Genomic DNA, 111,343 nt, shown 5'->3' on the forward strand with positions numbered 1-111,343 from the left:
ATGGGCGCCACCGACATCGCTCTGGCCGCCGCCAGCGGCAAGACGTGGCTGAAGGTGCCCGAGAGCGTGAAAGTCACCCTGCACGGCGAGGTGCGCCCCGGTGTGGGCGCCAAGGACGTGGCCCTGGAGATGATCCGGGTGCTGGGGGCCGACGGCGCCACCTACCAGAGCATCGAAATCCATGCCGGGGACCGCTTCACGCGCGGCGAGCGCATGACCCTGGCGAACCTGTGCGTGGAAGCGGGCGCCAAGACCGGCCTCGTGGTGCCGGGCGGCGAGATTCTGGCCGGTTACGACGTGCCCGACTGGGTGTACCCCGACCCCGGCGCCCTCTATGTCCGTGAACTCGAAATCGATCTCTCCAGTCTCGCGCCCCGCATGAGCGCCCCCAGCGAGGTGGACAACGTGCACGACGTGGCCGCGCTGCGCGGCCTGAAGGTGGATCAGGTGTTTATCGGCACCTGCACCAATGGGCGCCTGGAAGACCTGCACGCGGCGGCGGCGGTGCTGCGCGGGCAGCGGGTGGCCCCAGGCACGCGGCTGCTGGTGATTCCCGCCAGCAGCGAGGTGATGGAGCAGGCGATGGCCGACGGCACCCTGCTGACCTTGCAGCGGGCCGGGGCGGTGCTGGGCACCCCCGGCTGCGGGCCCTGCATGGGCCGCCACCAGGGCGTGCTGGCCCCCGGCGAGGTCTGCGTGAGCACCAGCAACCGCAATTTCATTGGCCGCATGGGCGACAAGGACGCGCAGATTTACCTCGCCAGCCCGGCGGTGGCGGCGGCCACGGCGGTTCGCGGCGTGATCGCCCTGCCCGAAGACGTGGGGGCCGCGTGAGCGAGACCATCTTTCATAGCCCCGACACGCTGCCCCAGGCCCCGGGCTACACCCCGGCGGTGGAGGTGCGCGGTGGCCGCACCCTGTACATTTCCGGCCAGGTGGCGCTGAATGCCGGGGGCGAACTCGTGGGCCCCGGCGACTTTGAGGCCCAGGCCCGGCAGTGTTTTCAGAACGTGGCGCACGCGCTGGCAGCGGCCGACATGACGTTTGCCGATGTGGTCAAGCTGGGTCTGTACGTGCTGGACATGGCCGGGTTGCCGACCCTGCGCCGCGTGCGCGACGACTTCGTGAACACGGCCCAGCCCCCGGCCAGCACCTTGGTTCAGGTGAGTGCCTTTTTCCGGCCTGACGTGCTGGTGGAAGTCGAGGCGGTGGCGGTGGCCCCGCTGGAAAGGAGGGCCTGACATGCCCCGAGTCTGGACATTTGGCGACAGCGTGAACACCGACGACATCCTGCCGGGCAAGTTTGCACCCTTCATGGCGGGCGAGGACCGCTTTCAGACCTTCGCCTTTCACTACATCCGCCCGGAGTTCGCCGCGCAGGTGCAGCCCGGCGACCTGCTCATTGGCGGGCGCAACTGGGGGCTGGGGTCCAGCCGCGAATATGCCCCCCAGGCGCTGAAAAAGCTGCAGATTGGCGGCATTGTGGCGCCCAGCTTCGCGCGGATTCACTACCGCAACCTGCTGAACCTGGGCATTCCCGCCTTTGAATACGATCTGACAGGCGTGCTGCACGACGGCGATGAGGTGACGCTGGACGTGAATTCCGGCGTGCTGACCTATGCCGGCGGCGCGGTGCAATTGCCCCCACCCCCGGCCTTTCTGCGCGAGGCCCTGCGGGAGGGGAGCATTCTGGCCTTTTTCAAGAAGCACGGGCGCTTTCCGGGCGAGGACGCCTAAACTGGGCGCATGGCAATTCTGGAAGTGGAATGTCCGATCTGTGAGGAAGTGCTGGAACTGACGGACGAGGACCGCGCCGAACTGGCCGTGGGCGACGTGATCGTGTGTGCGTCGTGCCACAGCGAGATGGAAGTCACGCGCAACGGCGGCGGCGAGGACTTTGAACTGGACCTGCTGAGCGCCATGACCACCTGCCCCCACTGCGACGAGGAATTCGAGGTGACCCCCGACATGCTCGCTGCCGCGCCCGCCACCCGCAGCCAGGACGGCACCGAGGTCAGCCTGATGACCTGCCCGCACTGCAAGTCGAAGTTCGAACTGGACCTGAGCGACGAGCCAGAGTGAAGGTAAGGCGGCCTGTCCAGACAACATCAAACGCAAAGCATATTTTGATTTAGCCTAGCAAACGCAAGGAGAAACTATGCCCACTGTTGTCTTTGAAAACCCTGATACCGGCGCCGCCATTGAGCTGACCAACCCCGAACTGGGCGAACTGGTCATTGACGATGAGACCGGCGTGGAATACGAAGTCGTCTCGGTGGACCCCCCCCGCCTGGAAGCCGCCCCGCAGGAAGCGGAGGACTGGGGCGAGTAACGGAGTCCGGCGGTGGTCGGGCGGGTTTTCGAAACGTGCCGCTATACGTGACGGCGTGTTTCCGACTGAAGGGAGCACGAAATCCTCCTGCAGCCCCTGACCCCACCGCCGCAGTCCCGTTGCCCCCGGACAAGCCCTTATGGCTGAACTGGCCGTGCTGTACGACCGCATCCGCCCCGACGAAAAGATGCTTTTCGAGGCGCTGGACGACCTGGGTGTGCCCTACGACAAGGTGTACACGCCCCAGCTGACGCTGACCTTTGACGAGCAGGGCCGGGCAGCCGTGCCCTGGCGCGTGGCGATTGAACGCTGCGTGAGCCAGAGCCGGGGCCACGCGGTGACCCGCGCGCTGGAAGGCTTCGGGGTGCAGGTGATCAACCCGGCGCATGTGATCGAGGTCTGCGGCGACAAGCTGGCCACCAACGCCGCACTGCACGCCGCCGGACTGCCCACCCCCCGTACGGGCGTGGCCTTTGACGGCGAGAGCGCCCTGGCCCTCATTGAAACCCTGGGCTACCCGGTGGTCCTGAAGCCCACCGTGGGCTCCTGGGGCCGCATGGTCAGCCGCCTGAATGACCGCGCCGCCGCCGAGGCCGTCATTGAGCACAAGGAGGTGCTGGGCGGGCCGCAGCACGGCATTTTCTACGTGCAGGAGCTGGTGGACAAGCCGGGGCGCGACATCCGCGCCTTCGTGGTGGGCGGGCAATGCATTGGCGCCATCTACCGCACCAGTGAACACTGGATCACGAACACTGCGCGCGGCGCCAAGGCCAGCAACTGCCCCGTGACCCCCGAACTGGCCGACCTTGCCGTCCGCGCCGCCGCCGCCGTGCAGGGACAGATCGTGGCGATTGATCTGGTGGAAGATCCGCGTGCCCAGAACGAGTGGGGCGGGCTGACCATCATCGAGATCAACCACACGATGGAGTTCAAGAACTCGGTGAGCACCACGGGCGTGAACATCCCACGCCTGATGGGCGAGTACGCGGTGTCCAAGTTGTAAAGCGGGTCAACAGGGGGCGGCCCGGTCATCTTGCTTGACCGGGCCGCCTGCTGTTTGCTGTTACTCCAACACGTCGATGCCAGCGTCCTGCACGCGCCGGCGCACGTCTTTCACGCCTTCACCGTTCACGCGCATCACAAAGCGGCGGCGGCCATTCTCGCCCCCAAAGGTCGCCACGCTGATGATGTTGCTGGGCAGCACGGCGCCCGTGGCCCGCTCCAGGCTGCCGGGAACGTCGGGCATGTCCAGGGTCAGGCGCTTGCCGCCCTCGCGCATGCCCAGAATGCCGGTAAAGGCGCGCAGCACGTCCATGGTGGTGATGATGCCGCTCAGGACGCCCGCATCGTTCAGCACCGGCAGGCCGCCCACATGGTGCTCCTGCATGCGCAGCGCGGCGTCTTCCATGTATTCGCCCTCGGCGGCCGTGATGACGGGCCGGGCCATCATCTCGGCCACGGTCAGCTTGCTCAGCAGGTAATTCAGTTCCCACACGCTGAGGGTGGTGGCCTTGCTGGGCATGGCGTCTTTCAGGTCCTTGCGGGTGGTGATGCCCACGAGCCCCCCCCCGGCGTCCACCACTGGCAGGCGGCGGAAGTTGCCCTCCTTGAGGATTCTCAGCGCGTCCATGACGGGCGTGTCTGGCGTGACCGTGATGGGGTCGGGGGTCATCCAATCGCGTACGAGCATGGCTGCAGTGTACGGGGTGCGCTGCGGGGTGGATGCCCCGGCTGGGAACAGGGCCCTGGACGCCGTCTGACCGCCAGCTGACGGCTGATGTGAATCGCATGCAACCGGCTTCATTCGGCTCAGAAAGGCGCATGCTACGTTGCCGATCATGAAGATCAGCGCCAAAGTCATGGCTCCTCTGGCCCTTGCCGCCGCGTTCGGCCTGGGCACGGTGGCCCCGCACGCCCAGACCACCCCGCAGAAAGTGGGCTTTGTGGACGTGTCCAAGCTGCTGGCCGCCCACCCCATGGACAAGGACATTCAGGAGATCCAGAAGAAGGCCGAAGCCGAACTGGGCGCCATTGACAAGCAGATCAAGGCCATTGACGCCAAGGGCGCCTCGGCCACCGCCGCCGAGAAGCAGACCCGCGAGACGCTGGTGAAGACCATTCAGTCCAAGGCCGACGCCTACGACAAGCAGCTGGAGCCCAAGATCGCCGTGGTCGAGAAGGCCGTGGACGCCGCGATCAGCAACGTCGCCAAGAGCAACGGCTACAGCATCATCATGGACCGCGACGTGGCCGCCAAGAGTGGCCTCGTGATCTACGCCGACGGCAGCGCCGAGATTACCGACGCTGTGGCCAAAGCCGTCAAGTAAGGCCGCCCTGGCCTGTGCAGGTCCCCGCCGCCAGGGGCCTGCTTTTTCTTCGCCCCCAAAGGAGGCCCCCGGCATGAACAAGATCTGGTTGATTCTGCCCCTGGCCCTGCTGTCCACCGTGCCCCACGCCCAGCAGGCCAAATCCCGCCTGGGCATCGTGAACGTGCAGCAGGCGGTCAAGGCCCTGCCGGAAAGCAAGGCGTACCTGGAGCTGAATGCCAAGGTGGCCGCTGACCTGAACACCCGCCAGAAGGCCCTGCAGGACCTGAGCGCCAAGGCCGCCGCCACCCGCAGCGCCGCTGACCGTCAGGCACTGGCTAAGGCGCAGCAGGCCTACGCCAGTGCGCGCGACAGCTACGCCACGCGCATTGACGCCGCCTTCAAGCCGCTGGCCAGCAAGTTGAACGCCGCCGTGACCAAGGCCGCCAAGACCAACGGCTACACAATTGTCTTTGATGAGCAGGTGGCCGCCCAGACCAGTCTGGTGGTCTACGCCAACGAGAGCGCCACCAACCTCACACCCGCTGTGATCAAGAACCTGAAGTAAGCGGACGTCAGTGAAAGAGCCCCAGGGTTTTCCTCCCCGGGGCTCTTTGCTGCACTGGCTTACAGCGACACGCGCTCGTTTTCACCCGGCTTGGCCTGGGTGCCCGTCAGCAGCCCCTTGGCCAGCGCCAGCAGGCCGCCGCCCTTGCCATCGCTTTCCCAGTACTCCGCGCCGTGGGCGTCAATACGGATCAACTGAATGTTCGGGTCGTCCTTGCCTTCGGGGAAGTAAGCCTTGTACATGTCGTTCCATAGCTCGTCCAGCTTGGCGCGGTCTTCCACCAGCGTGGCGGTGCCCTGCAGACTCACGTAAATGCCCTTGTCCGGCTTGGAATAGCTCACGTTCACCTGTGGGCGGGCGGCCATGTTGCGCACCTGTTCGGTGTCCTTGCCGCCCAGAAACCACAGGTCGCCGTCAAATTCCACTTCCTGGGTGGTCATGGGGTGGGCCTTCAGGTGCCCATTGTCGCTTTGCACGGTCAGCATGGCGAACTTCACGTCCTTGATCATCGCGCCGATCTTCTTCAGGGCGTCCTCGCGGGTTATGTCGCTCATGCCGTCACCGTCGCATGGGGCCCGCAGGGCAGATTGAGAGGTCTGCCACCGTCTGAACGCCGCCCAAAGGTGCCCTGAAGATTGCCGGGGGCCGCGCGCCTCTTCCTCTCAGGCCGCCTGCCTTGCGCCTTCGCCGTGCACACGCTCCGGGACGTTGCGCACCAGCACGACGCCCAGCATGAAGAACGCCGCCGCCAGCCCAAAGACCAGGGTGTAGCCCAGGTTCTCCGCGCGGGCGTTGCCCCAGTCCAGCAGCACCCCCTGCGGCCCGCCGATAAACTGCGGCGCCACAAAGGCCACGTGCCAGATGCCCATGTCGCGGGCAAACGAGCGTTCGCTGGGCATGGCGTCGCTGCCCAGGGCCCAGTCCACACTGGTAAAGGCCCCGAAGCCCAGGCCGAACAGCAGCGCCAGCGGCAGCGCCAGTGCAAAGGAGGGCACGACCAGCAGCAGCAGCGCCGCGCCCGCCATGGTGGTGCCTGCCACGTAGATCACCGGTTTGCGCCCCACGCGGTCACTCAGGCGTCCGCCAATCAGCGCCGAAACAATGCTGGCCACGATGATGCACGCCAGCATGATGGAGTTGGAGGTCACCGGGTCCTTCTGACCCAGCACGTCGCCGTTGTAGTACTGCAAGAAAGGCTGCACCGAATACTGCCCCAGGGCAAACAGCGCGCGCGTGATGAACACCCACAGGAAGGGGCGGTGGGCAAAGAGCGTGGTCCAGTGCGCGGCCGGCTGGGTGGCCTGCGGGGTCGCCGAAACGGGATCGTCCGGCACGCCGCGCATGGTGACCAGGGCGGGCACCAGCAGCATGACGGCGGTCAACACAAACAGCGTGATAGACGGCAACTGCAGCTGCCCCAGCGCGAACGCACTGAGCGCGCCCAACAGTTGCCCGGCCGCCTGTAGCATGCCCATCGCCCCGCTGTAGCGCCCGCGCTGCGCCACCGGCACCAGCTGCGGAATCAGGGCCGAGTAGGGCGCGGTGGCGTAGTTGTTGCCAAACTGCACCAGCAAAAAGCCCAGCACATACACCCAGAAGCCGGTCATGCCGTCCAGCAGGGCCACCGCCAGTCCCATAACCCCCAGGCCAGCGAGGTTGACCCCCACCCCCAGCTTCAGGTAGGGCAGGCGCCGCCCGGTGCGGTCACTGTGGGCCCCCACCAGCGGCGGAATCACCAGGGCCATCACCGCGCCGATCACGGTCAGCAGCCCCACGTACGAGCCTTTGCGGGCTTCGCCCACGAAGTCCAGCACGTTGGCCGGCATGAGAATCAGCAGCAGCGCCAGCCAGTGAAAGGCGGTGCCGAACCAGAACGCCGAGAGCACCCACGGGCTCACGGGCGCGCGTGCAGGAGTGGAAGTCATGTGCGGCGAGTATACGGGTGGCTGCCTGGGGCTGGGGGCTAAATTTTGCGGGGTTAGGGCTGGTTTGGTAGAGCAGCGGGGATATGCGGAAAGTTGGTCGCGTGAACCCTTCGCCCTTCGGACGGTCCCGGCCTGTGGTGGACCTGGGCAAGCTCTGCGAGGGGAAGAGGGTCTAGCACCAACGCATTGTTCTAGAGCGGTTGACCAAAGAACCCCCTCACCCCTCGCTGCGCGAGGCCCTCTCCCACGAGGGGAGAGGGTCGAGAACCCACATCATCTTTATGTCAACTGCTCTAGTCCTGCGGCAGCGCGTCCCAGTAGGCCTGCAGGTCCGGGGCCAGCGGCAGCTCGGCGCTGAACTGGGTGCCACTCCAGGGGAAGGCAATGCGCGCGGCGTGCAGTGCCTGCCGGGGCAGACCCAGCCGCGCGGTGAGTTCTGGGGTCTGGCCCACCTCCATGAACTCCAGAAATACGCTGGGATCGCGGCCGTAAATCTTGTCGCCCACCATTGGCAGGCCCAGGTGGCTGAGGTGCGCGCGAATCTGGTGCAGGCGTCCGCTGCGGGGATAGGCCTCTATCAGCGTGTGCCCCGCCCGGCGGGCCATCACCCGGAAATCGGTGACGGCCGGGCGGCCATCCGGCACCACCGCCTGCCGGATGGTGATGCGGTTGGCCCCGCCCAGGCCCAGGTCGCCCAGCGGGGCGTCCAGCGTGCGCCGCTCCCAGTCGGGGGTGCCGTGCACGATGGCCACGTAGGTTTTGCCCACCAGATGCGTTTTGAACAGCGTAAAGAAGCGCTGCGCCGCCTCGCGGTCCCGTGAGAACAGCTGCGCGCCGCTGGTTTCGCGGTCCAGGCGGTGCGGCGGGGCCAGGGTGTCCTCGCCGGTCAGGCGACGCAGGTAGGTCAGTACGTCCGGCACGTCCACCCGCGCGCGTACCGGGTGGGTCAGCCACAGCGCCGGCTTATGCACCACGTAGAAATCGGGGTGCTCCACCACCACGCGCGGCTTTTCGGTGGGGGCCAGCAGGGGCGCGCGCGGACCACTGGGGGCAGTCACAGCTCCCACACGCTGCGGTAGGGGCGGCCCTGCAGGCGCCCGGCGAGGTCGGCGCCACGCGCCACCGTGCGGGCCAGCCGCGCCGCCAGCCACTCGCCCGGCACGCCCGGCGCCGCCCAGTGCGCGCCTGTGGCATACACGAAGTCCGGGTTGACCACGCAGCGGAAATCCACCATCAGGCCAAAGGCAAAGGCGCCGTGGCTGAGGTAGCCGTGATCCAGCCCCCCGGAAACCAGAAACGTTACCGGCTGGTCAAACCAAGCGCCGTGCAGGCCGCGCGTCTCGTCGCTGCTGCCGGTCAGTTCCACCAGCGCCTTGGCCCCCGAGCCCAGGCCCCAGTTGTACACCGGCACGCCCAGAAACAGCCCGTCGGCCTCGCGGATGGCGCGGTGGTACAGCTCGGCGTGGGGGTGCTCGTAGCAGCCGCCCGGCCCCTGTACGTTGTCGAAGGGCGGCAGCGGGGTCTGGCGCAGGTCCAGGTGGGTGACCTCGTGGCCCTCCACGCGCAACTGCTGGGCCGCCAGGGTACACAGCCACGCGCTGCGGCTGTCCGGGTCCAGGCTGGTGGACAGAACCGTGAACTTCACGCCCCGCAGCCTAGAGCATTTGCCGCAACGGTCCTCTCGCCCTAGCCTGCTGTGGGTCACCACAGGGGAGAGGGCCAAGGAGGCAGGCACAAAGATTTCAGGCTGTTGGAGGCAGGAAGATGTACTGTCCTGCATGGCCTAACGTGCAGGGTGGTCTGGAAGGTCGGCAGCTCTGAGTGCCTGACTGGCCGACGATAAAGCGACGCCCGACCCGCTCTGACGCGGGGCTACTGTTTCGCCTTCGCCGCTTCCAGCGCCCGCAGGTCCTCGATGCGCTCGCGGGTGACCGGGTGCGAGCTGAGCAGGTCCAGCCACGAGCCTCCGCTGTCCTCGCTGTCCTTGCTGGCCTCTTTCTCCAGCCGGGCCAGCATGGTCTGCAGGGGTACCGTGGTCCCGTACACCCGAAGCAGGTAGCCCGCCGAGATGCGGTCCGCCTCGCTCTCGGCGGCGCGGGAGTAGCCGCTGCGCAGCAACGTGGCCGGCACGGCCGCCGCGAAGGTGCCGGCGCTGACCAGATCGCCGGTCAGAAGGGTCACCACCAGCGACACCCCCAACGCCTGATACACCGTGGCCACGCCGTGCCGCCGCGTCACATGGGCGGTTTCGTGGGCCAGTACCCCCACCAGTTCGCGGTCACTGCGCGCCAGGTTCACCAGCTGATCGGTCATGACGATGGTGCCGCCCGGCAGCGCGAAGGCGTTGGTGCCCAGCCCCAGGTCACTGCCGGGTTTGCCGTCGCGCAGCAGCAGCCGGTATGAATAGCCGCCCCCGGCCCAGTCGCGCACCGGGGCGAACGCCGCCTGCAACTGCGCCTGGCGCGCGGCGCTCAGCTTTGATGGTCCCAGGTAGTCGTCAGTGTCCAGCAGCTCTATGGTTTCGCGGTCAAAGGTCTGCAGCACGCTGCGCGGGGTGGCCAGTGCCGCCTGTGTGGCCAGCGCCGGAATGCCCCACACCACGAACGCGGCCGTCAGCGCGCCCGCCACGGCCAGGGCGCCCAGCGCGGCGGCCCAGTGGCTTTCCAGGCCGCGCACGCCGCGCAGCACGCGGTTGTGCCCAGTCTGGGCTTCCCAGCGGCGCAGCGCCGCGTCGTCATCCGTTTCAAAGCGGGTGCCGTCGGGAAACTTCAGGCGGCGGCGCACCCCGGGAATACTGGGGTCAACAGTGACTTGCGCAGCCTGCCAGTGCACGGCGCTGGCCACCACGCCCCCGCCCAGCACCCGCAGGGCCGCCCCCTGGGCGCTCAGGGTCAGTTCGGCGGGGTGGGGGCGGCTGCTGCGGCCATCGAAATACACGCCCTGCACCACCGTTTCCGGGTGAACGGCCGGCGCACGGTTCATCCTTAGAACCCCACCTGAATATCCAACAGTTCGCTGGCGGCTTCACCCAGCGCGGATTCGCCAGTGGTGGCCTGCCCCACAAAGGTGTCCAGGGGCACCAGCGAGCGCACCTGAATGCCGTCCATGATGTACCGGGTGCGCCGCACGGCTGCCCACGGCGTGGCCAACCCCAGCGTCAGCAGCTGCGCGAGGCTGTTGGTGACCCCTATCCACACCAGCCGCCACGGCGAGAACTGGGCCCCGGTGCGCACCACCCCGCCCAGTTCAGCGTGGTTGAGCACGTAGGCCATGATCGCCGCGCGCACGTACTGCCACGCCAGCGCGTACAGCGCCAGAACCCCCACATAGACGGCCGCACCCGCTGCCAGGAAGCCCCAGCCCACGGTGTCGCTGTCCGTCTCCATCCCCGGGAAATCGCCCCCGGTGAACGCCGCGAAGCCGCCTGCCGCCACCAGCGCCAGCACCCCCAGTGCCAGTCCGCCGCCGATCACCAGCCCCAGTCCGGTCAGACCGATCATGTAAAACGGCGCCACGTCGCCCCGAAACTGCGTGCGGGCTGTGCCGTAGGCCAGATGGTCCAGTTGGTAGCGCCGCTGCATGAACCACGCCCAGGGCAGCGCCAGCCCCGAGGTGAAGCTGGCGGCCAGGTTGGCAGCGCCGTAGGCCACATACGCCTGTCCCACCGAGCCGTGAAACGAGAAATTCAGGCCCCGGTGAAAGGTGTTCACCGCCTGAAAGCGCAGGGATTGCCGCACCAGCCACGGGTAGAAGCCCAGGTAGATCAGCAGGAGCAGCACCCCCAGCAGCATATAAGCGGGCTCCTGGGACTGCAGCGCCAGCGCGTACAGCACCGACAGCCCGCCAATCAGCAGGTAGCCGCGCAGCAGCGCCCAGGGATTGGCGCGGTACTCGAAGTTCTGGCCGTCCACCCAGGTATGACCGTAGAAATACTGCCGGGTGCGCACCCGCGCCCAGGGCATGTACAGCCCGAAGGTGACCAGTGTCAGCGCCACATTCACGATCCAGATGCGGAAGTATTCGCCGGCCTGCCCGGTGAAACTCACCGGGTGGTGCAGCACGGTGGGTGAGGCCTGCCGCTCAAAGACGGGGCGGCCCAGGCTGGGGGCGGCAAGCGAAACGTCGGTCATCCCCTGCATGGTACTGGGCGGCCCTGGCCGTCCGGGGCGCAGATGTGGGGGCCTCCGGTGGGGGGTGGGCGTCTGGGCTGGGCCGCGCGCTTCATCTGTGGCCCAGGGGCGCACCGCTGGCCCAGGCGCGGCAGTCCCTGGGCCGACTTGGGCTGTCCAGCCGGCTCAGCGGGGGCGCGCTGGCCCGTGCTACCCTGGGCGGCAGTTCACCATCTGCCCCGGCCTCGTCGCGCGCGCCGTGGTGCCCACGCGGGCCCCTCTGGACAGCCGTCCGTGACCGTGGCTCCCCCGGAGGAAAGGCATGCCGCGCTACGCCCTGGACGGGCACGTCCCCCAGATTCATCCCACCGCTTTTGTGGCCCCCAGCGCCGACATTATTGGGCAGGTCACGGTGGCCGAAGACGCCAGTGTGTGGTACGGCGCGGTGCTACGCGGTGACCTGGAGCCCATCACCGTGGGGCCGGGCAGCAACGTGCAAGACGGCGCCGTCCTGCACACCGACGCGGGCTGGCCCTGCGTGCTGAGCGAGCGCGTGACGGTGGGCCACCGCGCGGTGGTGCACGGCGCCGCCTGCGGGCCCGGCAGCTTGGTGGGCATGGGCGCCGTGATGCTCAGTGGCTCCAGCCTGGGCGCCGGGGCGATGCTGGGCGCCGGGGCCGTGCTGCCCGAAGGCGCGCATGTGCCCGACGGCATGCTGGCTGTGGGCGTGCCCGCCCGCGTGGTGCGCCCGGCCCCCAGCGGCGGCAACGCGCAGCGGTATGTGCTGAACGCCCAGCGCTTTCGCCAGGGCGCGCGCCTGCTGGACGAGGGGCAGACAGCCCCGGACGCCCGCGCCGCGCTGTCTGAAGTCCTGTGAAGGGCCCCGCCGGAGCACGCCATGACTGAACCCGAACGGCGCCCTGCGCCTGATCTTCCGCCCGCCCATGACCCGGACCGGGACACCGCACCCGAACTGGCGCCCATGTTTCCGGGGGCGGCCCCGTTCCTGGCGCGTTTTCTGCCGCAGGCCCAGCCCACCCATGCGGGGCTGCACGTTGGGTTCTGCGACCTGCACGCCTTTTTAAAGTACCTGCACGAGCAGGCTTGGTACGGCTACCTGCACGCAGGCCTGGGGGAGCAGAGCGCCTACGTGCTGCTGTACGAGGGCCGCGCCGTCACGGCCGCTGCCGGCAGCCTGACCGGCGAGCAGGCCCTGGGCGAACTGCTGGGTCTGTACGAACAGGGTGCGCTGCTGGGTGCTTTCGCGCTGGACCCCCACCTCGCCCACGCGCTCAGCGGCATCGGTTCGCGCGCCTGGAAGTTCAACCTCACCGAGGACTTTACGGGGCTGCATGCCCGGCCGGGCGGGGCCATCTTTTATGTGCGCGGGCAGATTATGGCGACCATGCCAGCCACCCTGCCCTACGAGGGGGCCTTTCCCGCGCCGCTGCGCCCCCAGACCTTGATCCTACCGCGCCGCCTCGCCGGCTGGGCGCACCACCAGTACACCCTGACCCTGCGTGGCAAAGACGCCCTGAACGCCATTACCAACGTGCATCAGGCGTTCCGCACCCGCCACGGCCAGCCGGGCCTGACCCTGCTGCGCGCCCTGGCCGAGGGTCTGACCCCTGCCGAATTTGCCCTGCGCGACGATGGCGCCCTGCATGAACTGGAGGCGCTGGTGCAGGAGTTCGTAGCCAGCGGTTTCGTGCGCGAGGCCTGAGCGGGGAGAGCTCGTCTGCTGGCGCTGCTGGCTCACGTGCGTTGCTCGCCGCTCTGCCAGAAGTCGCCTTTAGCTTCCAGCCGGGCTCAGGTCCGCCACATACGCCTCGCTGAGCTGCCACAGCGCCAGGGCGGCGCCGTCATCCAGTGCCTGGGGCGCGGGCGTCGTTTCGCGGCTCTCGCTGTAGTAGCGGCCCGAGGCTGTCAGCGGCGCGGTGGCGACATGGAGCGTGGTCTGCGCGCCCTGTTCCGGCGTCAGGGCAAAGCGGTCCACGATGCCGTACAGCCGGCTGACCCAGCCCCCGTTGTTGTGGGCAAAGCCGGTGGCCACCATCCCGGGGTGCAGGCTGCTGCTCAGCACGCCGCTTTCACGCCGCGCCAGTTCGCGGGCAAACAGAATGTTGGCCAGCTTGCTCTGGGCGTACGCGGCCCAGCCGCCGTAGCCCCGACGAAATTCCGGGTCGTCCAGCCGCAGCCGGCCCATGGCGTGCGCGGCGCTGGCCACCGTGATCACCCGGGGCGCCGCCGACTGGCGCAGCAGCGGCAGCAACTCGCGGGTGAGCACAAAGGGCGAGAGGTGGTTCAGCGCCCAGGTGCGTTCAATCCCCTCGCGCGTTTCCTGCCGTTCGCGGTAAAAGGCCCCGGCGTTATTGATCAGCACGTCCAGCTGCCCGGTCTGCTCGCGCACCTGCGCCGCCAGCCGCCGCACCTGCGCCAGCTCGGACAGGTCGGCCAGGAAGGTGCCCGCCGCCCCGATTTCCCCGGCCACGCGCCCGGTTTTCTGGGCATCGCGGCCCACGATCAGCACGCGCTCGCCCTGGCGGGCCAGTTCGCGGGCCGTGATCAGCCCGATGCCGCCAGTGGCGCCAGTCACCAGCACGGTGCGGGAGGAAGCAGCAGAAGGCAGGCTCATGGGGGGCAGCATAGTGCACACCGCTGAGGCGCAAAAAGAGGCCAGAGGCAGTGGGTGCACCGCTCCGACCTCGTGCGCAGCGGACTTCACCCGGCCCGCCCTTGTATTCAGTTGCGCTGGTACTGCCCAGTGTAGGTGATGGGCGTCACAGAAGTGTCACATTTGTGCACGCAAGCCCAGGGTCAAAAAAGAGGCTGATGTGTGAGCAAACTGGCGCTGGGCGCGAGAAAAGCGGTGCTCCTCGTGAGAGGAGGCCGGCAATGCATATTTCCCGTCCAGAGGGTGGGGACGGCTGGTTGGAGGTGAATCCACTCTGTCGCCCCTTCTTGACCTCGCCACCCAGCCTTAGCCCTCCCCGCACATCACCATCGCCCCTCCCTGGGACATTCATCCCTTACCATTCCGAGTGATTTACTTAGGATTTTGGTCATGATTCGGACTGCCCTGACCCTGAGTGCCCTGCTGCTGGCCGGCTCCAGCCTTGCCCAGACCACCCTGACCGTGTACTCGGGCCGCGCCAAGACCTTCGTGGACCCTGTGGTGCAGCAGTTCGAGCGCCAGACCGGCATCAAGGTGAACGTGCGCTACGGCACCGATGCCCAGCTGGTCGCCGCCCTGCGCGAAGAGGGCGCGCGCAGCCCCGCCGACGTGTACTGGGGCAACTCGGTGGGCGCGCTGGGCGAACTGGCTTCCGAGAACCGCTTTACCAAGCTGGGCACCGCGCTGACCCGCAACGTCAGCGACGACTACCTGCCGGACACCCGCGCGTGGCTGCCCACCACCGTGCGCTTCCGCACCCTGGCCTACAACACGGCCAAGATCAAGCCCGAGCAGCTGCCCGACTCCATCCTGGACCTGCCCAAGATGACCAGCCTCAAGGGGCGCATTGGCTGGACCGTGTCCTACCCCAGCTTCCAGGACTTCCTGGCCGCCATGATCGCCAAGTACGGCGAGGCCACCACCAAGACCTGGATTGAAGGCATGAAGGCCCTGCAACCCAAGGACTACAAGACCAGCAACGTGGGCATGCTCGAAGCCATGCGCGCCGGCGAGATTGACGTGGCGCTGACCAACCACTACTACATCCAGCGTGTCAACCGCCTGAGCTACCCCATTGACACCTACTTCTTCAAGGCGGGCGACATTGGCAACCTGGGCAACGCCACGGGTGCGGGCATCCTGAAGACCAGCAAGAACCAGGCCGCCGCCCTGCGCTTCCTGCAGGCCCTGGTCGCCAAGGACGCCCAGACCTTCTTCCTCAGCGTGAACTTCGAGTACCCGGTGATCGGCAACATCCTGCAGCCCACGACCATGCTGCCTTACAACGACGTGGTCAAGCGTAGCCCCCGCATTGACCCCACCGTGCTGCCCAAGAACATCGAAAAGGCCCAGAAGCTCCTGCGCGACGCCGGCCTGCTGTAAGCCCAGGCGAAGCTGCCGCCCCTGCCCACACTCTGGGCGGGGGCTTTTTGTGTCCAGCGGGACGCGTGGCCCGAATGCTGACTATTCCGGTCTGCTATGGTGACCCGGCTGTCTCGCTCACGTGCCTGCGCTGCCCATGACCCACCGCCGCCCGCCTCTGCCACTGCTGCTGCCCGCCCTGCTGACGGTGCTGGGCGTGTTGTTGCCGTTGGTGTATCTGGTGGTGCGCGCTTTTGGTGCCGAGGGGGCAGAACTGCGCGAGATCGTGTTCCGGGCGCGCAATCTGGAGTTGCTGGGCAACACGCTGCTGCTGACGGCCGCCACGCTGCTGACCACCACACTGGTGGCCCTGCCGCTGGCGTTCGTGGCGGCCCGCACCACCCTGCGCCCGCGCTGGCTGCCGATGCTGCTGGGGGTGCTGCCGCTGGCCATTCCCGGCTACGTGGGCGCCTACGCTCTGATTGCGGCCAGCGGCCCCGGCGGCACCATTCAGGCCTGGACCGGCCTGAACTGGCCTGGGCCCACCGGCTTCTGGGGCGCGCTGGGGGTGCTGACCCTGTTCACCTTTCCGTACCTGTTCCTGAACCTGCAGTCGGCGCTGCGCAGCCTGGACCCCGCCCTGGAAGATGCCGCCCGGCTGCTGGGCCGCACCCGCCGCCAGACCTTTCTGGCCGTCACGCTGCCCCACCTGCGCCCGGCGTGGCTGTCCGGGGCTCTGCTGATTGCCCTGCACGTGCTGGGCGACTTTAGCGTGGTGAGCCTGATGCGCTATCCCACCTTCAGCGCCGCCATTTACCAGCAGTACACGGCGGCCTATGACCGGGTGTATTCGGCGTGGCTGGCCCTGGGTCTGCTGCTGGTCACGGGCGCGGTGCTGTGGCTGGAAGCCCGGCTGGTGCGGGGCCTGCACCTGTCGCGCGTATCGCCAGGGGGCGCCCGAGAGCCGCGCCGGGTCTCGCTGGGCCGGGCGGCGCCGCTGGCGTGGGCCTTTCTGGCGGCCCTGGCCGGGGCCACGCTGGTGGTGCCGCTGGGCACCGTGGTGCACTGGCTGCGCCTGGAGACCAACCCGTACGCCTGGGCCGGGCTGCAAGAAGCCCTGCAAGGGGCCCTGGGCGCCGCCGCGCTGGCGGCCCTGACCACCACCGCCCTGGCGTTTCCGCTGGCCTACATTGGCAGCCGGGCGCAGGGGCGGCTGGCCCGCATCACCGAGCGGGCCGCCTACCTGGGCTACGCCACCCCGCCGCTGGCCTTTGCCCTGGCCCTGATTTTCTTTACCCTGCGGCTGGCCCCGCCCCTGTACCAGACCTTTCCGCTGCTGATCGCCGCCTACACCCTGCACTTTGTGGCCGAAGCGGTGGGCCCCATCCGCACCGGCCTCACCCGCGCCACGCCCCGCCTGGAAGAAGCGGCGCGGGTGCTGGGCCAGAGTGGCGTAGGTGCCCTGCGCCGCGTCACCCTGCCCCTGCTGCGCCCGGGGCTGCTGGTGAGTGCGGCCTTCGTGTTCCTGAGCGTGCTCAAGGAATTGCCACTGACCCTGCTCCTGGCGCCCACCGGCTTTGAAACCCTGGCCCGCAACGTCTGGACCTACACCGAAGAAGCGCAGTACGCTGCCGCCGCCCCCTACGCCCTGGCCCTGGCGGTCAGCGGCGCGGGCCTGACCCTGCTGATCCTGCGCCGCGAGCGTCCCCGTGAGCGGCGCCGAAAGGACCGACCATGACCTCGCCCATTCTGGAATTTGAGGGGCTGACCAAACGCTATGCCCCCGGCCTGCCCCCGGTGGTGGACGGCCTGAACCTCAGCGTTCAAGCCGGTGAGCTGCTGACCCTGCTGGGCCCCTCGGGCTGCGGCAAGACCACCACTCTGCGCCTGATTGCGGGCCTGGAGCGCCCCGATGCGGGCACGGTGCGCATTGCCGGGCGCGATGTCACCGCGCCCTTTGCCCCGCCCGAGCGCCGGGGCGTGGGGCTGGTGTTTCAGGATTACGCGCTGTTTCCGCACCTGAGCGTGCTGGGCAACGTGCTGTTCGGCCTGCGCCATCTGCCCCGCCCCCAGCGCCTGCCCCGGGCCCGCGAGACCCTGGCCCTGGTGGGCCTCACTGTCTTTGAATCGCGCCGCCCTGATCAGCTCTCGGGCGGGCAGCAGCAGCGCGTGGCGCTGGCGCGCGCCCTGGCCCCGCGCCCCAGCGTGCTGCTGCTGGACGAGCCCTTTTCCAACCTGGACGCGCAGCTGCGCCACAGCACCCGCCAGGAGGTGCGCGCCATCCTGCACCAGAGTGGCACCACGGCGGTGCTGGTCACCCACGACCAGGAAGAGGCCCTGGCCTTCAGCGACCGCCTGGTCCTGATGCGCGGCGGCCAGATTGAGCAGGTGGGCCCGCCGCACGAGGTCTACGCGCAGCCGCGCACCGCCTTCGTGGCCAATTTCCTGGGGCGCAGCAACCTGCTCTCGGGCACCGCCGACCGCCACATGGCCCGCACGGCGCTGGGCGTGGTGCCCCTGCGCGAAGCGGCCAGTGGCCCGGTCATGGTGAGTGTGCGGCCCGAACACCTGGGCTTTACCGACGACCCCGCCGCCCCCGAGGTGACCATCGTGGCGCGGGAATTCAAGGGCCACGACGTGACCTATACCGTGCGGCTGGCCGGCCACGCCCAGGACCTGCTGGTGCACCGCCCCAGCGACGAGGTGCGCCCGGAAGGCACCCAGGCCCGCTTACAGGTGCTGCAGCCCGCGCGGGCCGTGCAGTAAGTTACCCGGACCCGTCGGCTGGAGGTTTGCCGGCCAGCCGTGCCCGGTAGATGTCCACTGTCTGGCCCGCGCAGCTCAGGGGATGCACCTGCACCAGTCGCCGCCATGTCTGCACCGACTGATCGTCCAGCAGCACCTGCGGCTTGGGCAGGAAGGCGGTAAACAGCGCCTCCAACCCCACCTCGCGCGCACTCTCACGGGCGTAAGCCGCGCCGCCCGAACTCCAGCAATACAGCTCAGCCCCCTGCGCCGCCAGTTCACGCACATGGGCCACCGCTGCCGGAATGGGAATGCGGGAGCGCCCGACGTTGCGCACCAGGGTCTCGTCCACATCCACATAAACGACCAGCGGGGGAGGGCTCATGCTTGCGCCTTCAGTCGGGACCGGGCGACTCGGGCCACTTCAGGTTCGGTGTCGGAGGCCAATCGAACGAGCAGGGCCGGCGGGCATTTGGCGTTGAAGGCCACCCGCAGCCTGACCGATTCATCTGGGTCGTTGGCCAGCTGTCCCAGCGTTTCTGGTGGGCAGGCGCGGCGGGTGGCGACCATCCAGCGGACGCGCGGATCGGGGTCGCTGGAGAGCAGAGTGAGCACTTCTGGCGGCACGGTCTTGTTGTGCGCCACCCAGAACTTCATTTCCGGGTCCAGGGCCATCACGGCGGTCCACACTTCCAGACTGGCCCGGCCGTGGGCCGCACGCTGATAGAGCTCGGGATCAGTGCTGTTTCGCAGGTCTAGGAATTCCTGCGCACTGGCGATCTGGTGGTTCCGGTCGGCCATCCGCGCCAAGCGCTGGGCCCAGTGGCGGACCCGCTGCGTTTTTCCAGTCTGCGCCAGGGTTCTCAGTTCATCCCCCAGCTGACCAGCGAGCTGAAAATGCTCGGTCCAGCGCAGGGCACGTTCTTCCCAGTAGGCCGCGCCCCACTGCAACCCCAGCCGAAGGGTCGGCGCCAGGGGATAGGTCGCGGCCAGGGCGTCTGGCAGGGCGGCGGCCCGAAGCCCCGCCTGCAGGTTGTCATGGAATCCGGCAGGATCGCCTTCCAGCAGCGTCACCATGTTGGGCAACAGCCCTGTCTTGACCGGCACAAAGTCATCAGGTGTGCGCAGCACCCCCCACTCGCCCTGCACCACGCCGACGGGCAGGCCAAGCGTCAGCGCATGGATAAAAGGCGCCGCCACTCAAATCACTTCCCTGAACGCCACGCTCTGGCTGCGGTTTTGCAGTTCGCTGCGCAGGTATTGCAGGCGGGGGTGTTCCAGCTTGGGGTCGTGCGCGAGGATGTGCTTGGCCAGTTCGCGGGCCTGCTCAATGATCTCGGTGTCGTTGGCAAGATCGGCCAGCCGCAGGTCGGGAATGCCGCTCTGGCGGGTGCCGCGCAACTCGCCGGGGCCGCGCAGCTTCAGGTCGGCTTCGGCAATCACAAAGCCGTCGGTACTGCCCTCAATGATCTTCAGGCGCTGGCGGGTTTTCTTGCTGTGCTCGCCCGCAATCAGCACGCAGTAGCTCTGGGCGCTGCCGCGCCCCACCCGGCCGCGTAACTGGTGCAGCTGCGCCAGCCCGAAGCGTTCGGCGTTTTCAATGACCATCACCGTGGCGTTGGGCACGTCCACCCCCACCTCAATCACGGTGGTGGACACCAGCACGTCGAACTCGTGGGCGCGGAAGCGGTCCATGACGTGGTCCTTCTCGGCGGCGCTCATCTTGCCGTGCAGCAGATCAATGCGGGCTTCCGGCAGTATGGTTTTCAGGTCATCGGCCAGCTGGGTGGCGGCCAGCAGCTCCAGGTTCTCGTTTTCCTCGATCAGGGCGGTCACCACAAACGCCTGCCGGCCTTCACGAATCTGTCGCATCACGAAGCCGTACGCCTGCTGCCGGGCGGTGTCCTGAATCAGCTTGGTTTCGATGGGCGTGCGCCCGGGCGGCAGCTCGTCAATGATGCTGAGTTCCAGGTCGCCGTAGGCCGTCAGCGCCAGCGAACGCGGAATGGGCGTGGCGGACATCACCAGCACGTCGGGGCGCCCGGCCAGCAGTTTGCGCCGCTGCTGCACACCGAAGCGGTGTTCCTCGTCCACCACGGCCAGGCCCAGGTTGTCAAAGCGCACGTTCTCCTGAATCAGCGCCTGGGTGCCCACCACCACGTCCACGTCGCCCTGGGCAATGCGGGTTTGCATCTCCAGCTTGGCCTTGGGGGTCATGGCGCCAATCAGCAGGCCCACCCGCACGTCCAGCTTCCCCAGGTAGCCCACCAGGTTCGCGTAGTGTTGCCGCGCCAGGATCTCGGTGGGGGCCATCAGGGCGCCCTGGTAGCCGTCGCGAACCGCCAGATACAGGGCGCAGGCGGCCACAGCGGTCTTGCCGCTGCCCACGTCCCCCTGCACCAGCCGCGCCATCTGGCGTTCACCCCGCATGTCGTCCGTAATTTCCAGCAGCACCCGCCGCTGGGCGTTCGTGAAACGGAAGGGCAGCGCGGCCTCGAAGGTGTGGATGTCGTCCCCTGTGGCCTGAAACCGTTTGCCCTGCAGCACGGCGTCCTCGCCTTGCAGCAGCAGGCGCAGTTCGAGGAACAGGTACTCGTCAAAGCGCAGCCGGGCCCGCGCGCGGCCCAGGTGCCCCTCGTCGTGCGGAAAGTGAATGCCCCACAGCGCGTCGGCCAGATCGGTCAGGCGGTACTTCTGGCGCCAGTGGGCGGGCAGGTAATCGTCCAGCGGCACCGCCTGGAGAGAGCGGTGCGCGGCGCGACGCAGAAACTCCTGCGAGATGCCTTCCTTGCTGTCGTACACGCCCACAATGCGCCCTGTCGAGAGGCTGTCCTGCGCGCCTTCCACCGTTTCCAGGTGCTCCACGCCCAGCTGCACCGAGCGGCCAAACTTCTTCACCCGGCCTGTCAGTACGAGCCGCGCACCCTCTTTCAGCTGCCGCTCCACCCAGGGCTGGTTAAACCAGCTGGCGCGCACCCGCCCCCCGGCCGGGGTTTCCAGCGTGACCTCCAGAATCAGCATTCCGGGCTTGGGGCTGCGGCGGGATTTGGCAACCACCCGGCCCTCCACGGTCACCTTCTGGCCTTCCTCCACTTCCGAGAGGTCCGGCAGGGCCCGGCGGTCCTCGTGCCGGTGGGGGTAGGCGTGCAGCACGTCGCGCAGCAGGTGCAGGCCCAGCGTGTGCAGTTTGCGGGCACCACCGGGGCCAGTGTCGAGCCGCTCCACCGGGGCGTCCGGGGGCAGGCGCTCGCCGGGGGCAGCGGCAGGCACCGCCACCCGGGCCGCGCGCGCTGGCTTGGCGGCAGGTTTGGCGGCCTCGCTCAGCAGGGCCAGGGCCCGCTTCAGGGCGTCCTCGCGCTCCGGGAGATCCAGCGCGGCGTAGCCCGCCAGCACCTCGCGCACTTTCGGAAAGGGATTGCCCAGCGGCGAGGCCAGCAGTTTGTCCATGCCGCCCGCCACTACGCGGTTCTGGCAGCCCGAGGCCAGCTCCGCCGACAGGGGCCGCCGCAGTTTCTCCCGGAGTTCCGCCACGGTCGCCATCGCCCGCCCAGGCTAGCAGAGGGGGCCGGGCCGGACGGGGGAGACGGGCACCATCGCCCAGGGCCTAGTTCAGCAGCTTGGCTTCGCGCGGCACGTAGCCCAGCAGCACGTCCAGGCGGTCGCCCAGCGTGGGGGCGCGCAGGGCGTCTTCGCGCTGCTCGGGTGTCAGGGGCAGGCTGGCGGCGGCAAAGCTGGCCAGCAGCAGCGGCTCACTGGGCGCGGCGCGGCGCAGGGCCTCGCCTTCTTCGGGTCGCAGGCGAATCAGGGCCGAGAGCAGCTCGCTCGCCGAGACCCGCTCCACCTCGGCATCGCTGCCTTCCAGGGGCCACAGCCGCACGTCGGCGGACAGGTACGGCTGGTCGAAGTGAAAGCGCTCAATCTCAAAGCGCTCGCCCCCCGTGACCAGGATGGTGCTGGTGCCGTCCTCGTGGCCCTGCGCCTGGCGTAGCGAGGCCAGCGTACCCACCCGCGACACCCGCTCGTGGAATGGCCTGTCCGACTCTTCCGAGGACACCACAATGCGCACGATGCCAAAGGGGCCCCCGCTGGCCTGCACGTCTGCCAGCAGGGCGCGGTACCGGGGTTCAAAGACGTACAGCGGCAGCAGTACGCCTGGAAACAGCACCAGCTTGGGCAGAGGAAACAGCGGAACGCGCATACGCCGTTATGGTGCCCCCCAGGCGCGCCCGGAACTTGAGCGCAGCCCACACACCACCGGGAAAAACGTCAACCGTTTCTGCATGGGCGCTTAAACCTCGCCCCACAAGCTCATCAGTCCGCTTTGGCGGGACGCTTCGCTGTGCGGCGCCGCTTGGGCGGGGGCGGCGGCGGGGCGCCCCAGGCCGCCAGCTCGGCCTCGCTGACCCCCAGGGCCAGCAGCGCCGCGCTGTCCTGCGGGGTCAGTGGGGCCTGGGCCAGCAGGTCCGGGCGCCGGGCCAGGGTGCGCTGCAGGGCCTGCTCGCGCCGCCACGCCGCCACCGCCGCGTGGTTGCCGCCGCGCAGCACCTCGGGCACCGCGTGGCCGTTCCATTCCGGCGGGCGGGTGTATTCGGGGTAATCCAGCAGGCCAGAACTGAACGAGTCCATCTGGTGCGACGCCGGGTCGCCCAGCACGCCGGGCCGCAGGCGCGCCACCGCTTCCAGCACGCAGGCCGCCGCTGCCTCGCCGCCCATCATCACGAAGTCGCCAATGCTGAGTTCCCGCGTGACCAGGGTCTCCACGCGGGCGTCGAAGCCCTCGTAACGGCCACACAGGAACGCGAGGTGGCGTTTGCCCGCCAGTTCCTCGGCCACTGCCTGGGTGAAGGGCTGGCCGGCCGGACTGAAGAGAATCACCTCGTCGGCCGGGGGCAGGCTCTCCAGGGCGCGCTGGGCGACATCCACCCGGATCACCATGCCGGCGCCGCCGCCGTACGGGGTGTCGTCCACCTTCAGGTGCTTGTTCTGGGCGAAGTTGCGCAGGTTCACCAGCTGCACGTCAATCAGGCCCCGGGCCGCCGCCTTGCCCAGAATCGCCTCCTGTGCAAAGGGAAAGAGCAACTCGGGAAACAGCGTCAGGAACGAGAAGGTTAGGGGTGTGGGCGTGGCCTCAGTCGTCACGGTCAGGATCGGGGTCGCCCAGCAGGTTCTCCGGGGCGTCGGCGGTGAGGGTAATGGCGCGCGGGCGGCCCTTGTCGTTGAGTTCGACCACCACATACGGCGCCTGCAGCGGCACAAACGACTCGCCGCCCGGGTGGCGCACCACCAGCAGATCCTGGCGCCCGCCGTCCAGGGCGTCGGTGACCTCGCCCAGCACCTCGCCCGAGGTCCCGTGGACACTCAGGCCGCGCAGTTCGTGGTAATAGTACACGCCCTCTTCGGGTTCGGGCAGTTCATCGTCGGCGGCGTACACCTGCAGGCCGCGCAGGTCCTCGGCGGCCTCGCGCGTGGTCACGCCCGCCAGCCCCAGCGCCACCCCGGGCGAGAGGGGCTCGGCCCTGGTGACCCGCAGCCAGCCCCGGCCCTCCACGTACACCCGCTTTAGTGCCAGCAGTTGCCCCGGGTCGCCCAGCACATACACCTTGACGCCGCCGCGCACCCCGTGCGGCCCCAGAAAGTGCCCCAGCCGGGTGCGGTCCTGTTCGCCCCCGCTCACGCTTTGCGGGGGGCGTCCAGGTCCACGTTCAGGCGCTCGCGCGGGTCGGCGGCGGCGCGCACCAGCGTGCGGATGGCCTGAATCACGCGGCCCTGACGGCCGATCAGGCGCCCTTCCTCGCCGGGGCCCACCCGCACGACCACGGTGGGGCCACGCCGCACGGCGCGCACCAGCGCCGGCTGGTCCACCACGCTCTGCGCGAGGTACAGGGTCAGTTCCACGGGATCGGTTTTCATGGCGGGCATTCTACCGCCTCCAGGGCCGCGCGCCGGACAACAAAAAAGGCCCCCCAGGTTGGGGAGCTTGTCCTGCACAGAGAATCGCTTAAGCGACCTTCACGCCCTGGCTCTTGAGCAGGCGGCGGGCGGTGTTGGTGGGCTGGGCGCCCTGGGCCAGCCAGTGGGCGGCGCGCTCGGCGTCCACCTTCAGGTAGTTTTCGGTGGTCTTGCGGGGGTCGTAGTAGCCCAGGCTCTCGATGTAGCCGCCGTCGCGGGGGCGGCGGGCATCGGTGACCACGATGCGGTAGTGGGGGTTATGGGTGGAACCAAAACGGGACAGGCGAATCTTAACCATGACAAACAACCTCGGAGGGGGGGTTTTGAGGGTACAGCGCCCGCTAGGATCACGGGGGTCATGCGCCCGTCAGCAGCCAACCGGGGTGCGCACCGAAGAAGGGTAGCAAATGCGCTGTAGAACGGCAAGGGTGCGTTAAGTATCTCGCTGTTGATCTTGAGATCAACCGAGCGGAGCGAGAAGCGAAAAAAGTGCCTCGCACCGGGAATGGAAACGTTTCTGCGTTTTTCTGAAACGTTGGAATGGAAGGGGCGAGGCACTTAGAACGGAGGAGGCAGCACGTCCTGGCCCCGGCGCAGCTGAAAAGCCATGCTGTCCGGGCCCAGCACGGAGCTGCCGCCCACCGTGCCCAGCGGGGCGCCGCGCCGCACCCGGTCCCCCACATGCACCGACAGTTCGCGCAGGCCCAGGTAGGCCGAGACCAGCGAGCCGTGGTCCAGCAGCACGATCCCGCCGGTTGAGCCGTAGAACGCCGCCGCCAGCACATTGCCGTCCTGGGCTGCCACCACCTGGGTGGCGCCGGACAGCACCACCCACGGCGACCCGCCCGTGCCGTACGGCGCGCTGACCCGCCCGCCCGGCAGCGGAAAGCCCAGTGGGCCCGACTGCGCAGGGAGGGGGGCCAATTGCACCTCGGCCTGCTGCTGCGCCTGTTCCACCTGCTGCTGGCGCTGTTGCAGGGCCGCCTGCTCCTGCTGCAGCTGCGCTTCACGCTGGCGCTGCTGCGAGAGACGCTGCTGCGCCTGCTGGGCGGCGGCGCGCTCGGCCGCTGCGCGGCTGGCCTGGGCACGGGCGGCGGCAGCCTGCCGCTCGCGGGCCACCCGCTCCTGCTCGGCGCGGATACGGGCCAGGCGCTCGGCTTCCTGCCGGGCCCGTTCCTGCGCTTCGCGGATGCGCCGCGCTTCGGCTTCGCGGCGACGGCGCTCCTCTTCCAGGCGGCGCTGGCGCTCGGCTTCCAGGCGGGCCTGCTCGGCCTGCACCTGCCCCACCAGCTGGTCAATGGTGCGCGCGGCCAGGGCCTGCTCGGCCTGCCGCTGGGCGGCCAGCGTGCGCTGCCCCTGCTCGCTGGTACGCAACTGTGCCAGTAGGGTGTTCTGCTCGGCGCGCTGGGCCTGCAGGGCCCGCAGCTTGCCCTGCCGCTGGGCCTGCAGGGTGCGCAACTCCTGCGCCTGCTGGGTTTGCAGGGCGCGCTGCTGTGCCAGCACCTTGACCTCGCCCTCCAGGGTGCGGATGACGCGGGTGTTGTACTCGCCCGCGCGGTTGGCGTACTGCAGCCGAATCAGGAGGTCCGACAGGCTGCGCGACTGCGAGAGTAGCTGCAGGTAGCGCCCGGAGCGGTCCCGGTACTGCAGCCGCAGAATCTCGCGCACGTCGCCCTGCAGCCGCGTCACGCGCGCCTGGGTCACTTTGAGCTGGCTGCCGGTGTCGGCCAGGGCCCGCTCGGCCAGGGTCACGCGGGCGGTGGCGGTGGCCAGTTCGTTTTCCAGCTGCCCGGCGCGCCGGGTCAGGTCGTCCAGGCGGCCCAGCGTCTGGCGCTGCTGCGCGCTGAGGCTGGCAATCGCCCGCCGCGCCTGCTCGATCTGCGCCACCTTCTGGGCGTTCAGTTCACGCTGCTGCTGCAGTTCGCGCTGCAGACTCTGCAGCCGCTCGCTGGTGGTCTGCGCCAGTCCGGCCTGCGGCACCCCCGCCAGCAGGGCCACAGCCAGCAGCGCCGTCGCACGCCTGCTCCGTGTCATTCCAGCTCCCGCAGATAGCGCCGCGTGGCGAACAGACTGCCCAGCAGCCCCGTCAGAATGCCCAGCACCGCCACGCCGCCCAGCAGCGGCAGCAGGGTGTCCAGGTCGCGCGCCACCGGAAAGACCGGGGCCAGCTGCTGCACCCGCCCCGCCAGCGCCAGATACGCCGGGGTGAGCAGGGACACCGCCAGCGCGGCGGCCAGCGTGCCCACCAGCAGCCCTTCAATGACGTGCGGCATGCGGATAAAGCCCCGCGTGGCCCCCAGCAGCCGCATCACGCTGATCTCATCGCGCCGGGCGTACATCGCCACCCGCACGGCGTTCAGGATGTTGAACAGGGTGCCCAGGAACAGCAGGCCCACCAGCACGTAGCCGGCCCCGCGCACGGCGGTCAGGGTGCGCACCGTGGGGTCCACGTAGTCGGCGCCGTATTCCACGTCCTCTACGCCGGGCAGCTGCGATACCGCCTGCGCCACCACCCGCGAATCCTCCACGCGGCCCACCCGCAGCCGCAGCGTGTCGGGGAAGGGGTTGCCCACCAGCGCCACGGCGTCGCGGGTGTAGGGCGAGTCCTGGGTCATTTCCTGCAGCACCTGCTCACTGGTGACCAGGGTGGCCTCACGCACCTGGGGCAGCTGCCGGACCTGGGCCAGCAGCACATTGTCCTGGGCGCCCGGCGTCAGGAAGGCCGCCACCTCCACCTGCGATTCCAGCTGTGAGAGCGTGCGGTTCACGTTCAGCGTGAGCAGCAGCACGAACCCCAGCATCAGCAGGGTCAGCGTCATGGTGACCAGCGTCGCCAGCGTGGCCGTGACATTGCCCCGCATGGCAAGCAGGGCCTGGCGGAAGTGGTAACTCATGGCTGGCCTCCGGCCAGGACGGTGGTTGAGGGTTGACGGTTGACGGAGAGGAGCGCCACACCATCAACGATCAACCCTTTCCCATCAACAGGCCGCACAGCGGCCTTCGCCGCCCTCACAGCGCATACCCCCCATACGGATCATCGCGCACCAGTTTGCCCTTGCGCAGGGTCAGGGTGCGGTGGCGGAAGGTTTCCACGAGGTCGCGGGCGTGGGTGGCGACAATCACCGTGGTGCCGCGCAGGTTCACGTTTTGCAGCACCTTGAGTACCTCACGGCTGTTGTCGGGGTCGAGGTTGCCGGTGGGCTCGTCGGCCAGCAGCAGGGGCGGGTTGCCCACGATGGCGCGGGCAATGGCCACGCGCTGCTGCTCGCCCTGCGAGAGCTGCACGGGCAGGGCGTATTTCTTGTGCTCCAGGCCCACGGTGCGCAGCGCGCCCGCCACCCGCTGCGGCCACTCGCGCCCCGGCACGCCGGTCACGCGCAGGGCAAAGGCCACATTGTCGTAGGCGTTCAGGTGCGGCAGCAGCAGGTTGTCCTGAAACACGGTGCCCATGCGGCGGCGCAGCAGGGCGGTGCGCCGGCCCCGGTAGCGCGCCAGCGGCTCGCCCGCCACCTTGACCTCGCCCCGGCTGGGCAGCGCGCGCTTAAGCACCAGACTCATGAAGCTGCTCTTTCCAGCCCCCGAATGGCCCACCAGGTACACGAATTCGCCCTTGCCCACGTGCAGCGACACGTCGTCCAGGGCCAGGGTGCGGGTCACTGGGTATTCCAGCGACACATTCTTGAAATCAATCACGCCGCACCCCGCAAGGAGAGGCGCAGCGGCAAGGCGGTGCGGTTGGTCATGCTCGCGGCCCAGCATAGCCTGGATGGTGGTGGGGGCGGTGAAAGGGTGAGGGGGGCTTTCTGTTTGGGCGAGTTCGTTTGCCCGCGTTGCCCCACCCCCCCAGCCCCCCTACCCCGGAGGGGCAGGGGGGAGTTTTCCGCTGCGCTCGGCAAACGTTGACTAACGATTTAGGGCAGCCTTCCTTCGCCCCGCGTTGTACGCCGTGGTCCGCCTTCGCCCATCGCCTCACGCCCGCGCGCTTCGCGCACGACGGCTTCCGTTGCTTGCCCCGTAGGAGTGAAGGGTAGGGACGCTTAGGGCACGAGGTTCTACTTTTGAAGGGCAGCTTTGGCCTTTGGCTGTTGTGTTGTTCAAAGTAGAACCCTCTGGGCCACACCAAGTTCCCTTGCCCCCGTACCGCCCAGGTCCAGACGAGGCCGTCGTGCCCGAAGGGCGCGGGCCATTGCGCGTTACCAGCGGATGGCGTCGAAGCCGGACACGTCAACGAATGGAGCAATCCATCCAACGCCAGTAGAAACTCTTGCCCAGCGCAGCGCCGCTCCCCCCTGCCCCTCTGGGGGAGGGGGGCTGGGGGGGTGGGGCCACACGCAGGCTAAACACAAACCACCCCCCCTGTAACAGCCGCCCCCTTTGATCTCATCCTCAAGCACTATCCTGCACACCGTGAACGCCAAACGTCTGACCGTTACCCTGGCCGCGCTGGGCGCGACCGCCGCCGTCGCCTACGCGCAACTGGGCGGGTACTCCCAGGCGAACCTCAGCAGCACCCCCGAGGGGCGCACCTTTCTGCAGGTCCTGAACGACCTCAACCGCCTGTACCTGTACCCGGTGGACCAGGAAAAGGTGCTGCGCGGCGCGATCACCGGCGCGCTGGGCAGCCTGAACGACGAATTCACGTACTACAGCGAGCCCGAGGACAACGCCATTGACGCCGCCAACCTGCAGGGCGAGTTCTTCGGCATTGGCGTGCAGCTGGTGGCGGCCAACGCCGACGGCACGGGCGGCAAGATTGACAACGTGTACAAGGGCGGCGCGGCGTCGGGTGCGGGCGTGCAGATTGGCGACCAGTTCCTGAAAATTGGCGACAAGGACGTCACGAACGCCAAGCTGAACGAGATCGTGCGCCTGGTGCGCGGCGAGCGCGGCACCACCGTCACCGTGACCTTCGCCCGCGACGGCAAGCCCTACACCGTCAAGATGGAGCGCCAGCCCGTGACCATCGTGAGCGTGGAATCCACCGTGCTGCCCGGCAACATTGGCTACATCGCCCTGAACACCTTCTACAACGAGAAGGTGACCGAGCAGTTCCGCGCGGCCGTGGCCGACATGAAGAAGAAGAACGTCAAGGGCCTGATTCTGGACCTGCGCGACAACGGCGGCGGCCTGCTGAACGCTGGCGTGGACGTGGCCGACCAGTTCATGCAGAGCGGCCCCATCGTGAGCCTGCGCGACCGTTCCAAGGCCACCGAGGTCTTCGGCACGGCCCGGCGCCAGGCCAGCGACTACACCGGCAAACTGGTGGTGCTGGTCAACAAGAACAGCGCCAGCGCCAGCGAGGTGGTCTCCGGCGCCCTGCAGGACACCGGCCGCGCGACCATCGTGGGCGAGCAGACCTTCGGTAAGGGCGTGGCGCAGATTCCCGTGACCCTGCCCGACGGCGGCAAGGCGGCCATCGTGAACAGCGAGTGGCTGACCCCCAAGGGCCGCCAGATTCACAAGAAGGGCGTGACCCCCGACGTGCTGGTCAAGGACACCCGCTTTACCACCCCTGTGAACTTCACCGGCGGCGGCGTGAAGCCCGGCGAGAAGATCACCCTGACCATCGAGGGCAAGCCAGTGACCGTGACCGCCGACAAGGACGGCAAGTTCACCTACACCGGCGAGATCAAGCGCCCCAGCCGCAGCGCCCAGCAGGGCGAGGCCACCGTGGACCTGCAGACCGACGCCATTCTGAAAAAGGCCGTGGACCTGCTGAAGTAAGGGCAAGTTGGAAAGGGCGGCTCCGGGAGGGGCCGCTCTTTTGTGCTTCAGGCTCGGCGTTGCTGCGCCTCCGTTCCTACGCCTTCTCTGGGCGCTCCTTCGCCTGCCACCAGTCGTCGAACGGCGACACCGGTTGGGCGCGCTTATGGCGGGTGGCGCGGTACAGCCCTTCCAGTCGCGCGGCCACCTCGAACGGCACCGGCTGGCCTTCCAGATAATCGTCAATCTGCGCGTAGGTCACGCCCAGGGCCACCTCATCGGGCAGGCCGGGGCGGTCGTCTTCCAGGTCGGCGGTGGGCACCTTCTGCCACGTTTCGGGCGGGGCGCCCAGCTCGGCCAGCAGCGCCGCGCCCTGGCGTTTGCTCAGGCCGCTCAGCGGGGTCACGTCCACGCCGCCGTCGCCGTACTTGGTAAAAAAGCCGGTCAGGGCCTCGGCGGCGTGGTCGGTGCCCACCACCAGCAGCCCCTCCTGCCCGGCCAGCGCGTACTGGGTGACCATGCGCAGCCGGGCTTTCACGTTGCCGCGCACGAAGTCGCGCAGCGGCGTGCCCAGCGCCTCGCCCGCCGCCTGCGCCGCCGCGTCGCTGGCCGCCTGAATGTTCACGGTCACGGTGCGGTCGGGCTGAATAAACGCCAGGGCCCGCGCGGCGTCGGCCTCGTCGGCCTGCACGCCGTAGGGCTGGCGCACCGCCACGAACTGGGCGGCCTCGCCCCCGGCGCGCAGCCGCTCGGCGGCCAGCTGGCACAGGCGCCCGGTCAGGGTGCTGTCCTGCCCCCCGCTGATGCCCAGCACAAAGCCCCGGGTGCCCGAAGCCCGCAGGTACGCGCACAGAAACGCCACCCGGCGCTCGACCTCGGCGGCCGGGTCAATGCTGGGCTGCACCCCCAGTTCGCGCCGAATCCTGTCCCTCAAACTGACCACGGGCGCAGTATGGCATGGCGTTGTTCCAGTCCCTGGGGCGCCTACACTGGGAGGCGTGAACGACCGGCCCACCCGTCTTCGCCTGCCGGCGCACGCCGCGCCCGCGCCCCCGCCCGGCACCGTGCGCGTAGATGACGCCCTGAGCGCCCTGGGCACCGGCCGCTTTCAGGTGCGGCTGCTCCTGATCTGCGGACTCACCTTCGCGGCGGCGGCCATGGAGGTGCTGGTGATGGGCTTTGCCCTGCCCGGCATCACCGCGCACTTTGGCCTGCAGGGCAGTCCCACACCGCTTCTCATGGCGACCTTTATCGGGATGCTGCTGGGCGCGCCGTTCTGGGGCCTGCTGGCCGACCGCCTGGGCCGCCGCCCGGTGTTTCTGACCACCACCGTGCTGGGCGTGGTCTTTGGCTGTCTGGGCGCGCTGTCGCCCAATGTGGAGGTGCTGTTCATTGCGCGGGTGCTCACCGGCTTTGCGGTGGGCGGCACCATGCCGGTGGATTACTCGCTGCTGTCAGAGTTTCTGCCCCCCGCGCGGCGCGGGCGGTTTCTGGTGCTGCTGGAAAGCTTCTGGGCGGTGGGCACCCTGGCGCTGGCGGCGCTGGCCTACGGCCTGAGCGTGCTGCTGCCCCCGGAAGCGGGCTGGCGCTGGCTGCTGGCCCTGGCCGCTCTGCCGGGGGTGGTGGGCCTGCTGGTGCGCGCCGGCGTGCCAGATTCGCCTTACTGGCTGCAGGTGCAGGGCCGCCTGGACGACGCCCGCGCGGCCCTGGCGGTGGTGGCCCGTGTGAACCGCCGCCCCCTGCCAGAGGCGCCCCTGAGTCCCCCACCCCCCGGCGCGGTCGCCGCCCGCCACCGGCACCTGCTGGGCCCCGCGTGGCGTGACCGCACCTTCCTGCTGGCAGGCGCGTGGTTTGGCATGAGTCTGGGCTACTACGGCATTTTTTCGTGGCTGCCGGCCTACCTGCGCACCCAGGGCGTGGATCTGGGCGAAACCTACCGCACCGCCATGATCCTGGCCATTGCCCAGATTCCCGGCTACCTGCTGGCCTCGCTGCTGATCGAGTGGGCCGGGCGGCGCGTGACCCTGGTGGCGTTTATGCTGGCCAGCGCGGCCGGGGCTTACCTGTTTCTGGTGGCTGGGGACTCCAGCGTGGCGGCGCTGCTCACCTCCGCGCTGCTGTCGTGCTCGCTGCTGGGGGGCTGGGGGGCGCTGTACGCCTACACGCCTGAACTGTTTCCCACCCCGCTGCGCGCCGGGGGCATGGGCCTGATCAGTGCGTTTGGGCGACTGGCCAGCGTGCTCTCGCCGCTGGCGGCCGGGGCGCTGCTCAGCGGCAACCTGGGGCAGGCCCTGAGCGTGTTTGCCGCCGCCTTCATCATCTCGGCCGGGTGCGTGTGGGGCATTGGCATCGAGACGCGCGGCCGTCCCCTGCCCGACGGAGAGCGGCACTGAACGCGGCCCGGACGCTGGCGGTGTACATCGGGCGCTTTCAGCCGCCGCACGCCGCGCACCTGCACACCATGCGCGCGGCCCTGGCCGGGCACGGCCAGCTGCTGGTGCTGCTGGGCAGCGCCAATCTGGCCCGCAGCGTTAAGAACCCCTGGAGCGCCGCCGAACGTGCCCGTCTGATCCGCCGCGCCCTGGCCGCCCAGGGGGTGCCCCTGACCGGGCTGCACCTGCGCCCGCTGCCCGATGACTTCAACGCTGTGCGCTGGGCCGCACGGGTGCGCGCCGAGGTGGAGGGCCTGGCCCAGCGCACCGGGTCCACCAGGGTGGTGCTCACCGGCTTTGAGAAGGACGCCAGCAGCGCCTACTTGCGCTGGTTTCCCGAGTGGGAACTGAATCCGGTGGCTGCCCAGGGCGACCTGAACGCCACGGCCCTGCGCGCCGCCCTGTTTGGGGATGAAGCCTTCCCGGCCTGGACCCCGCCCCCGGTGGCCGCCTTCCTGCAGGCGTTCCGGGCCACACCAGCGTTCGCCCACCTGCAGGCCGAATTCCAGGCGGTGCAGACAGAGCAGGAAGCCGGGCGCGGGTCCGGGCCCCGGCACGAGGTGCTGCGACTGTTTGTGGACCATGCCGGGCCAGGCCAGACCGCGCGGGTCTGGCTGGGGCGGCGCCCGGGGCCCATCGGCGCGGGGCTGCTGGCGCTGCCGGTGGAGGTGCTGCCCCCGGGTGCCCCGCCCCCCGTATCGGCCGCTGTCTTCGATCATCCGGCCCGCTCTCTGGGGTGGCCGGCGGTGGCCCATGTGGTGCCGGTCTCGGCGCCGCTTCCCGGCACCCGGCCCGTCTTGCTGGACAGCGCCCTGCGGCGCCCGCGCGCCTTCTTTGAGGACCACGCGGTGATCCTGGCGCGGCTGCGCACGCCTGGGCCCGGCCGCTGACGCTTGACACCCCCCGCCGCCGCGCCGCAAGCTGCCAGCGGATTTCCACCCCACACCCTGCGCCCCAAGGAGGCCCCTATGCCCTGGACCCGAGACGAGATGGCGGCCCGCGCCGCGCGCGAACTAAGTGACGGCTACTACGTGAACCTGGGCATTGGCCTGCCCACGCTGGTGGCCAACCATATCCCCGAAGGGGTATCGGTGATGCTGCAGAGCGAAAACGGCCTGCTGGGCATTGGCCCCTTTCCCACCGAAGCCGAGGTGGACCCCGACCTGATCAACGCGGGCAAGCAGACGGTCACCGCCCTGCCCGGCGCCAGCTTCTTTTCCAGCGCCGACTCCTTTGCCATGATCCGGGGCGGGCACGTGAACCTCGCCATTCTGGGGGCCATGCAGGTGAGCGAACAGGGCGACCTTGCCAACTGGATGATTCCCGGCAAGATGGTCAAGGGCATGGGCGGCGCCATGGACCTTGTGGCGGGCGTGCAGCGCGTGGTGGTGCTGATGGAACACACCGCCAAGGGGGACGCCCACAAGATCCTGCCCGAATGCACCCTCCCCCTGACCGGCAAGGGTGTGGTGGACCGGATTATCACCGATCTGGGCGTGCTGGACGTAACCCCTGCGGGCCTGCAACTGGTGGAACTGGCCCCCGGCGTGACCCTGGAGGAACTGCAGGCCAAGACCGGCGCGCCCGTCCACGCGTAAGCACCCAGGAGGGCTGACCAGGGGCGCCTCCGGGGGGCCTCTGGTTGCTGTTGAGGGGGAAGGGGAAAGAGCCTGGGCCGTGCCCTTGCCCCTGCGGCGTCGCGCTCGGAGGTCCTGCAAGGCAGAGGGTCGAAAAAGACCCCATCTAGATGACCAACGCGCGGGAGAACTGCCTCCTGGGCCGCTCTGGCAATGGGTCGCCCTGGCGCCGCGCCTCCCTGGCCGAGTGGTCAATCCTGCACGCGCAGTGTCGCCGCCCCTCCTATGCTGCGGCAGATGCGCCGCGCCCCCCTGCTGACCGTCCTGGCCCTGCCCCTGGGCTACGGGCTGGGCTGGTTCCTGTTTGGCCTGCCGGGTGGGGTCGTCCTGGCCGCCGTACTGGGGGCGGCCCTGGGGCTGGCCGCCGGGGTGGGCGGCGCCCGGGGCGTGGCCGGCTTTCTGCGCCTGCTGGCCCTGCTGCTACTGGCCGCCGGCATGCTGTGGCTGCTGGGCGGCGGCCTGCTGCTGCTGGGCATGACCACCTCGCCCAACAATCCCCTGCCTATCGGCCTGGGCGGGGCGCTGGTGCTTCTGGGACCGGGTGCGGTCCTGCTGTGGCTGTTGGGCGCTCTGGCGCGCCGGCTGGCCCAGGGCTCCCCGCCACTGCAGGCCAGCCCGGCGGCGCCGTTCATGCTGCTGGGCGGAGCACTGCTCTTTGCCTTCGCCCCAGCGGTGCGGGTGGACTGCCGGGGTCTGCAGGGCGACTCCTTTCTGCACGCGGACAGCGGCTTTTCTGGGGCCAGCGCCGACCAGACCTTCCGGGCCAGAAGGCCCACGCTGATCCCCGGCCGCGCCGAACTGCCGGCCGATTTCGTGGTGGACGGCGTGCGCGCCAGCGTCGCCCGCTGTTTCCAGGACCACCAGGGCCGGCCCCGCCCGCTGAGCCTGCGCGCCAGCGCGCCGCTGCTGGTGGTTCACCTGACCGAACGGGTGCGCCCCGGCATGCGGGCCTACGCGGCGGTCTTTACCCCCGGCGGGCACCGCAGGCTCACCCCCTGGCAGCCGGCCGGTCCGCCTTATAGCGCCCTGCGCGTCCACCGTCCGTACCACTGGCCCGGCTGGGTGGTCTTTCCAGAATTGCCAGAGCTGCCCCCAGCGTTAGAACAGGCGTTGCCGCCGTCTTCAGGTACCCGGTAGCACGCTGACCCGCGCCAGCACTGCCCCGTCCGGCTTGAGGGTCAGCCCCGCCGCCAGCCCCTGTGGTCCGCCGCCGGGCACCTCCAGCGAGAAGTCACGCAACACCAGGGCAGCGATCAGCGCGCTTTCCAGCAGGGCGAGGTGGTTGCCAATGCACATCCGGGCGCCGGCGCCAAAGGGCAGAAAGGCGTCGGGGGTGCGGGTCAGGCCCAGCCAGCGCTGTGGGCGAAAGGCGCCCGGCTCCGGCCAGTGGCGGCTGCAGCGCTGCACCAGAAAGACATTCACGCTCACGTGCGCGCCCTCGTCCAGTGGGACGCCGCCCACCGTCACTGGCCCGGTGGCCTGCCGGGGCAGCAGCCACGCGGGCGGGTACAGGCGCAGCGTCTCCTGAATGCAGGCCTGCAGCAGCGGCAGGGCCCGCACCTGCGCAGCGCCCGGGGCGCCCTGGCCCAACCCTGCGCGCACCTCGGCCTGCACCTGCGCGCGCACCTCCGGGTGGCGGGCCAGCGTCAGGAACAGGAACGTGAGCAGGGTGGCGGTCGTCTCGTGTCCGGCCAGGAACAGGGTCATCACCTCATCGCGCAGCTCGGCGTCGCTCAGGCCGGCGCCGCCTTCGTCGCGCGCGGCGAGCAGTTGCCCCAGCAGGTCGTGGCCACCGGGCCCCGCTGCCCGCCGCGCCGCGATGATGCGGTGCACGATCTGGTCCAGCGCCGCCCCCGCCGCCTGGGCCCGGCGCTCCCCGGGCGTGGGCAGGCGCCAGTCCACGGGGGACCGCACCCGGTCGGCAGTGCGGGAGAGCAGCGGAGGCAGTTCGCGCTCCACCACCGCCAGATCCTCGTCGGCCATGGCAGTGCCAAACAGCACCGTGGCCACGGCGCGCAGGGTCACGTGCAGCATCTCGCGCCCCACGTCCAAGGGCTCGCCGCTGCGGGCCGCCGCCTGCAGCCGGTCCAGTAGGGGAGAGGTGGACGCCACGATGTCATCCGCCATGCCCTCCAGCGCCGCGCGGTGGAAGGCAGGCTGCATCAGGCGGCGGTGGGTGCGCCACGTTTCGCCCTCGGCGGTCAGCAGCCCAGTGCCCAGGAACGGCTGCATCTTCTGAATGCCGCGCCCCTTGCGAAAGAAAGCGGCCTTATCCACCAGTACCTCGCGCGCGGCTTCTGGCGAGGCCACCACCAGCACGTCGCGCGGGCCTATGCGAATGCGGAACAGGTCGCCGTAGGCCGCGCGGCTGTGGCGCAAAAACCCCAGGGCGTCGCGGCGCAGTTCGGGCACGTGGCCCAGCCAGGGGGCCAGGGGCCCACGCGGGGGCGGGCCAGGAGGCCAGCCAGCAGGAAGGGTCATGCCCCAGTATGACGCCTGTTGCCCAGCCCCCACTTCTCCTAACGGGCGTTTGTTAGACTATGACCACAGATGACGCAGACCGACCCCAGCGCGCCCGCCGCGCCCCCCGCCCCCTGGCCTGACGCCCTGGCCCGCCTCGCTGCCGATCAGGCGCGGGTGCGCGCGGGCGGCGGCCCCAAGGCCCAGCAGCGCCAGCATGACAAGAACCGCCTGACCGCCCGCGAGCGCATTGCGCGGCTGGTGGACGAGGGTACGCCCTTCGACGAACTGATGACGTTTGCCGGCCACGGCATGTACGAGGACGTGGGCGGCTGCCCCTCGGGCGGCACTGTGACCGGGATTGGCACCATCGCCGGGCGCCCCTGGATGATCGTCGCCAATGACGCCACCGTAAAGGCCGGCGCCTTCTTTCCCATCACGGCCAAAAAGGTGATCCGCGCGCAGACCATCGCCCTGGAAAACCACCTGCCCGTCGTGTATCTGGTGGACAGCGCAGGCGTCTACCTGCCCATGCAGGACGAGATTTTCCCCGATCAGGACGACTTCGGGCGCGTGTTCTACCTGAACGCCCGCATGAGCGCCCGGGGCATTCCCCAGATTGCCGCCATCATGGGCAACTGCGTGGCGGGCGGGGCGTATCTGCCCGTCATGTGCGACACCCTGATCATGACCGAGGGCTCCGGGCTGTACCTCGCCGGGCCCGCGCTGGTGAAGGCCGCCATTGGGCAGGTCGTGGACAGCGAGGATCTGGGCGGCGCCAGTATGCACGCCTCGATTGCCGGCACTGTGGATTACAAGGAACCCGATGATGAGGCGGCCCTGAAGCGCATTCGCGCCCTGGCGGACCTGTACGCGCAGGGCGAGGTGGCCCCCTTTGCGAGGCGCCGCAAGGCGACCGTGCCCGCCCCCGACCGTGACCTGACCGACCTCGTAGGCTTTGACGGGGGCAAGACCTACGACGTGCGCGACCTGATCACCGCCCTGGTGGACGGCGGCGAGTTCCACGAATTCAAACCCGACTACGGCGAGACGTTGGTGTGCGGCTTTGCCCGTGCTGGCGGCTACCCGGTGGCGTTCGTGGCGAACCAGCGCACAGTGATCAAGAAGAAGCTCAAGAGCGGCGGCGAGCCGGGGCTACGCACCCGCATTGAGGTGGGCGGCGTGATCTACGGCGACTCGGCGGACAAGGCCGCGCGCTTCATCATGGACGCCAATCAGGCCGGGGTGCCGCTGGTGTTCCTGTCCGACGTGACCGGCTTTATGGTGGGCCGCGACAGCGAGCAGGAAGGGATTATCCGCCGAGGTGCCAAGCTGGTGAATGCCGTGAGCAACTCCGTGGTCCCCAAAATCACCATCATCACGGGCGGCAGCTTTGGGGCCGGCAACTACGCCATGAATGGCAAGGCCTACGCGCCCCGCTTCCTGTTCGCGTGGCCCAGCGCCAAGTACGCGGTCATGAGCGGCAACGCGGCGGCCAAGACCCTGCTGGATATTCAGCTGGCCGCCCTGAAGCGCGCGGGGCACCAGCCCGACGACGAGGAACTGCAGCGCCTGTACGACGAGGTGAAAGCCAAGTACGACACCGAACTGGACCCCCGCTACGCCGCTGCCCGGCTGTGGGTGGACGAGATCATTCCGCCCAACGGCACCCGTGACCGCCTGATCCGCGCCCTGGAGGCCTGCGCCCAGAACCCCGAGCAGGACGAGTTCCGGGTGGGCGTGTTTCAGGTGTAGGGCGCTGGCGCGCCTGTCTAAGGGTCAAAAGGTCGAAGGGTCTCAGAAAAGACCCAGACCCTTGCCCCCTCTGCATGGCTCGCCTCTGACTTGTCTGCCCCATCGCCTTAGACCCTTAGACTCTTCGACCCTTAGCCTCCCAAAGGAGCCTCCCATGACCAGCACCCTGTCCCGCCCCGACGCCGCCAACCCCAACACCGCCCCCCTCAACGACGACCAGCGCACCATCATCAGCGCGCTGAAGGCTTTCCTGAAAAACAAGGTGGAGCCTGGCGCCGCCGAGCGTGACCAGACGAGCGAATTCCCCTTCGAAATCGTGCGCGAACTGGGCGAGATGGGCATCATGGGTGCCCAGACCCCCGAGGAATACGGCGGGGCCGGTCTGGACACCGCCACCTTTGCCATGATCATCGAGGAGATTGCGGCGGTGGACGGCAGCCTGTGCCTCACCGTCGCCTCGCACAACAGCCTGTGCCAGGGCCACATCCTGATTGGCGGCACCGAGGCGCAGAAGGCCAAGTTCCTGCCCGACCTCGCCAGCGCCAAGAAGCTGGGCGCCTGGGGCCTGACCGAGCCTGGCAGTGGCAGCGACAGCGGCGGCATGCAGTCGCGCGCGGTCGAGCAGCCCGACGGCAGCTGGATTCTGAACGGCTCCAAGAACTTCATCACCCAGGGCAGCGTAGGCGGCACCTACGTGGTGCTGGCCCGCACCGACGCCGCCCGCCCCGGCAAGGGCAAGAACGATGGCATCTCGGCCTTCGTGTTCAACCGCGATGAGGTGCAGGGCTTCTCCATCGGCCGCAAGGAAGACAAACTGGGTCTGCGCAGCAGCGACACCGCGCAGCTCATCTTCGAGGACATTCACCTGCCCGCCGACGCCCTGCTGGGTGAGCGCGGCAACGCCTTCAAGGACGTGATGAAGGTGCTGGACGGTGGCCGCGTGGGCATTGCGGCGATGGGCCTGGGCCTGGGCCGCGCCGCCTACGAGTACGCCGCGCGCTACACCATGGGCCGTGAGCAGTTCGGCAAGCCCATTGCCCATAACCAGAATCTCGCCTTCCGCCTGGCCGACATGGACACCAAGCTGGAAGCCGCCCGCCTGCTGATCCGCAAGGCCGCCGACCTGAAAGACGCCGGCATGAACTTCACCGTGCCCGTGGCCCGCGCCAAGCTGTACGCCACCACGGTGGGCGTGGAAGCCTGCGACGAGGCCATTCAGATGCTGGGCGGCTACGGCTACATCAAGGAATACCCCGTCGAGCGCTTCTGGCGCGACAACCGCCTGACCCGCATTGGCGAGGGCACCGACGAAGTGCAGCGTCTGGTGATCAGCCGCGACGTCCTCAAGCGTTTCGCGGAATAAGCCAACAGACCGATTTTTAGCCTGAGGCGCGGCGGCCATCCTGGGATGGTGCCGCGCCTCAAGACCATTTCTCTCCGAACGTTGCTGTTGGCTAGGAACAAACTGCCTTTGCGCCCCGATGACCGGATGGAGCGTGTGCTGGAACGCTTTCGACTCCCTTTTGATGCCTGTCGGGTGGGCAAGCACAGCTGTTACCTCATGCAGGGGAATCTCGTGTTCTGGTTTCTGAGCGGCGAGTTGCGTAGCCTCGAACTGACTGTGGCCCACGAGCCGTCCGACCTCATCAACTGGTGCGGGTTTGATTGGGTGCAGGACAGAGACCGCTTGCTGCATTGGTGCCACGCTGAAGGCATTCCACTCGATCTGATGGTGGAAGAAGGGGAAAGTTAGCTCTGGTAGAGCCCGTCCGGCGCCCTGCTGTCCCTTCACGAGGAGCGGCTCTGGAACGTCACGCTGGACTTGTTCACACCGGAATCGTCACGCGGGGCCGGATCTGAACCGAGTCCCGGTGAGACTCAATGACCCGGCCCACGTCAGTCAGGGTCTGGGTGGCGCGCATGGCGTCGTAATACTGCAGCCGCCGGGCCACCGCGCCCAGTTCAAAGGTCCAGTACAGGCCCATCAGGGGGTTGATCCACAGTTCGCTGCCCTGCGTGCGACTGGTGACGTGGTGGTCACCGTACTGCCCGTCCACCGCGCTGAGAATGCTGCTGTTCACGATGCTGGTATACCGGGGCATCATCTGAAAGACGGCCTCGCAGGCGTCGCGGTATTTGCGGACGGCCGGCATGTCCGGCGTCAGGCTGAAGGCCCCCAGGTAGGCGCCTGCCCGCGTAAGTTCCGCTGCGGCCTCCAGATAGTGCGCGTGGCAGACCCCGTGAAAACGGTCTATGCCGAAGCCCAGGCAGGCCAGCAGTTTCTGGACGCCGCCCAGTTCGTTCACGGCCACCAGGCTGGTGGCGTCCTCGTGGGGGGTGCCCAGGTCCACCTCGTCGCCGCGCATCAGGGAATCGGTGCCGCCGTCCACCAGTAGTACGGTGTCCACCTGCAGGTGCCGGACCAGCGCTTCATAGGCGGTCTTCAGGGGCGCGGCGCCCACCTTGCGAAAGGCGTAGACGGTGTCCGGCTCGCCCTGGGTGCGCAGCCAGCGGCTGAGCCAGTATTCCGGGAAATAATCGCCCGGCGTGACCAGCAGGTCCGGGGTCACTTCAAACACCGCCTGCGCCAGAGGCGGCCGGGGAACATACGGCAGGCTGGTAAACGAGTAATTGGCTAGAAACACGGCCTTGCCCTCGGCTCTCATAGCGGTAGCCAGATGACCTGAAGGGTCCACCTTCAGGTCATCTGGGGCGAGCGGAGCGAGTGACCGCGACGGACAGCGGTTGGAGTGGAGTTGAGGGGGGTGCTTTCCTCCCCTGGGCGGCACGGAAGACCGCTGTCAGGGCAAAGTACAGCGGTAGGCCACAGAACACATCAAAGCCGCCGCCCATGCCCGCGATCAGGATGCGCCGACTGGACGCCAGCGCTTTGAAAAAGGGGGGCTGCACCGCGCTGAGCATGCCTCCATTCTCCCAGACCGGCGCGGCGGCGTTGCGTGACCATTCCCGGCCCTGCAACGCCCGCGCAACACTGGCCCTGGCATCCTCTGGCCCATGAAGCTGCGGCTTCCCCGGAGGTGCCCTATGAACCGAGTTCTGCTCAGCGCCGCCCTGCTGCTCTCTGGCAGCGCCCTGGCCCAGTCCATTCCCTTTGTCTCGGACGCCTTGAACTATGCCCGTACCGGCACCGTAGCCAAGGACACGCGCGCGGTGGTCTACGCCACCGTGACCCTGGTGTCGGCCCTGCCCGCCCAGACGGCCGACCGCACCGTGGTCGCCTACGGCAGCGGGCCTTTGGACCTGGGCGGCGCGGCGGGCGCGCCACAATTGACCGGTGAGTTTCCGGTGCTGTGGAACACCGGCAAGCCCTTCCTGAACACTGGGGCCACTGTGAGCCTGACCCTGAACCCGGACGGCAGCGCCCTGGTGGGCCTGAAGCTGGACGGCAAGAATTTTCTGGGGCGGCCCCCCGCGCCCGTGAAGTTCACCCCGGCCGGCGAGGTGCTGGTGGCCACCGGGACAAATCTGGGTAGCTTCCGCACCATGACCCTCACGCTAAACAAGGGCATCTGGCCCCCGCCCGCCGCGCAGACCGCCAAACCAGTGCAGCCTGCTCAGCCCCCCAAACCCACTGGCGTCCGCGTGCGGGTCAGCAGCCGCCTTGTGGTCACCAACGCCGACGACGGCTTTGCCGACAACACGGTGGAGCTGTACGGCCCCATCCGCTACAACACGGGCGAACTGAACCTGTACAACAACTCGGCAGGCAAGGGCACGCAGTTTGCCGGCGAAACGATCATTGTGGACATTCCGTTCGCCAACGCCGACGCCCGGTTCCTGTCGGTGGCGGGCCGGATCGTGGACCGCGATTCACTCTCAAAGACCGATCTGCTGTGGCAGCACCCCGGTGCCAAATTCGACCTGCTCAAAGCCGTGCAGGACAAACCCCAGGGCCCCACCTCATGGACCCTACCGGGTGACCGCAACGATGAAAGCGCCGACGTGCAGATCACGGTGGAAAAGGTGGAAGACCTGTACTGAGTAGGGCTACGGACAGTGTTTACGAGTGAATGGGTCGCCACGAAAAGACTGTGTGGAACGCTGACCGCTCACTTCCTTCCCTTTTGGGAGGAGGTGAACGGCGTGTTCATTGGTCGCCCAGACTGAATGTTGAGCCTGCCCGTCGCCAATAGGTCTCTAAAAATTTCTGACGTGGTGTGGGGAAAAGCTGGTTCCTCCCTGTCGATGACGGAGGGCCGCCCCCGTGACCCCTGCGGCCGAGCACCAGTGGGCCTTACTTGACGTTCCGGGCGTAGACCTGGAGCTCGTAGGAGCCGGACACTGGGGTATAGACCAGGCCATTGCGGCTGCTGCTCACGGTCCGCAGGCGCAGAGTGACCAGATTCTTGCCGCCTGTGGTTGCGTAGGAAAAGGCGTTCTGACCCGCTACGAGCGTGAGGTTGTCCGTGACGTACCCACTTCTGGCTGTCCCCATGTATGACGCGGTATTTGAGGGCGGCGCGACAGCCGTGCAGGTGGTGGGCACAGCTGGATCCGTCAGGGGCACCTGTGTCTCCTTCAGGCCGTAAGCCCCTGCCGAGGCCGTGTCCAGGCCCGGTGCTGGCGTTTTTTCGGCGGCAGGAATGGCGCTGCGTGCCACGTAGCGGAACGCGTGTAAGGTCCAGTTGACCGGTACGTCCGTACCGCAATCAGGGTTAAGGGTTGGCAGGACCACCGCCAGGCACGGCGCCGCAGCAGACATCTGGCAGACTTCGCCGTCCACCGTGATGCCGTCACGAACAGCTTGGGCCGTCTTCACCCGGTCCCCCAGATACCCACCGACCTCATTCAGCCCCTGAAGCCTCAGCGCTGCATTGTTCTGAGCATCGGTAAATCCAATGACACTCGTCTGCAGATTGAGCACCAGAACAATCAGAATGCCGAAGATGGCCAGGGCGATCAAAACCTCGATGAGGGTGAAGCCGCTCTGCTTCATAGATTGGCCTGGGTGATATCAAGCACGAACGAATAGTCGCGGTTATTGAGGGTGCAGCCCAAACTGACGCGCTTAAGAACATCCGTTGTGGACGCACTCCCTGTCGGGCTGACCGCCGTGTATTGCAGCGTGGTCTGCACGGTCTTCGTTGGGCAGCTGAGACCATCGCCAGTGTTTGGCACGGCAATGGCTCTGGGGTCGGCGTTGAAGTTGACCGCCATGGCAGACCGAACAGCCTCGAAATATGACCTCGCGGCCAGCGTCACGCGCTGCTGATCCCGCGCTGCTGTGTTGGTCTGGGCCAGGCTGGGCAGCATGGTCAGCAGAACAGACATCATCAACACGAAAATCGCCAGCGCCACCAGAACTTCAATCACGGTAAACCCTTTGTTGTTCACTGCACCACCACCTTCCCCATCAAGCTGATGACACGAACAGACCGCGTGACGCTGGTCCGGCGTGTGGACTGGACAGCAATGGCCTGAGGCACCGCATCAATCTCGACGTTGCCGTACGGCGGCAGGAACACCAGGGCGCTGGTGGTCTGGGCGGTGGCGCCCTCAAGTGTGCTGGTCCGGGCCCCTGTGCCCGTTGCCGTCCAGGCGCCACCCACGCGCTGAACGGGCGTGAGCGTGACCAGGCTGCTGCCAGCCGTGGTGCTGACCCTTTGCGCGGTCCCGCGCTTGGCCTGCGTACGGGCATTCTGAAGCTGTTGTGCCAGGAACACAGCGGCAGATTGAGTTTCCGCCTGGGCCAGCCACCGGAGGTAGCTGGGCAGGGCCAGCGCACTCAGAATGGCGATGATCGCGATCACGATCAGCACCTCAATGAGTGTGAATCCCTGGTGCTTCACCGCTGTCTCCAGTAGCCCACTTGGCTCGTAAAGTCATACGGCCCTGAGCTGCCGACGGCGTCCATCAACGCGTCCATGCTGTAGGTCACCTTGCGACCATTACCGGCGAAGAACGAGGCATCATTGTCCAGCCCGATCACAGCGCCGCTGGAGTCAAGGATGCTGCCCTCCACGACCAGGGCCCCGCAGAGCTCAAGGCCACCCTGAATTCTGACATTCCCGCGCACATAGAGGATTCCGGAAAGGCCACACTGAGGCGCACCGTTCTGGTTGATGGTCAGGTCGCCGTCAACGATGATGATGCCTTTGCCTGTCAACTTCTCGCTGTTGAGGTTGATGGACTCGCCACTCGTTCCGCCCTGGCCCATAATCCAGTGCATCCCTTCTGCGGTGCCGTCGAAGGATTGGTCGAATTCAACCTTGGACATGGCCTTCATATCGCTAGGCGTCATGTTGAATGTCTTGAGGAACAAGGCGTCATTGAGGGCCGAAGGAATGAGATCTCCCCGCCCTTGAAGGGTCCTGCCCGTAACAGAAGCGTTGTTGGAGTTGCTGAAGGTTCCTGCCGTGACCACAGCGTTGGTCGTCTTGGTGACGGCGCTGCCTTCACGAATGCCGCCTGTGCTTCCAGCCAGGGGAGGCGCCGTTCCATTCCAGGAGATCGAGAGATTCTGACTGTTGCCCGTCTTGACCGCGCTGTTCACGGTGGCTGTATAGGTCGTAGTGCCGACGGTGACGCTGAGGGTGTCACCTGGGATAAAAGTTTCCAGCGCGCGCACCACCATAGAGTTCGAGGTATAGGACTCCACCCCGTTGGTCACGAAATCCAGGTCAAGCTGTCCACTGTCCAGGGGGGGCAGAAGCGTGCCCGTCAGGCCAGAGAAATTGACCGGACGCAGGTCAAGCGACGTGCCGTAGTTGGTCGTCACCTGGAAAGTCCCGGTGCCCGTGCCGACAGGCAGTCGAACGTAGGAGCCTTCCGGCAGCTGCCGGGACCGGGCCTGAGAGCCACCCGTCACATCCACAGTGATGTTGTCGGTCGCGCTGAGAGCTCCATTTGTCTGGTTGTCCCGGGTGACTTTGAGGAGTCTTTGGTACACCCCGTCGTTGCGCCCGCCCAAAGCGCCACCAACAATCTCAACGCCCCCTTGCAGCGCCACGCTGGGCCGGGAGGTCACTGCCCCGGGCACGTTGGGGAAGGGAAGGCTCGTCTTCAGCGCCGAGTAGGTCTGGACAATTCTCGCCGTATTGCCATTCAAAGTGCCTGTGGAGCGGATGTCAACGCTGGCCAGGCGGTATTCCTGCGGGGAGGTTCCGGCGACCGGCTCAATCCTGATGCCGGCCACGGAGAGCTGAACGTTGCCGTTATTCCCCACCGCGAAAGTGCCGACCTTTTCCGAGCCAGACGTTGACTTTGAGAGCCAAGTTCTCAGGGCATTCGTGTAGTAGGCCTCACAAGAAGTGAGGCACGTGGGCGCGGCATTGAAAGGGGCGATGCTGAGCGAACGGGCGACGAACGCGTTCTGTCCAGATTCGCTGACCAACGCAACGTTGAAGGCTTGGGCCTCGTTGGCGGTGCTCACGCGGTTGCCAAGGGTCATTTGCATGCTGCCGACCAGCATCGCCAGAAGGAGGACCCCTGTGAAAAGCACGATCACGATTGTGGTAACGCCATCCTGGCGATGGGACATGGGCATAGGCTTGACCTCCACCTGCATTCTGAAGGGGATGAGAGAAAGGTCCCTACCCCAAATTAGGTACCCCAGATCGGGTAGACCTCGTGCCATATGTCATAAATAAGCACTGTCACAGTTGGATTTTGCACGGCGACCACCCAAGTGTATGACCAATGTCACAAGTTCATGAGCAATCCGGCCGCAGGTGTGGAACAGCTTGAACGAGGTCCATTTTTCGGTGCTGTATCTGAACAGAAGCATTGAATGGGTCTGGTGGTAGGTGACCCTCTTATGCACGCGCATCTCGGAGATGGCCCGCGAGAGAACCCATGCTCGCGCCTTAAAGACCAGGGCCTTTTCAAGGTCAGCGGAATCCAAACGCAGCAGCTCCACAACCGCCCTGGCCGGGGACCTCAGCGCAGACCGGGTTGAGCCAGCGTGACTGTTTCGTCCGCCGGTTCGACTGGGCGCTGGCGACGAAATCGACGCCGCTCCTCACCCTTACCTCCACGCTGAGAGGCGCCGAATGGCTTCAGAAGCGGTGGCTGGCAGTCCCGGTGCCAGCCGAAGAGAGGAGGGCATTGCCACATGGGGGTAGAGCTGCCCCACTGCGCGGTCCCCAAGCGCTTAACGTTTATCCATGAATGAAATCATCGTAAGCCCCGTGCCATCTGTGTCAGAGCAGGGGGCCTACAATGGCGACATGAAGGGCCTGCGCGAATTTGTGGAGTGGTTGCGCGAGGTGCTCCAGGGGAGCCCGCAACCCCAGCCCGTGCCGGTGCCCGTCCGCGTGCGCGAGCGACAGCGCCGCTGATTGGATCACTGGATCTTCTCTTCCTTGCACTCTCCCGCCCACCGCACTGGTGGGCGTGTTTCTGTTCAGATGAGCGGGATTTGGCCGTCACGCGCGACGGCATGTGTTCGATCAGAGGGCCTCATAGAATGGCGGCAGGCGAGCGGGAAGCAGCTCTAGAGTTCCGGGAAGGGAAGAGGCATCCCGATTCTGCTCCGGCACTGGGCAGAATCCGTTTCAAGCTTCAGGCGCTATTGTGCGGGGCGTGGTGGACGGCGATCATGGAATGGGAGAGCTGCGCGCGCTGATCGCGTCTCGCCCCGAAGAAGACAGGGCGCGGGTTGAGGCTGCGTATATCTTTGCGCGTGACGCCCACGCCGGGGTGAACCGCAAGAGCGGCGAGCCCTATATCACGCACCCGGTGGCGGTGGCGGTCATTCTGGCGCGCCTGGGGATGGACACCGATAGCATCATGGCCGGGCTGCTGCACGACACCGTAGAAGACGTGGACGGCGTGACCTTCGAGCTGATCGAAAGCCAGTTCGGCCCCGATGTGCGGCGCATCGTGGAAGGGGAAACCAAGGTCAGCAAGCTCTCCAAGCAGGGCTCGCAGACCGCTGAGGTCAGCGAAACCGGGCGCGACGTGCAGGCCGAGAACCTGCGCCAGATGCTGATTGCCATGACCGGCGACATCCGCATCATTGTGGTCAAGCTGGCCGACCGCCTGCACAACATGCGCACGCTGGGCTCCATGAAGCCCGAAAAGCAGGTGCGCATTGCCCGCGAAACCATGGACATCTTCGCGCCGCTGGCCCACCGCCTGGGGATTGGGCAGATCAAGTGGGAACTGGAAGACCTGAGTTTTCAGTACCTGCACCCCGATGACTACGCCTACCTGCAGTCGCGCCTGCGCACCCGCCAGGAGGAGCGCGACGCCCTGATCACCCGCGCCGTGGCCGACCTGCGCGCCGCCCTGGAAGACGACCTGGAACTGCCCGAGTGGGTGGCCGACATTGACATTGCCGGGCGCAGCAAGCACCTGTGGAGCATTCACAACAAGATGAAGCGCGAGGGCAAGGGCCTGGAGCAGATTTTCGACCTGCTGGCCATCCGCGTGATGCTGACCCCGCGTGACCTCGTGGTGCCCCCCGGCACCGACGACGCCCGGCGCGAGCGTGCCGAGTCCACCCGCGAAAAGCGCATCTGCTATCACACGGTCAGCATCGTGCATTCCATCTGGACACCGCTGCCCGGGCGTTTCAAGGACTACATTGCCGTGCCCAAGCCCAACGGCTACCAGTCGCTGCACACCACGGTGATCAGTCAGAGTGGCCAGCCCATTGAGGTGCAGATTCGCTCGCGGCGCATGCACGAGGTGGCTGAGTACGGCATTGCCGCGCACTGGATGTACAAGCAGAGCTCGCAGCTGGCGCAAAAGGACCGCGAGAACTGGATTGTCCAGCTGCGTGAGCTGCAAAACGAGATCAATGACGCCTCTGACTACATGGACGCGGTGAAAACCGACATCCTGTCGCAGCGGGTGCGCGTCTTTACGCCCAAGGGGCTGGCGATCAGCCTGCCGGCGGGCAGCACGCCCATTGATTTTGCCTATCACATTCACACCCGGATTGGCGAAACCACGGTGGGGTCGCGGGTGAACGGCTCGATTGTGCCCCTGTCGCACCGCCTGGGCAACGGCGACATGGTAGAAATCGTGACCAGCAAGAACGGCCATCCCAGCAAGGACTGGCTGAACTTTGCCGTCACTCGTTCGGCGCGGGCCAAGATTCGCCATCACTTCCGCCAGCAGGAACGCACCGAGGCGCTGCAGCACGGCCACGACCTGCTGGAACGCTACCTGCGCAAGCGCCAGCTGGCCGTGCGCCAGCTGATGCGCACCAAGCTGCTGGAAGACGCCACCTTAAAGCTGCTGGGTACCCGCAACCCCGACGACCTGTATCTGGCCCTGCACGCCGGAAAACTGACCCCCAGCGGCGTGGGGCGCGTCCTCTCGCCGCAACTGGCCCAGGAGCAGGCCCCCGCCCCCAGCCGCCGCGTGGCCGTGCCCAGGGCCCCCGAGCCGGGCGGCGTATATGTGGAGGGCTTTACCACCAACACCAAGCTCAGCCAGTGCTGCAATCCCATCCGGGGCGATCAGGTGATGGGGTACCTGACGCGCGGGCGGGGCGTGAGCGTGCACCGCATTGACTGCCCGAACATGATCCGCCTGCTCAAGGATGAGCCCGAACGCTGCGTGGCGGCCTCCTGGGAAGCCGGCACGGCGGGCACCATGCTGGTGGATGTGGACGTGGTGGCCCCGGACCGCCAGGGCCTGCTGGCCGACGTGCTGGGCGTGCTGGCGCGCGAGAAACACAGCCCCACGAAAGTGGAGGCCGTGGTGGGCGTGCAGGAAATCGCCGTGATTCACCTGAGATTGCACGTGGCGGGCCAGAGCGACCTGGAAGCGGTGCGTCGCGCCATCCTGGCTGTGCCCGGCGTGACCGACGTGGTGCGGGTGGGCGGGCGCAAGCGCAACGGCGCGGGCTCGTAGCGCAGGCACTCTACACTGCGGGCCATGCGCCGACCCCCTGCCCGTCTCCCGAGGCCCCTGTGTCCCTGACCCTGCTGCCCGACCTGGGGGACCTGCTGCGGCTGCAGCCGCAGTTCAACGCGGGCACGGTGGTGGAGGCCCTGCGTTACCTGGGCGCGCAGGAGGTGTGGTGGGCCACGGGCCGCGACCCGGACCACCCCCTGCGCGACGCCCTGCCCGCCGCCGGGGTGACCCTCCACGAGGCCGCCCCTGACTGGTCCTGGGCCGACGCCGAGCACGAGCAACTGCTGTCCTTTCTGGGCCAGTATCCCCAGGGCCGCGAGCGCCTGAAGCGGGCCGCGCAGGCCGGGCGCGAGCTGGCTGCCCTGGTTGCGGCCCCCCTCACACTGCCCCAGGCGCTCAGCCCCGATGTTCTGACCACCCTTCAGCGCAGTCTGGACGCTGAACGGGAGGCGCTGGATGAGGGCCCTGGCACCCGCTGGCGCGCCCGGCGCCTGGGGGAGACGGCGCAGGCTCTGGCCGCTCAGGACGGCGTGGCCCTGGTGCCCCTGGACGACCTGCCCGGCCTGTTGCCGCTGCTGTCCGGTGCCGCGTTGCCCGACCTGAGCGGCTTTGCCCCCGGCGACACCAGCCGCCTGCGGGCCCTGGCCGACCGCGCGTGGCAGCTGAGTGACAGTGACGACCTGGGCAGCCTGCTCGCGGCTCTGGAACGGGAAGCGGGCGACCCAGTGACTCCCCGCGCGGAACTGGACGCCGCCGAGGCGCACATCTATCTGGCGGTGGGCGAACTGGCGGCGGCCCGCGCCCGTCTGGAACGCGCCGCCCACGCCCTGACCGACCATCTGCCGCGCAGTCTGGCTGGGCTGGTGCTGGCCCGTCTGGGGCAGGTGCGCGACGCCCAGGGCGAGCGCGACCTGGCCCGGCGTACGTATCAGGCGACCCTGGCCCTGGGCTACGCTCCCCAGGTGGCCCGCGAAGCCGCGCAGGCCGGGCTGGACACGCCGTTTACCCTGGCGCTGGGCTGAGGGCGGGGACTCGGTCTGCATGAGAGCCAAACCTACGCCGCTGTCTTGAGAGGCCGCTCTCTTCCTGCGCCCCAGGCCACTCAAAAAATCCCCCGTTGCTGGCCCAGGATTACCGTCTGAAGGCCGCTTACTGCACCGCCGCCGCAATGGCCCGCCCAGCCACCCGACCGCTGAAGAGGCAGCCGCCCAGGAAGGTGCCCTCCAGCGCGCGGTAGCCGTGGACCCCGCCGCCCCCAAAACCTGCCACCTCGCCCGCTGCATACAGGCCCGGCATGGGCTGGCCGCCCCGGGTCAACACCCGGCCCTGCAGGTCGGTTTCCAGCCCGCCCAGGGACTTGCGCGTGAGGATGTTCAGGCGCACGGCGATCAGCGGGCCATCCGCCGGGTCCAGCAGCGGCGCAGGCTTAGCCACCCGGATCAGGCGCTCGCTGAGCAGCTGCCGTGCGCCGCGTACCACCGCCAGTTGCGGGTCCTTGCCCGCCACGTTGCCCAGCTGCAGGTCGCGGTCCCGGACCTCCTGTTCCAGCACCACAAGGTCCACGAGGTCAGTGCCGGTCAGCGCGTTCATGCCTGCCACCAGTTCGGGCAGGGTGTCACGCACCACGAAATCCGCGCCCTGGTCCATAAAGGCCTGCACGGGCGGCTGCACCGCCTTGCCCACACGGCGCAGGGTCAGCGGCAGGCTGCGGCCGGTGAGGTCTGGGTTCTGCTCACTGCCGGACAGGGCGAACTCTTTTTTGATGATGGCCCGGTTGAGCACAAACCACGTGTAGGGGTAGCCGTGCCGGGTGATGTGCTGCAGGGTGTCCAGGCTGCTGGCCCCCGGGATGTGGGGAAAGGGCAGGCGCCGCCCTGTGGGGTCCAGCCACAGACTGCTGGGTCCGGGCAGAATGCGAATGCCGTGGTTCGGCCAGATCGGGTTCCAGTTGCGCAGGCCCTCGGTGTAGTGCCACATGCGGTCGGGGTTGATCAGCCGCGCCCCGGCCGAGCGCACTGCCTCCTGCAGGGCGCCGTCCACATGCCGGGGCACACCGGAGACCATGAAGGCGGGGGCCGGCCCCAACCGCTCGGCTGGCCAGTGGTGGCGCACCAGCGCGTGGTTGCCGCCAATGCCTCCAGAGGTCACCAGCACCGCTTGGGCATTCAGACTGAAGTCCCCCACCACCACCCGCGAACTGCTCTCGCCCCGCGCGGCGTCCGAGGGTTCCAGCACGTCCCCGTACACGCCGTGTACCACCCCGTCTGTGATGTTCAGCCCTCGCACCCGGTGACGAAAGCGCAGCCCAATACGGCCCGCCTGCACGTGCTCGCGCACCCGGCGCTCAAACGGCGCCAGGACGCCCGGGCCGGTGCCCCAGGTGAGATGAAACCGGGGCACGCTGTTGCCGGGCAGCCCCGCCCCTGCGCCGCCGCGCTCGGCCCAGCCCACGGCCGGAAACCAGCGCATGCCCAGGCCGTGCAGCCACGCGCGCTTTTCGCCTGCCGCAAAGTCCACGTACGCCTGTGCCCACTGACGGGGCCAGTGGTCCTCGGGGCGGTCGAAGGCAGCGGTGGTCATCCAGTCGCGCAGGGCCAGCTCGTGCGAGTCGTGGATGCCCAAGCGGCGCTGCTCCGGGCTGTCCACGAAAAACAGGCCTCCCAGCGACCAGAAGGCCTGGCCCCCCAGGTTCTGCTCGCCTTCCTGGTCCAGCAGCAGCACGCGCTGCCCGGCATCGGCCAGTTCGGCGGCGGCCACCAGCCCGGCGAGGCCCGCGCCAACCACAAGTACGTCCGTTTCCAGTGTGGGCATGGCCTATTTAAACAGGGACAGAGGCCACTGCCGCGCCCTACCGGGCCTTGCTGGCGCACACGGGCCGCTCCATTTGCCCCTAACCTTCATCTTCTCTCAAGGCAATTTGGGATTCCTCGTCATGGGATGTGAAAACGGCCAATTGCGGGCCAAATTTCGGTGAATGGCGTGTTGGGCCAACTGTCAGGTGGGGTGACGATTCTCACCCTACGCTGGGGCCGTTCCACCCCCACTGCGGGGGCATTCCACACACCCGGAGGGATCACCATGACCATGACGAACGAAACTGTGCTGGACAAACTGCAGTACCTGCTGGGCACCCTGCGCGACGGCGAGAAAGGCTTTAAGGACGCCGCCGAGCACGCCACCGACCCCCAGCTGCGCCAGCTGTTCATGGAGCGCAGCGTGCAGCGTGCCCAGATGGCGGGCGACGTGGAAAGCCACATCAGCCGCCTGGGCGACAAGCCCCGCGAGCACGGCAGCGTGGGCGCCGCCCTGCACCGCACCTGGCTGAACGTGCGCGACGCCCTGACCGGCCGCGACGACTATCAGGTGGTCGCCGAGTGCGAGCGCGGTGAAGACGTGGCCGTGGAAAACTACCAGGACGTGCTGAAAGAAGCCGAACTGCCCGCCGACATCCGCGCCTTCGTGGAGGGGCAGTACGCCCAGGTGAAAGCCAGCCACGACCAGATCCGCGACATGAAGCACAGCATGCAGGCCAGCTGAGCCACCCAGCTGAGCCGCACCGTGAAGAGCGCGCCGCCCTGTAACCGGGGCGGCGCGCTCCTTTGCTACTTTTTCTCCTTAGCCCCGGCGGCGGCGGCGCAGGCGCTCCATCGCGGAGTCCAGGCTCAGGCGCATGCGTTCCAGGGCCTGGGCCAGATCCCCGATCTCGTCGTTGCGCTCAGCCTGCACCGGGCGCGACAGGTCGCCCATGCTGATCGAGTCGGCGATCTTCACCAGCTGCTCAATGGGCTCCACCACGCGCCGGGCGGCCCGCAGCGCGAGGTACGCCGCCAGACCCAGCGCCAGCAGCGACACGAACATCACCAGCAGTAGCGTGTTGCGCAGCGACGCCGCCTGCTGGGCGTTGGACACGCCCACAGCCACGGTGTACAGCAGGTTGTCGTTGCCTTCCACCGCGCGCCCGGAGGCCAGCGTCCGCTTGCCGTTCTCCTGCGACACGGTGACCTGCTGCACGATGAAGTTCACGTTCGTGGCTTTCTGGTTCTTGGGGTCGTCGGCCTGCGCCTGCAGCTTCTGCACGTCGTTGGCGGTGCCGCCCATCTCTTTCATCTCGTTGGCGCGCGCCTGGTACACCTTGGCGGGCGAGATGGTGGCGAGGTAGTTGTTCTTGTTGGGGTTCTCGATCAGCCAGTTGCTGACTTCGGCGTTCAGTAGGTCGTTGATCTCGGTGTTCTGGCTGGCGAAGTAGCGCGAACCGTCGCGCAACTCGACCTGCACGAAGCCCACGCTGGAGTTGTTCACCAGGGCGTCCAGCTGCGGCTGAATCTGCTGGAATCCCCGGTTGGGGTCAATGTTGCTGCTGACCGCCACGGCCACGGCCTGCGCGTTGCGCTGCACCAGGCCCTGCTGTAGCGGCGGCAGGGTCAGGGCCAGCACGCCCAGGGTCAGGGCGCTGGAGATGCCCAGCGGCACCAGCGCGCCCACGGCCATGCGCTGGCCCAGGCTGGTGCGGCGCTTGGTGGCCTTGGGGGCGTCGTCCACCAGCGGGGTGACCACCATGGTGTCCAGGGCCTGGGGCACCTCGGAGACGGCCGTGCCCGGGCCAGCGGCGGGCGTGGCGTCGTGCAGGGTCAGGGCGCCGGTAAAGTCGGACCACACGTCGGCGCTGGCGTCGGGGGCCGCCGCCGGCGTGGTGGGCGCGGGCGCCACCACCGGGTCCATCACGGCCGTGCCGCTGCTGCCCCAGCCACCCGGAGCACTGTCCAGACTGCCCAGGGCGCTGGCGAGGCCACCGTCCAGGCCGCCCGCGCTGGCCGCCGGGACGGGCACCGGGGCACCGAAGGGATCGGGCGCCGTGCCAAAGGGGTTCTGGTCCGGGGCGCTATCGCCAAAGGGCACAGCGGGCCAGATGGCCGAGGCGCGCAGGTCCGCCATGTCCTGCGAGGCGGTGTTCTGGGTCTGCAGCGGGGCCAGCGGCGCGTCGTCGGTGCTCACGGGGACGGGGACCGGGCGGCTGGGGGCCACCCCCTGGAAGGGCTCGCTGAGCACGTCCGTTTCCTCGCGGACCTCTTCCAGGGCCACAGAGGCGCCCACCTGCTGAAACATGGACATCAGCAGTTCGGCGCGGGCGCGGCCGGTGGGCTTCATCAGGCGCCCGGAGCGGCGGCTGCCCAGGCGCTGGGCCTGCTCGGCGTTCAGGCCAAAGCGTTCCTGCAGCAGCTGTTCCAGCGCCGCCTTCTGCTCCGGCGCGACGGGTTCTCGGATGACAACGGTGTACTTCATGTGTGGGCTCCCAGAGTGAGGGGAATCAGGGGCGGCGTGGCAGGCGGACAGGCGCGGCGGCTCACGCGAGCCCCCGGGCGCGGAGGTTGCGGGCGAACTGCTGCACGCGTTCGGGGCTCAGCTGGCGCGCCACGTGCGAGAGCAGGTTGTTCAGGGTGGCTTTGTCGTCCAGGTCGTCCAGGGCCTCGTCCACCATCACGGCGGCCATGGGGCCCACCACCGGGGTCAGGCAGGCGGTCACGGCGTCGGCCATCTCGTCGGACACCTGCTGGTGGTTCTGGGTGGCGCGCTTGACCCACTCGGCGGCGGCGCGCAGGCGCTCTTGCACGTCGGGCACCGTCAGGCTAGAGAGCCGGGCCACCTCGGCCACGTCGCGCGCGCCGTCCACATGGGTCATCACGCGCCACACGTTAAAGGGCAGCGGCGTGGCGTCGGTCAGGCCCTCGGGCCAGTGGGGGGCAGTCATGGTCATGAGACCTCCAGGCCAGAAGCGGCCCACTCGGGGCGCTCGCGCAGCGCGCCCAGCGGCACGTCAGCGAGGCGCACGCCCAGCCGGGTCAGCACTGCGCGCAGCGCCGCATTCAGCGCCGGGCGGAACTCGCGCACCGGCACCTCGTCTTCAATGGTCAGCTGCCCACCCCGGAAACTGATGTCCTGGGCGAACGGGTCCAGGCAGGGATGCTCTCCGGCAAGGCGCACGGTGATCTGCTGCCACGCGCCGTCCAGCGGCGTGACCCGGTGAATGGCGGCCAGCAGGTCCTGCCAGAACTGCACAAACTGGGCGCGGTTGGCCTCGGCGTCGGTGGCGTAGAGCAGGCAGGGCGCCCCGGGTTCGGGCAGCGCCCCCCCCAGGTAGCGGCCATACGACCAGAAGCTGCAGCTGAGCCCCGAGACCAGCAGGCCGTGGAAGCAGTCGCGCTCCAGTTCGCCTTTCAGGGCGGGCCACGCGGTGCGCGCCGCCTGTCCGGGCGCGGCGCGGGTGGCCCACAGCACCTCGGCCAGGTTCACGGGCAGGGCCGCGAGGCTCACGCGGGCGCGGGGCACCCCCTGCATGGCCACCGCCCAGGGCACCGGCTGGCCGCCGTGGGTGAACCCGCCCATCAGGGCGCCCCGGGTCCACACAAAGCGCACCCAGCGCCCCTTTTGCCAGGCATCGAACACGCCGGTAAATCCCTGGGTCTGGCGCAGGGTCAGGTCGGCCGTCACCTCGGTCCAGGGATAGTGGTCGGTGCTGAGGCCAGCGTAAATGGCGTCATTCTGGGGCACGGCGACGGCGTGGTTCAGCGGTGGTATGGCGGCTGGTGCAGATTCAGGCATGGCGCTTCCGGGTGAGGTCAGAATGAGAGTTGGTCGGGAAACAGACACAGGTGGTGACCGGGTGGATACTGCACTATCTCACCTCGGGGGGTCTTACGTCGCGCTTACACATGTGCGAAACCTCACGTCTGCCTGGGGCAAGACGTGAGGTTCGACTGAGAAAAAGGTTGATGGGATGCGGGTCAGCACCCTCCTCTATGATATATGGCCCGCAGGGGGCAGCTGCCTAGCCCAGTTCGGCCAGCAGCGCCTGGACCCGCTCGCGCAGGTCGCCTCGGGCCTGCGGGGCGCCCAGCTGGTGCAGGCCGCCGTGGTAGGCGTCCGGGTCCCCGAACAGGCGCGAAAGCAGCTCGAACTCGCGCTGGCTGCGCAGGCTGGCGTCGTCGCGGAACAGGGTCACGTACTGGTCCTGGAAAGCCCACTCGCTGAGCTGGCCGTCAAGGTAGGCGCGCATCAGGCGGCGGTAGGGCTCCACGTTGTCGTCGGTGGCCACGCTGCCGCTCTGGGCGCGGGGCGGCACCTGGCCCTCGAACACCGGGGTCAGGGCCTGCGGCGTGATGTCCCAGTTGTTCACCTCAAACTGCGCCTCGCCGCCCTGGAACAGAATGAACTGCGGGCTGTGGTGCACGATCCCGGTGCGCTGGGCCACATGGTTGCTGGCCGGGCGCCAGTCCACCACGCGGATATAGCCCACCGGCAGATCGAAACGCTGCAGGAAGGTTTCCACCACCCCGAAGCCCTGCATGGTCTTGTGGCAGGTGCCGGCCTTGAACACGGCGGCCAGCGGGTAATCCTGCAGGAACTGGTCCACCTCTTCGGGGGTGGTCAGGGGCACCAGAACCTGAGCGTCGGCTTGTGCGGTCTGCGTCATGCCCCCAGCATAGCGCCGCTTTACAAAACGAAGTGAAAACAGGGGGTGGGTGTCCTCAGAACGGGTTCAGGGATGTGGAAGGACAAGGAGGCTGACAGGCCTTTGCTCACCCGTCTGTCGGCTCTGCTCCGGGCTGAGCCCGCCACAGCATCAGCAGCCATGCGGCGCCCGTCAGCGCGGCGCACAGCAGAAACACGCTGCGGTAGCCGAAGGCCTGCGCCCAGGCCCCGGCCGTAATCCCGCTGAGCATGCTGCCCACACTGCCAGTATTGGCGAACAGGGTGGTGGCCGCTGCAAAGCGCCCCGGCATCAGGCCCTGAAAGTAGGTCATGCCCAGCCCCGCCAGCAGGGCCAGCACCACTGCGCGCAGCACCTGGGCCGCCACCAGCGCCCCCACCCCCTGTGCCAGCAGCAGCAGAGCAAAATGCACGGCGAACAGGCCCATGCCTGCGGTCACCAGCCGCGCCACCGGGGGCGGGCGGCGCCACGCCACCAGCGCCAGCATCACCGGGATTTCCAGCAGCGCACACAGCCCCACCAGCAGCCCCACCAGGCCCTCGCTCTGGCCCAGCGTGCCGGTCACGAACAGGGGAAAAAACGTCATTCCCATGCTCATGGCCATGCCGTACAGCACAAAGGCCAGGGCGCTCCAGGCCACCGCGCGCCGGGGCGGCCCGGCGCTGGGGCGGTCCGGGCCCAGCGCCGCGCGGGGCGCGCGGCCCGGCACCCGCCACAGCGGCAGCGCCGAGAGCACGAAGCAGCTGCTGGCCAGCGCGAAGACCCCGGTAAAGTCCAGCCCGGCCAGCGCCAGTGCCCCCAGCCCCGGCCCCACCACCCACGAGAGGCTGAACACGGACCGCAGCGCCGTCATGGCCCGCTCGGCCAGATCGCCGGGCACGTCCTGCAGGGCCGCACGCGCCAGCGAGAACACCTGCGGAAAAGCCGCTGAGCCGGTGCCCAGGAACACGGCCCCCACCAGCAGCAGCCCGGCAAAGTCGCGCACCACGCCCAGCAGCGCGTAGGCGGCGGCCCCCGCCGCAATGGTGAGCAGCACCAGCGGCTTGCGGCTGGGCCAGCGGTCTGACCAGCGGGCCAGCCGCGTGGCGATCAGCACCGCGCTGACCGCATTGAGCGACAGAAAAAGGCCCAGTTGCAGTGGGCTCAGGCCCGCTTCCTGCACCGCGAACAGGGCCATGAACGGGATCGCCAGCGACAGGCCAAAGCCCAGCAGAAACACGCTGAGGGCCAGCCGCGCCGCGTGTGGCAGCCGCAGCACCGCCCGCAGCGTCTGCGCGGGCGAGTCGGGGTGGGTGGGCGTGGGATCGGTCATGGGGCAGGCCACAGCGGCATCCGACCACTGTACCCCGCACAGGTGCTGACTCAGCGGCCAGGTAGAGCCCAATTCTAAGGAAAAGCACAGGTTGACAGAAGATGATTTTTAGGTATAACTAAAAATATGATTTGCCGCCACCTTCTGCTCCTGGGCAGCCTGAGCCTGGCCGGCGCGGCCCTGGCCCAGCCGGCGCCCCCTAAAAAGACGGTGCTGACCACCTTCACCATCCTGGCCGACATGGCGCGCAACGTGGCCGGCGACCGTCTGAACGTGGTGTCGCTGACCCGCCCCGGCGCGGAGATTCACGGCTACCAGTTCACGCCCAGCGACATCGTGAAGGCCCAGAAAGCCGACCTGATCCTGAACAATGGCCTGAACCTGGAACTGTGGTTTTCCCGCTTTACCCGCCAGTTGCGCGGCGTGCCCACCGTGACCGTCACCGAGGGCATCAAGCCCATTTCTATTGCCGCCGACGCCTACCGGGGCAAGCCCAACCCCCACGCCTGGATGTCGCCCAAGAACGCCCTGATCTACGTGGAGAACATGCGCAAGGCGTTTGTGAAGCTCGACCCGGCGGGCGCCGCGACCTTCAACCGCAACGCCGCGCGCTACAGCGCCGAAATCCGCAAAGTGGACGCCATGCTGGCCAAGCAGCTGGCCGCCGTGCCGCAGAACCAGCGCGCCCTGGTGACCTGCGAGGGGGCCTTCAGTTACCTGGCGCGCGACTACGGCCTGCGCGAGTTCTACCTGTGGCCGGTGAACGCCGAAGAAGGCCAGGGTACGCCCCGGCAGGTGCGCGCGGTCATTGACGCCGTGCGCCAGAACCGCATTCCGGCCGTGTTCTGCGAGAGCACCGTGCCAGCGACGGGCATGCAGCAGGTGGCCCGCGACACCGGCGCGCGTTTTGGCGGCGTGCTGTACGTGGATTCCCTGACCGACGCCCGGGGCCCGGTGCCCACCTATCTGGACCTGCTGCGCAAGGACGCCGCCGCCATCGTGAAGGGGCTGACCGGCCGGTGAGCCCCCACGCGCTAGATATTCACGACCTCAGCGTGGCCTACGGCGGCGGGCGGCTGGCCCTGCGCCACGCCACGCTGACCGTGCAGGAAGGCAGCATCTGCGGCCTGATTGGTATGAACGGCACCGGTAAGAGCACGCTGTTCAAGGCGGCGATGGGGTTCCTGCTGCCCATCACCGGGCAGATTCGGGTCTTTGGGCAGCCCATGCGCGCTGCCCAGCGCCAGGGCCTGATTGCCTACGTGCCCCAGAGCGAGGACGTGGACTGGGACTTTCCGGTGAGCGTGGGCGACGTGGTGATGATGGGCCGCCAGGGCCGCATGGGCTTTCTGCGCCGCCCCAGCGTGCGTGACCGCGACATGGTGCACGACGCCCTGACGCGCGTGGGCATGGCCGCCTTTGCCGGGCGCCAGATTGGCGAACTCAGTGGGGGCCAGAAAAAGCGCGCCTTCCTGGCCCGCGCGCTGGCCCAGGAAGCCCGCCTGCTGCTGCTCGACGAACCTTTTGGCGGCGTGGACGTGGGCACCAGCGAGGCCATCATTGCCCTGCTGCGCGACCTGCGCCGGGCGGGGTGCAGCGTGCTGGTCAGCACCCACGACCTCGACAGCCTGCAGGAGTTCTGCGACCACGTGGCCTTTGTGGGCGAGCGCACCGTGCTGGCCTTCGGGCCCACCGCTACCACCTTCACGCCCCAGAATCTTGCCCGCGCCTTTGGCGGGCGCCAGCACCAGCCGGCCCCGCTCGCGCGCCTAGAGGTGGGCGCATGATCGAAACGCTGCTGGAACCGCTCACCTACGATTTTATGGTGCGCGCCCTGCTGGTCAGTTCGCTGGTGGGCGCCGCCTGCGCGGTGCTGTCGTGCTTCGTGACCCTCAAGGGCTGGTCGCTGCTGGGCGACGCGGTGTCGCACGCGGTGCTGCCCGGCGTGGTCATCGCCTACCTGCTGGGCTGGCCCTTTGTGGTCGGGGCCTTCCTGTTCGGCCTGCTCAGCGTCTCGGCCATCGGCTTTATCGGGTCGCGCTCTCGAGTCAAGGAAGACACGGTGATCGGCGTGGTGTTCACGGCGCTGTTCTCGCTGGGCCTGGTCATGATTTCCAAAATTTCCAGCGAGGTCCACCTGTCGCACATCCTGTTCGGGGACGTGCTGGGCATTGGGCAATCGGAACTGCTGCAGACGGTGGTGGCGGGCACCCTGGCCCTGACAGCGGTCGTGTTGCTGCGCAAGGACCTTGTGCTGTACATCTTCGACCCCTCGCACGCGCGCAGCATTGGCCTGAATACCACGCTGCTGTATTACGCGTTGCTGGCCATCCTGGCCCTGACCATCGTGACGGCGCTGCAGACCGTGGGCGTGATTCTGGTGGTGGCCATGCTGATCACCCCCGGCGCCACCGCCTACCTGCTCACCGACCGCTTTGGGCGCATGCTCTGGCTGGCAGTGGCCTGCGGGGTGCTGTCCAGCGTGCTGGGCACCTATATCAGCTACTTTCTGGACGGCGCGACCGGCGCGTGCATCGTGCTGACCCAGAGCGTGCTGTTTGGTCTGGCGTTCCTGTTTGCGCCCAAACACGGCCAGCTGGCCCGCCGCCGCCAGCAGCGCCGCGAGCGTCTGGAAGAACTAGGGCAGCTCCAGTAGGCCTGGGGCCGGGACGTCCAGATCAATGGGCCTGAGCAAGGCTCCTACGGACCTTGCAGCACGGTCAGCAACGGAACAGGCTGGGGTGATCCCCAAGCCGCGACGACCGCCTGAGCAGAGGGGCTGAGGTGACGCGGAACCTGTGAGAGACCAAACCAGGCCAGCGCCTGACTTTCGCCACTGACCTGAAGGATTCCCTCAAACGATGTGCTGCGAAATATGGTCGTGACGTAGTAGGACCGTCCTTCGGGATGGTCCACGTATGCGCCCTGTCCCGACACCACCGTCCAAACGTGCAGGTTCTGAACCGCCAAGCCCGTTTCTTCTCCTACCTCCCGGCGAGCCGCGCCTTCCAGACTCTCGCCCGGATTCATGTGGCCGCCGGGCAGGGACCACGTGCCGTCCAGCCGCTGGTGAAGTAGGAGGCGGTCCGCATCGAACAGCGCCACCCCGACGGCAACCAACAGGACGTCCTGCCCAACCAGGGCGCCGCGCACAGCGGACTGATAGTCGTGACTGGCCATGGTCATGTTCTACCCCCTGGCCTGCGCGCATTAGGCCAAGCGGCTTAGTGACGCGTCCAGTGGCCGGGGGGGAGTGCTACCCTCCGGCCATGACCACAATTCAGGCCCCGGCCCTGCCCCCCCGTTCCGACGTGCCCCGTGAGCAGACCTGGGATATTGAGGCGCTGTTTGCCACCCCCGACCACTGGCAGGCCGAGGCCGAGGCGCTGCCCGGGGCCATGGACGCCCTGGCCACCCACGCGGGCCGCCTGGGCACCCCAGAAGGCCTGCTGGCCTACCTGACGGCGGCCGATGAGGTGGAACTGCGGCTGACGCGCTTTTTCTCGTATGCCAGCATGAGTGCCAGTGTGGACGGCCGCGACGCGGTGGCCGCTGCCCGGCGTGATGTGGCCACCACCCTCTCGGCCCGCTACAACACGGTCACGGCCTTTTTCCGCCCCGAACTGCTGGCCCTGGATGAGCACACCGTGCGCGGCTGGCTGGACACGCCCGCCTTCGCCGATCAGCGCGTGCGCCTGGAGCGCATTCTGCGCGGCAAGCCCCACGTGCGCAGCGCTGAAGTGGAAGAACTGCTGGGCGCGGTGCAGGCGCCGTTTGCCAGCGAGCGCGGCATTCACCCGGCGCTGGCGAACATGGACCTGCGCTTTGGCACGGCGGGCGGCACGCCGGTCACCCAGGGCAACGTGGACCGCCTGACCGCCCACCCCGAGCGCGAGGTCCGGCGCGAGGCCTGGGAGAACTACGCCGACGCCCACCTTGCCGTGCGGCATTCACAGGCCGCCATGTACGCCACCAATGTGCGTCAGAGCGTGTTCCTGGCCCGCGCCCGCCGTTACCCCGATGCGATCAGCGCCAGCCTCTCGCCCGACCGCATTCCCGTAGGGGTCGTCACCACCCTGCTGGACACCTACCGCGCCCACACGCCGATCTGGCACCGCTACTGGCGGGTGCGCCGCGACTGGCTGGGCCTGGACGAACTGCGCGAGTACGACGTCAAGGCCGCCCTGGTTCCCCCGCGCGAGGTGAGTTACACCCAGGCTGTGGACTGGATTGCCGAGGGCATGGCGCCCCTGGGCGAGGAGTACGTGGCCGACCTGCGCCACGGCCTGACCACCGACCGCTGGGTGGACTACGCCGAGAACGACGGCAAGCGCCAGGGGGCCTACAGCAACGGCGGCGGGCGGGTCAAGCCCTACATCTTCATGACCTGGAACGGCACCATGAATTCGTACTCCACCCTGGCGCACGAGATCGGCCACTCCATGCACTCGCTGCTCTCACAGCGCGAGCACCCCTCTTCGGTGCCGCGTTACACGCTGTTTCACGCCGAGGTCGCCAGCAACTTCAATCAGGCGATGGTGCGCGCCCACCTGCTGGAACAGGCCCGTGCGGCGGGTGACACCACCTTTGAAGTGCAGATCATCGAAGAGGCGCTCTCGAACTTCCACCGCTACTTCTTCATCATGCCCACCCTGGCCGCCTTTGAACTCGAAGCCTACCGCCGCATTGAGGCGGGCGGCACCCTCAGCGCGCCGGACCTGATGACCCTGACCGCCGACCTGCTCTCGCAGGGCTACGGCGACGGCGTGACCATGGACCGCGAGCGCTCCGGCATCCTGTGGGCGCAGTTTTCCACCCACCTGTACGCCAACTTTTACGCCTACCAGTACGCCACCGGGATCAGCGCGGCCCACCAGATTCTGGAGCAGTTTGCCGCCGACCCCGCCGGCGCCCGCGAGCGTTACCTGCGCTTCCTGAAGTCCGGTGGCCGTCTGGACCCCATTGACGCCCTGAAGGAAGCGGGTGTGGACATGCTGAGCCCTGAGCCTGTGCAGGCCACCTTCCGCACCCTGGAAGGCTACGTGGCGCGCCTGGAAGAACTGTTGCCGGAACGCCGCTAACGGCACAGGCCGCTGCCCCCTGGTTCACCGCCAGGGGGCTTTTTTGGCCCCACATGTGCTCGCACGTATCCTCAGCGCCCGTCATGCTGGTCCCATGACCACGGCGCCCCTGTCCGCTGCCGACCCCGAAGCGCCTGCGCTGGACCGCCCCTGGCCGTGGTGGCGGCGCTTTGCGCTGCAGTTCGGCAGTCTGTACCTCGCCCTGTATTTCTTGGTGGGGGTGCAGGGTTTCGCCCCCCTGCCTGAACCGCTGCGTTTTGCCGTGGCCGACGCCCTGAGCCGCGCCCTGTTCCGTGCGCCCCTGCCGCCCCTCGCTGGACCCACGGGCAGCGGCGACACCGCCCTGGACTGGGCGTGGACCCTGGTGCTGTTGCTGGTGGCGCTGCTGGGAGGCGCCGTGTGGACCCTGCTGGACCGCCGGGCACCGCACCCCCGTCTGATGGTCACGCTGTCGCAGTTGTTGCGCGTGTCGCTGATCTGGTGGCTGGCGATTTACGGCCTGAGCAAGTTCAACTTCGGGCAATTTGGCCTGTTGGGCACCGGGCAACTGACCATCACCTACGCGGAGTCCAGCCCCATGGGTCTGCTGTGGCGCTTTATGGCCGCCAGTCCCGGTTACCAGTGGCTGGCGGGCGTGGCCGAGGTGCTGCCCGCCCTGCTGCTGCTGCACCGCCGCACCGTGACCCTGGGCGCCCTGATCGCCGCCGTCACCATGGCCAACGTGCTGGCCCTGAACCTCTTTTACGACGTGCCGGTAAAAAACTTCAGCGCCCACCTGCTGCTCGCGGCCCTGGTGCTGCTGGTCTTGGATGCCCGGCGCCTGCGCGCCTTCGTCACCGGCGAGGCGGTGCCGGCGCAGGTCGCGCGCCTACAGCCACGCGTGATGACCGTCCTGGCGTGGCTGGTCACAGCCGCCCTGCTGATCATGGTGGGCGTGCAGGCCCGCACCGGCCTCGCGGCCCTGCACACCGACCGCCAGCGCACCCAGGTCAGTGCCGAGCCTCTGAAAACACGCGGCTTTCACTGGGTGAACGAACAGCCGTACAACCGCTGAGGCAGAGAGATTCAGCACGCTGCCTGGGAGGCTCGCTGAGGGCGGACACTGCGCGCCCACCGCAAGCAGTCTTCAAGACCATGCTGTGCTGTTGCCTGCGCCGCCAGCCTGGCGCAGCCCGGACCCGGCCTCCACCGCCATCGGCCCCATACCAAAAGGGGAGAGGCGACCACCCGGCCGCCTCTCCCGTTCTCGTCCAGCCCGGCTTACGCCTGCTCGACTTCCACCATCTCGCTGGCTTCAATGATGTCGCCTTCCATCACATCGTTCCAGTCGAGGTTGATCCCGCATTCGTAGCCGGTCTGCACTTCGCGCACGTCGTCCTTGAAGCGCTTGAGGCCCACCACGGTGCCCTCGTACACGACCTGCTTGCCGCGCGTGACCTTGGCCTTGGCATTGCGCTTGAACATCCCGTCGGTCACATACGAGCCGGCGATGTTGCCGCTCTTGGGGTGACGGATGACCATACGCACTTCCGCGCGGCCCAGGTACTTCTCCTCGAACACGGGCTCCACGTTGCCCTTGATCAGGCGGTCCACCTCATCAATGAGTTCGTAGATGATGCGGAAGGACTTGATGTCCACGCCCTTGTTGTCGGCCACCTTCTTCACGCCGCCTGAGGCGGTGACGCTGAAGCACAGAATGGTCGCCTCGGCGGTGGAGGCCAGCAGCACGTCGCCTTCGGTAGGCGCGCCGATCCCGGCGAGCATCACGTTGATCTTGACGTCGTCGCTTTCCTTGCGGGCCAGGATGCCCTGAATGGCTTCCACGCTGCCCTGGGTGTCGGCGCGCAGAATCAGGTTCACGGTGCGCACGCTGCCCAGCGGCCCCATCATCTCTTCCAGGGTCAGGCGGCGCTGCACGCGGGCATTCTCGGCGTCGCGGCGGGTGTCCACGCGCCCAGCCACCACTTCACGCGCGGCGTGCTCGTTCTTGGCCGACTGCACCTTTTCACCGCTGGACGGCACTTCGCTGAAGCCCAGAATCTGCACCGGGGTGCTGGGGCCCGCTTCCTTGATGCGCGCGCCCGCGCTGTCGGTCATGGCCTTGATCTTGCCGTAGCCCTCGCCCACCACCAGGAAGTCGCCCACATGCAGCGTGCCTTCCTGCACCATCACGGTGGCCAGCACGCCCGCCTGCTTGTCCACCTTGCCTTCAATGACCACGCCGCTGAAGGCCGCCTTGGGATCGGCGCGCAGGTCTTCGAGTTCGGCGGTCAGGCTGATGTACTCCAGCAGGTCTTCCACGCCCTCGCCGGTCTTGGCGCTCACCGGCACCACCACGAGGTCACCGCCGTACTCTTCGGGCACGAGGTTCAGCTGCGTGAGGTCGGTCTTCACGCGCTCCGGGTCGGCCTGGGGCAGGTCTACTTTGTTGATCGCCACGATCATGGGGACCTTGGCGGCCTGCGCGTGGGCAATCGCCTCGCGCGTCTGGGGCATCAGGGAGTCGTCGGCGGCAATCACGATGATCGCAATGTCCGCCACGTTGGCGCCGCGCGCGCGAATGGTGGTAAAGGCCTCGTGGCCGGGCGTGTCAATAAAGACGATCTTGCCCTTGCTCGTCTTGGCTTCAAAGGCCCCGACGTGCTGGGTGATCCCGCCCGCTTCCTTGGCGGCCACCTTCGTCTTGCGGATGTAGTCCAGCAGGCTGGTCTTGCCGTGGTCCACATGGCCCATGATCGTGACCACCGGCGCGCGGTGGGGAATCTCGGGGGTGGCCTCGGCGGCGGGCTCGGCCACCTGCACGGGCTCGGCCTTGGCTTCGGGCTCGCGGGCGGCGGTCGCCTCGGCGGCCGGGGTAGGGGCCGTCTGGGCCGGGGTGCTGGGCGCGGCGTCGGCCGCCGTGTCGGCCGCAGGGGCCGCCTCGCCGCTTTCCTCGGCCAGAATCTGCTTGATCAGCTCCACGGTGTCTTCCTCAATGGTGCTGCTCACGCTCTTGTAGCTCACGCCCAGACCGTCGAGAATTTCCAGCATTTTGGCGTTCTCTACGCCAAGATCCTTGGCCAGGGTATAGATTCGAACTTTCGACATGCTCACCTCCGGTGAGACTCGCGCCTGTCCCCGCGTGGGGGCTGCGCGTTGTGAATCGGGTCGGTGCCCGCCTGCGCCGTGCCTGGTCTCAGGGCCGAAACCGCTGCCGCCTGCGCGCCGAAGACCCGGCGCAGCCGCTTGTCCTGCCAGCACTCGGGGCGGTCGGCGCACAGGTAGGCGCCGCGTCCCTGCCGGGGCCCGGGGCACACGGTCCAGGCGCCGTCCACTCGGATCAGGCGCACGAACTCGGGCTGGGGCCGCTTGCGGCGGCAGGCCACGCACGTGCGCTCCGGCACGTGGCGGGCGGGGTGGGGGCCCGTCAAGCCTTTACTCCACGTCGTCCGGGCTGGCGGTGGCCACCGACTTGCTGTCCTTGAACAGCGCGTCAAAGGCCGACTGGGCCGCCGCGTTGCCCTGGGCACCCTGCTCGTCCTGCATGGCCTGCTGCATGGCGGCGTCCAGGTCACTGATCGCGGCCGTTTCGCGCAGGTCAATCTTGAAGCCGGTCAGCTTGGCGGCGAGGCGCACGTTCTGGCCACCCTTGCCAATCGCCAGCGACAGCTGATCGGGCGTCACGGTCACGGTGGCTTCGCGGCGCTCGGGCTGGGCTTCAATCAGGCCCACCTTGGCGGGCGACAGCGCGTTGCGGATGAAGTCGCGGGTGTTGGCGTCCCAGAGAATCACGTCCACGCGCTCGCGGCCCAGTTCGCCGGTGACCGCCTGAATGCGGTTGCCCCGGTGCCCGATGCACGCGCCGATGGGGTCCACGTTGCTGTTGTGCGAGAACACGGCCACCTTGGACCGCTGCCCCGCTTCGCGCGCAATCGCCTTGACCTCCACGATGCCGTTGGCCACTTCAGGGATTTCCTGGCGCAGCAGGTAGTCCAGCAGCCGCTCGTCGGCGCGGCTGGCCAGGATGGTGGGGCCCTTGGGGGTCTTGCGCACTTCTTTCAGGTAGATCTTGACGCGGTTGCCGGGGGTCAGCTTCTCGCCGGGAATCTGCTCGCGGGGGGGCAGAATCGCCTCGCCGGCGCCCAGTTCCACGAACCAGTTGCCCTTGTTGTCGCTGCGCACCACCTGCGCGGTGAGCACCTGCCCTTCGCGGTCCTTGTACTCGTTAAAGACCACGTTGCGCTCGGTTTCGCGCATCTTCTGGGTCAGGGTCTGCTTGGCGGCCTGCAGGGCAATGCGCGAGAACTTCTCGCGGTCCACCGGGAACTCCATCTCCATGCCCACTTCCACGCCGGGGTCCAGCTCCAGCGCGTCGGCCAGGGAGATCTGCAGGTTCTCGTCTTCGACCTTTTCCACGACCTCGCGCACGATCAGCACTTCCAGTTCGCCGCTCTGCGGGTCCAGGTGCACTTCAATGCGCTTGTCGGGTTCCACGTTGCGGGTGTACGCCTGCGCGAGGCTCTGCTCGAAAGCCTCGATCAGCTGCAGCTCGTTGATGTTGCGCGCCTGCGCCACTTCCCGCAGGGCGTCGGCAAAATTGAATTCGGGTTGGCTCATCTCACTCTTCCTTTGGCCCGCGCGTGCGGCGGGCAACGGTGCTTGGGGCCCCGGCAGTGCTCAGCGGTGCCGGTCCGGAAACTCGGCCAGATTGGCCTGGAACGTGCCCACCGTCAGGGTCTGGGGCTCGCCGCTGACCATGAAGGTCACCTGATCGCCGCTGACGGCCTGGATGGGGGCCGTAAACGCCAGCCCACCCTCGCCGCGCACCCGGGCCTTCAGGCCCAGCATGCGCTCAAAGTGCCGCGCCCGCGTCAGGGGCCGTTTGGCACCCGGCGACTCGAATTCCAGGCGGTATTCCCCGGCAATGGGGTCCACGCGGTCAAATTCGGCTTCGGCCGCGCGGCTGGCCTTGGTCAGGTCGTCCACGGTCACCGGCTGTTCGTCCAGGCGGTCAATACGGATCAGGACCACCGGTTGCCCGCCCAGGTTCTGCACCTGCACTTCCAGCACTTCAAAGCCCAGAGGCTCCAGGGCTGTGCGGGCCAGCCCTTCCAGATTGTGTGTTGCGTTGTTATTCATATTGTCTCGGCCAGGAAAGCCCAGGCCTGTTTCACCACCCCCTCCACGAAAAAGGGTGGGTCACGGCCCACCCCCCGTTCGAGGAACGACCCGCAGTATACCGCACTGGGCGCCGTTGTCCGGGCGGCCCTCACAAACGGGCGAGCGTGGCCCCTTCCCCCCTTGCGCGCAGGGGGGGACTGCCCTTACCATGTCAGGCCGCGTGGGCGGTTAGCTCAGCGGTAGAGCTCTCGCCTTACAAGCGATAGGTCGGGGGTTCAAATCCCTCACCGCCCACCAGAAGAAGACCCCGCCTAGTGCGGGGTTTTTCGTGTTCAACGGGAGAGAAAAGATGTCAGCCTTCTGCTGGCCGTTTCTGCATCAGCGCCGTGCGCTTGCACTTTGCCACCACCTCGCCGCGCTGGTTCAGTGCCCGGTGCTCCACCACTACAATCCCGGCGTCCGGGCGGCTGCGGCTTTCGCGCACCTCCAGCACCTCGGATTCCGCGCGGATAGTGTCGCCGTGGAACACTGGCTTGGGGAACACGACGTCTGTCAGGCCCAGGTTGGCCACCAGCGTCCCCAGCGTGAGTTCATGCACGCTGAGGCCCACCAGCAGCGACAGGGTCAGCAGACTGTTCACCAGCGGCCGACCAAACTCAGTCTGCGCGGCGTACTCGTGGTCCAGGTGCAGCGGCTGCGGGTTCATGGTGAGGGTCGTAAAGAACACGTTGTCGGCTTCGGTCAGCGTGCGGGTCACGCGGTGGCGAATGACCGTGCCGGGCGCCAGTTCTTCCAGGTATCGGCCCTGGGGCCGCTGAAGGTCTTCATTCATAGGGAACCTCGGGGTATGGGAAGTGGGGAGTGGAGGTCAGGGGCTCAGGTTTAGGCTGGGGCTTTTCCACGTCCCACTCCCTCCTCCCCACTTCCCGACCTCGCCACCACCGCCCGCGCCGCCGCCAGCATCGGCTCATCCACCATCTGCCCTTCAAAGGCAAAGGCGCCGTGCCCACTCAGGCTGGCGTCATGGGCGGCCTGCAGCAGGGCGCGGGCGCGCCTGAGTTCAGCCTCAGTGGCGCCGAAGATCTCGTGGGCCAGGGCCACCTGGGCGGGGTGAATACACAGTTTGCCCGCGTACCCCAGCGCGCGCCCCTGGGCCGCGTCCTCGCGGAAGGCGGCCTCATCGTTCAGCCGCGTCACCACGATATCCAGCGCGGGCACCCCGGCCAGCCGCGCGGCCAGCGCCACCTGCGAGCGGGCGTAGAGCACTTCCAACCCTCCCGGCGTGCGCAGCCCGCCCAGGTCGGTCGTGTAGTCCTCGGCGCCAAAGTAGGCCCACTGCACCGCGTCCTCGCGCAGAATCTCCAGGGCGTGCCACACCCCGGCCCCCGTCTCCAGGCCCGCCAGCAGGGGCAGCCCCAACCCCCGCGCCGCCAGCGCCGCCGCCACCTGCCGCACGTCCGCTGCCGACTCCAGCTTGGGCACCACCACGCCCGCCAGTTCCGGGGTCAGCACCGCCAGATCGTCGTCAAAGTACGGCGAGTGCACCGCGTTCACCCGCACGAACACGCTCAGGTGCGGCGCGGCGGCAATCAGGTCCCGCGCCGCGTCGCGGGCGATGGGGCGGGCCGCCGCCTTGGCCTCGGGAGTGGCGGGAATGGCGTCCTCCAGGTCAATCACCACGGCGTCGGGGGCGCTGCGCGGCAGCTTGGCCACCAGTTCGGGGCGGTTGCCCGGCGCAAAGAGCAGGCTGCGGGGCCGCAGGGGCAGGGGAGGCGTCATGCCCGGGCCCCTGAACGAACGTTTGTTCTCATGGCCCCCAGGATAGCGGCTTACTCGGCAGGGGTTTCCCGGCGTTCCAGACGCAGCAGGGCAGGCGAAAGGAAGCCCGCCAGACACGCGGCGGCACTCAGCACGCCGCCCACCACGAACACGCCGCGCACGCCTATCCACTCGCCCAGCGGCGCCGCCAGGGCCAGCCCCACCGGTCCGGCCAGCCCCATCACGGTGTTCAGCAGCGACAGCACCCGCCCTTGCAGGTGGTTGGGCACGGTGGTTTGCAGGGTGGCGGTCAGGGGCGCGTTGCCGAACGCGAAGGTCGCGCCGCTCACCACCCACCACACCACCGCCAGCCAGAACCAGTCCGCAGGCGCCAGGGCGGTCAGGGCCACCGTCAGGCACGACGCCGCCAGGGCCAGCAGCACCGTCACTATGGGCCGTTTGGGGTTCAGGGCGGCCACCAGCAGCCCGCCCGCAATCATGCCCACGCCGGACAGCCCTTCCATCAGGGCCACCTGCCCGGCCCCGCCGCCAAAGTGCGCTTTGACCAGCAGCGGGGTCAGGGTGAACGTGGGCATCACGACCAGCACCACCACGCCCAGCAGACCGTACAGCCGCCGCAGTCCGGGGTTGTGCCACACCACGCTCAGGCCCTCGCGGAATTCGGTCCAGACGCCCCGGCGGTCCTCGCGGGCGACGGTGTGTTGCGGAATCCGGAACAGCAGCAACGGCACAATCCCCAGCAGGGCGGTCACCACATCAATACCCAGCGCCCCGCCCAGCGGCAGCACGCTGATCGCCAAGGCCCCCAGCGGCGCGGCGGCCACCGTCATGAGGCCCTGCAGGGTCTGGTTAAACCCGGCGGCGCGCGGCAGGAACTCGGGCGGCACCAGCATGGCGGTGCTGGCAGCGGCGGCCGGCCCCTGAAACGCCTGCATGGCGCTGCGAATGAACATCATGGTGTAGACGTGCCACAACTCCACGCCCCCGCTGGCAAACAGCCAGATCAGCACCAGCATGCACGCGGCGCTGATCGTGTCGGCCATGATCATGATGGTGCGGCGGCTGTAGCGGTCGGCAAAGGTGCCGCCCAGGGGCCCCAGCAGCGCCTGGGGCAGCAGCGCGGCCACGCCCGCCGTGCCCAGGGCGGCGGCGCTGCCTGTAGTGTCGGTAATCCACCACAGCAGCACAAACTGCGTCATGGCCGAGCCAATTAAAGACAGCGCCTGCCCGGTAAAGATGGCCCAGTAGCGCGTGGCCCAGCCTGGACCAGGGTGTGGAGCGCCGGGGTGCGGGGAATGGGCTGGGGTCAGCGGGTCCATGCGGTCAGCGCCTCCTGCAGGGCCTGGGTCTGGGCGGCACTCAGGCGCGGCTGCCCGGTCAGTTCGGCCAGCCAGAAGCCGTCGCAGGCCAGGCGCACGGCGTGGGCGGCGCCTGCGGGCACGCCGTCGGCCTCAGCGCGTTCCAGCAGAAACACCTGGGCCTGGGCCAAGGCTTCTAGCAGCGCGGGTTGCCCGGCCAGCGGCACCAGCGCGCGGTGCAGGGCGGTGTCCTCGTCGCCGGTGCCGAAGGTCAGGGCGATATACGCCCGCAGCCACGCGCCCGGGTGCGCGCCGTGCGCCTCGCATTCGCGGGCGTACGCGGCTTCCAGCTCTTCGCGGAACTGCTCGACCAGCGCCAAGGCCAGCGCCTGCAGCAGGGCGTCGCGGCTGGGAAAGTGGTGCAGCAGCCCCCCTTTGCTGACCCCAGCGGCGCGCGCCACCGCGTCCAGTGACAGGGCGGCGCCTTGCTCTCGTACCACCTGCCGGGCGGCTTGCAGCAGGGCGGCGCGCGTGAGTTGAGGCTGACGGGTTCTGGGCATATCTGTATCATACCGTCTGGACGGTCGGCAAGAGAAGGGGTAGGTCTTGGGCGGGGTTTTCAGTGGAGGCGCGAAGATCACCGAGGGGCACGCTTTCGCGGGCAGGAAGTGCGCGCGCAGGGGTCCGAATCACTTTGACCGCCCTGCACGCCGTCTTAACCGTCCGCCCACAATGCTTTTCCTACTCCATACACCCCACTCCCCACTTCCCCAAAAACCCCCCCCCACCGCCCTGCCTAGTTTCAGCGTTGACCCACCCCGGCGCGCCCCGCTACAGTTGCGCCATGTTTGCGGCGAGCAACAACGTGAATGATGATCCCTGTTAGGGGACGTCTTTGCCGCATACCGCGCCCCCGACCCCAGCACACGGAGTCGGGGGCTTTCCTATAGCCCACAGGAGGCCACCCCCATGACCCAGACCGAAGCCCAGCCCACCCACCTTCCCCGGACCCTGACCCGTGACCTCGCCCAGCACGAGGGCCAGCAGGTGCGCCTGCAAGGCTTCGTGCATGCCCGGCGCGACCTGGGCGGCGTGCAGTTCGTGGTGCTGCGCGACGTCTCGGGCCTGACCCAGTGCGTGGGCAGCGGCCTGAGCCTGCCTCTGGCCGAAAGCAGCGTGGAGGTCGTGGGCACGGTGAAGGCCCACCCCAAAGCGCCGGGTGGGTTTGAGGTGCAGATCGAGGCGTTCCGCGTGATCAGCGCGGCGGTGGAGCCCGCGCCCGTCGAGATTCCCAAGATGGAATGGCACGTGAACCCGGAAACCATGCTGGATTACCGCGTGGTCACTGTGCGCGGCCTGAAGGAACGCGCAGCCCTGAAGGTGCAGGCCGAACTGGTGGCGGCCTTTCGGGACCACCTCTCAACCGAGGGCTTCACCGAGATCAGTACGCCCAAAATCGTCTCGGCCGGTGCCGAGGGCGGCGCGAACCTCTTTCCCATTGACTACTTCGGGCACCAGGCCTACCTCGCCCAGAGCCCGCAGCTGTACAAGCAGATCATGGTGGGTGTCTTTGAGCGCGTGTTCGAGGTGGCGCCCGTCTACCGCGCCGAGGAACACGCCACCAGCCGCCACCTGAACGAGTACCTGTCCCTGGACGTGGAAATGGGCTTTATTCAGGACGAGGACGACGTGATGGCGCTGGAAAACCGCCTGCTCGCCAGCATCATGGCCCGCCTGAAGGAGCGCTGCGCCGCCGAATTCGCTCTGCTGGGCGCCACCATTCCCGAGGTGCCCGCCCACATTCCCCGCATTCCGTTGATGGAGGCGCGCGCCCTGGTGACCGAGAAGTACGGCCACGCGGTGGGTGGCAAGGACCTGGATCCCGAAGCTGAGCGCCTGCTCTCGCAGCACTACGCCGAAACCGAAGGCAGCGACTTCGTGTTCGTGACCAAGTACCCGCGCGCTGCCCGCCCTTTCTACGCCCACCCCGACGAGGGCGACCTGACCCGGGGCTTCGACCTGCTGTTCCGGGGCATCGAGATCACCAGCGGCGGCCAGCGCATCCACGACCACGCCATGCTGATGGACTCCATTGCCGCCTACAAGCTGAACCCCGAATCGCTGGCCGGCTACACCGAGGTCTTTAAGTACGGCATGCCCCCCCACGGTGGCTTCGCCATAGGCGCCGAGCGCCTGACCGCCAAGCTGCTGGGCATTGCCAACGTGCGCTACGCCCGCGCATTCCCCCGTGACCGCCACCGCCTGACGCCGTGAGGGTGGCCTGGGGCGGCCAGGGCCGCCCGGTCTAAGGGTCAAGAGGTCTAAGGGTCTAAGGATGGGGTGGGTTCGGAGCGGCCTCAGGCAATGGGGAGCGCACAGGGCAAGGGCGCTGAGTTCTCGACCCCCTTAGACCCTTTGACCCTTAGACTCTTAGACCTTCACCCCCTTAGACTCCGCTACATGGAAGAATTCGCCCAGTTCAGCGTGGACGGCCAGCGGCTGTACGGCATGGTGCACCGCCCGGAAGGTCAGGCGCCCGCCCAAGGCTGGCCCAGCGTGGTCATCCTGCACGGCTTTACCGGCAACCGGGGCGGGGACCACCGCCTGCTGCCGCTGCTGTCGCGGTTTCTGGCGGCGCGCGGCGTGGCCAGCCTGCGCTTTGATTTCCGGGGCAGCGGCGAGTCGCAGGGAGACTTCAGCGAGATGACCGTCTCGCGCGAGGTGCAGGACACCGAAGCGGCGTTCGAGTACCTGCGCCGCCAGCCGGGCCTGGACCCCGAGCGGGTGATGCTGCTGGGCTTTTCGATGGGCGGCCTCGTGGCGGCCCTGAGTGCCCCGCAGGTGCGCCCGCACCGCCTGGCCCTGTGGGCGCCCGCCCTGCCAGAACTGTGGCTGCCCTTTTTGCGCGGCGGCCTGCTGCCCCCCACGGTCACCGATTACAACGGCTGGCCGCTGGGCCGCGAGTTTCTGCAGGAGATGGTGCGCCTGCGCCCCCTGGACGCCGCGCAGGCCTGGAGCGGCGAGGCCCGCGTGTTTCACGGCGATGCCGACCAGACCTGCCCGCCTGAATTCGGCGTGCGCTACGCCCGCGCCCTGGGCTGCGACGCCGTGGCGATCCCCGGTGCCGGCCACACCTTTGATTCCCTGGACGCCGTGGAGCTGCTGTACCGCGAGACGGCGCGCTTCCTCACGGGGAGGTAATACGAGACTAAACTGATTTCAGCGCATTGAGAATCCAGGGGAAAGCGGTGAGTGACCGCACCTGGTGGGGATCGGTCATCAACCGTCGACAGTCCAGACTCAACACCTCGACGAGATCATCAAGACGTTTGAGCAATCGATTTGCCAGAGGACGTTTCACGCGACCCACCAACGGCTCGGCCGGAGACAGCTCCGGCGTATACGGCGGAAAGTGCACCAACAGCATGTTCGGTGGCACCCGGACCTGTGGGCTGGTATGCCAGCCCGCGCCATCCAACAGCAGCACGATGACATCGCGCCCTGTCGGATTCACCTGCGCAGTGAACGCCGCCAGCGCCACGTTCATCGCGTCGATACTGACCGTCGGCAGAATCATGAAATCACTCGTCCCCGTGGCCGGTTCGACAAAGACGTAGGTGTAGACCCACTGAAACCCCCGATGCTGCACCGCCACTGGGCGCTGACCGACCGGGGCCCACACGCGAGCCAGGACGGGTTTCAATCCGACACGACCCTCATCCTGAACGAACAGGCGTACCCGCACCAGCGGGTACGCTGCCCGTGCGACCCGCAGTGTCGCCGCTACTTTTTTTTGAAGGTCTCCTGCTCGGATGGGGACGCCGCCAAGTGATGACGCGGGCGGGGCCTCTGAACGCTGAACCCCAAGCGTTTGAAGTATCCCCAGGCGCAGGGCGACGTGATCGTTACACCAAAGGTGTCCAGCACGTACGTCTGGACCTTCCCGCTCGTCCACCCCCCGCCCATCGGCGGGGGGTTCACCAGGGCCCGCGACAAGTGCGTCTGTTGCTCACGCGTGAGTGCGGTCTTCGAGCCATTGTCCTGCCGCTTGTCGCGCACGGCGGCTGGGCCGTGCTGGTTGTCGCGGCGAATCAGGACCGTGATCGTCGAGCGACTGAAGCCTGTGGCGTCCATCAGCTCCGGGATGCTTTTTCCTTTGCTTTTCAGCCACAGGATCTGCCACCGGGAACGCTCAACGCTGCGTGTGGCACTGCGGTAGGCCTGCTCAAGTCCTTCACTGCTCTGGTGAGGTATCAGCGCGGAGGCTCGCATATGTGCGAATCATTTTATTCCCGTATAAGACGGGCGCCGGCCGGATCGGTGGCGACGGAAAGGTGATGGGGGACCAGTGGCTTCTCGCCGCACTCGGATGAAACTGCTTATGACTGGTGGTCAGGGCCGGCTCTGGGCGAGGCCAGTCAATAGGGAGGGCAAAGGTCGCTGGAAATGCCGGGGCCGGCATCCGGTCTGCTGTGAAGCTCGCCCAGGTGCCGCCTCTCGCATGATCCCTCCCCAGGCTCTGCAGGGCAGCTCTGCGAGTTTCTTTCATCGTGAAGGGGAAAGGCACCCATTTTGCGCCGCACTGCGAAACGGCTCAGCCTCCCGGGCATAAACGGTGCTCTCAGTCAGGGCAAGAAAAAAGGCCCTGGGAGGCCAGCCGGCGCTCCAGGGCCTGCGGTCTCTCGCTCAGGTCTTCGCGGCCCAGAGTGCCGCCGCTGCCTCGCGGATAGGGGCCAGCGTGGGCGCGGGGCGGCCCAGCACGTAGCCCTGCGCGTAGTCGGCGCCCAGATCGCGCAGCAGGCGCAGCGAATCCAGATCTTCAACGCCCTCGGCCACCACCTCAATCTCCAGATCGTGGGCGTAGGCGATCAGGGCGGCCAGCAGGCCCACGCGCGGGTCGTTGGGCGTGAGGTTCTGGCTCAGGGCGCGGTCCAACTTCACGATGTCCGGGCGCAGTTCGTCCAGGTAGCTCAGGCTGGTGTAGCCCGCGCCCAGGTCGTCCAGGGCCACGCGCGCGCCCTCGGCACGGTAGCGGGCCAGAATGCGGCGCAGCATGTCCAGGTCGGGAAAGCGCTCGCTCTCGGTGACCTCAAAGACGAGGCACTGAAAATCAATGTCTGCCTCGCGGCAGGCGGCAAAGGTGGTCTGCAGGCAGACATCGGGGTTGTAGACCACGCCCGGCGCGAAGTTGATAAACAGCTGCTGCCCGGGCCCCAGCAGCGGCGCCGCCTGCCGGATGGCCTCCCGGCGCGCCTGCGCATCGAACGTGCGCAGGTGGCGGTGGCCTTCGGCCGCGCGCAGCAGGTCGTAGGCCCCTATGCGCCGGTCGCCCAGTTGCGCACGCACCAGCGCCTCGGCGCCGCTGACCGCGCCGCTGCGCAGCGCCACGATGGGCTGCACGTCAAAGGTCAGGTGCTGCAGGGCTTCGGGATACCATGGGGTTTCCAGGCACACCAGCCACTCGGCCAGCGGGCGCACCTGCCACGCATCGGGCTCGCCCGTGGGCAGCGCGGGCGTGGCCAGCAGTTCACCTTGCCCCGAAGGCCCGGCCTGTGCCAGCAGGGCCCGCAATTCGGCCTGCGCCGTGGCGGGAAACAGCCGCGCGCCCTCGCCCCCCAGAAACCGCTGCACATAACGGGTCTTGCCCTGCACCCACAGGCCGCTTTCCAGGGCACCGACCGGAGGAGTGGGTGTCAGGCAGTCGCAGATGTGCGGAAAAACAGACATAGTCGGCCTCAGGGTGCCACGGAGATTCTGTAAGAATTCTTTCAGAAACTGACCCGGCGCATGGCTGGCGCGTTGAGGGGGAAGAAGGCGCTGGGAGGGAACTCTCCAGAGCATACCGGGCGCGCCGCCGAGCCCCGCCGTTGTCTTGGGAAAGAATAAATGGGGTGCCGTGGAGTGGGGCCAGGAGGAACGAGGCCTGAAGGGAAGGGGCAGAGTTCAGACTGTCTCTGGTGCTGGCGGGCACGGCTCTGTGGTTCTCTGCGAGAGGATCAATCCCCCGCCTCTAAAACCGCGTTTCTGTGCCGACAGTCTCCGTGGCCTCCGGCGCACTGCACAGGCGGTCCCGGCCCGCCCGCTTGGCGGCAAAGAGCCGCTGATCAGCCAGGCGCAGCAGGGCGGTGATGTCGGGCGCCTCGGCCAGGGTGGCGTGCCCGGCGCTGAGGGTCAGACCCAGCCCTGGGGTCAGCTGCAGGGCGCGCACGCCGCGCAGGGTGCGGTCCAGCACCGCCCTGGCCTCGTGGGGGCTCAGGTCGGCCAGAACCAGCAAGAATTCCTCGCCGCCCCAGCGCACCACCAGATCGCCCGCGCGCACCTGGGCCCGCAGGGTCTGGGCCACGCGCGCCAGGGCCTCGTCGCCCTGCTCGTGGCCCCAGGTGTCGTTCACGCGCTTGAAGTGGTCAATGTCGCACAGGGCCACGCTGAGGCGCTCGGGGTGCCCAGCCCACTGCGCCGCCAGGGCCAGCAGCTGGCTGTGCCCCGCGCGGCGGTTGAGGCAGCCGGTCAGGGGGTCGGTGGCCGCCAGCGCCGCCAGTTGCACGCTGCGCGCCCGCTCGCCAGACACGATGCGGCCGTGCACCGTCAGATACCACGTCAGCGGCAGCACCAGCCCGGTCAGGACCAGCCCCGGCAGGTCAGGCTGGCGGCTGAAACTGGTGGCGGCCACCAGCAGCAGATACCCCGCCGTCACGATCATGGCCGCCACGCGCGCCGGCAGCCATGTATAAGCAAACAGGGCCAGCAGCACCATGTGGATCAGCAGCCCCGAGGTGATGGGCCGCGCGGTGCGAATCACGCTGACCACGTTCAGCACCAGCCACAGCGCCACGGCGCCCACCACCACCTTCTGCAGGGTGCCCAGCCGGATGGCGCGCACCCGGGTCAGCACCAGCAGCCCCAGCGCAAACGCCACGCCCAGGTCCGCCTGCATGGCGCGCGTCAGTTGGTCGGGCTGGCTGTGCAGGTGAACCGAGGTGGCCAGCTGCATCAGCACCGCCAGGGCGGCCAGCACCGACATAAAGTCGCGCTGCTGCCGCTCGCTCAGGCTGGGCTCGCCCCCGGTCTCGCGCTGCATTAGGGCACTTTAGAGCATCCGGGAAAGCCTGCTGCCGGCCGGTAGAGTGGGGGCCATCATGTCCCAACCTCTGCGCGCCGCGCTGCTGTGTCTGGCCCTGCTGCCCGCCTGTGCCCCCACCATCCAGACCGGGTCCGGCCCGGTGCGGGTGGTGGGGAACGTGGTGGCGGCGGCCTCGCCCCACGTGTCGGGCGACACGCTGACTGACGCCGACCTCGCTGGAATCGCGCCGGGCACATATGTCACCTTCTCGGCCTGCCAGCAGTCCGGGGTGCCCATAGAGGATGTCCGGGCCGCCGGGCTGGCCGCCGCACGCGCCGCCTGCACGGCCTCCCTGCAGCAGCTATGGGGCGGGGTGACGGTGCTGTACGTCCTGGCGCTGCCCATGATGGCCACTGCCGTCTGGTTTCTGCTGCAGATTCTGAAACTGATGACCTTCAGCGCGTAGCCGGCGCAAATTCCAGCAGCAGGCGGTGGGCCAGCCCCCGCCCGGACGCCACCTGCCACGCCCGCCGTCCGTCGCCCGCCTGCACGGCCGCCATGAAGCGCTCGTCCAGGGCCAGCGTGGTCAGCAGCCAGAAGTCCCCCCAGACCTCCAGACCCCAGGCCCGGCGCATGGCGCGCGAGGCCGCGTCCCACACCGGCTCCGAGAGGTGTTCCAGCGGCGCAATGAAATGCAGTTCGCCGTCGGTGCCGGGCGTGCGGGCCACGGCGCGCTGGTACTCGGCCTGCTCGCGCTTGCCCATGCTCTCCCAGGTCTCGGCGGCGCAGTAGCGGGCCGGCAGCGCGCTGAAGGTGTCGCGGCAGCGGGTGGGGCGGGCATCGTAGCGGCTGCAGCCGCCCGTGCTGCGGTCCAGAATGGGGCAGAAGCCCACCTGCAGGCGGTGGCGGCGCACGTACTCGTCCTCGCTTGGGGCGGTGCGGGCGTTGGCCACTGCCGCGCGGGCGTGGGCCTCCACGGCGCGGGCGAGGTCTGTGTCCAGCGTTCCGGCCATGATCCGCGCCTCGGCCAGACTGACGCGAATGGGCATGGTGCAGCAGGCGGTGCAGCCGGCGCCGCAGTACACCTGGCCGCCGCGCTGGGTATAGTTCGCCAGCCAGTTGCGGGCCTGCCGGCCGTAGCGGGCGTAGGCCTGCTGCACCGCAGCGGTCACGGGGTCGGGGGAGGGGGCAGGCGTGGTCATCTGCGGCAGGGTAGCGCGGGTATACTACGGCCAACGTGTTCCGACGCCCACGAACCCCCCAGCAGACGCCTGGCCCCTCCGACGCGCGCGCGCCCGGGCCCAGTGAGAGCCCTGACGCCACGCGGGTGGTTGCCGACCTGCTGGCCCGCCCCACCCAGGAAGGCATTCTGGAAGGCGCCCTGGCCCACGCCGCTTCGCTGATGGGCGGCGCCGTGCAGGGTTTTGCCATCGTGCGCCGGGGCCAGGACCGGGTGGCAGCGGTGCTGGGCTACCCCAAGACGCTGCTGGGGGTGGCCCTGGGCGGCCCCTGGGCTTCTATGCGCCCGCGCGTCCTGACCGACGGCGCCCGCGAGCTGTACGAGGGCAGCCCCCCCGAGGCCGCGCCGCTGCTGGACGAGGCCGGCATGAAAGCCGTCACCCTGTCGCTGGTGGTGCCGCTGACCGTGCGCGGGCGCAACCTCGGCGCCCTGGTGCTGGACCGCACCAGCGAGGGCGGCCTGCCCCCCGCTGCCCAGGAGGCCGTGACCAAGTGGGCAGCAGCCGTGGCGCCCCTGATGAGCGTGCTGGAGGGCCGCGAGGAGTGGCGCGCGGCCTCCAGACAGCTGACCGGCGCCCTGGTCGAAGCGGTGGAAAGCGGTGAGTTCGACGCCCTGGGCCACGCCCAGTCAGTGACCGACCTGAGCCTGAAACTGGGCAAGCTGGTAGGCCTGACCGAACGCGAACTGGAAGAGCTCTGGTACGCCGCCATGCTGCACGACATCGGCAAGATTCACGGCGAGCAGGGCCACGCGCAGGTGGGGGCCAACTTCCTGCACGGCGTGCCGCACCTGGCCGAGGCCATGAAGGCCGTGCGCCACCACCACGAACGCTGGGACGGCCAGGGCGAACCCGACCGGCTGACCGGCGAGGACATTCCGCTGTACGCCCGCATTCTGGCGGTGGCCAACTCTGCCGTGCGCATGGGCGGCCCGGACCGGGTGAAGGGGCAGGCTGGCAAGGCACTGGACCCCCGCCTTGTGGCCCTGCTGGAGAAACTGCCTCAGTGAGCGCCGCGCCGCGCAGGGGGCGCCGTTGACCCTGCGGCCTGCCCCCACCGGAGACGCCCCCGCGTCCCGCTTTCCGGTGCTCGAAGCCCGCTACGGGCCGCTGAGTCCCATGGACTCCGGGATGCAGAGCCGCGTGTACGCCACCGCCGACGGCCACACGGTGGTCAAGGTCTACCGCAACCACCAGGGCGACCACTGCACCGAGGCGCGCAACATGCGCCGCGCGGGCCTGGGCCAGTGGGTCGTGGAGGCCACTGAGGCCGACGGCGTTGAAGCCCTGGTGCTGCGCCGCTTTCCGGGGCGCCCCCTGCGCCGCCCGGATCTGCCCCGCGCCCTGGGCCCCCTGCGCGCGCAACTGGCGGCCCTGCACCGCGAGCCGGTGGGCACCGTGAACCTGGGCCGGGTGCATGAGCGCCTGCGGCGCTTTCGCAGCGCCCTGGCCGCCTACCCGCTGGGCGACCTGTTCGACGCCGTAGAAATTCCGCTCGAACGCGGCCTGTTGGCTGGTCCGGCGGCGTTCTGCCACCTGGACCTGTGGCACGACAACATCCTGATTCACCCCGAAGAGGGCGAGGTGCTGATCATCGACTGGACCAAGGCGGGCCCCGACGATCCGCTGCGTGACCTCGCGCTGCTGAAGACCGGCACCCTGGACCTGCTGCCCCCCGACGAGAGCCTGCAGGCCGCCCTGTCCTTTCTGCCGGACCACGCGCCCGCCACCCTGACGCGCTACCGCGCCTACCTCGCCATGACCACCCTGCATGACCTGTACTGGTTCCTGATGAACGAGCCCTATGAGTTCGAGGGTCAGCGCGACGCCAAGGTGCCCCGGGCCCGGCACGCCCTGGCCCGGCTGCCCGCATAGCGCGCGTGCCCGGTATGGTGTGGGCATGGTTACGGTTGTTTCCCATCCCCTGGTGCAACACAAGCTGTCGGTCATGCGCGACGTGCGCACCGGCGTCAAGGAATTTCGCGAACTGGCCGGCGAACTCAGCCTGCTGCTGGCGTATGAAGCCATGCGCGACCTCGAACTGGCCCCCGAGCGCCTGAGCACGCCCATCACGGACGCCGACTTTCCCATGCTGAGCGGCAAGAAGCTGGCCCTGGTGGCGATTCTGCGCGCCGGGCTGGTGATGACCGACGCGATCACCCAGCTGGTGCCGGCCGCCAAGGTGGGCCACATTGGCCTGTACCGCGACCCCCAAACGCTGGCGCCCGTGGCCTACTACAACAAGCTGCCCGCCGACATTGCCGAGCGCCGTGTGTTTCTCACCGACCCTATGCTGGCCACCGGCGGCAGTGCCAGCGCCGCCATCGCCTTTCTGAAAGAGGCCGGGGCCACCACCATCAAGCTGATGTGCATCCTGGCCGCCCCCGAAGGCATTGCCGTGATCGAGCGCGACCACCCGGACGTGGAAATCGTGGTGGCGGCCGTGGACAGTCACCTGAACGACCACGGCTATATCGTGCCCGGGCTGGGCGACGCCGGGGACCGGATTTACGGCACAAAGTAAGCGCGGGGCAGGCCAGCCCCCTCACGGCCTGCCCCCCACCTTCCGGGTGACGCCCATCGGCACCTGAGCCGTTACACTTGGGGCCGTTTATGGACGCATTGCAGGCGCTGGCCGCACAGCTGGGAATCGCCGACCTTCGGGGCCGGGGCTTTCTCAGCGTACTGATCACTTTTGTCACGGCCGGGCTGTTCACCTGGTTTTTTATTCCGCGCCTGCGCGCCTTTGCCATGCAGGTGGGCTGGGCCGACCAGCCCAACGAGCGGCGCCTGAACAAGACCCCGCTGCCCAACGCCGGCGGGCTGGCGATCTACGGCGGCTTTCTGGTGAGCATCATCGTGGCCTGGGCGCTGCGGCCCATCGCCGTGGACCTCGTGAACATTCAGGTGCTGGCGATTCTGCTGGGGGCCACGCTGCTGGTGCTGGTGGGCTTTATTGACGACCAGTACGGCCTCTCGCCCCTGTCCCGGCTGGTGGTACAGACCCTGGCGGCCGTGCTGCTGCTCGTCAACGACCTGCGGGTAGACCTGAACGCCATTCCGTTCGTGCCCGCGCTGCCAGAGCTGATCAACCAGCCGCTGAGTTCCGTGGTCACCATCCTGTGGGTGGTGGGCCTGACCAACGCCGTGAACCTGCTGGACGGGGTGGACGGCGTGGTGGGCGGTGTGGCGTTCGTGGCCAGCTTTGTACTGCTGGCCACCGCCGCCCAGTTCCCCGACCGCGCGGCGGCGGTGGTGCTGCTCGCCGGGCTCTCGGGCGCGGCCCTGGGCTACCTGCGCCACAACTTCAATCCCAGCCGCATCATCATGGGGGACGCGGGCAGCACCCTCTTCGGCTACACCCTGGCGGCTGTGAGCCTGCTAGGCACCCTGAAATTCAGTGCCGGGGCCAGCCTGCTGGTGCCCCTGATTGTGCTCGCGCTGCCCCTGCTGGATACCACGCAGGTGGTGATTGGCCGCCTGGCACGCGGCATTCGCAACCCGCTGCGCCACCCGGACAAGACCCACATCCACCACCGCGTGCTGGCCCGCACCGCCAGCGCCCGGCGCACCGCCGTGATCCTGTGGCTGGTGGCGCTGGCCTGCGGCGCGGCCGGGATGTCCCTGCAGGGCCTGCGCCCCGAAGCCATTGGCGGCACCGTCCTGGCCGCCGCCCTGTGCCTGTTCTTTGTGGCCTACCGCCGCATTCGCGCGCAGAACCTGGAAACCGCGCGGGAAGGAAACGCATGAAGCAGATTGTGCTGGCCTTTGGCACCCGCCCCGAAGCCACGAAGATGGCCCCGGTGTACACGGCGGTTCAGGCCCAGAGCGGCCTGCAGCCCCAGATTCTCTCGACCGGCCAGCAGCGCCAGATGCTTGACGGCGCGCTGGCGGTCTTCGGGTTGACCCCCGACCGCGACCTGAACGTGATGACCGAGCGCCAGACCCTGGCCGACCTGACCGCCCGCATCGTGCCGCAGGCGGGCCGGGTGCTGCGCGAGATGGGCGCCGATATGGTGCTGGTGCACGGCGACACCACCACCTCGTTCTGCGTGGCGCTGGCGGCCTTTTACGAGGGCATTCCGGTGGGCCACGTGGAAGCGGGCCTGCGCAGCGGCAGCCTGAAAGAGCCTTTCCCCGAAGAAGCCAACCGCCGCCTGACCGGGGTGCTCTCCACCCTGGACTTTGCCCCCACCCCCGGCAGCCGCGCCAACCTGCAGCGCGAGGGCAAGGCTGATACGGGCATTTTCGTCACCGGCCAGACCGCCGTGGACGCCGTGCGCGAGGTGGCCGGGCGCGTGCCCCTGCGCCCAGAGTGGCGCGCGCGGGTGCAGGCCGGGCAGCCGCTGGTGACCGTCACCATGCACCGCCGCGAGAACCAGCCCATGATGCGTGAGATGGCCCAGGCCCTGGCACGCGTGGCCCAGGCCCACCCAGACCACCACTTCATCTACCCCGTGCACCTGTCGCCCGCTGTGCAGGAGGCCGTGCGCCCGGTGCTGTCCGGCGTGCCCAACTTTGAGCTGACCGAGCCCCTGGACTACAGCGACATGGCCCCCCTGATGGCGGCCTCCAAACTGCTGGCCACCGACAGCGGCGGCCTGCAGGAAGAGGGGGCGGCCCTGGGCGTCCCCGTGGCTGTGCTGCGCAACGTCACCGAGCGCCCCGAAGGGCTGGAAGCCGGCGTGCTGACCCTGGCGGGCAACGACCCCGCGCGCCTGGAAGCGGTGCTCAGCGGCCTGCTGGACAGCGAGGCCACCCTGACCGCCATGAAAACGGCCCGCAATCCCTACGGCGACGGCCACGCCGGAGCGCGCATCGCCTCGGCCATCGCGTGGCACTTTGGCCTGCAAGGGCGCCCCGCTGACTGGCACTGAAACCAAGTCCGACTGGACCAAAGGTGCGGACAGTCTCAACATTCTGTACGGCGCTGCCCGTGTGTTGACCCCTTCTCCCTTGCGGAGGAGGTGGGGAGGGGGGCGGCGGGTCCAGCGGCGCCGCAGGGTGAGCGCGGCGGGCGGTGCCCCCCTGGAATTAATGCCTCTCGATTCCGCCCAGGCGGCTGTGACTGCTTAACGCCATTGAGCGTGAGCCCCGGGGTGGTTTGGGGCCCACTCTGAGGTGTTGGCGCGCCAGAGAGGACCCATCTAAAGCCAGGGCGCCCAGCGCCAGCCTGCGCGGCCCCTGGGCTACACTGGAACTCCATGCCCGCGTTCGATACGCCCCTGGCCCTCGTCGGTTACGCCCCCCAGGCGGCGCGCGCCCTGCGCGACCTGGGGCTGGTGGCCGTGTCGGTGCCCACCGACGACCCCGCCAGCGTGCTGGAGGCCTGCCGCGCTCTGCGCTTTACCGGCGCGCTGGTGCATGCCAGCCAGCAGGCCAGCACCTTTGAAAAGGTGACCGCCGACAGCGCGGCCCGGCGGGTGGGGCGGGTGGACGCCGTGGCCTTCACCGCCGGCCTGCACGGCACCTTTGCCGAGGCCGACGCCCTGACCGACGTGCTGCACGACAGCGGCTACGCCTCGCGCGGGGCCAGCGCCGTGCTGCTGGGCCAGCACGCGCCAGATCTGGCCCTGGCCCTGCCCCTGGCCCGGCTGGGCTTTACCGAACTGGGCGTGGTGGCCGCCAGCGCCCCCGACGCCGAGCGCGCCGCCCGCGACGTGCCGGCCGGGGTGCGCGTCTATCCCCTCAGCCGCCGCGACCCCAGTGTGACGGACCTCGCCGGCCGCGCCGACCTGATCGTGCTGACGGCCGGCGACCTGCCCCACGGCCTCGTGCAGCCCTACCACACGGTGATTGACCTGACCGGCCACGCGAACGTGAGCGGCACGGGCGCCAGCAGCCTGGACCTGCGGCCCCTGCCCCTGCGCCGGCTGGCCCGGCAACTGGCCCACGCCACCGGGCAGCGCTTTCATCCCCAGGAACTGGAAGGGGCCCTGCACGCGCTGGACTAGGGATGTGGGCCGTGGGTTGTGGGATGTGGGAAAAGCAGAAGCCCCCTCCTGACTACGCCGAGGGGGCCAAAAACTGAGAGAGCGTCTACTGGGTGCTTCTGGGGTCCAGCACATCCCGCAGGCCGTCGCCCAGCAGGTTAAAGCCCAGCACGGTCAGGAAGATCGCCAGCCCCGGGAAGACCATGGTCCACGGCGCGTCAATGTAGTATTGGCGGCTGTCGCTGATCATGGTGCCCCACTCCGGCAGGGGCGGCTGCGCGCCGATGCCCAGGAACCCCAGGGCCGCCACCTCAATGGTGGCTGTGGCAATGCTCAGGGCGCCCTGCACGATCAGCGGCGAGAGGCTGTTGGGCACCACGTGGCGGAAGATCATGCGGCCCTGCGTGGCCCCCAGCGCGCCCGCCGCCTGCACAAATTCGCGTTCGCGCACCGAGAGCACCACCCCGCGCGCCAGCCGCAGGTACACCGGCACCTGCACCAGCGACACCGCCAGCATGGCCGTCACCAGTTGCGGGCTGTTCAGGGCAAACAGCCGGTCCAGGCCCGCAATGAGCAGCGGCGGGTTGTCGGTGGAAAAGATGCTGGCAAAGCCAATGGCGAGCAGGATGCTGGGAAAGGCCAGCATCACGTCTGTCAGGTAGCCCAGCACGGAATCCAGCCAGCCGCCAAAGTACCCGGCCAGCACCCCCAGCAGCGAGCCGATCACCAGCGCCAGCACCGTGCTCACCACGCCCACCTTCAGGCTGATGCGGGTGCCGTGCAGCACGCGGGTCATGATGTCGCGGCCCAGGTTGTCGGTGCCAAAGGGCGCGGCCCACACGTTCACCTTGCCGCTGACCGGGTCGGTGTAGGTTTCAGCCACGTCCTTGTTCCAGAGCGCACTGATGCTGGGCGGCTTGAGGTTCATGCGGTAATTGCGGTCGGTGGTGGGATCGTACGGCTTGATCACGCTGGCCAGCACCGCCAGCAGCACGAAAATCGCCACGATGACCGCCCCCACCTTGCCCGGTGTGGAGCGGCGGAAGCGCCGCCAGAAAATGCTGTCCTGCTTGCGTTTGGTGACAGGAACGGTTGCGGTTGTCATGTCTTCACCAGTTCCTTTCAGCTGTACTGAATGCGGGGGTCCAGCGCCGCGTAGCTCAGGTCCACAATCAGGTTGGCGAGGCTGACCACCAGGGCCGCAAAGATCACGCCGCCCTGAATGATGGGATAGTCGCGCTGGCTGATCGCCTCGTAGACCCACGAGCCGATGCCCGGCCAGGAAAAAATGGTTTCGGTGAGCACCGCGCCGCCCAGCAGCGCCCCTGCCTGCAGGCCAATCACCGTGACCACCGGCAGCAGGGCGTTGCGCAGGGCGTGCTTCATGGTGACGGAGCGGAAGGCCAGGCCCTTGGCCCGCGCCGTGCGCACGTAATCCTGCCCCAGCACGTCCAGCATGGAGGAGCGGGTAATGCGCGCGATGATCGCCAGCGGAATGCTGCCCAGCGCGATGGCCGGCAGAATGAGATGGCGCAGCGCGTCCCAGGCGGCAGCAGTCTGCCCACGCAGCAGGGCGTCCAAGATGTAGAACCCGGTGATGGGCTGAATATCGTAATCGGTGCCCAGGCGGCCACTGGGGGGCAGCCAGCCCAGTTTCACGGCAAAGAAGTACGACAGCAGCAGGCCCAGCCAGAACACCGGCATGCTGACCCCCACCAGCGAAATGGTCGTGGCGAGGTTGTCCCACACGCTGTTGCGCCGCAGCGCCGCCAGTACCCCGGCCGGCATACCGATCAGCAGCGCGAACAGCAGCGCGGCAATACTCAGCTCGGCGGTGGCGGGAAAGCGGGCTCTCAGGTCATCCCAGACCGGAATGTTGCTTTTCAGGCCCGAGCCCAGGTCGCCCTGCAGCAGCGCGCCCATGTACTTGGGGTACTGGGCGTCCAGGGGGTTGGCCGGATTGAAAAACCAGGGCTTGTTCAGCCCCAGCTGCTCGCGCAGGGCCGCCGCCGCTTCGGGCGTGGCGCGCTCGCCCAGCATGGCCACCGCCGGGTCACCGGGGATAGAGCGCACAAACACAAACACCACCAGGCTGATGCCCAGCATGACCAGCAGGGTCCGCAGCAGGCGGCGAATCAGGTAACTGCCCAAAGCAGACCTCCAAACAGGAAAGAAGCGGGAAACCGGAACGCGCCGGGCCAGAGGCGGCGCAGGCAAACAGAAAATCAGTCGTGGCGCACAGTGTAGCGGGAATCACACCGGGGGCGCGCCTGCCCGGCCCAGCCCCCGTCCCATCAGCAAAGACCGCGCCCCACAGAAGAGGCGCGGCCCGTGGCGAAGGGTTTACTTCTTGCCAGTGATGGAGATGGTGTTGAACGCTTCGCTGCCCAGGGGGCTGGGAATCCAGCCCTTGACGTAGGTGCGCGCGGCGGCCAGCGGGTTGGAGTGCACCATGGGAATCCGGTAGTTGGCGTTGTAGGTGATCTCGTGCAGCTGCTGGTACACCTTGGCCTTGGCGGCCTGGGTGGCGGCGGCGCGCCCCTGCTCCAGCAGAGTCTGCACGTTGGCGGGGTTCCAGTTGATGTCGTCCGAGGCGTTCGAGCCGTAGTAGGCGCCGTAGAAGTTGTCCGGATCGCCGTAGTCGCCGGTCCAGCCGATCATGTACATGTCGAAGCCGGGTTCCTTGTTGCGCTCTTCCAGGTACTTGGCCCAGTCCTGCGTCTTCAGGTTCACCTTGATGCCAATGGCGCTCAGGTCAGCGGCAATCGCCTCGGCAATCGGCTTGGGCGTGGGGAAGTAGGGGCGGCTGACGGGCATGTACCACAGGTCAATGGTAAAGCCGTTGGGGTAGCCGGCCTCGGCCAGCATGCGCTTGGCGGCCTGCGGGTCGAACTTGTAGTCGGCCGGGACCTTGGGGCTGTTGGCCCAGCTCATCACGGGCGGCAGAAAGCTGGCGTTGCTGACCCCCAGGCCGTTCCAAAAGGCGTCCACGATTTCCTTCTTGTTGATCGCCATGGAGATGGCCTGGCGCACCTTGTCGTTCTTCAGATACTGGTTGCGGTTGTTCAGCGCCACGAAGCCCACGTTGAAGCTGGGGCGCTTGACCGCCACGAGGTTCTTGTCGGCCTGCACGCTCTTCAGGCTGTCGGGGGTGAGGTCGTTGGCAAAGTCGATGGTGCCGGCCTTGAGCTCGTTCAGGCGCTGCGACGCGTCCTTGATGGAGCGGATGACCAGCTGGTCCACCTTGGCCTTTTCACCCCAGTACACCTTGTTGGGCAGCAGGGTCACGCGGTCCCCGGTGCGCCAGCTCTGGAAGATGAAGGGGCCAGTGCCGATGGGCTTGCTGGCGGGCGTGCCGTACTTGGCGCCTTCTTTCTTGATGGCGGTGGGGCTGGCGATGCCGAAGTAGCCGGCGGCCAGCACGTTGGGCAGCACGCTGGAGGGCTTATTCAGGTCCACGCGCACGGTGGAGTCGTTCACCTTGACGATGTTCTTGATGACGGCCGTGGCGTCGCCCTTGTAGCCGCCCAGCAGCTCGCCCATGATCTCGAAGGTGCGGCCCTGGTCGCGGAAGCCGTAGGGGTGCGCCTTGTCCCACCAGCGGCCCAGGTTGAACACCACGGCGTCGGCGTTGAAGGGGGTACCGTCGTGGAAGCGCACGCCCTTGCGCAGCGTGAAGGTCCACGAGGTGTTGTTGGCGTTGGGCGTCCACTTGGTGGCCAGGCCCGGCATCAGGTCAGTGGTGCCGTTCTTGAAGTCCACCAGGGTGTCGTAAATCTGGCGCTGCACCAGAATGGAAATCCCGTCGGTGATGTTGCCGGACTCCAGGCTGACGGGCTCGCCGTTGCCGCCAAACACCAGGGTCGCGGCCGAAGCGCCGCTGAGGGTCGAGAGCAGGGCGGTCAGAAGCAGTTTCTTCATGGAACCTCCGTCACGGGTGGGTGTCTGCGGGTGCCCCTGGCATCCGCCCCCACGCCGTGATGAAAAGAGAGTCAAACGTGCGTTCAGGGTAGGGGCCGCCCTGTAGGGTGTCAAGCGCGCCGCCCGCCAGAGGCTAGGGGCCCAGGACGGTCAGCCCCAGCAGCGCCGGGTTGGCATTGCCCCCGGCACTCACCAGGGTCACGCGGCGAATGGTCAGGTTCGGCTTCGGGTTCACCCATTCCAGTACGGGCACGGCCACCGCCAGCCCCTCGCCCGTCACGCCGCTCCAGCCCGGCGCCGGCACCATGCTCGTGGCCGCCGTGTCCGTCCAGGCGCGGATGTGGCGTCCGTATTCCAGCGGCTGCACAGCGCGGCTGCCGTCCTCGTACTCGATGACATACTCGCCCACCTTCTCGCGGTTCAGGGCGGCGGGCCAGCCGGTGGTGTGCAGAAAGGCCAGCCCCGTCGCCTTGCGGTTCAGCTCCACCTCCGCGCGCTCCGGCAGCCCCTTTACACTGGCCCGCGAGCCGCGCAGCATCACCGCGCCCTGCACGTCAAACAGGTACGCCCCCAGCCGCTGCACGCCGCTCCTGAGGTGGCGCAGGTCAATGCCTTCGCCCTTGCCAATCCACCCCGAGCCGTCGTTGTCGGCCAGTGTGCGCGTGACCAGCGGCGCGAGGTTCACGGTGGCGCCTGCCTGCGCGCGGTAGCTGCCCGGCTGGTACAGGTCGCGGTAGCGCCCCGCTTCATCGGCCACCGGGGGGGCGGCCGGGTTCCAGAAGGCCCCCGCCGCGCGCACAAAGGCCGCGAGCTGCTCGGCATTGCCGTCCCAGACGCTGGGGTTGCCAAAGTAACCCGTCCAGCGGGTCTGGATCATGCCGCCGGCGCCCGCCGCCAGGGCCGCCCGCGCGTGGCCCTCGGCGTTGCCACCCTCCCACCAGCTGGCCCCCAGCACCGGAAAGCCCAGGGCCTGAATACGGGCCAGCATGGGAAAATTCGTGCCCGGCGCATAGTTCCAGTACGCCACCTGCAGGTCCCGGGGCAGCTGCGCGGGCAGCGTACCGATCACCGCGTCCGCAAAGGCGGTGTCGTGCCAGATCATGCTGTCCACGCCCTGGGCCTTCAGAAAGCCGTGGAGCTTTTGCACATCGTCCACAAACAGCTTTTCAAAGCCCACTGCCTTGCCGTTCTCGCGGGCCGGAAAGCGGTCGCGGTTGCGCACCTCATCGTGGCCCAGGTGCAGCCGCCGGGGCCCGAAGACCTCCACGGCCTCTTTCAGCACCGGGAAAATCACCCGGGTGTAGGTCTCGGGGTTCAGGGTGTCGTAGGCCCAGGGGTTCTGGCTGTCGGGGTCCTGGCGCAGGTCCAGGTTCTTGCCGCCGTAAAACATCCAGCCCACGTGGCTCAGGGTCTCCACCAGCGGAATGACCTCCAGGCCGTGGCTGCGCGCCAGTTCGGCCACCCGCCGCGCCTCGGCCTTGCTGGCCCCGCCCGGGTGTGCCCAGCCGCCGGCCCGGGCCACGTCCCACTGCACGTAGTTGCTCATGACCAGCACGGCGTTGTACTTCAGGGCGGCCAGCAGCGGGATCAGGCGGTCATTGACCCCTTTGCTGTACTGGTCGAGGTAAATCATGCCAATGCGCTGCGCGTGGGTCGGCGCGTCCTGAATGCGGGCGTAGCGCAGCCCGGCCGGGGTCAGCAGCTGCCGCAGCGTCTGGGTGCCCAGGTACGCCCCGGCCGGGGTGGCGCCCACCACGGCGGCCCCTGCACCGTCTACCCACAGCGCGTAGCCTTCCGGGCCCCTGGGCACCAGCCCCGCCGCCCTGGCCCGCGCCGCCAGTTCGGGGTCGGCCACGGTGCCAATCACGACCGATGGCCCTGGCCCGGCCGTGTCCGGCAGCGCCTGTCCCAGCCGCGTCTGCCACTCGGCGCGCAGGTCGCGGGCAGCCCAGCCCAGCTCGGGGGCCGCGCCCACCACCCGCAGGCCCAGTCCGGTCAGCGCCAGCGTGCCCGCCGGAAAGGTGGCCTGCTGCGGCGCGGGAACCAGTGCCTGGGCGGGCTGCACCACCCGCGCCTCCGGGGTGGGGGAGAGGGTGACGGGCGCCGCCAGCGCCGGGGCGCCCAGAACCGGGGACCACAGCGCCGCGCTCCACAGAAGCATCCGTTTCATAACCGCTCCTTTCGGGTGGGTGCCGCGCTCAGGGGACTGCGGGGCGGCAGGCACCCAGCTCGTGCCACGCCGCCGCCACGCCGCGTCCGGGCAGGGTCAGCGCCGCCGTGTGGCCAGCCCAGGTGCGCCGCACCGTGACCGTCTGCCCCTGGTGCAGCGCGCCCAGCAGCACGGCGCCGTCCGCTGCGGCCAGAGGAAGGAATTCGGGCGTGTCGGCTGGAGGTGTCATGACACTCAGGGCTCGCCACACCCCTCCCACCTGCGCCGCGTACCGCACTCCTGCGCCCTGCCCCCGAACCAGCGGCCAGTTCAGCCCCACCCGCGCCCCGCCGCCCGGCAGGCAGGCCACCACCAGATGCGCCTCGCCGATGCGCGATTCCAGCGGCGCCACGAAAGCAAAGCGTTGATCACCTGTCAGCAGTACCGCCACCCGGGTGCCCGGCCGCACCCGCAGGCTCTGGTCCCAGATGCCCGGGGTCACCACCGCCGGATCGTGGAGGGGGGCCCCGGGTGGAAACTCGGGCTGGTCGTCCGGGCGCATGGCGGGCCGGTCGGTGGGCATCTCGTAGTCCCGGAACGGGTCCACGGGTGGAGGCCCGCCGCCACCCGCAAGGACGCCGCTACCCCCGGCCAGCGCGCCCAGGGCCACCAGCAGGGCGGCCCCGCGCCGCACGCCACGTCCTACAGGCTGGCGTTCCATGCCTTCACGATGTCGTCCAGCGCCTGCTTGGCACTCTTCTGGCCCGCCATCGCGGCTTCAATGTTGTCCTTGAAGACCTTGTTCAGCTTGCTGGCATCCGGGTAGACCAGCGTGAGGTCCTTGGCCTTTTTTAGCTCGGTGCTGGAGACCAGCTTGCCCTGGTCAATGGCGTTCTGGCCGCCCTGCTTGAAGAACTTGTCGGTGCTGGCCTTGACCGTGCTGGGAAAGGTGGTTTTCGTGACCTTGGAAAAGGCCAGCTGGTTCACGTCGTTGGTCAGGAACAGCGCCAGCTTCTGGGCCAGGGCCTTGTCTTTCACGCCCTTGGGCACGGTAAAGCCCATCAGGGGCGTATGAATCACGTTGCCCGCCAGATTGATCGGGTATGGCGCCACCCGGGTCACGTCGTAGATGGCCTTGTTGTCGTTCGCCACGCGCAGAATGAACTGCGGGCCCGTGATCAGCATGGCCAGCTTGCCCGCCGAATACAGTTCGGTAGCGGCCGTAAAGCCCCGGCGCATGGTGTCTTCGGGGATGTAGCCCTTCTTGTACAGGTCCACGTAGGTCTCCAGCAGCTTCACGTGCTCGGGGCTGTTGAACACGGCCCGGTTGCCGCTCTTGTCCAGAATGGGCAGGCCCGCTTCCTGAAACAGGAAGAGCATGTTGATGCCGTTGATGTTCGGCATAAAGCCGTACATGCCGGTCTTGTCCTTGATCTGCTTGGCCGCCGCGATCAGGGTCTGGATGGTGCGCGGGGGGTTGTTGGGGTCCAGCCCCGCCTTGCGGAAGATATCGGCGTTGTAAGCCACCACCTTGGGCGCCCAGTACCAGGGCACGCCCATCACCTTGCCGTCGAAGGTGAAGGTGTTCAGCGGCGAGGCGAAATACAGCTTCTTCTGCGCTGCGCTCAGGTCCAGGCTGTCCAGCGCGCCCTGCTGCACCAGCTTGACGGCCATATCGCTGCTGAGGTTCACCGCCGCCGGGGGTCGCCCGGCCGCCACCGCCGCCAGCAGCTTCTGCTCCATGGCGCTGGCGGGCACGTCCACCCACTTCAGCTCCACGCTGGGGTTTTCCTTCTCAAACTGCGCCACAAGGCGGTTCATTTCGTCGTTGAACAGCGGCGCGAGGCTGATGGTCCAGAACTCCAGCTGGGTCTTCTGGGCACTCGCCAGGGAAACGGAGAACAGGGCGGCGGTCAGGCAGAGTGTTTTCATGTGGACTCCTTGCGCGGGGCAGAAGTGGGGGCGGCTTGGTTGTGGTGTGCCCAGACTGTAGCGCCCGGCGCGCGCCTTGTCGTTAGGACGTGGCGGTGGTTTCAGATCTTCGGCTGTCCAGGGCGCCTCTGACCTGGCCCCATGTCATGTCCGAAAGCCCGTTCACTTGCCCTCCCGGGGCGCGGTGGCCGCCTCATGCCCTCCTGGGCATATCCGCTCGGAGGAGCTGTTTGATGGAACGCTTCAACCTGAGCCCGGCTCACTCAGCGCCTGCGCAAACCAGCGCGTGACATGGTCTGGGCGCGTAATCGCGCTGCCCACCACCACCGCCTGCGCCCCCAGCGCCAGCGCCTGCGCGGCCAGGGCAGGGCTGTTCAGCCGCCCTTCGGCCACAAAGGGAAGGCCAGCCGCCGCCAGCGCCCGCATCAGGGCGAAATCGGGGTCTGGCCCTGGCGGGCTGTGGGGGGTGTAGCCGCTCATGGTGGTCCCCACAAGGTCCGCCCCCGCCGCCAGCGCCGCGTGCGCCTCCTGCAGCGTGCTGATGTCGGCCATGGCGAGGCACCCGGCCGCGTGCGCCGCGTCCACCAGATCGCCCACCGCCCAGGGCCGGGGCTGGTCAGTGGCATCAAAAGCCACCACATCGGCCCCCGCCGCCGCCACCGCCGCCACCTCCCCCGGCGTGGCCGTGATGTACACCGGCGAGCCCGGGTGGGCCTGCTTGGTCAGGCCGATGATGGGCACGGCCGTTATTGACCGCACCGCCGCAATATCCCCGGCGCCCCGCAGCCGCAGCCCCGCCGCGCCGCCCAGCAGCGCCGCTCGGGCCAGCGCCACGATATGGGCCGTCTCACGCAGCGGGCTGCCCTCGTCGGCCTGCACGCTCACCACCAGCGCACTGCGCCGCGCCGCCCACCGCTGCCCAGGAGTCACGGCGCGCAGTGTACACGCCCGGCCCCCGGCTGCCGTACGCTGCACACCGTGACCCCCTTGCCCCAGCCCGGCGAACTGCTGATGGTGGATATCCCTGGCCCCACCCTGGACGACGACACCGCCGCCCACCTGCAGCGCCACGGCATCCGCAGCGTGTGCCTGTTTGGCAAGAACGTGCAGAGCGAGCCCCAGTTGCGCGCCCTGTGCGCGGACCTGCGCGCCGTGCTGGGCGCCGGCGCCCTGATCGCCATTGATCACGAGGGCGGCGCGATTCTGCGCCCGGCGTTCTGGCCCTTTGCCCCGGGGGCCATGACGCTGGGCGCTGCCGACGCCCCCGCACTGACCGAGGCCGTGAGCGCCGCCCTGGCCCGCCAGCTGCGCCGGGTGGGCGTGAACTGGAACTTTGCCCCGGTATTGGACGTGAACGTGAACCCCGCCAACCCGGTGATTGGCGAGCGGGCCTTCGGGGCCGACTCCGCCGCCGTCATCCGGCACGGCCGCGCGGCGCTGCGGGGCCACGCTGAGGCCGGGGTGGCCGCCTGCGTCAAGCATTTTCCCGGCCACGGCGACACGGTGCTAGACAGCCACCTCGCCCTGCCCACCGTGCCCAAACCCCGCGCCGCGCTGGACGCCACCGAACTGGCCCCCTTCCGCGCCCTGCTGCCCGAATCCCCGGCGGTGATGACCGCCCACATCGTGTATCCCGCCCTGGACCCCCAGCACCCTGCCACCCTGTCGCGGGCGATTCTGACTGATCTGCTGCGCCGCGACTGGGGCTACGAGGGCGTAATCGTCACCGACTCTATGGGCATGCAGGCCATCGACGGCCACTACGGGCGCGGCGAGGCGGCGGTGCTGGCCCTGGGCGCCGGGGCCGATCTGGTGATGGCCCTGGGCCGCCGCGAGGCGCAGGACGCCACCCTGGTCGCCGTGGCCGAGGCCCTGGCGACGGGTCGCCTGGACCCCGCGCAGATGAGCGCCAGCCTGGGCCGCCTGCGCGCCCTGGCCCAGACGTTTCCCGCCCAGGTGGCCCACACCCCCGACCCCGGTGCCGATGAGGCCCTGTTTGCCCAAGCCTGGGCCGCTGGCCTGACCGCCTACCGCACGCCCCAGGCCCCCCCGCCCGGCTCGCACATCCTGTTGGTGGCGTGGCGCGCCCCCGAGCGTCACAACGTCAGCGAGGCCGGCGCCGACGCCGAGACCCTGGCCCGCGAACTGGGCACCGTCTACGACGTGCAACTCCACCCCTTCGAGCGCCCCGAAACGCTGGACTGGCCGGCCCTGCGCGCCCACGGAAAGCCCATCATTCTGGCGACCACCGCCCGCCACCGCGCCCCGGCCCTGCAGGGCGCCCAGCCGGACCTGCACCTCGCCCTGTACAACCCCTACGCCGCCCTGGATGTGGACGCCCCGGCCCTGATCACTTACGGCTTTCGCCCCGAAGCCCGCCGGTCCGTGCTGGCGTGGCTGCGCGGCGAGCAGACCGCTGACGGAACGGCACCGTTCTGACCGGGAAAAGAGTGGCGTGCCCGGTCTGGAGATCAACCGCCCACGCGGTTCCTGAGTTCGTTCGTTTTCCACTGGCTCAGGCCTCAAGGCTTGTAACAGTGCGGCCAGGCCCAACAGGTCAGCTAGGGTGACCCGATGAACGCGGCGCTTCCGCCGTTCCCCCTTGGGAAGGACTCGGAGCACTGTGCCGCAGAGCAGAGGTTGAGAGGGGCCATGCATCCCAGACGACGTTTTCCTAACCGCCGCGTCACTGGCTTTGCACACCGCCCGAACCATTGCGAGTGCCCCTGAGCCGCGCCCGACGTGAAGGCGCCCTTCTGCCCCGTTCACGTCCCGCTCCCACCTGTCACCTACCCTCGCCCCATGAAGATTTCACGGTTCATGCCCCTGGAGCCCATTCTGGCCCGCATGGGCGCCCAGACCACCACCGACCGCGAGGCCCTGATCATGCGCGACCTCCTGAGCGACGCCCACGACGGCCACGCCCTGGACGACCTGCCGGAAGAGGAGTGGTTGCGCCTGATGGGCCTGATGGAGCAGCGCAAGCTCCAGGCCGACCCCGGAATGCGCTAACGGCTGAAAAGTAACGGAGGGGGCGGCAGAGTTGGTTCTCTACCGCCCTTACTTCAATTCCAGGCCGTTCATCGCCTCAATCAGCTTCAGCGCAGCCGTGTGGTCGGCGTCTGGGCCCACCACGCCGGCCGCGCCGCGCACCAGGGCCGCCACCTGCGCCAGCACGGGCGCGCTGCCCTTCACCGCCCCCGTCAGCTCGGCGGCGATCCCGGCGTCCTTGGCGAGCAGCCCCAGGGCAAAGGTGGCGGGAAACTCGCGCGTCAGCACCCGCTGGCCGATCAGGTTCTCAGTGGCGTTGCTGCGCCCGCTGCTGGCGTTGATCACGCCCAGGGCCGCGCCCAGGTCCACCCCCGCGCGCCCCAGCACCGCCAGCCCCTCGCCCGCCGCCCACAGGTTCACGGCCAGCAGGGCGTTGTTCACCGCCTTCACCGCGAAACCCGCGCCGCTGCCGCCCACATGCACCACCTTGCCCGCAAAGGCCAGCTCCGGCACCACACGCTGCAGGGCCGCCTCGTCCCCGCCCACCATGACCGTCAGGGTGCCGGCCTGCGCGCCGGTTGTGCCGCCGCTCACCGGGGCGTCCAGAAAGGTTACGCCGCGTTCGGCCAGGGCCGCCGCCTGCCGCCGCGCGGCCTCCGGGTGCCCGCTGGTGCAGTCCACCCACACGGTGCCGGGCCGCAACCTGGGGGCCAGCGTGGTCAGCACCTCGTCCACCTCGGCGCTGGTGGGCAGGCAGGTCAGCACCACGTCGGCCTGGGCGGCTCCGTCCAGGTCCACCGCCTCGCTGCCGTGCTGCGCCGCGTGCGCCGCCGCCCGCGCGGCCGTACGGTTCCACACCAGCGCGCGGCCCCCCTGCGCCGCCGCCCGCCGCGCCAGATGCGCCGCCATAGGAAATCCCATCGCGCCCAGTCCCAGAAATGCCGTGGTGGTCATGCCCGCAGGCTAGTGCATGAACCGGCCACCAGCTTCACCGCTGCCCAGCGCCTTGGCGCTCACCCCTGCTGGTCGGGCAGCTGCCACTCGCTGGCCCGCGCCCCAAAGCGCTCGCGCAGAAAGCGCCCCTGGGTCAGCAGGCGGTCGGCGGCGGCGTGGTCGCGCCGGACCGCCTCGCGCACGCCGTCGTCCAGCAGGGTCAGCTGCTCCTGCAGCAGCACCTCGGCCGGCTGCCCCTGGCGCAGCAGTACCCCCCGGGCCTCCGGGGTCAGCTGCAGGTAGGCGAGCAGGGTTTCGGGCAGGTAGTCCGCGCGCGTCTGCGTCAGCAGGAACGTGGTGCGGGCGTCGTTGTCATCATGGGCCAGGGCGTCAGCCACGCGGCACAGCAGCGACCATACCTGGGCGCGGGCCGGCTCGGGCAGCCGCAGCGCCAGCGTCTCGGCAGCGTCGGGGATGGGGGCAGGCAGGGCGGGGGCCGCTGCCGGCTCTGGCAGGGCCGGGCGGCCCCCCGGCGGCAGCGCCCGGCCGCGCTTCGTGGTGTTGTCCACGTACACGATGCCGATGATCCCGGCAAAAATCACCATCAGAATCAGCACGGCGGTCATGGGCTCAGTTGCCGCTCTTCGGCTTGGTCAGGTTCGCCACGTCCAGCAGGAAGTTGCCTTCGCTGGGCAGCATCACGGTCTGGATACCGGGGGCCAGCTTCTCGGCCACCGTCAGCTGAATCAGCTGCGGATTCTCGCGCAGGGCCCGGCCGCGCAGCGACAGCGCCTCGGCCTCGCCGCGCGCCTTGGCCACCGACGCCTTGGCCGCGCCCTCGGCCTCCACCACCGCGCGCTGGGCGCTGATGTTGGCCTGCTGCAGCCGGTTTTTCTCCACCGCCACCTGCTGCTCGGCTGCCTGTTTCTGCTCAATGGCCTTGGCGATGCTGTCGGGAATGCGCAGTTCGCGCAGCAGCACGCTGTCGAGCACCAGATTGTTGCGCTCGAAGACCTGCCGCAGCGCGCCGGTGATGCTGGCCTCCACTGCCCGGCGCTCGGTGCTGATGATGTCCGCCGCGCTGAACTGGCCAATCGAGTCGCGCACCTTACTGCGCACCTGCGGCCGAATCACGGTCTGCAGGTAGTTGCGCCCCAGTTCCTTGTGCAGAATCGCTGCCTTGGCCCGGTCAATGCGGAACTGCACCGTCACGTCCGCCGTGATGTCCAGCCCCTCCTTACTGCGGGCGCGGATGGCCCCTTCGTCACCGTCGCTCACCGTGTGGGCCAGCGTGACTTCCTGCAGGCGCGCGTCGTAGAGGTTCACCCGGTCCACGAACGGCACCAGAAAGTGAATCCCTTCCTGCAGCACGCCGCCCTTGACCCCGCTCAGGGCACTGAACACCACGCCCACGTAGCCTGCCGGAATCACCTTGACGCTCTGGCCCACCAGCAGCGCGGCCAGCAGCAGGCCCCCCACGGTCAGTGCCACCCCCCGTTTGGGCGGCTTGAGCTGCAGCGGCGTCCCTGTGCCCACCTTTCCCTTCACTCCATTGTCCGTCATGACCCATGCTACGGGGCGGCGCGGGCGCCCGTTCCCGCCTCAGCCGCTTCGGCCTCGCGCAGGTAGAACCACTGCCCGCTCTCCTGCCGGAACACGCTGCGCTCGCGGAAGCTGTAGCGCTCGCCGTCCGGCAGTTTCAGCTGCGCCGTGAATTCCACCTCGTCGCCCGCCGCGCGGTGAACGCGCAGGCCCACGTAGCGGGTGCCCGGCTGCAGGCTCAGGCTTTCGGGGCGGGTCTCCGAGTGCCACGTGCGCAACACATAGCCGGCGTCCCCCAGCGCGTAGGCGCAGTAGCGCGAGCGCATCAGCGCTTCCGGGCTCTGGGCCGCCGCGCCCGCGTGCAGCGGCGAGCAGCAGTGGGCGTAACTGCGCCCAGACCCACACGGGCACGATTTGAACGGGGGATAGGCCAGCGCCATGCGCCCACCCTAGAGCATTTGCCCCCCGCCTGCGGCCCGGCGCGCCGCGCGGCATAATCAGAACCCATGACCGCGCCCGCACCCATCACGTCCCTGCAAAATCCGCAGATCAAGCGGCTTGTGCGCCTGCGCGAGCGGCGCGAACGCGAGCGCAGCGGCACCATCCTGATTGAAGGCGCGCGCGAACTGGCCCGGGCCCTGCAGGCCGGCGTGCGCCCCGAAAGTGTGTTTTCCTGCCCCGCCCTGCACAGCCCCGAAGCCGCCGCGCTGGCCCCCGCCCTGGGCCCGGTCACCGAACTGAGCCGCGCCGCCTTTGACAAGGTGAGTGGCCGCGAGAACCCCGACGGCCTGCTGGCCCTGGCCCCCACGCCGCACCCCATCCTGCCCGAACCCGGGCCGCAGGCGGTGACGGTGGTCTTACACGGCCTGGAAAAACCTGGCAACGTGGGCGCCATCCTGCGCAGCGCCGACGCCGCCGGGGCCCACAGCGTGCTGGTGCTGGGCCGGGGCGCCGATCCCTACGGCCCCAACGTGATCCGCGCCTCGCAGGGCAGCGTGTTTGCCCTGCCGGTGGCGGTGCTGGATGAAGCAGACGCCCTCGCGTGGCTCTCGGCGCGCGGCTTTACCACCTTCGCCTGCACCCCCGACGCCCCGCGCACCTACTGGGACGCGCCCCTGACCGGCCGCGTGGCCCTGCTGCTGGGCACCGAGCACGAGGGCCTGCCTGAAGCGTGGCGCCGCGCCGACCACGCCCTGAGCATTCCCATGCAGGGCCGAGGCGCCGATTCCCTGAATGTCGCCACCGCCGCTGCCCTGATGCTGTACGAATGCGCCCGCCAGCGCCGCACCCCGCAACAGGAGGCCGTATGAGTGATCCCTACCGCGACTGGCTCAAGGCCCGCCTGAGTGTGGAACTGGGCGTGCGCGAAGCCGAGCAGGCTGTGCAGGGCGCCATTCAGCGCCGGGGCTGGCCCGCTCTGCGCGCCCTGGGTCCCCGTGATGTGGTGGCCGTGCTGCAGGACGTTTACACCCTGATGCAGGGCACCTACGGTGACGCCCGTGCCGACAAGTGGCTGGAAAGCACCACCCTGGACCTCGCGCGCTTTGCTGAAACCGTGCCGGTGCCCGCGCAGCCCACCCCCGGCCCCATCGCCCCGGCCCCGGGACCGGTCAAGTGGGGCCGCCGGGCCCACGACCTGCCGCTGCTGCTGGCCCGCTCACACGCCGAGATCGCCGGGCGCAGCCTCTCGGCCATTCGCCAGAACCCCGATCTGCGCGCCCTGGAACGCGCCGCCGAGTGGGACGTGCAGGCCGCCCAGGCCGAGGTGCGCCGCTGGGAAACCGAGGAGATGCTGAGCAAACTGCGCGCCGACCACGCCCGCGTGGAGGTGGCCGATCAGGTGGCGGCGGCCGTGGCCCAGAGCGAACTGCTGCAGCTGAACGTGGCCGAACTGGACGAAGCCTCGCGCGCCGGGCAGCCGGTGGCCGGGCAACTGGCCCACACCCGCCTGATGGCCAGCCAGACCGCCGCTTTTCTGGAAGCTTTTACCCCCCTCATTGACCTGCGCGACGCTGATACCCCGCTGACCATGCTGGACGTGGACCTGAACACCGCGCGCTTTTCGCTGGGCGTGCCGCTGCACCCCAACGTGCTGCGCGCCCGCCACGCCCTGAACTACGCGCAGTGGCAGGCGGGCGAGGCCGGCGAGGGGGCCCCGCAGGTGGCCCAGGCCCAGCGCGCCCTGCACGCCGCCCAGCAGGACGCCCAGGCCCAGCTGGACGCCACCCTGGGCGCCGCCCGCGCCCACCAGGCTGCCCTACGTGATCTGGCCGCCAAGGTCGAAACCCTGGAGCGGCGCGCCCTGCAGGTGTCGCAACTGGGCGCCGACGCCCTGAGCCTCGCCCGCGTGCGTCTGGAGTGGCGCCAGACCCGCACCGCTGCGCGCATTCAGGCCCACCGCCTGGAAGAAGCCCTACGCCTGCTCGAAGCCCTGGTCAGCGAGGGCTAAGAAACGAGAAGGGCCCCAGGGACGATGCCTGGGGCCCTCTCGGGTAAATCGTGGGTGAATGCCGACGTTTGTGAAGCACTCAGGCGCGTCAACCGGCCATCCCCTACGCCGAGCGCCGCCCTGGCGGCTCGCCGGGCCCTGGCACCCGCACAATCGTGACCATGTAGCGCCCCAGCGCCTGAATGGCCGAGTAAAACCGGTCGAAGTCCACCGGTTTGACCACGTAGCTGGCCGCAAAGGCCTCGTATGAGCGCAGAATGTCCTCTTCGGCTTCGCTGGTGGTCAGCATGATCACCGGAATGGTCATCAGCTGGGGGTCGCGCTTGATCTCGCGAAGGAATTCCAAGCCGTTCATGCGCGGCATGTTGATGTCGAGCAGAATCACGTCTGGCCGGGGGATAGCGCCGGGTGTGCGCAGGCGCTCCAAGGCCTCAACCCCGTCGCGGGCGACATACAACTCATTGGTAATGCCCGCTTCGGCAAACGCCTCCTGGGTGAGCAGGATATCCGGCTCACTGTCCTCGACCAGGAGAATCTGAATGGCGGTGGGCGACTGGAAGGGGGCGTGCATCATGGGTAACAACCTCTGCAAAGACTCAGGAACCGCGTCGGGTGGCCCTGCTTGTTCTGTAGTGTGCCAGTCACCTCTGAGTCCTGGCCCCAGCTGGGCTTTAGGGTCCGGCGACATGCCCTTGAGGCAGCCTTGAAGCCTTCGTCAGCTTGGGGCCCGGGCTTTAGGCTGAGACCATGAGTGCACCTTCGTTGAACGTGCTGCAGTACGCCCTGATCGGTGGCGCCGCCTTCCGCCGCCCCGAAGAGTTGCTGGCGGGTCTCACCTGGGCCGAGGCGACGCGCGCCGTGCCGGGGCTGCCCTACACCCTGGCCGACCTCCTGTTTCATCTGGCCGTGACTGGCCGCGCCAGCCTGGACCTCGCCTCGGGCCGCGCCCAGGCCTGGCCCGAGCACCTGAGCGTGTGGCCCGACGCGCCCCTGACCGAAGCCGACTTTGCCGCCGTGCTCGCTGAACTGCAGACCGCGTTGCCCGAAGCGCAGCTGCTGGCCCAGGACCCGTCCAGCCGCGCCCGCGAGGTGCTTACAGACCTGGCCGCCCACGCCGCCTACCACTGGGGGCAGGTGGCCCTCCTGCGCCGCCTGCACGGCACCCTGCCACAGCCGGTCTGAACAGCGAAGGGATCAAGCCGGCGGCCTGTGCATGTGCACTGACATCCTTTTCCTCGAAGCCTTGCCCTGCGTTGGCCTTGCAAGCCGCCCCACCTCCCCTCACCCAACAAACGTCTGTTAGCCTGCGGCCCATGACTTGGTTGAAGCAGCGGCAGCTTGGCGACGTGCGCGTGCATTCTCTGACCGATGGCGAGTTTCGCCTGGATGGCGGCGCCATGTTCGGCAGCGTGCCCAAGGTGCTGTGGGAGCGGGTGGCCCCGGCCGATGAGCTGAACCGAATCCGCCTGCGCATCAATCCTTTGCTGATTCAGCTGGGCGGCGAGAACATCCTCGTGGAAACCGGCTTCTGGGACCAGGGCGGCGAGAAGTTCGAGGCCATGTACGCCCTAGAGCGCGACGAAAGCGTCTTTCGCGGCCTGAACGCCGTGGGCCTGCGCCCCGAGGACATTCACCTCGTGATCAACACCCACCTGCACTTTGACCATGCCGGGCGCAACGTAACCCTGAGCGGCGAGCCCACCTTCCCGAACGCCCGCTACGTGGTGCAGCAGCAGGAGTTGCACGACGCCCGCCACACCCACGAACGCAACCGCGCCAGCTATGTGCCGGCCACCATTGACCCCATTGCCGACGCAGGGCTGTTCGAGGTGGTGGACGGCGAGCACGAACTGCGCCCGGGCCTGAGCCTGCTGCCCCTGCCCGGCCACAACCTGGGCCAGCAGGGCGTGGTGCTGCGCGCCGGCGGACAGGTGCTGGTGTATGTGGCCGACCTGATCCCCACCCTGGCCCACGCGCCGACGCCCTACATCATGGGTTACGACCTGTACCCGGTGACCACCCTGGAGACCCGCAAGCGCTACCTGGGCCAGTGGTTTGAAGAAGACGCCATCATCTGCACCCCCCATGACCCCGAGGTGGCTTTTGCCCAGTTGCAGGCAAATCCGAAGGGCGGTTTTGTGCTGAAAGGGATGTAAACCCGAAGAGGGTGGGCAGATGCCCACCGGCCCCCCTACGCCTCTTCAGGGCACCGTCAGCCATCCTGCTGGGGCACTCAACCATGCCACGCGGCCACCATTCTGAATCAGCTGCAGGCCTGCGCGGACCTGATAGCGGCCCGGCGGGGCCAACTGTCCATCACTCAGACGGCCGTTCCAACTGGTGCTCAAGCCCAGATGCAGGGTGTCGCCGCGTGGGCAGGCTTCGGGCGGCCCCAGCCGCAGCCGGGAAAAGCGCGTTTGACGGGTCCAGTCCACCACCTCACCCCCCGCATTGAGGACCACCGTAACGAATTCGCAGCGCACGGCCTGCGGAATAAGCTGGGTGGCTGCCCGGGGATTGAGCCGCAGGTCCATATGGCTCTGGCGCTGCTCACCCCCCACGAGGGGCGACACCTTCAGCGTGGCCTGGGTGGCTTGCCCAACCGGCGGTACAGGCGGCGTGGGCTGGCGCACAAACCGCACCCGCGCCAGGGAAATCCCCTTGTCCTGCGCTTCGCGCATCAGCGCCCGCTTCGCCCGGTCGTCCGGCACCGCCAGTTCCAACAGCTGCACCTCCTGGCGAATGACGAAACGCGGTTCGCGTTCCGGCGCCCCCAGGTAGTGACCGAACCAGAAAGCGCGAATAGCGGCCTCTACGCCGCCGTCCGGCGCCGCTGGCCGCACGGTGAAGGGCACGTCGGCCGGACGGATGACCTGTGTGCCCTGCTGCATAGCCGCCTGCAGGGTATAGGTGCCCGGAGGCAGCAGGCTGCCAGAGGGATCGCGCAGATCCCAGTACACCCCCGGGGTCTGAGGCTCGGGCCGGGTGAGGTTGATAGATTCGCCCATTTTGAGGCGCGCCATCTGCAGCACGCTGGGGCAGATGTTGTCGCCGGGTGCCGGGCGCACCACCTGCCCGCGCGCATTGATGACCTGCCACCGCAATGCGCTGCAGAGCCCCACATCCAGGTCAACAGGGGCCGCTCCAGTCGACGTGATCCAGAAGTTGATGGGCAGAATGTCGCCCTGGGCCACCACCCGGGGCACCTGCAGCGCTGCGCGGTGGGGCACGGTCCAGGTCGTGCGGAGCGGCAGGGCCCGGGGCTGGGGCACCGTGAACGTCACAAGGTCCAGCGGAATGCCCTGCGCCCGCAGGTGGGCCTGGGCGGGTTCAAGATACTCGGGCAGGCTCAGACTCACCTTCACGCGGTTTTCCCGGTTCCCGGTGCCAATCGAGTTCCAGCCCCGAATACCCCACGCCGCGTACCGGGCCTGCGCCAGTTCCAGAGCGCTGTAGCGCACCAGTTCGAAGCGGGCCCCCTCAAGCGTCAGGCCCTGCGCCGCCAGCTCCGGTCCACGGCGCTCGTGCAGCGCCCCGAGCACTGCTGCCTGCGAAGCGGCCCCTGTGTCCGTCACCTGGATCACCACCTGCGGGCCATTCACAAACAGCCCCGCAAAGGTGGGGGCCTGCAGCGCCACGGCGGTATCGGGCGTTTCTGTGTAAGGCAGCGTGCCCAGGCTGGTGGTGACCCGCAGGGGTGAGGGCGCCCGCTGTGCCAAGACGGGTCCCGCCAGACCGAGCGCCAGCGTCAGGACCAGAGCAAGGCGTTTCATGCATGCAGGGTAAAGGTTGGGAACCCTGCCCTTGTGCAAGTTTGTCCTGAACCGGGTGCCGTCGCCTTCATTATTGGGCGACGGCGGAAAACACTGAAAGGCAGTGAGTAGGAAGTGGAAAGTGGTGAGTGGGACCACCTTGGCCCTTTCCACTCACCACTCCCTACTCACCCCTATGCTGGATGCAGCCCCGCGAACTCCAGCCCCGTCGTCTCCGGCCACCCCAGGGCCACGTTCAGGCTCTGAATGGCGTGGCCCGCCGTGCCCTTGACCAGATTGTCAATGGCGCTCATCAGGACCACGCGGCCGGTGTCCATGTCCATCTCGAAGCCCAAGTCGCAGTAGTTCGTGCCGTCCAGCAGCATGGGGTCCGGGTAGCGGTGAATGCCCCGGGCCACCTTCACGATGCGGATAAACGGCTCCTGGCCGTAGACCTCGCGGTAGGCGCTCCACACGTCGCGGTCGCTGTAGCCATCGGGAATCCAGGCGTGGGCGGTGGTCAGGATGCCGCGCACACGCGGCGTGGAAATGGCCGTCAGGTGGAGCGGAAAGTGCCCGGGCAGCTCCTGCTGCGCCTCGGCGGTGTGGCGGTGGCCCACCGGCTTGTACACCCGCAGACTGCCCGCCCGCTCCGGGTGGTGGCTGCCGTCCGTGGCGCTGGCCCCTGCCGCGCTGGAGCCCACCAGCCCGGTGGCGATGATGTCCTTGGGCAGCAGCACGCCCAGTTTCAGCAGTGGGTACAGGGCCAGAATCACACTGGTGGCAAAGCAGCCCGCGCAAGCAATCCGGGTCGCGCCGCGCAACGCCTCGCGGCGCAGCTCTGGGTTGCCATACACCCATTCACCCAGCCGCTCCGGCGTGGGGTGCGGCTCGCCGTAGGTGGCCTGATACACGGCCGGGTCCTTCAGCCGGAAATCAGCCGACAGGTCCACGATCACCCGCGCCTTGCCCTCGAATTCCGCCAGTCGCTTGGCGGCGTGCCCGTGCGGCAGCGCCAGCACCAGAATGTCAGCTTCATCTAACTCGGCCGCCTTGCGGAACTTGAGGTTGGTGCGCCCGCGCAGGTTGGGATGCACCAGGCTAACCGGCGTGCCCGCGTTGCGCTCACTGGTCACCTGCGTGACCTGCAGGTGTGGGTGCCCCAGCGCCAGCCGCAGGAATTCCCCGCCCGCGTAGCCGCTGCCCCCCACAATGGCGACCGTCTTCTGCTCGTGCATACTCATCGCCACGCAGCATAGCCCGAGGGAGGGCGGCCTGTAGAGTGACAACCGTCACGCCCGCTTTAACTACCAAACGAAAAGCCGCCCCGGACGAGGGGCGGCAGGGGCGAGGTTGGGTTTACGCCTTGGCGGGCGTGCCTGTCTTGCGGCGGGCCTTCCACTCCTCCAGGAATACCACCAGCGGTGAAACGATGTACATGCTCGAGTACGTCCCCACCAGGATGCCCACCAGCAGCACGAAGGCGAAGTCGCGCAGCACCGGCCCACCAAAGATCAGCAGGGTCAGCAGGGGCAGCATGGTGCACACCGAGGTCATCAGCGTGCGCGAGAGCGTCTGGTTGATGCTGGCGTTCACGATCTCGCGGTAGGACCTGCCGCGCATCTCGCGGATGTTCTCGCGGATGCGGTCGGAGACGATGATCGAGTCGTTGAGCGAGTAGCCGATCAGGGTCAGCAGCGCGGCCACACTGGCAATCGAGAACTCCAGGTTCAGCAGCGTATACAGGCCCAGCACGATACCCACGTCGTGGGCCACGGCCAGCACGCTGCCAATGCCCATCGTCAGGTCAAAGCGGAAGGCCACGTACACCAGGATCAGCCCCAGGCCCAGCAGCATGGCGTAGATCGTCTTTTCGGTCAGTTCGCGGCCCACGGCCGGCCCCACCGTTTCAAAGGACTGGACCTCGCCTTCGGGCAGTGCGGTGATGCCAGCCGACAGACGCTTGATCTCGTCCGGGTTTAGTTCCGGCACCTTGACGGTGTAGGCGGCCCCCTCAATGCCGGGCACCACCACGCGCTGAATCGTGGCGTTCTGCGCTGTCACCTTCTGCACGCCCGCGCCCGTTACAGCCGCGCGCACCTGATCGGTGCTGGTCGCCCCACTGGTCTTCACCGTCAGGGTGGTACCGCTGGTGAAGTCCACGCCAAAGTTCAGGCCCTTGGTCAGCAGCAGGGCGCCGCCGCCAATGGCCAGCAGCACGCTGAGGGTGGAAATAATCGGCGCCGGCTTGATGAAGTCAAAGCGCGGCTCGCGGAACCACTGCGGCGCGCTCATGTTGGGCTTGCGCTGTGCCAGCCACTGAATGAACCACTTGCCGAACACGAGGTTCGAGAAGGTCGAGGCCACCACGCCGATCATCAGCGTCACGGCGAAGCCTTTGACCGCCCCCGTGGAGTAGTTGTACAGCGCCAGCGCCGAGAGCAGCTGCGCGGTGTTCACGTCCAGAATGGCGGCAGTCGAGCTGTTGTACCCGGCGCCAATGGCGTTCTTGATGCCCTTGCCCCTGCGCAGCTCTTCCTTGATGCGCTCGAACGACAGCACGTTGCCGTCCACCGCGCCGCCGATGGTCAGCACCAGACCCGCGATGCCCGGCAGCGTCAGCGTGGCGCCGAAGCCCGCCAGCAGACCCAGGATGATAACGGCCGAGAAGAGCAGGCCCAGCGCCGCCACCAGGCCGAACCAGAAGCCGTAGTACACGAAGAGCAGCACGAAAATCAGGGCGATGCCGGCCAGCGAAGCCAGCGCCCCGCTGCGAATGGCGTCGGCGCCCAGCGTCGGCCCAATAGAGCGCTCGGCTTCCGTCTTGATCTTGATGGGCAGCGCGCCCGACTTCAGGACCAGCGCCAGCTGATTGGATTCCTCGGCCGTGAAGTTGCCCGTGATCTGCACGTCGCGGAAGAGGCGCTGCTGAATCGTCGCCACCGACTGAATCTGGTCGTCCAGCACCACCGCCATCAGCTTGCCCACGTTCTTGCCCGTGAAGTCGCCGAAGGTCTGCGCGCCCTTGTCGGTGTTCTGGAAGGTCACGATCCAGCGCCCGCTTTGCGGATCGGTGGCGGCCTGGGCGTCCTTGATCACTTCACCCGTGGCCTGCACCGGCCCCAGCTGCGCCAGGGTGTAGCCCCCGGTGCGCGGGTTGCGCGTCTGCAGCGCCTGATCCGGCTGCGCGCCGTCCTGCACAATGCGGAATTCCAGACGGGCCGTCTGCTTGATGATGTTACGGGCCCGGTCCTGCACAGCCGGGGTGGCGCCAGGAATCTCCACGACCACGCGCTTGCCGCCGGCGATGGTCACCGTGGGTTCGGCCACGCCTAGCGCGTTGATGCGGTTTTCAATCACCGTCTTCACCCGGTCCAGCTCTTCGCGGGTGGCGGTGCCACTTTCGGGGGCCAACTCAATGCGCAGGCCGCCCTTGAGGTCCAGGCCCAGCGTCATGAACTGGAACTTGTCGCCCCACAGGGACCACAGGTTGTCGCGGTGTTCCCAGGGGCGCCAGATGTACAGCAGGCTGGCCAGCAGGGTCAGGAGCAGCAGCAGGCCGGTCCAGGGGTTGGGCCGACTGGCGGTGGGGGCCGCGCGCTTGGCCGGGGCGCGGCGCCCGTCTTTATTGCGGTTGTTGCCGTAAGTCACAGGAAAAACTCCAGAGGTTCAGAAGGGAAAGGAGGAAGGAATGAGAGCGGCATGGGCACGTTCTCCAGGGACCAGCAGGCCCCCTTGGGCACCGGGTGACGCTCGGCGGTCAACCCAGGGCCCCTCAGCCCCCGTCGGTTTGCCGGCGGCCCAGTTCACTCAGCCGTGGGCGCCGCTGCGGGGCCTGCCAGACCAGCGGCGCGGTGGGCGGCCCCGGGCGCACTGTGGGTAGCACCAGCGGCTCGGGCGGGGTGCCGGCCGTCATGGGTACCGGCGCCCCAGGCAGTGAGGCCGGGCGCAACTCCGGCAGCGCGGGAGTCAGGCGCCCGGCGGCGTTTAAGCCACTGCTGTCGGGCGGCAGCGTGGGCGCCGTGCCCAGCAGCACCGCCAGCAGCGAAATCAGCGAGACCAGCCCAGGCCACGCGCGGGCCACGGGCCGCCACGTCAGAAAAAAGCCACTCCGGTCTCGCAAGGCGACCCAGCATAGCGCACCCGGCGCTTTAGCCGCGACTTAACGGCGGGCCCGCACACTGCCGCCTGTGGGAAAGGGCCCTTCCCACGCCGCCCCGCGTTCGCGCCCCCATTCCAGGAGTGTTCCCCATGAAACGACTGCCCTTGATCGCCCTCGCTGCCCTGCCCCTCACCGCTGGCGTGGTGCTGGCCGGTACTGTGACCGCCAACACCCCAGCCCGCAGCGCCCCCGCCGCCCAGGCTCAGCCTTCACCCCAGACCCCCCAGGCGGCCCCCCGCACCCCGTCCGGCACCAACTACGGCGACGTGTACCTGCAAAAGCTGGCCGCCACGCTGGGCATCACCGTGGACCAATTGCGCGCTGCTGCGGTCTCGGCCAGCAGCGCCACCATTGACCAAGCCGTGAAAGCCGGCGACATGCCCAGCGACCGCGCCGCTCAGATGAAAGCCCACCTGCAGGACCACCCGCTGGGCTTTGGAGGACGCGGGTTTGGCGGCCCTGGCGGCCGGGGCAGGCCCGGACATGGCCACGACCACGGCCCGCGCGGCGCCCTGCCGGAAAGCCAGGGGCAGGCGGCCCCAGCATCCGGCACCCAGAGCGGCACTTAAGGTCGTTGGCTCGAAAGGCCCTTCTGCTCAAACTGGCTTTCAGCGGGGGAGAGGAAGCCGCCAAACGTCCTCTCCCTGGAACGGCCCCTGTCATCCGGGCGGCAGAGCTCTGAAGAGGGCAGACGCCCTCCATCCAGTCACACCCAACGGCAAAGCGGCGGAGGAGTGCCCCCTCCGCCGCTTTCCTGGCGCCCTTACTTCAGCAGTTGCCGGCTGATCACCACACGCTGAATCTCGTTGGTGCCTTCGTAAATCTGGTTCAGTTTCACGTCGCGCAGCAGCTTTTCCACCGGGTACTCGCCCACGTAGCCGTAGCCGCCGTGAACCTGAATGCCCTCGTTGGCGGCGTTGAACGCCATCTCGCTGCAGTACGCCTTGGCAATGGCGCTTTCAAAGCCGTGCGGCAGGCCCTGGTCCACCAGCCACGCGGCCTTCTGGTACATCAGACGCCCGGTTTCGATGCCCATCGCCATTTCGGCCAGCTTGAACTGAATGGCCTGAAAGGTGGCAATCGGCTTGCCAAAGGCCTCGCGCTCCTTGGCGTACTTGATGCTCTCTTCCATCGCCCGCCGGGCAATGCCCACCGAGCCTGCCGCCACCGGAATACGGGTCTTGTCCAGCGTCTTCATGGCAATCTTGAAGCCGTCGCCCAGGCCGCCCAGCTGGTTTTCGCGCGGCACGCGCACATTCTCGAAGACCAGTTCGCTGGTCAGCGAGGCGCGCTGGCCCATCTTGTGCTTAATTTTGTTCCACGAAAAGCCGGGCGCGTCCTTGGGGACCACCAGCGCCACGGTGGCCTTGTGCCCACCCTGCTTGTCGGTGGTGGCGAACACCACGGTAAATTCGGCCAGCCCGCCGTTAGAAATCCACATCTTGGTGCCGTTGATCACCCACTCGTCGCCGTCCAGTACAGCAGTGGTGCCCATCGCCGCCGCGTCCGAGCCGTTGTTGGGCTCACTCAGCGCAAAGGCCGCCAGCCCCGCTTTCTCGGTCAGCGGGCCCAAGAAACGCTTCTGCTGCTCCTCGGTGCCGCCGATCAGCACCGGGGCAATTCCCAGCTCAGAGGCCATCAGCACCGTGTAGATGCCCATGCAGCCGTAGGCCAGTTCCTCGCCAATCAGGCATTCGTCGAACATGCCCAGCCCCAGGCCACCTGCGTGCTCGGGAATGCTGGGATTGAGCAGGCCCACTTCAAAGGCCTTTTCCACGACCTGCCAGGGCAGTTCTTCTTTCTGGTCGTACTCGGCGGCAATGGGAATGATTTCCTTGCGGGCAAAATCGCGGGCCAGCTGCTGCAACTGGCGCTGTTCATCGGACAGGGTGAAATCCATGCGAGACTCCTTGAAGGGTGGCCGCCCACAGGCGGGCGAGGCCAGAGGTTTGAACTGGGTTCAATCTATCAGGCAGCTGGGCCCTCCACAGCAGCTCAGCAACTGATGAGGAAACAAAAACTTCACGATTTGGCAAAATCGTGAATCTATTCACTTATTAGAGTAAGACAAAGGGCGGGAAAATCCCGCCCGTCAGCCCGCTTACGCCTGGGGCTGCTGCGCCTGGGGCACGAAGCCCTCCAGCGCGGCGTAGTCGTCCTGGAAGTGCATCAGCACGCCGCCAAACAGCGTGTCGAAGGTCTCCTGGGGCATTTCGGCCAGGGTGGGGTAGAAGCCCACGTACTCCAGCCACACGTTGCCGTCGGCGTCAATGCTGCGGGCAAACGCGCGCTCGCGGTTGCGGTCGTTGAGCATGTTCACAACTTCCACGCGGCGGTCACCGTACTGCTTCTGGGTCACGCAGGTGATCTCCAGGCGGCTGGTGTTGTTCGGGCCGTCGTTCACGCTGACCAACACGGCCGCGTCGCCCATCTCG

At 68.3% G+C, this 111,343-nt stretch carries 110 protein-coding genes and 1 tRNA gene (2 of these 111 only partly in view); 47 read left to right on the forward strand and 64 right to left on the reverse strand.

Annotated elements, in window-relative coordinates; all coding sequences use genetic code 11:
- The 6 genes from KMW22_RS03755 to lysX all read left to right on the forward strand — a co-directional run.
- Window positions 1-834, forward strand: partial view of a 3-isopropylmalate dehydratase large subunit gene (locus KMW22_RS03755; RefSeq protein WP_407928420.1) — the 3' portion only. Its footprint begins 393 nt before the window's first position; 834 of the gene's 1,227 nt are visible here — the last part of the coding sequence; its start codon lies beyond the left edge, outside the window; it ends in the stop codon at window positions 832-834.
- Window positions 831-1,241 (forward strand): RidA family protein, encoded by a 411-nt coding sequence (locus KMW22_RS03760; RefSeq protein ID WP_221088694.1) that lies wholly within the window; start codon window positions 831-833, stop codon window positions 1,239-1,241. Before KMW22_RS03755 ends, KMW22_RS03760 begins: the two co-directional genes overlap by 4 nt.
- Before the next feature lies 1 nt (window position 1,242).
- On the forward strand, window positions 1,243-1,737 hold the full coding sequence (locus tag KMW22_RS03765; RefSeq protein WP_221088695.1) for a LeuD/DmdB family oxidoreductase small subunit: 495 nt from the start codon (window positions 1,243-1,245) through the stop codon (window positions 1,735-1,737).
- 9 nt (window positions 1,738-1,746) lie between these two features.
- On the forward strand, window positions 1,747-2,082 hold the full coding sequence (locus tag KMW22_RS03770; protein ID WP_221088696.1) for a phage terminase large subunit family protein: 336 nt from the start codon (window positions 1,747-1,749) through the stop codon (window positions 2,080-2,082).
- Window positions 2,083-2,158: 76 nt separating this feature from the next.
- Window positions 2,159-2,332, forward strand: coding sequence for a lysine biosynthesis protein LysW (lysW, locus tag KMW22_RS03775; protein WP_221088697.1), 174 nt, complete (start codon window positions 2,159-2,161; stop codon window positions 2,330-2,332).
- A 139-nt stretch (window positions 2,333-2,471) separates the two neighbouring features.
- A complete protein-coding gene (lysX, locus tag KMW22_RS03780; RefSeq protein ID WP_221088698.1) occupies window positions 2,472-3,335 on the forward strand; it encodes a lysine biosynthesis protein LysX in 864 nt (287 codons plus the stop codon).
- Between the two features lie 60 nt (window positions 3,336-3,395).
- Here the strand turns inward: lysX and KMW22_RS03785 are convergent, their stop codons facing one another.
- Window positions 3,396-4,022, reverse strand: coding sequence for a CBS domain-containing protein (locus KMW22_RS03785; protein ID WP_221088699.1), 627 nt, complete (start codon window positions 4,020-4,022; stop codon window positions 3,396-3,398).
- 148 nt (window positions 4,023-4,170) lie between these two features.
- On the opposite strand from KMW22_RS03785, the gene KMW22_RS03790 reads away from it, so the two are divergent.
- Window positions 4,171-4,659: an OmpH family outer membrane protein gene (locus tag KMW22_RS03790; protein WP_221088700.1), complete on the forward strand. Its 489-nt coding sequence runs from the start codon at window positions 4,171-4,173 to the stop codon at window positions 4,657-4,659.
- A gap of 73 nt (window positions 4,660-4,732) precedes the next feature.
- Complete coding sequence (locus KMW22_RS03795) at window positions 4,733-5,206, forward strand: OmpH family outer membrane protein (RefSeq protein WP_221088701.1); 474 nt, start codon at window positions 4,733-4,735, stop codon at window positions 5,204-5,206.
- 59 nt (window positions 5,207-5,265) lie between these two features.
- Here the strand turns inward: KMW22_RS03795 and KMW22_RS03800 are convergent, their stop codons facing one another.
- The 6 genes from KMW22_RS03800 to KMW22_RS03825 all read right to left on the reverse strand — a co-directional run bounded on the left by KMW22_RS03800 (window position 5,266) and on the right by KMW22_RS03825 (window position 11,261).
- A complete protein-coding gene (locus tag KMW22_RS03800) occupies window positions 5,266-5,760 on the reverse strand; it encodes a pyridoxamine 5'-phosphate oxidase family protein (protein ID WP_221088702.1) in 495 nt (164 codons plus the stop codon).
- Between the two features lie 108 nt (window positions 5,761-5,868).
- A complete protein-coding gene (locus tag KMW22_RS03805) occupies window positions 5,869-7,131 on the reverse strand; it encodes an MFS transporter (RefSeq protein ID WP_221088703.1) in 1,263 nt (420 codons plus the stop codon).
- Window positions 7,132-7,424: 293 nt separating this feature from the next.
- Window positions 7,425-8,189 carry an RluA family pseudouridine synthase gene (locus tag KMW22_RS03810; protein WP_328774585.1) on the reverse strand — a complete coding sequence of 255 codons (765 nt, stop codon included), beginning with the start codon at window positions 8,187-8,189 and terminating at the stop codon, window positions 7,425-7,427.
- Window positions 8,186-8,776, reverse strand: a complete 591-nt coding sequence (locus KMW22_RS03815) for an NADPH-dependent FMN reductase (RefSeq protein ID WP_221088704.1) — start codon at window positions 8,774-8,776, stop codon at window positions 8,186-8,188. The genes KMW22_RS03810 and KMW22_RS03815 overlap by 4 nt, the downstream gene beginning before the upstream one ends.
- Before the next feature lie 227 nt (window positions 8,777-9,003).
- Window positions 9,004-10,113: a M48 family metallopeptidase gene (locus KMW22_RS03820; protein WP_221088705.1), complete on the reverse strand. Its 1,110-nt coding sequence runs from the start codon at window positions 10,111-10,113 to the stop codon at window positions 9,004-9,006.
- Window positions 10,114-10,115: 2 nt separating this feature from the next.
- Complete coding sequence (locus KMW22_RS03825) at window positions 10,116-11,261, reverse strand: YjgN family protein (protein ID WP_235692551.1); 1,146 nt, start codon at window positions 11,259-11,261, stop codon at window positions 10,116-10,118.
- 301 nt (window positions 11,262-11,562) lie between these two features.
- Between KMW22_RS03825 and KMW22_RS03830 the strand changes: the two genes are divergently transcribed.
- A complete protein-coding gene (locus KMW22_RS03830; protein WP_221088707.1) occupies window positions 11,563-12,117 on the forward strand; it encodes a gamma carbonic anhydrase family protein in 555 nt (184 codons plus the stop codon).
- Between the two features lie 21 nt (window positions 12,118-12,138).
- Window positions 12,139-12,963, forward strand: coding sequence for a hypothetical protein (locus tag KMW22_RS03835; RefSeq protein WP_328774586.1), 825 nt, complete (start codon window positions 12,139-12,141; stop codon window positions 12,961-12,963).
- Window positions 12,964-13,032: 69 nt separating this feature from the next.
- On the opposite strand, the gene KMW22_RS03840 is transcribed toward KMW22_RS03835, so the two are convergent.
- On the reverse strand, window positions 13,033-13,875 hold the full coding sequence (locus KMW22_RS03840) for an SDR family oxidoreductase (RefSeq protein WP_235692552.1): 843 nt from the start codon (window positions 13,873-13,875) through the stop codon (window positions 13,033-13,035).
- 429 nt (window positions 13,876-14,304) lie between these two features.
- On the opposite strand from KMW22_RS03840, the gene KMW22_RS03845 reads away from it, so the two are divergent.
- From KMW22_RS03845 to KMW22_RS03855, 3 genes are all read left to right on the forward strand, one after another.
- Complete coding sequence (locus KMW22_RS03845) at window positions 14,305-15,297, forward strand: extracellular solute-binding protein (protein ID WP_221088709.1); 993 nt, start codon at window positions 14,305-14,307, stop codon at window positions 15,295-15,297.
- A gap of 136 nt (window positions 15,298-15,433) precedes the next feature.
- Window positions 15,434-17,014 carry an ABC transporter permease gene (locus KMW22_RS03850; RefSeq protein WP_221088710.1) on the forward strand — a complete coding sequence of 527 codons (1,581 nt, stop codon included), beginning with the start codon at window positions 15,434-15,436 and terminating at the stop codon, window positions 17,012-17,014.
- Window positions 17,011-18,042: an ABC transporter ATP-binding protein gene (locus KMW22_RS03855; protein ID WP_221088711.1), complete on the forward strand. Its 1,032-nt coding sequence runs from the start codon at window positions 17,011-17,013 to the stop codon at window positions 18,040-18,042. Before KMW22_RS03850 ends, KMW22_RS03855 begins: the two co-directional genes overlap by 4 nt.
- A 1-nt stretch (window position 18,043) precedes the next feature.
- On the opposite strand, the gene KMW22_RS03860 is transcribed toward KMW22_RS03855, so the two are convergent.
- The 11 genes from KMW22_RS03860 to ftsE form a co-directional block, all read right to left on the reverse strand.
- Window positions 18,044-18,406 carry a DUF705 domain-containing protein gene (locus KMW22_RS03860; protein ID WP_221088712.1) on the reverse strand — a complete coding sequence of 121 codons (363 nt, stop codon included), beginning with the start codon at window positions 18,404-18,406 and terminating at the stop codon, window positions 18,044-18,046.
- Complete coding sequence (locus tag KMW22_RS19625) at window positions 18,403-19,221, reverse strand: hypothetical protein (protein ID WP_221088713.1); 819 nt, start codon at window positions 19,219-19,221, stop codon at window positions 18,403-18,405. Before KMW22_RS19625 ends, KMW22_RS03860 begins: the two co-directional genes overlap by 4 nt.
- A complete protein-coding gene (gene recG, locus KMW22_RS03870) occupies window positions 19,222-21,561 on the reverse strand; it encodes an ATP-dependent DNA helicase RecG (RefSeq protein ID WP_221088714.1) in 2,340 nt (779 codons plus the stop codon).
- Between the two features lie 64 nt (window positions 21,562-21,625).
- Window positions 21,626-22,219, reverse strand: a complete 594-nt coding sequence (locus tag KMW22_RS03875) for an LON peptidase substrate-binding domain-containing protein (RefSeq protein WP_221088715.1) — start codon at window positions 22,217-22,219, stop codon at window positions 21,626-21,628.
- 113 nt (window positions 22,220-22,332) lie between these two features.
- Entirely contained in the window at window positions 22,333-23,160 is an 828-nt protein-coding gene (trmD, locus tag KMW22_RS03880; RefSeq protein WP_328774587.1) for a tRNA (guanosine(37)-N1)-methyltransferase TrmD, read from the reverse strand.
- Entirely contained in the window at window positions 23,150-23,695 is a 546-nt protein-coding gene (rimM, locus tag KMW22_RS03885) for a ribosome maturation factor RimM (RefSeq protein WP_221088717.1), read from the reverse strand. The genes trmD and rimM overlap by 11 nt, the downstream gene beginning before the upstream one ends.
- The gene (locus tag KMW22_RS03890; protein WP_221088718.1) at window positions 23,692-23,931 is read right to left on the reverse strand and encodes a KH domain-containing protein; all 240 of its coding nucleotides are present in this window, start codon (window positions 23,929-23,931) and stop codon (window positions 23,692-23,694) included. The genes rimM and KMW22_RS03890 overlap by 4 nt, the downstream gene beginning before the upstream one ends.
- An 88-nt stretch (window positions 23,932-24,019) precedes the next feature.
- Entirely contained in the window at window positions 24,020-24,268 is a 249-nt protein-coding gene (gene rpsP, locus KMW22_RS03895; RefSeq protein ID WP_221088719.1) for a 30S ribosomal protein S16, read from the reverse strand.
- Window positions 24,269-24,528: 260 nt separating this feature from the next.
- A complete protein-coding gene (locus tag KMW22_RS03900; protein ID WP_221088720.1) occupies window positions 24,529-26,004 on the reverse strand; it encodes a murein hydrolase activator EnvC family protein in 1,476 nt (491 codons plus the stop codon).
- Window positions 26,001-26,864, reverse strand: coding sequence for a cell division protein FtsX (locus tag KMW22_RS03905; protein ID WP_221088721.1), 864 nt, complete (start codon window positions 26,862-26,864; stop codon window positions 26,001-26,003). The genes KMW22_RS03900 and KMW22_RS03905 overlap by 4 nt, the downstream gene beginning before the upstream one ends.
- 115 nt (window positions 26,865-26,979) lie before the next feature.
- Window positions 26,980-27,663, reverse strand: a complete 684-nt coding sequence (gene ftsE / locus KMW22_RS03910; protein WP_221088911.1) for a cell division ATP-binding protein FtsE — start codon at window positions 27,661-27,663, stop codon at window positions 26,980-26,982.
- A gap of 714 nt (window positions 27,664-28,377) precedes the next feature.
- On the opposite strand from ftsE, the gene KMW22_RS03915 reads away from it, so the two are divergent.
- A complete protein-coding gene (locus tag KMW22_RS03915; RefSeq protein ID WP_221088722.1) occupies window positions 28,378-29,694 on the forward strand; it encodes a S41 family peptidase in 1,317 nt (438 codons plus the stop codon).
- Window positions 29,695-29,770: 76 nt separating this feature from the next.
- On the opposite strand, the gene nadE is transcribed toward KMW22_RS03915, so the two are convergent.
- Window positions 29,771-30,616 (reverse strand): ammonia-dependent NAD(+) synthetase, encoded by an 846-nt coding sequence (nadE, locus tag KMW22_RS03920; protein WP_221088723.1) that lies wholly within the window; start codon window positions 30,614-30,616, stop codon window positions 29,771-29,773.
- A gap of 55 nt (window positions 30,617-30,671) precedes the next feature.
- On the opposite strand from nadE, the gene KMW22_RS03925 reads away from it, so the two are divergent.
- From KMW22_RS03925 to KMW22_RS03940, 4 genes are all read left to right on the forward strand, one after another.
- The gene (locus tag KMW22_RS03925; RefSeq protein ID WP_328774588.1) at window positions 30,672-32,066 is read left to right on the forward strand and encodes an MFS transporter; all 1,395 of its coding nucleotides are present in this window, start codon (window positions 30,672-30,674) and stop codon (window positions 32,064-32,066) included.
- Window positions 32,067-32,086: 20 nt separating this feature from the next.
- The gene (locus KMW22_RS03930; protein WP_328774589.1) at window positions 32,087-32,995 is read left to right on the forward strand and encodes an ADP-ribose pyrophosphatase; all 909 of its coding nucleotides are present in this window, start codon (window positions 32,087-32,089) and stop codon (window positions 32,993-32,995) included.
- Between the two features lie 78 nt (window positions 32,996-33,073).
- Window positions 33,074-33,703 (forward strand): CoA transferase subunit B, encoded by a 630-nt coding sequence (locus tag KMW22_RS03935; RefSeq protein WP_221088725.1) that lies wholly within the window; start codon window positions 33,074-33,076, stop codon window positions 33,701-33,703.
- Between the two features lie 276 nt (window positions 33,704-33,979).
- Window positions 33,980-34,879: a hypothetical protein gene (locus KMW22_RS03940; RefSeq protein WP_221088726.1), complete on the forward strand. Its 900-nt coding sequence runs from the start codon at window positions 33,980-33,982 to the stop codon at window positions 34,877-34,879.
- On the opposite strand, the gene KMW22_RS03945 is transcribed toward KMW22_RS03940, so the two are convergent.
- The gene (locus tag KMW22_RS03945; RefSeq protein WP_221088727.1) at window positions 34,865-36,223 is read right to left on the reverse strand and encodes a cytochrome P450; all 1,359 of its coding nucleotides are present in this window, start codon (window positions 36,221-36,223) and stop codon (window positions 34,865-34,867) included. The two genes, KMW22_RS03940 and KMW22_RS03945, sit on opposite strands and share 15 nt — an antisense overlap.
- Before the next feature lie 69 nt (window positions 36,224-36,292).
- Between KMW22_RS03945 and KMW22_RS03950 the strand changes: the two genes are divergently transcribed.
- The 3 genes from KMW22_RS03950 to KMW22_RS03960 all read left to right on the forward strand — a co-directional run bounded on the left by KMW22_RS03950 (window position 36,293) and on the right by KMW22_RS03960 (window position 39,710).
- Window positions 36,293-37,957 carry an acyl-CoA carboxylase subunit beta gene (locus KMW22_RS03950; RefSeq protein WP_221088728.1) on the forward strand — a complete coding sequence of 555 codons (1,665 nt, stop codon included), beginning with the start codon at window positions 36,293-36,295 and terminating at the stop codon, window positions 37,955-37,957.
- 154 nt (window positions 37,958-38,111) lie between these two features.
- Complete coding sequence (locus KMW22_RS03955; RefSeq protein ID WP_221088729.1) at window positions 38,112-39,320, forward strand: acyl-CoA dehydrogenase family protein; 1,209 nt, start codon at window positions 38,112-38,114, stop codon at window positions 39,318-39,320.
- A gap of 48 nt (window positions 39,321-39,368) precedes the next feature.
- A complete protein-coding gene (locus KMW22_RS03960; protein WP_221088730.1) occupies window positions 39,369-39,710 on the forward strand; it encodes a hypothetical protein in 342 nt (113 codons plus the stop codon).
- 73 nt (window positions 39,711-39,783) lie between these two features.
- Here KMW22_RS03960 and KMW22_RS03965 read toward each other — a convergent pair whose 3' ends face one another.
- On the reverse strand, window positions 39,784-40,623 hold the full coding sequence (locus KMW22_RS03965) for a DUF1152 domain-containing protein (RefSeq protein ID WP_221088731.1): 840 nt from the start codon (window positions 40,621-40,623) through the stop codon (window positions 39,784-39,786).
- A 379-nt stretch (window positions 40,624-41,002) separates the two neighbouring features.
- Here KMW22_RS03965 and KMW22_RS03970 point away from each other — a divergent pair, with 379 nt between their 5' ends.
- Window positions 41,003-41,959: a hypothetical protein gene (locus tag KMW22_RS03970; RefSeq protein WP_221088732.1), complete on the forward strand. Its 957-nt coding sequence runs from the start codon at window positions 41,003-41,005 to the stop codon at window positions 41,957-41,959.
- A gap of 253 nt (window positions 41,960-42,212) precedes the next feature.
- Here KMW22_RS03970 and KMW22_RS03975 read toward each other — a convergent pair whose 3' ends face one another.
- Genes KMW22_RS03975 through KMW22_RS03990 form a run of 4 tightly spaced genes read right to left on the reverse strand, consistent with a single transcriptional unit; the run spans window position 42,213 to window position 45,458 of the window.
- Entirely contained in the window at window positions 42,213-42,914 is a 702-nt protein-coding gene (locus KMW22_RS03975) for a PulJ/GspJ family protein (protein WP_221088733.1), read from the reverse strand.
- Window positions 42,911-43,312, reverse strand: a complete 402-nt coding sequence (locus tag KMW22_RS03980) for a prepilin-type N-terminal cleavage/methylation domain-containing protein (RefSeq protein ID WP_221088734.1) — start codon at window positions 43,310-43,312, stop codon at window positions 42,911-42,913. Before KMW22_RS03980 ends, KMW22_RS03975 begins: the two co-directional genes overlap by 4 nt.
- Complete coding sequence (locus KMW22_RS03985) at window positions 43,309-43,767, reverse strand: prepilin-type N-terminal cleavage/methylation domain-containing protein (RefSeq protein WP_221088735.1); 459 nt, start codon at window positions 43,765-43,767, stop codon at window positions 43,309-43,311. The genes KMW22_RS03980 and KMW22_RS03985 overlap by 4 nt, the downstream gene beginning before the upstream one ends.
- Window positions 43,764-45,458 carry a hypothetical protein gene (locus KMW22_RS03990; protein WP_221088736.1) on the reverse strand — a complete coding sequence of 565 codons (1,695 nt, stop codon included), beginning with the start codon at window positions 45,456-45,458 and terminating at the stop codon, window positions 43,764-43,766. The genes KMW22_RS03985 and KMW22_RS03990 overlap by 4 nt, the downstream gene beginning before the upstream one ends.
- 1,064 nt (window positions 45,459-46,522) lie before the next feature.
- Here KMW22_RS03990 and KMW22_RS03995 point away from each other — a divergent pair.
- Window positions 46,523-48,787, forward strand: a complete 2,265-nt coding sequence (locus KMW22_RS03995; protein WP_221088737.1) for a RelA/SpoT family protein — start codon at window positions 46,523-46,525, stop codon at window positions 48,785-48,787.
- 59 nt (window positions 48,788-48,846) lie between these two features.
- Window positions 48,847-49,812: a hypothetical protein gene (locus tag KMW22_RS04000; protein ID WP_221088738.1), complete on the forward strand. Its 966-nt coding sequence runs from the start codon at window positions 48,847-48,849 to the stop codon at window positions 49,810-49,812.
- 127 nt (window positions 49,813-49,939) lie between these two features.
- Here the strand turns inward: KMW22_RS04000 and KMW22_RS04005 are convergent, their stop codons facing one another.
- Window positions 49,940-51,601 (reverse strand): FAD-binding dehydrogenase, encoded by a 1,662-nt coding sequence (locus KMW22_RS04005; RefSeq protein WP_221088739.1) that lies wholly within the window; start codon window positions 51,599-51,601, stop codon window positions 49,940-49,942.
- Window positions 51,602-51,868: 267 nt separating this feature from the next.
- Between KMW22_RS04005 and KMW22_RS04010 the strand changes: the two genes are divergently transcribed.
- Window positions 51,869-52,327 (forward strand): PA2169 family four-helix-bundle protein, encoded by a 459-nt coding sequence (locus KMW22_RS04010; RefSeq protein WP_221088740.1) that lies wholly within the window; start codon window positions 51,869-51,871, stop codon window positions 52,325-52,327.
- A 78-nt stretch (window positions 52,328-52,405) separates the two neighbouring features.
- Here KMW22_RS04010 and KMW22_RS04015 read toward each other — a convergent pair whose 3' ends face one another.
- From KMW22_RS04015 to KMW22_RS04035, 5 genes are all read right to left on the reverse strand, one after another.
- Window positions 52,406-54,070: a HAMP domain-containing protein gene (locus KMW22_RS04015; protein WP_221088741.1), complete on the reverse strand. Its 1,665-nt coding sequence runs from the start codon at window positions 54,068-54,070 to the stop codon at window positions 52,406-52,408.
- A 61-nt stretch (window positions 54,071-54,131) separates the two neighbouring features.
- Window positions 54,132-54,542 carry a hypothetical protein gene (locus KMW22_RS04020; protein ID WP_221088742.1) on the reverse strand — a complete coding sequence of 137 codons (411 nt, stop codon included), beginning with the start codon at window positions 54,540-54,542 and terminating at the stop codon, window positions 54,132-54,134.
- Window positions 54,539-55,387: a hypothetical protein gene (locus KMW22_RS04025; protein WP_221088743.1), complete on the reverse strand. Its 849-nt coding sequence runs from the start codon at window positions 55,385-55,387 to the stop codon at window positions 54,539-54,541. The genes KMW22_RS04020 and KMW22_RS04025 overlap by 4 nt, the downstream gene beginning before the upstream one ends.
- A gap of 226 nt (window positions 55,388-55,613) precedes the next feature.
- Window positions 55,614-56,258 carry a monothiol bacilliredoxin BrxC family protein gene (locus tag KMW22_RS04030; protein WP_221088744.1) on the reverse strand — a complete coding sequence of 215 codons (645 nt, stop codon included), beginning with the start codon at window positions 56,256-56,258 and terminating at the stop codon, window positions 55,614-55,616.
- A gap of 106 nt (window positions 56,259-56,364) precedes the next feature.
- Window positions 56,365-57,588, reverse strand: coding sequence for a sugar efflux transporter (locus KMW22_RS04035; protein WP_221088745.1), 1,224 nt, complete (start codon window positions 57,586-57,588; stop codon window positions 56,365-56,367).
- Between the two features lie 126 nt (window positions 57,589-57,714).
- Between KMW22_RS04035 and KMW22_RS04040 the strand changes: the two genes are divergently transcribed.
- Genes KMW22_RS04040 through KMW22_RS04050 form a run of 3 tightly spaced genes read left to right on the forward strand, consistent with a single transcriptional unit; the run spans window position 57,715 to window position 60,244 of the window.
- Complete coding sequence (locus KMW22_RS04040; protein WP_221088746.1) at window positions 57,715-58,611, forward strand: metal ABC transporter substrate-binding protein; 897 nt, start codon at window positions 57,715-57,717, stop codon at window positions 58,609-58,611.
- Complete coding sequence (locus KMW22_RS04045) at window positions 58,608-59,375, forward strand: metal ABC transporter ATP-binding protein (protein ID WP_221088747.1); 768 nt, start codon at window positions 58,608-58,610, stop codon at window positions 59,373-59,375. Before KMW22_RS04040 ends, KMW22_RS04045 begins: the two co-directional genes overlap by 4 nt.
- Window positions 59,372-60,244, forward strand: a complete 873-nt coding sequence (locus tag KMW22_RS04050) for a metal ABC transporter permease (protein ID WP_221088748.1) — start codon at window positions 59,372-59,374, stop codon at window positions 60,242-60,244. Before KMW22_RS04045 ends, KMW22_RS04050 begins: the two co-directional genes overlap by 4 nt.
- 44 nt (window positions 60,245-60,288) lie before the next feature.
- Here the strand turns inward: KMW22_RS04050 and KMW22_RS04055 are convergent, their stop codons facing one another.
- The gene (locus KMW22_RS04055) at window positions 60,289-60,774 is read right to left on the reverse strand and encodes an NUDIX domain-containing protein (RefSeq protein ID WP_221088749.1); all 486 of its coding nucleotides are present in this window, start codon (window positions 60,772-60,774) and stop codon (window positions 60,289-60,291) included.
- Window positions 60,775-60,857: 83 nt separating this feature from the next.
- Between KMW22_RS04055 and pepF the strand changes: the two genes are divergently transcribed.
- Both pepF and KMW22_RS04065 read left to right on the forward strand, forming a co-directional pair.
- On the forward strand, window positions 60,858-62,669 hold the full coding sequence (gene pepF, locus KMW22_RS04060) for an oligoendopeptidase F (protein ID WP_221088750.1): 1,812 nt from the start codon (window positions 60,858-60,860) through the stop codon (window positions 62,667-62,669).
- Between the two features lie 94 nt (window positions 62,670-62,763).
- Window positions 62,764-63,723: a hypothetical protein gene (locus KMW22_RS04065; RefSeq protein WP_221088751.1), complete on the forward strand. Its 960-nt coding sequence runs from the start codon at window positions 62,764-62,766 to the stop codon at window positions 63,721-63,723.
- 206 nt (window positions 63,724-63,929) lie between these two features.
- Here KMW22_RS04065 and infB read toward each other — a convergent pair whose 3' ends face one another.
- From infB to rimP, 4 genes are read right to left on the reverse strand one after another with little or no spacing between them, the layout of a single operon-like run.
- Window positions 63,930-65,756 carry a translation initiation factor IF-2 gene (gene infB, locus KMW22_RS04070; RefSeq protein ID WP_221088752.1) on the reverse strand — a complete coding sequence of 609 codons (1,827 nt, stop codon included), beginning with the start codon at window positions 65,754-65,756 and terminating at the stop codon, window positions 63,930-63,932.
- Between the two features lie 2 nt (window positions 65,757-65,758).
- Window positions 65,759-66,079, reverse strand: a complete 321-nt coding sequence (locus KMW22_RS04075) for a YlxR family protein (protein WP_221088753.1) — start codon at window positions 66,077-66,079, stop codon at window positions 65,759-65,761.
- Between the two features lie 4 nt (window positions 66,080-66,083).
- A complete protein-coding gene (nusA, locus tag KMW22_RS04080; RefSeq protein ID WP_221088754.1) occupies window positions 66,084-67,265 on the reverse strand; it encodes a transcription termination factor NusA in 1,182 nt (393 codons plus the stop codon).
- Window positions 67,266-67,325: 60 nt separating this feature from the next.
- A complete protein-coding gene (gene rimP / locus KMW22_RS04085) occupies window positions 67,326-67,787 on the reverse strand; it encodes a ribosome maturation factor RimP (protein WP_221088755.1) in 462 nt (153 codons plus the stop codon).
- Between the two features lie 204 nt (window positions 67,788-67,991).
- Between rimP and KMW22_RS04090 the strand changes: the two genes are divergently transcribed.
- A tRNA-Val gene (locus KMW22_RS04090) sits at window positions 67,992-68,066 on the forward strand.
- Between the two features lie 55 nt (window positions 68,067-68,121).
- Here the strand turns inward: KMW22_RS04090 and KMW22_RS04095 are convergent.
- Genes KMW22_RS04095 through KMW22_RS04110 form a run of 4 tightly spaced genes read right to left on the reverse strand, consistent with a single transcriptional unit; the run spans window position 68,122 to window position 71,406 of the window.
- The gene (locus KMW22_RS04095; RefSeq protein ID WP_221088756.1) at window positions 68,122-68,601 is read right to left on the reverse strand and encodes a MaoC family dehydratase; all 480 of its coding nucleotides are present in this window, start codon (window positions 68,599-68,601) and stop codon (window positions 68,122-68,124) included.
- A 50-nt stretch (window positions 68,602-68,651) separates the two neighbouring features.
- Window positions 68,652-69,548 (reverse strand): HpcH/HpaI aldolase/citrate lyase family protein, encoded by an 897-nt coding sequence (locus KMW22_RS04100; RefSeq protein ID WP_221088757.1) that lies wholly within the window; start codon window positions 69,546-69,548, stop codon window positions 68,652-68,654.
- A 50-nt stretch (window positions 69,549-69,598) separates the two neighbouring features.
- Complete coding sequence (locus tag KMW22_RS04105) at window positions 69,599-70,867, reverse strand: MFS transporter (protein WP_221088758.1); 1,269 nt, start codon at window positions 70,865-70,867, stop codon at window positions 69,599-69,601.
- Window positions 70,855-71,406, reverse strand: coding sequence for a TetR/AcrR family transcriptional regulator (locus KMW22_RS04110; protein ID WP_221088759.1), 552 nt, complete (start codon window positions 71,404-71,406; stop codon window positions 70,855-70,857). The genes KMW22_RS04105 and KMW22_RS04110 overlap by 13 nt, the downstream gene beginning before the upstream one ends.
- Window positions 71,407-71,815: 409 nt before the next feature.
- Here KMW22_RS04110 and aspS point away from each other — a divergent pair, with 409 nt between their 5' ends.
- Both aspS and KMW22_RS04120 read left to right on the forward strand, forming a co-directional pair.
- Window positions 71,816-73,120: an aspartate--tRNA(Asn) ligase gene (aspS, locus tag KMW22_RS04115; RefSeq protein WP_221088760.1), complete on the forward strand. Its 1,305-nt coding sequence runs from the start codon at window positions 71,816-71,818 to the stop codon at window positions 73,118-73,120.
- Window positions 73,121-73,306: 186 nt separating this feature from the next.
- A complete protein-coding gene (locus KMW22_RS04120) occupies window positions 73,307-74,047 on the forward strand; it encodes an alpha/beta hydrolase (protein WP_221088761.1) in 741 nt (246 codons plus the stop codon).
- Between the two features lie 7 nt (window positions 74,048-74,054).
- Here KMW22_RS04120 and KMW22_RS04125 read toward each other — a convergent pair whose 3' ends face one another.
- The 4 genes from KMW22_RS04125 to KMW22_RS04140 all read right to left on the reverse strand — a co-directional run bounded on the left by KMW22_RS04125 (window position 74,055) and on the right by KMW22_RS04140 (window position 77,924).
- Window positions 74,055-74,591 carry a transposase gene (locus tag KMW22_RS04125; RefSeq protein WP_221088762.1) on the reverse strand — a complete coding sequence of 179 codons (537 nt, stop codon included), beginning with the start codon at window positions 74,589-74,591 and terminating at the stop codon, window positions 74,055-74,057.
- A gap of 38 nt (window positions 74,592-74,629) precedes the next feature.
- A complete protein-coding gene (locus KMW22_RS04130; protein WP_221088763.1) occupies window positions 74,630-75,118 on the reverse strand; it encodes a winged helix-turn-helix domain-containing protein in 489 nt (162 codons plus the stop codon).
- A 414-nt stretch (window positions 75,119-75,532) separates the two neighbouring features.
- A complete protein-coding gene (locus tag KMW22_RS04135) occupies window positions 75,533-76,573 on the reverse strand; it encodes an EAL domain-containing protein (protein ID WP_221088764.1) in 1,041 nt (346 codons plus the stop codon).
- Window positions 76,574-76,856: 283 nt separating this feature from the next.
- Window positions 76,857-77,924 carry a GGDEF domain-containing protein gene (locus KMW22_RS04140; RefSeq protein WP_221088765.1) on the reverse strand — a complete coding sequence of 356 codons (1,068 nt, stop codon included), beginning with the start codon at window positions 77,922-77,924 and terminating at the stop codon, window positions 76,857-76,859.
- A 58-nt stretch (window positions 77,925-77,982) separates the two neighbouring features.
- Between KMW22_RS04140 and KMW22_RS04145 the strand changes: the two genes are divergently transcribed.
- Window positions 77,983-78,372 (forward strand): hypothetical protein, encoded by a 390-nt coding sequence (locus tag KMW22_RS04145; protein ID WP_221088766.1) that lies wholly within the window; start codon window positions 77,983-77,985, stop codon window positions 78,370-78,372.
- On the opposite strand, the gene KMW22_RS04150 is transcribed toward KMW22_RS04145, so the two are convergent.
- Window positions 78,362-79,108 carry a YkgJ family cysteine cluster protein gene (locus tag KMW22_RS04150; RefSeq protein WP_221088767.1) on the reverse strand — a complete coding sequence of 249 codons (747 nt, stop codon included), beginning with the start codon at window positions 79,106-79,108 and terminating at the stop codon, window positions 78,362-78,364. The genes KMW22_RS04145 and KMW22_RS04150 overlap by 11 nt on opposite strands.
- Window positions 79,109-79,143: 35 nt before the next feature.
- Between KMW22_RS04150 and KMW22_RS04155 the strand changes: the two genes are divergently transcribed.
- The 6 genes from KMW22_RS04155 to KMW22_RS04180 all read left to right on the forward strand — a co-directional run bounded on the left by KMW22_RS04155 (window position 79,144) and on the right by KMW22_RS04180 (window position 85,098).
- Window positions 79,144-80,154, forward strand: a complete 1,011-nt coding sequence (locus KMW22_RS04155; RefSeq protein WP_328774591.1) for an HD domain-containing phosphohydrolase — start codon at window positions 79,144-79,146, stop codon at window positions 80,152-80,154.
- 25 nt (window positions 80,155-80,179) lie between these two features.
- On the forward strand, window positions 80,180-81,019 hold the full coding sequence (locus KMW22_RS04160; RefSeq protein WP_235692556.1) for a phosphotransferase family protein: 840 nt from the start codon (window positions 80,180-80,182) through the stop codon (window positions 81,017-81,019).
- A 25-nt stretch (window positions 81,020-81,044) separates the two neighbouring features.
- On the forward strand, window positions 81,045-81,668 hold the full coding sequence (gene upp / locus KMW22_RS04165) for a uracil phosphoribosyltransferase (protein WP_221088768.1): 624 nt from the start codon (window positions 81,045-81,047) through the stop codon (window positions 81,666-81,668).
- Between the two features lie 89 nt (window positions 81,669-81,757).
- A complete protein-coding gene (locus tag KMW22_RS04170; RefSeq protein WP_221088769.1) occupies window positions 81,758-82,894 on the forward strand; it encodes an MraY family glycosyltransferase in 1,137 nt (378 codons plus the stop codon).
- Window positions 82,891-84,021: a non-hydrolyzing UDP-N-acetylglucosamine 2-epimerase gene (wecB, locus tag KMW22_RS04175; RefSeq protein ID WP_221088770.1), complete on the forward strand. Its 1,131-nt coding sequence runs from the start codon at window positions 82,891-82,893 to the stop codon at window positions 84,019-84,021. The genes KMW22_RS04170 and wecB overlap by 4 nt, the downstream gene beginning before the upstream one ends.
- A 327-nt stretch (window positions 84,022-84,348) precedes the next feature.
- Window positions 84,349-85,098: a shikimate dehydrogenase gene (locus KMW22_RS04180; protein WP_221088771.1), complete on the forward strand. Its 750-nt coding sequence runs from the start codon at window positions 84,349-84,351 to the stop codon at window positions 85,096-85,098.
- Between the two features lie 85 nt (window positions 85,099-85,183).
- Here KMW22_RS04180 and KMW22_RS04185 read toward each other — a convergent pair whose 3' ends face one another.
- The 7 genes from KMW22_RS04185 to KMW22_RS04215 all read right to left on the reverse strand — a co-directional run bounded on the left by KMW22_RS04185 (window position 85,184) and on the right by KMW22_RS04215 (window position 94,009).
- Window positions 85,184-86,182, reverse strand: coding sequence for an ABC transporter permease (locus KMW22_RS04185; RefSeq protein ID WP_221088772.1), 999 nt, complete (start codon window positions 86,180-86,182; stop codon window positions 85,184-85,186).
- Between the two features lie 17 nt (window positions 86,183-86,199).
- Complete coding sequence (locus KMW22_RS04190; RefSeq protein ID WP_221088773.1) at window positions 86,200-87,228, reverse strand: ABC transporter permease; 1,029 nt, start codon at window positions 87,226-87,228, stop codon at window positions 86,200-86,202.
- Window positions 87,229-87,420: 192 nt separating this feature from the next.
- Window positions 87,421-88,998: an ABC transporter substrate-binding protein gene (locus tag KMW22_RS04195; protein WP_221088774.1), complete on the reverse strand. Its 1,578-nt coding sequence runs from the start codon at window positions 88,996-88,998 to the stop codon at window positions 87,421-87,423.
- A 133-nt stretch (window positions 88,999-89,131) separates the two neighbouring features.
- Window positions 89,132-91,168 carry a beta-N-acetylhexosaminidase gene (locus KMW22_RS04200; protein ID WP_221088775.1) on the reverse strand — a complete coding sequence of 679 codons (2,037 nt, stop codon included), beginning with the start codon at window positions 91,166-91,168 and terminating at the stop codon, window positions 89,132-89,134.
- Window positions 91,169-91,196: 28 nt separating this feature from the next.
- Window positions 91,197-91,868, reverse strand: coding sequence for a hypothetical protein (locus KMW22_RS04205; RefSeq protein WP_221088776.1), 672 nt, complete (start codon window positions 91,866-91,868; stop codon window positions 91,197-91,199).
- Window positions 91,850-93,079, reverse strand: a complete 1,230-nt coding sequence (locus KMW22_RS04210; RefSeq protein ID WP_221088777.1) for an ABC transporter substrate-binding protein — start codon at window positions 93,077-93,079, stop codon at window positions 91,850-91,852. The genes KMW22_RS04205 and KMW22_RS04210 overlap by 19 nt, the downstream gene beginning before the upstream one ends.
- Window positions 93,080-93,322: 243 nt before the next feature.
- Window positions 93,323-94,009, reverse strand: coding sequence for a putative N-acetylmannosamine-6-phosphate 2-epimerase (locus KMW22_RS04215; RefSeq protein WP_221088778.1), 687 nt, complete (start codon window positions 94,007-94,009; stop codon window positions 93,323-93,325).
- Window positions 94,010-94,057: 48 nt separating this feature from the next.
- Here KMW22_RS04215 and KMW22_RS04220 point away from each other — a divergent pair, with 48 nt between their 5' ends.
- Together KMW22_RS04220 and KMW22_RS04225 are read left to right on the forward strand one after the other, a co-directional pair.
- The gene (locus KMW22_RS04220; RefSeq protein ID WP_328774592.1) at window positions 94,058-95,518 is read left to right on the forward strand and encodes a glycoside hydrolase family 3 protein; all 1,461 of its coding nucleotides are present in this window, start codon (window positions 94,058-94,060) and stop codon (window positions 95,516-95,518) included.
- A 363-nt stretch (window positions 95,519-95,881) separates the two neighbouring features.
- A complete protein-coding gene (locus KMW22_RS04225; protein ID WP_221088779.1) occupies window positions 95,882-96,091 on the forward strand; it encodes a hypothetical protein in 210 nt (69 codons plus the stop codon).
- Between the two features lie 48 nt (window positions 96,092-96,139).
- Here KMW22_RS04225 and KMW22_RS04230 read toward each other — a convergent pair whose 3' ends face one another.
- The 4 genes from KMW22_RS04230 to KMW22_RS04245 are packed head-to-tail and all read right to left on the reverse strand — an operon-like array spanning window position 96,140 to window position 98,985.
- Complete coding sequence (locus KMW22_RS04230) at window positions 96,140-97,024, reverse strand: NAD(P)-dependent oxidoreductase (RefSeq protein WP_221088780.1); 885 nt, start codon at window positions 97,022-97,024, stop codon at window positions 96,140-96,142.
- A 59-nt stretch (window positions 97,025-97,083) separates the two neighbouring features.
- Entirely contained in the window at window positions 97,084-97,629 is a 546-nt protein-coding gene (locus KMW22_RS04235; RefSeq protein ID WP_221088781.1) for a hypothetical protein, read from the reverse strand.
- Window positions 97,630-97,633: 4 nt separating this feature from the next.
- The gene (locus KMW22_RS04240) at window positions 97,634-98,566 is read right to left on the reverse strand and encodes a prohibitin family protein (RefSeq protein WP_221088782.1); all 933 of its coding nucleotides are present in this window, start codon (window positions 98,564-98,566) and stop codon (window positions 97,634-97,636) included.
- Window positions 98,567-98,574: 8 nt separating this feature from the next.
- The gene (locus tag KMW22_RS04245; protein WP_221088783.1) at window positions 98,575-98,985 is read right to left on the reverse strand and encodes a YchJ family protein; all 411 of its coding nucleotides are present in this window, start codon (window positions 98,983-98,985) and stop codon (window positions 98,575-98,577) included.
- Window positions 98,986-99,051: 66 nt separating this feature from the next.
- On the opposite strand from KMW22_RS04245, the gene KMW22_RS04250 reads away from it, so the two are divergent.
- Together KMW22_RS04250 and KMW22_RS04255 are read left to right on the forward strand one after the other, a co-directional pair.
- Complete coding sequence (locus KMW22_RS04250) at window positions 99,052-99,855, forward strand: TrmH family RNA methyltransferase (protein ID WP_221088784.1); 804 nt, start codon at window positions 99,052-99,054, stop codon at window positions 99,853-99,855.
- Window positions 99,852-100,994: a hypothetical protein gene (locus KMW22_RS04255; protein WP_235692557.1), complete on the forward strand. Its 1,143-nt coding sequence runs from the start codon at window positions 99,852-99,854 to the stop codon at window positions 100,992-100,994. Before KMW22_RS04250 ends, KMW22_RS04255 begins: the two co-directional genes overlap by 4 nt.
- A gap of 103 nt (window positions 100,995-101,097) precedes the next feature.
- Here KMW22_RS04255 and KMW22_RS04260 read toward each other — a convergent pair whose 3' ends face one another.
- Complete coding sequence (locus KMW22_RS04260) at window positions 101,098-101,568, reverse strand: response regulator (protein ID WP_407928421.1); 471 nt, start codon at window positions 101,566-101,568, stop codon at window positions 101,098-101,100.
- A 173-nt stretch (window positions 101,569-101,741) separates the two neighbouring features.
- Here KMW22_RS04260 and KMW22_RS04265 point away from each other — a divergent pair, with 173 nt between their 5' ends.
- Both KMW22_RS04265 and KMW22_RS04270 read left to right on the forward strand, forming a co-directional pair.
- A complete protein-coding gene (locus KMW22_RS04265) occupies window positions 101,742-102,176 on the forward strand; it encodes a damage-inducible protein DinB (protein ID WP_235692558.1) in 435 nt (144 codons plus the stop codon).
- Between the two features lie 131 nt (window positions 102,177-102,307).
- On the forward strand, window positions 102,308-103,150 hold the full coding sequence (locus KMW22_RS04270; RefSeq protein ID WP_221088786.1) for an MBL fold metallo-hydrolase: 843 nt from the start codon (window positions 102,308-102,310) through the stop codon (window positions 103,148-103,150).
- A 45-nt stretch (window positions 103,151-103,195) separates the two neighbouring features.
- Here the strand turns inward: KMW22_RS04270 and KMW22_RS04275 are convergent, their stop codons facing one another.
- The 4 genes from KMW22_RS04275 to KMW22_RS04290 form a co-directional block, all read right to left on the reverse strand.
- Complete coding sequence (locus tag KMW22_RS04275; protein WP_221088787.1) at window positions 103,196-104,767, reverse strand: hypothetical protein; 1,572 nt, start codon at window positions 104,765-104,767, stop codon at window positions 103,196-103,198.
- A 173-nt stretch (window positions 104,768-104,940) separates the two neighbouring features.
- Window positions 104,941-105,984 carry an N-acetyl-gamma-glutamyl-phosphate reductase gene (argC, locus tag KMW22_RS04280; RefSeq protein WP_407928422.1) on the reverse strand — a complete coding sequence of 348 codons (1,044 nt, stop codon included), beginning with the start codon at window positions 105,982-105,984 and terminating at the stop codon, window positions 104,941-104,943.
- 121 nt (window positions 105,985-106,105) lie between these two features.
- Window positions 106,106-108,397, reverse strand: coding sequence for a protein translocase subunit SecD (gene secD / locus KMW22_RS04285; protein WP_221088789.1), 2,292 nt, complete (start codon window positions 108,395-108,397; stop codon window positions 106,106-106,108).
- 124 nt (window positions 108,398-108,521) lie between these two features.
- Window positions 108,522-108,869 (reverse strand): hypothetical protein, encoded by a 348-nt coding sequence (locus tag KMW22_RS04290; protein ID WP_221088790.1) that lies wholly within the window; start codon window positions 108,867-108,869, stop codon window positions 108,522-108,524.
- Window positions 108,870-108,997: 128 nt separating this feature from the next.
- On the opposite strand from KMW22_RS04290, the gene KMW22_RS04295 reads away from it, so the two are divergent.
- On the forward strand, window positions 108,998-109,477 hold the full coding sequence (locus tag KMW22_RS04295; RefSeq protein ID WP_221088791.1) for a hypothetical protein: 480 nt from the start codon (window positions 108,998-109,000) through the stop codon (window positions 109,475-109,477).
- A 194-nt stretch (window positions 109,478-109,671) separates the two neighbouring features.
- Here KMW22_RS04295 and KMW22_RS04300 read toward each other — a convergent pair whose 3' ends face one another.
- Together KMW22_RS04300 and KMW22_RS04305 are read right to left on the reverse strand one after the other, a co-directional pair.
- Window positions 109,672-110,808 (reverse strand): acyl-CoA dehydrogenase family protein, encoded by a 1,137-nt coding sequence (locus KMW22_RS04300; protein WP_221088792.1) that lies wholly within the window; start codon window positions 110,806-110,808, stop codon window positions 109,672-109,674.
- A 201-nt stretch (window positions 110,809-111,009) separates the two neighbouring features.
- Window positions 111,010-111,343, reverse strand: the 3' portion of a protein-coding gene (locus KMW22_RS04305; RefSeq protein ID WP_221088793.1) for a YbjN domain-containing protein. It continues 122 nt past the right edge of the window; the window shows 334 of its 456 coding nt (coding positions 123-456); the start codon falls outside the window, past its right edge; it ends in the stop codon at window positions 111,010-111,012.

Source organism: Deinococcus aquaedulcis (assembly GCF_019693445.1).
Taxonomy (GTDB): domain Bacteria; phylum Deinococcota; class Deinococci; order Deinococcales; family Deinococcaceae; genus Deinococcus; species Deinococcus aquaedulcis.

Coding starts and splice junctions, on each gene's coding strand:
- KMW22_RS03820 (WP_221088705.1), bottom strand. CDS start 10,113: ATGAACCGTGCGCCGGCCGTTCACCCGGAAACGGTGGTGCAGGGCGTG.
- KMW22_RS04295 (WP_221088791.1), top strand. CDS start 108,998: ATGAAACGACTGCCCTTGATCGCCCTCGCTGCCCTGCCCCTCACCGCT.
- rimP (WP_221088755.1), bottom strand. CDS start 67,787: ATGAATAACAACGCAACACACAATCTGGAAGGGCTGGCCCGCACAGCC.
- KMW22_RS03990 (WP_221088736.1), bottom strand. CDS start 45,458: ATGTCCCATCGCCAGGATGGCGTTACCACAATCGTGATCGTGCTTTTC.
- KMW22_RS03965 (WP_221088731.1), bottom strand. CDS start 40,623: ATGAGAGCCGAGGGCAAGGCCGTGTTTCTAGCCAATTACTCGTTTACC.
- KMW22_RS04260 (WP_407928421.1), bottom strand. CDS start 101,568: ATGATGCACGCCCCCTTCCAGTCGCCCACCGCCATTCAGATTCTCCTG.
- aspS (WP_221088760.1), top strand. CDS start 71,816: ATGACCCAGACCGAAGCCCAGCCCACCCACCTTCCCCGGACCCTGACC.
- KMW22_RS03805 (WP_221088703.1), bottom strand. CDS start 7,131: ATGACTTCCACTCCTGCACGCGCGCCCGTGAGCCCGTGGGTGCTCTCG.
- KMW22_RS04050 (WP_221088748.1), top strand. CDS start 59,372: ATGATCGAAACGCTGCTGGAACCGCTCACCTACGATTTTATGGTGCGC.
- KMW22_RS04025 (WP_221088743.1), bottom strand. CDS start 55,387: ATGCCTGAATCTGCACCAGCCGCCATACCACCGCTGAACCACGCCGTC.
- KMW22_RS04180 (WP_221088771.1), top strand. CDS start 84,349: ATGCCCGCGTTCGATACGCCCCTGGCCCTCGTCGGTTACGCCCCCCAG.
- argC (WP_407928422.1), bottom strand. CDS start 105,984: ATGCACGAGCAGAAGACGGTCGCCATTGTGGGGGGCAGCGGCTACGCG.
- KMW22_RS04145 (WP_221088766.1), top strand. CDS start 77,983: ATGTCCCAACCTCTGCGCGCCGCGCTGCTGTGTCTGGCCCTGCTGCCC.
- KMW22_RS03790 (WP_221088700.1), top strand. CDS start 4,171: ATGAAGATCAGCGCCAAAGTCATGGCTCCTCTGGCCCTTGCCGCCGCG.
- KMW22_RS04040 (WP_221088746.1), top strand. CDS start 57,715: ATGATTTGCCGCCACCTTCTGCTCCTGGGCAGCCTGAGCCTGGCCGGC.
- KMW22_RS04245 (WP_221088783.1), bottom strand. CDS start 98,985: ATGGCGCTGGCCTATCCCCCGTTCAAATCGTGCCCGTGTGGGTCTGGG.
- KMW22_RS04020 (WP_221088742.1), bottom strand. CDS start 54,542: ATGACCATGACTGCCCCCCACTGGCCCGAGGGCCTGACCGACGCCACG.
- KMW22_RS04105 (WP_221088758.1), bottom strand. CDS start 70,867: ATGGACCCGCTGACCCCAGCCCATTCCCCGCACCCCGGCGCTCCACAC.
- wecB (WP_221088770.1), top strand. CDS start 82,891: ATGAAGCAGATTGTGCTGGCCTTTGGCACCCGCCCCGAAGCCACGAAG.
- nusA (WP_221088754.1), bottom strand. CDS start 67,265: ATGAGCCAACCCGAATTCAATTTTGCCGACGCCCTGCGGGAAGTGGCG.
- pepF (WP_221088750.1), top strand. CDS start 60,858: ATGACCACAATTCAGGCCCCGGCCCTGCCCCCCCGTTCCGACGTGCCC.
- KMW22_RS04275 (WP_221088787.1), bottom strand. CDS start 104,767: ATGAAACGCCTTGCTCTGGTCCTGACGCTGGCGCTCGGTCTGGCGGGA.
- KMW22_RS04235 (WP_221088781.1), bottom strand. CDS start 97,629: ATGACCGCCGTGCTGATTCTGATGGTGATTTTTGCCGGGATCATCGGC.
- KMW22_RS04265 (WP_235692558.1), top strand. CDS start 101,742: ATGAGTGCACCTTCGTTGAACGTGCTGCAGTACGCCCTGATCGGTGGC.
- KMW22_RS04210 (WP_221088777.1), bottom strand. CDS start 93,079: ATGAAAACACTCTGCCTGACCGCCGCCCTGTTCTCCGTTTCCCTGGCG.
- KMW22_RS03785 (WP_221088699.1), bottom strand. CDS start 4,022: ATGCTCGTACGCGATTGGATGACCCCCGACCCCATCACGGTCACGCCA.
- KMW22_RS04055 (WP_221088749.1), bottom strand. CDS start 60,774: ATGACCATGGCCAGTCACGACTATCAGTCCGCTGTGCGCGGCGCCCTG.
- KMW22_RS04120 (WP_221088761.1), top strand. CDS start 73,307: ATGGAAGAATTCGCCCAGTTCAGCGTGGACGGCCAGCGGCTGTACGGC.
- KMW22_RS03840 (WP_235692552.1), bottom strand. CDS start 13,875: ATGAGCCTGCCTTCTGCTGCTTCCTCCCGCACCGTGCTGGTGACTGGC.
- KMW22_RS04135 (WP_221088764.1), bottom strand. CDS start 76,573: ATGTCTGTTTTTCCGCACATCTGCGACTGCCTGACACCCACTCCTCCG.
- KMW22_RS04250 (WP_221088784.1), top strand. CDS start 99,052: ATGACCGCGCCCGCACCCATCACGTCCCTGCAAAATCCGCAGATCAAG.
- KMW22_RS03900 (WP_221088720.1), bottom strand. CDS start 26,004: ATGACACGGAGCAGGCGTGCGACGGCGCTGCTGGCTGTGGCCCTGCTG.
- KMW22_RS03860 (WP_221088712.1), bottom strand. CDS start 18,406: ATGAGCCCTCCCCCGCTGGTCGTTTATGTGGATGTGGACGAGACCCTG.
- KMW22_RS04255 (WP_235692557.1), top strand. CDS start 99,852: ATGAGTGATCCCTACCGCGACTGGCTCAAGGCCCGCCTGAGTGTGGAA.
- lysW (WP_221088697.1), top strand. CDS start 2,159: ATGCCCACTGTTGTCTTTGAAAACCCTGATACCGGCGCCGCCATTGAG.
- KMW22_RS03975 (WP_221088733.1), bottom strand. CDS start 42,914: ATGAAGCAGAGCGGCTTCACCCTCATCGAGGTTTTGATCGCCCTGGCC.
- KMW22_RS03945 (WP_221088727.1), bottom strand. CDS start 36,223: ATGACCCTTCCTGCTGGCTGGCCTCCTGGCCCGCCCCCGCGTGGGCCC.
- KMW22_RS04095 (WP_221088756.1), bottom strand. CDS start 68,601: ATGAATGAAGACCTTCAGCGGCCCCAGGGCCGATACCTGGAAGAACTG.
- KMW22_RS04300 (WP_221088792.1), bottom strand. CDS start 110,808: ATGGATTTCACCCTGTCCGATGAACAGCGCCAGTTGCAGCAGCTGGCC.
- rpsP (WP_221088719.1), bottom strand. CDS start 24,268: ATGGTTAAGATTCGCCTGTCCCGTTTTGGTTCCACCCATAACCCCCAC.
- KMW22_RS03770 (WP_221088696.1), top strand. CDS start 1,747: ATGGCAATTCTGGAAGTGGAATGTCCGATCTGTGAGGAAGTGCTGGAA.
- KMW22_RS04170 (WP_221088769.1), top strand. CDS start 81,758: ATGGACGCATTGCAGGCGCTGGCCGCACAGCTGGGAATCGCCGACCTT.
- KMW22_RS04065 (WP_221088751.1), top strand. CDS start 62,764: ATGACCACGGCGCCCCTGTCCGCTGCCGACCCCGAAGCGCCTGCGCTG.
- infB (WP_221088752.1), bottom strand. CDS start 65,756: ATGTCGAAAGTTCGAATCTATACCCTGGCCAAGGATCTTGGCGTAGAG.
- KMW22_RS03765 (WP_221088695.1), top strand. CDS start 1,243: ATGCCCCGAGTCTGGACATTTGGCGACAGCGTGAACACCGACGACATC.
- KMW22_RS03905 (WP_221088721.1), bottom strand. CDS start 26,864: ATGAGTTACCACTTCCGCCAGGCCCTGCTTGCCATGCGGGGCAATGTC.
- KMW22_RS04230 (WP_221088780.1), bottom strand. CDS start 97,024: ATGACCACCACGGCATTTCTGGGACTGGGCGCGATGGGATTTCCTATG.
- KMW22_RS03970 (WP_221088732.1), top strand. CDS start 41,003: ATGAACCGAGTTCTGCTCAGCGCCGCCCTGCTGCTCTCTGGCAGCGCC.
- KMW22_RS03955 (WP_221088729.1), top strand. CDS start 38,112: ATGACCAGCACCCTGTCCCGCCCCGACGCCGCCAACCCCAACACCGCC.
- KMW22_RS03825 (WP_235692551.1), bottom strand. CDS start 11,261: ATGACCGACGTTTCGCTTGCCGCCCCCAGCCTGGGCCGCCCCGTCTTT.
- KMW22_RS04110 (WP_221088759.1), bottom strand. CDS start 71,406: ATGCCCAGAACCCGTCAGCCTCAACTCACGCGCGCCGCCCTGCTGCAA.
- KMW22_RS03935 (WP_221088725.1), top strand. CDS start 33,074: ATGCCCTGGACCCGAGACGAGATGGCGGCCCGCGCCGCGCGCGAACTA.
- KMW22_RS04035 (WP_221088745.1), bottom strand. CDS start 57,588: ATGACCGATCCCACGCCCACCCACCCCGACTCGCCCGCGCAGACGCTG.
- lysX (WP_221088698.1), top strand. CDS start 2,472: ATGGCTGAACTGGCCGTGCTGTACGACCGCATCCGCCCCGACGAAAAG.
- KMW22_RS04195 (WP_221088774.1), bottom strand. CDS start 88,998: ATGAAGAAACTGCTTCTGACCGCCCTGCTCTCGACCCTCAGCGGCGCT.
- KMW22_RS04100 (WP_221088757.1), bottom strand. CDS start 69,548: ATGACGCCTCCCCTGCCCCTGCGGCCCCGCAGCCTGCTCTTTGCGCCG.
- KMW22_RS03940 (WP_221088726.1), top strand. CDS start 33,980: ATGCGCCGCGCCCCCCTGCTGACCGTCCTGGCCCTGCCCCTGGGCTAC.
- KMW22_RS04130 (WP_221088763.1), bottom strand. CDS start 75,118: ATGCGAGCCTCCGCGCTGATACCTCACCAGAGCAGTGAAGGACTTGAG.
- recG (WP_221088714.1), bottom strand. CDS start 21,561: ATGGCGACCGTGGCGGAACTCCGGGAGAAACTGCGGCGGCCCCTGTCG.
- KMW22_RS04200 (WP_221088775.1), bottom strand. CDS start 91,168: ATGAAACGGATGCTTCTGTGGAGCGCGGCGCTGTGGTCCCCGGTTCTG.
- KMW22_RS03830 (WP_221088707.1), top strand. CDS start 11,563: ATGCCGCGCTACGCCCTGGACGGGCACGTCCCCCAGATTCATCCCACC.
- KMW22_RS03850 (WP_221088710.1), top strand. CDS start 15,434: ATGACCCACCGCCGCCCGCCTCTGCCACTGCTGCTGCCCGCCCTGCTG.
- KMW22_RS03795 (WP_221088701.1), top strand. CDS start 4,733: ATGAACAAGATCTGGTTGATTCTGCCCCTGGCCCTGCTGTCCACCGTG.
- KMW22_RS04150 (WP_221088767.1), bottom strand. CDS start 79,108: ATGACCACGCCTGCCCCCTCCCCCGACCCCGTGACCGCTGCGGTGCAG.
- upp (WP_221088768.1), top strand. CDS start 81,045: ATGGTTACGGTTGTTTCCCATCCCCTGGTGCAACACAAGCTGTCGGTC.
- KMW22_RS04270 (WP_221088786.1), top strand. CDS start 102,308: ATGACTTGGTTGAAGCAGCGGCAGCTTGGCGACGTGCGCGTGCATTCT.
- KMW22_RS04030 (WP_221088744.1), bottom strand. CDS start 56,258: ATGACGCAGACCGCACAAGCCGACGCTCAGGTTCTGGTGCCCCTGACC.
- KMW22_RS03875 (WP_221088715.1), bottom strand. CDS start 22,219: ATGCGCGTTCCGCTGTTTCCTCTGCCCAAGCTGGTGCTGTTTCCAGGC.
- KMW22_RS03855 (WP_221088711.1), top strand. CDS start 17,011: ATGACCTCGCCCATTCTGGAATTTGAGGGGCTGACCAAACGCTATGCC.
- KMW22_RS04240 (WP_221088782.1), bottom strand. CDS start 98,566: ATGACGGACAATGGAGTGAAGGGAAAGGTGGGCACAGGGACGCCGCTG.
- KMW22_RS03845 (WP_221088709.1), top strand. CDS start 14,305: ATGATTCGGACTGCCCTGACCCTGAGTGCCCTGCTGCTGGCCGGCTCC.
- KMW22_RS04225 (WP_221088779.1), top strand. CDS start 95,882: ATGAAGATTTCACGGTTCATGCCCCTGGAGCCCATTCTGGCCCGCATG.
- KMW22_RS03995 (WP_221088737.1), top strand. CDS start 46,523: ATGGGAGAGCTGCGCGCGCTGATCGCGTCTCGCCCCGAAGAAGACAGG.
- KMW22_RS04205 (WP_221088776.1), bottom strand. CDS start 91,868: ATGGAACGCCAGCCTGTAGGACGTGGCGTGCGGCGCGGGGCCGCCCTG.
- KMW22_RS03835 (WP_328774586.1), top strand. CDS start 12,139: ATGACTGAACCCGAACGGCGCCCTGCGCCTGATCTTCCGCCCGCCCAT.
- KMW22_RS03890 (WP_221088718.1), bottom strand. CDS start 23,931: ATGAAAACCGATCCCGTGGAACTGACCCTGTACCTCGCGCAGAGCGTG.
- KMW22_RS04185 (WP_221088772.1), bottom strand. CDS start 86,182: ATGACAACCGCAACCGTTCCTGTCACCAAACGCAAGCAGGACAGCATT.
- KMW22_RS04005 (WP_221088739.1), bottom strand. CDS start 51,601: ATGCCCACACTGGAAACGGACGTACTTGTGGTTGGCGCGGGCCTCGCC.
- KMW22_RS04015 (WP_221088741.1), bottom strand. CDS start 54,070: ATGAAGTACACCGTTGTCATCCGAGAACCCGTCGCGCCGGAGCAGAAG.
- KMW22_RS03800 (WP_221088702.1), bottom strand. CDS start 5,760: ATGAGCGACATAACCCGCGAGGACGCCCTGAAGAAGATCGGCGCGATG.
- KMW22_RS04010 (WP_221088740.1), top strand. CDS start 51,869: ATGACCATGACGAACGAAACTGTGCTGGACAAACTGCAGTACCTGCTG.
- KMW22_RS04140 (WP_221088765.1), bottom strand. CDS start 77,924: ATGCAGCGCGAGACCGGGGGCGAGCCCAGCCTGAGCGAGCGGCAGCAG.
- KMW22_RS03950 (WP_221088728.1), top strand. CDS start 36,293: ATGACGCAGACCGACCCCAGCGCGCCCGCCGCGCCCCCCGCCCCCTGG.